Here is a 115,343-nt window from a genome sequence, read left to right as displayed (position 1 = left end):
TGAAGCAGCAGTACGGCTCCAGCCAGCGCATACTGACTCAATTGAGTCAGCAGCAGAGCCAGGGGGTACAGGGTAATGTAATATTCATTTAGCAAGATGCGCTGATGAGGCACCAATACCAACGGGCGCTGGCCCCAGTAACGCCAGCGCAACCATTCCAGTACCCCGTAACCGCCCAGCGATAGCCACAACAGCGGCAAATGCAACATCGACAGTATGACACCCAAACAAGCTACTTCAATCGGAAAGAAAACCCATTGGCCCAACTGCCGGGTAGAGCGGGCTCCCACGTGGGTAACAAACGTGTGAATTCCCGACCGCCGGTCGGCTGCTTCGTCGCTCAGTTGATGCCAGAAGATGTTGCGGATGCCGCATGCCAGCGACCAACCGCCAACGGCCCACCAGAATAGCACCGGTGGGCTATAACCCGCCCAGGACCCAACCAACCCTACGGTGAATAGCTGCGGACACAGGTGGGCACCGGTCGCATCGGCCAGTACGCCCCAGAATGCTTTTTCCTTTAACCGGGCGGGTGGCAGCGAATACAACGAGTAAACAACCCAGGCAGCTCCATACCACAGGCCGACGGGGGGAGAGCGTCTCCAGAAGTAACTGCACAACACCAGGCCGATCAGCAAACAAATACCCAGTGTTAAGCCCACGAACTGCGGAGAACGGCCAGCCAGCCGGTTAGGCTTACCGGCCGCCTGGTCCACCGCCCGGTCAGTCCAGTCGTTGAGCAAACTAACATACACGGCTCCCACGGTCAGGCTAAGTAGCTGGAGCAGTAAAGCAGGCAGCAGTGGCCAGAGCGGGATGGCACCCAGGCAGGCCGTAGCATAGGCCGTAGCCAGCAGCGGCGAGAATTTGTGCCCCCACCACTCGCTGGCGCGAACAAACGTTTTCACCTGGCCAACAAACCGGCGCAGCGTCGGCGAAATAGACGGAGAAAGCATAATGAGTAACCAATTGATAAGGGAATGCAACGAAATAACGAACAACCATCCATCGGCCCCGAGATTATTTATTCGGCGCACTCGCCTCTGCAAACTCCCAGGCGGTTTCTGCGCGACATTCGCGCGGATGGGCGGATAGTGTATCACGTAGGCTGGCAACTATTTATTCGCCAGCTCACGGTGCAGATGCGGCAGAATTTGCTGGGGTACGTTTGGATGCTGCTCCCCCCGGTGGTGACAGGTCTGGTCTGGATCTATTTAGGAAAATCGCGGATCTTCGAGGGCGTAAACTCAACCATTCCTTATCCCGTCTATGTCTTAAGCGGCCTGTTCTTCTGGCAGAGTTTTGTTGAGGCGCTGAGCTGCCCGCTGCAACAGTTACAACAGGCCCGCCCCACCATTGCCAAGGTGCGTGTGCCCCACGAGGCCTTTGTGGTAGCAGGATTGGGTACGGTTGTCTTTAACACCCTGATTCGGCTGGTGCTGCTGGGAATCGTGCTGGCCTTTTTTCAAATATCCCTCCACCCCACCCTGTTGCTGCTGCCTCTGGGCCTGGGGCTGCTGATCGTGTTTGGCCTGGGCCTGGGCTGTCTCCTGGCTCCTGCCGGGCTTCTGTACGCCGACATTGCCAGTGCGTTGCCCGTGGTACTTAATCTTTGGTTTCTGATTACTCCTGTTGTGTATGAACCACCCGCCTCGGTTGCCTGGCTGATCGTCTGGAACCCAGTTACGCCCTTGCTGACCACTACCCGCAACTGGTTACTGACGGGAGCACTGGCACCGGCGCCGGGCTTTACCCTGGTCAGCGCTGGAGCCTGTCTGCTACTGCTGCTGAGCTGGCTGCTTTACCGGCTAGCCCGACCCCACCTGATCGTTCGTTTATAAACGTAACCAGTTCATTGCGTGATGAAGCACCAACAGCAACCTATGGCTTTAGTGGCCACATCAGTCACTGGCTGGCTAAGTTAATTTTGTTCAAGACTACCTTAAGAGGCTACGACTCGTTTTGTCTCTTACTCCCTCAGTGGGAAGTCTTCGCTTACTCTAAATCAACGTCAATCCGTTGTTTCGCCTATTCTGCATGCAGACAGCACCTATTCTTTCAGTTGATCAACTCGCCAAAAAATTCAGCACCTCGTTTCGCCGGTCGCTTTGGTATGGCGTTAAAGACATTGCCCGCGATTTGAACCCGTTTGGTTTACGTCATTCACGAAGCGGCAACGACCTGCGAAAAACCGAATTCTGGGGATTGCAGGATATCTCCTTCTCACTGAACCGGGGTGAGGCACTGGCCATAGTTGGCGACAACGGCGCGGGCAAAAGTACCTTGCTTAAAGTCCTGAATGGGTTGATTAAGCCCGACGTGGGGCGGGTCCGTATTCAGGGGCGGGTAGGCGCTCTGATCGAGTTGGGCGTTGGGCTCGACCCTGTGCTGTCAGGGCGCGAAAACATATTTGTCCGGGCGGCCCTGCTGGGGATGTCCCGGCGGCAGGTTACTCCTCTGGTCGATCAGATTATTGACTTTACCGGGCTGGGAGAAGCTATTCACATGCCAGTGCAGTTTTACAGTTCAGGCATGACCGCCCGGCTGGCCTACGCTGTGGCGGCTCACCTGAACCCCGATTTACTGCTGGTCGACGAAGTGATGGCGGTAGGCGACCTGGATTTTCAGCGTAAATGCATCCGGCACATGCAGCAATACCTGGCTGGGGGCGGATCGATCATTTTGGTCTCGCACGCGCCATACCATATTCAGGCCGTTTGCGGGCGGGGGCTGCTGCTGGAAAAAGGCCGCGTACTTTTTGCCGGAACAGCGACCGAAACACTGGACCGCTATTTCGCCCGGCAGCATCAGCCAGCAATCAGTCAGGAAGAACGGTCTCCAACGCGGCTGAGCTCTGACCGGCCAGTGGCCATTGATGGACTAACGATGGAAACGACGCAGGGCACACCGGTCAAATCAGGCAGTGACGTGTGCGTAAGGCTTACCTGCGAATCGCTTACCTCAGTTGATAACGTGGGCTGGTCTTTTTTCATCTGGACCAATGACGGGGCCACGTGCATAACCAGCGCCATCAATGAAGTTCCGCTCACCCTAACAGCAGGTCGAAATGAGCTAACTTGCCGGTTGCCGCGTCTGCCGCTTATGGCAGGCGGCTACCAGTTGAAAGCCGCTGTTTTTGAGATCGGTTCTATACAGGTACTGGCTCACCTGGGCTGGGAAGATGCGCCGGGGCGGCTGTTGGTGGAAGAAGACCAAATCAGCACGATGAAGAATATGCAGGCGACGGTGCAGCAACTCATTACGCTCGATGTAGAATGGACCTCCGCCCGCTAACCGATTCTGGCGGGCCTACCCCCGAACAGATCAGGCAGGCCCTTGAGCGGGGACTGACGTACCTACAGAATCACCAGTATCCCAACGGTGAATTTTGCTGCTACTTTGCTGCCGATAAACCGATGCGGGGTTCGTGTGTACCTGATCATACGGTGTTACCCACGGCCGCCATTGGCAATGCGCTCCTGACCCTGGCTGACCATCCGACAGCCACCGTCATCCTGACTCGCATGGTCTCCTTTTTCGAGTACCAGATGATGCGCGGCGGGCTAGTCAATTTTTTTGCCCTGCGCAACCCTTTGTTTCAGCTTATACCTCCAGATGCTGACAGTACTGCCTGCGTGGGTACGTTTCTGGACGCACGCGGCGTTGTGTATCCCCGTAACAGTGCGCGAACCTTGTTGCTGGCCAATCAACGGGGCGGAGCAGGTGTAGGTAGCTGGTTTGTGCTACGGCCCCGTCTGATGCAGCAGCGTCCTTACTGGCGAACTGGACTGCGCGCCCTGAAAGCACCGCTGGCCAGTTGGCGTTTCTGGCGGCAACATGGTTACGGCCGACATGATCGGGGCGGGGTGGCCAATGCCAATGTGCTGCGTTACCTGTCCGTTGACGGGGCCTCGCAGCACATCCTGGATTATCTAGTCGCGCTTCTTATAAATCACCAGGAAACTGACGGTGACTTCCGCTACCGAACGCCCATCACGCTTTATTACGCACTGGGGAGCAGCTATCGCCCTGATGTCGCGCCGCTGGAAGGAGTCCGTTCGCTGGTGCTGGAACGCCTGATGAGCTACCAACAACCCGGCGGCCGTTTTGGCGCTAGTTTGCTGGAGACCGCTCAGGCCTTAAGCGCCCTGATTGCCTGGGGAGGCAGGGCGGAGCTAATTCGGGCAACGGCCAGTGTGCTGCTGGCTGGCCAGCAGCACTACGGAGAATGGCCCCGGGCACTTTACTTTTATGCGGGCCCTGCCAGTTCTACGGGTTGGGGGTCTGAGGAATTAACGACCGGCTTTTGTCTGGAAGCCCTTACAGCCTACCAGCGGTGGGAAGAAGAAAGAATAGGTATCGCCTAATGCTGCCATGAGGAATCAACTAAGTAAGCTGGATGCATCTATCGCGAGCGGGATAGCGTATCTGGCAGAACATCAGTACCCAAGCGGCGAATTTTGCTGCTACATCGCCGCCGACGAGCCAATGCTGGGATGGTGCATCACCGATAGCACTGTCTTTGCCACCATGGTGGTAGCCTCTTGCTTGTTGCCCCTGGCCAAGCAGCCCCTGGTAGATGATATGGTAACCCGCGCATCGGACTATGTGATCAGCCAGATGCATGAGGGTGGTGTATGGCCCGTCTTTTCTGAACGGCACCCCTGGCAGCGCATCGTGCCCTACGATGCCGATAGCCTGGCCTATGCCTCTGCCCTACTGGCCGACCGGCACCTGTCTCACCTGATTGAACGTAGCGCCCCCCTATTGCTGGACAATCGGAATCGACAGGGTCTGTTCTACACCTGGTTTGTTCTGCACGCCCGCTGGCCCACCCACCCAACGTACCGACGAGTCGCCATCAGGGAGCTACGGCAGCCAATTGCCAGCTTTTTATTTTGGCGCGCCAATGAATGTACCCGTGCCGATATTGATCTGGGTATCAATAGTAATGTGCTGTATTACCTAGGCGATACGGCGCAGACGCAGCCCATCATTACCGCCTTGATTCAGATGATTGAAGAAGGCCGCGAAGGGAATTGCGACAAGTGGTACCGCAACCCATATACCGTTTACTATCTGTTGTCGCGCGCTTATAAACGGGGCGTGACCAAGCTGGCTCCCGTTATCAGCCCCATTGTCGAGCGTATCTTGAAAGGCGTGCAAGCCAATGGACAAGTTGGCCATTCTGTATTAGACACAGCATTCACTATTACAACGCTGCTCAATTTTGGCGTTGATCTTCCTTTGCTGGTCCCGGCCGTTTCTTTTCTCCAAAGCAAGCAGCGGGATACAGGCGAATGGCCCCGCTGGCTGTTTTACTACGGTGGTCCCAAACTGTTACAGGGCTGGGGATCCGAGGAATTAACTACGGGGTTTTGTCTTGAAGCATTGGCGTTATACCGGCAAAGCCAGCCTGCTGATTCGTGACACTACGAACCAAAACAAACGAACTAGCAAACAGACAGGCTTTGTTTGTGCTGGCCGCATCTGTCACCATGCGAGCCAGCTTTGGGCTGACACGATCAGGTCAACCATCCATTTGTCGATACCATAAACGAAATCGATCGGTGAGTTGGCAGGTTTCCCGTTACAACTAAATAGCCCAAAAGACAACTAGCTGTAGCCTGTCTGACGATAACGCCTCTATCGGAAGTGCGCTCTTTTCTGGATCGTACACGCTTACCCAGCTTCAGTAAGTAGATAGTAGCGCCTACTTGTACATGAAGTAGATAGGCCCGGCCAGCCTGGCTAAATTGACGCATTCAAACTGCCCTTGCAGCACCTTAAAGTCCACATACCAACTCAACCGTAGTTAAAATAAACCACACTGGAGATGGTATGTGACGTATGTGCCTGCGTCTGTCCTGAACTAGTTTAATCTTACAAAGCCGCGTCAGACTAGTCTGACGCGGCTTCACTCATTCAGAGTCGCTACTGATGCGATCGCTCGCCAAAACTCCTATACCGTGACTGCGACTCGTTGCTAAACGGATTTGAACCACCTGACTATAGTGTTGTATCAAGCTGCCACAGTGCAGCTAGGCTTCACCCGATTGTACTCAACACGCAGGCGAGCGAGGGATTTCAATTCGCCTCGCTTATTCATCGCTTCAGCCAGGCGTTTTACCGGTTGACTTGATCCGTCATTCACCATGTTACATCCGCCAACCACCTTTGTTACGTCAATCGCTGACATAGACAACATCATGTAGTGCAATCAACTAGTACTTCCACGTTAAACAACCCAATACGATGAAATCAGCAACACATTTCGCTAAAACGATGCTCGCTTTTATGGTGAGCCTCCTGGTGTTTACTTCTTGTAAGCAGAATACTGATTCAACGCCGGCACCCGTAGCCGACCTGGCAACCCGTACAGCAGGTCAGTATACCTACTCCGAACTATCGTATGGTGGTAAAACATTACCCGCCAGCCAAACCGATATGAAGGGCAGCATTATTGTAACCCGCAAAACTGCCACAACTGTCAACATGGTGCTTGACTTTCGCATAAAGTCGACTGGTGATGAGTTTTTGGTACTGACTGCTGATGATGTTCAGGTAACTGAAGCAGGCGACGAGGTCAGCTTTGTTTATCAGGGCAGCACTGTGGGTAAGCTAAAAGCGAATAAACTCACCATTAGTGGCGAAGATGATGCCAACGTGCCATTTGGTATCAGCGCTACAAAGTAGATCACTCACGTTACTCAAGCCCCCCTTCATAAAACCAACCTGGCCCAGCTTTACAGTTCCTACACCAATACCGATCATCGGTTTAGACCAGGAGAATCCTCGGTGCACACGCAGCATCGGGGATTTTTCATTGGTCAGCTTACCCAGAAAAGAACAGGCGGTTTATCGGCACCGTAGTAGCCAGTCTGGCAGGGCTGTTAAAGTAATGGCAGAGTCACCCTAAACTCCTGTCCGTCCTCTTCAACAACGGGCTGGAGACTGCCTAGTGCCTGATAGCGGGTTAAGATATTGCTTAGCCCGATCCCATTGGAAAGGACACGACTTTGTTTTCGTTGTAGGTTGTTACTCACCGTTAGTTGCTGTCCCGTTGCAGTAAGGCTGATCGTCAGGGGCTGCTCGGGCAAAACAACGTTGTGCTTCACCGCATTCTCAACCAATAGTTGCAGGGTCAAAGGGGGCAGTTGCGCTAGCTCTACACCGGGCTGAATCCGGGTGATTAACGTCAGTGCTTCGCCATGTCGTGTTTTCAGCAAGTGATAATAGGACTGGATAAACTCCAACTCGCTGGCCAGGGTAGTCAACGGACAATCATTGCTGCGAAGCAGGTACCGATACACCGTGCTTAATTCTTCAGCAAATGTGCTGGCCTGATGGGGATCCTCTTCGATCAGTGAAATCAGCGAATTTAAACTATTGAACAGGAAATGAGGGTTGACCTGTTGCCGCATGGCATCGAGTTGAACCTGCAACTGAGCTTTAGTGAGGAGATCTACCTCCTGCCGGGACTGCTGCCAGTAGCCAAAATTGTGGATGCTTTCATATACCGACATCACAATCGCTACACAAGTAATTGTAAACAACAGCCCGTAGCCCAATCGACTAAAATCTACCTCAAAGCCTGGCAGGTGGATAAACGCAAAAAAGGCGAAGATGAGCGATGTATGCAGACATGAACTGGTAGCCGCCAACAGAAACATCCGGACAACCCGCTCCCGATACTGCTTCGGCTTACTATACCTCTGCTGTATCTTCAGCGCCAGCACATTGTTATTCAGCCAGTTGATGTACAGAATAATGCTTGCACTGGGGATTGCCAAGCCAACCGTTTTCCAGCTTTGCCAATACTTAGGCCCAACCAGTATCCAGGTGAGCACACTCACATTCAACGGCAGCGTTATAACCTGCAGCAACAAGTCGTAGCGAGAGTAAGCAGGTATTTTCATGAAAAGCGAGAGAAGAGGTCGGCAGTCAAAGATACCGATTTCTACCCAGCCAGTCACAAGCCGGGATACCGGATGATTTATCGGTAAAAATTCCCCTTGTTAAACTGCTCTGTTCAGTCGTTTCTCAAAGCAAAGGCAGGATCACTCGGAACTCCTGTCCGTCGTCTTCTATTATTGGCTGAGGACTACCCAAGGATTGGTAGCGGGTCAATATATTACTGAGTCCCACTCCGTTGGAAATCACCCGATACAATTTAGGCTGCAAATTATTACTGACAATCAACTGGTTACCAACCGTGACCAGCGAAATGGTGAGTGGCTGCTCTGGTAAGGCCACGTTATGCTTCACGGCGTTCTCGATGAGCAGTTGCAACGTTAGCGGAGGCAATTGGTAGGCATCCGCCCCTGGTTGAACGTGCGTCACCAGGGTTAGCGCATCACCATGGCGGGTTTTGAGCAGATGGTAATACGATTGAATAAACGCCAGTTCATTAGCCAGCGACGTAAGGCTGCATTCGTTGCTGCGAAGCAGGTACCGATACACCGTGCTTAATTCTTCGGCAAACGTACTGGCCTGCCGGGGGTCTTCATCGATCAGCGAAATCAGCGAGTTTAGGCTGTTAAACAGGAAATGGGGGTTGACCTGTTGGCGTAACGCGTCAAGTTGTGCCTGTAGCTGGGCTTTACTGAGTAGGTCTACCTCCTGCCGGGACTGTTGCCAGTAACCAAAATTGTGGATGCTTTCGTACGATACGGTAACCACCGCATCGACAATAATCGTAAAGAGAACCCCAAGAGCCAAACGCAAAGGGTCGGGTACGAACCCCGGCAGGCTGATCCATTGATAAATAACGAAGGCCGTTCCAAAGACCAGGCATGAACAGGTTGCGGTAGTCATAAACTGCCTGATCGTTCTAGCCATATACTGACCAGGGTCAGGGTTATCCCGGCGCATTCCCTTCACAATGACCCCATTGATCAGGTAATTACTGACCGAGAGAGCTACCATGACGCTCGTTGCCACAGCAAAAGTGACCCAGTTTTGCCAATACGCAGTGCCAACCAAAATCCAGTTGAACAGACCTATGTAAAGCGGAATGATGATAAACTGCAGTAAGACCAGATAACGGGCCGGTGTGGTCAACGTGGTGGGCATAAGTGAGACTGGTAGAACCACTCAAAACTATATAATTTCTATACATGTATGCACTTCGCTGACAATGCCCGGATCGCTACCTGATCCGTAGGTTTTAAATCCGCCTCAAACTTCGTTTCACCCGCGGCTTTTTCCGTTTCGGCAACCTACCCGTTGATTGCCCCCCGGTGAATACCAACCTTTGACCCGATCAACTTTTAGTACCAGCACAAGTAGACACACAGATACCATGACCATTACATATCCGCATACAATTGAGAACTGCATTGGCGAAAAACTAATTTTCAGGGAACTGCGACAGGAGGCCGACGGTGACCGGTTGATCGTAGAAAACTTTGTAGCACCGGGCAGCGGCCCACCCATGCATGTACACTGGTTACAGGATGAAGGGTTGACGGTAATCAATGGTCGGATCGGTTACCAGATTCAGGGACAACCCGAACAGTTTGCCGACGTGGGCGAAACGGTCGTCTTCAAGCGTGGAGTCGCTCACCGTTTCTGGAACGCCGGTACACAGACGCTTCAGTGTATCGGCTGGATCAACCCGGCCAACTCGGTCGTATTTTTTCTATCGGCTATTTACGCCGCTCAGAACAAATCGGGTAAAGCGCAACCGGAACCGTTCGACGCCGCCTATCTGCTGACACGGTACGCAGCCGAATTCGATATGGTCGACATCCCGCGATTTGTCCGCAATGTCATTATACCCATCACCTATCACATAGGCAGGCTGATGGGAAAATACGCTCATTTTGAGAATGCTCCGGAACCGGTGCGTACCAGCAACCGGACGGCAGTGCTCCACTAACCCCAGGTACGTTTTGACTGATAAAGCCGCTTCATCCGCGGCTTTTTCCGTTTCAGCCCACTGGTAATTCCACGCCCAGTGGGCCCCGGGTAGATTTGATGCAGCTAAACGACAAACACAATGAAAAAGACGTACCTACCGCTGCTTTTGTTAACTGCATCGCTTGCCTGTACCACCCAAGACCCTAAGGCTGTTACCCCCGCCCCCGGCGGTACGAATGGCAGCACCGGCCAACTACCCTACGTAACCATTACAACCAGCGCGGGGTCGGATGCCAAAAAGGGATTCGTGGATGGCAAAGGCACAGCGGCCCAGTTTGATTACCCCGCCCAGATGACGTTCGATAGAAACGACAACCTCTACGTCATCGACCAGCGCAAAAGCTATTATGGGGGGAGTGTCATCCGCAAAGTCGATCCGGCAGGTAACGTGACCACGTTCGCGAAAGGCCTGGGTTCTGTTACCGACATCTGCGTAGATCCCCGCGATGGAGTAACGCTCTACGCCATTGAAAGTGGGGATGCCATCGGGGTATACAACGGCATTTTCCGCATCAGCAGCAACGGCGAGGTGAGCCGCCTGAGTGGCGGTCCGGATGCCAGCGGCGGCTATAGCTTCGGTTACCGCGACGGGCCTTTGGCGCAGGCTAAGTTCAGTAACCCCTGGAGCATTGTGATGGATAAATCCGGTATGCTCTACATTGGTGACGGCCTTAACCACTGCATCCGTAAGGTGAACCTCAGTACGGGTATGGTCTCGACGCTCGCGGGCAAACCAGAGGAAAACGCATCGACCTGTAGGCTGGTGGATGGTAAAGGAACCGCTGCCCGATTCTGCACCGTCGAAGACCTGACACTCGATGAGGCCGGAAACCTCTACGTACCGGATTGGGGCAACCACGCTGTACGAAAAGTTACCCCCGACGGCACCGTAACAACGTACCTGGGCCTGAGCACCGGCTACTCAGCCGACAAGACCCGCAGTAAAAGTGGGGTCTACCAACCCTATCGTGTGCAGTACGACCCGGTCAATAAGCGACTGTTTGTGATCGTCGATACGGGTACGTACATGATCATGGTCACGCCCGACGACTATGTACACAGCCTGGATCGGCTGCTATCGCACGACTATGCCGATACAAGTCCGGGAACAAGCCATGCCAACAATAGCCTGGCCGTCAACTCGAAGGGTGAACTGTTTACGCTGGATAAGTACAACCACTGTATCCGTAAGCGCACCATCACCTGGAAATAAGCTAACGTACCTATCTACACCACTTTACGAACCCATTTTACGATGAAGCAGCTACTCTACTTCCTGCTACTGCTAAGCACAATTGCCTTGCCTTCGTGCAAAAAAAACACAGACGTTGACCCGGTAGACGGGGCTGACTCGACTGACGTAGGTCTGGAGCCCCAAAGCTCAGCTCCGGGTTTCGGCGACTCGAAAGCCCGGCCACTGGGCGCGCCCTTTGTTTATCCCGAGGGCATCAGGGTGGTTGATAAGCCCAGGCATGACTACGCCTGCTGGCAAGAGTCTGTCGAGAAAAATACCCGACTGGGCGGTGGTGGACTGGTGCAATTCTGCATCTCGTTTCAAAACACGACAAATAGGGTGATCAAACTGGAATTCCCGCCAAAGACCATTTGGATTGCCGAGAACCTGAGCATGCAAAATGGGGTCAACCTCAAATGGATCAGCGTGGTTGTGCCGGCCCAAAGCGTGCTGGTATGTCACATCAATGCATTTTGCATCAACCCACCCCGATCTCCGACGAATCTGGGCGAACAATATCAAAGCCAGCCCATCATCAGTAATCACCCCGGCCTGGACGAACTGGTGCAGTTGGTAGCGACCAAAAAAATTGATTTTGTCGATTACGGCAGCGCCATTCAGAATGGTGACATAAAAGCCTTTACCGAGGCGTTTGTGGCAGGGCAGTTAGCCGCCGAAGACATTGCTCGTGCTGGCAGACTGAGTTCAGAGGCCAGGCAGCGGATAGCCGCCTTACCCGATATCAACTAAGCCGACTACGCCACAGGGCTGACCAGCACCAGCAAGACAATCAAGTCTATGACCGATACCCAAAGCCGTTTTGAACGCCGTTTCAACAGCGGCTTTTTCCGTTTCATCAAACTGGCCGCTGGGTACGTTGCCAGCCCCTGCCAATTTTGACTCACCAGCACGCGAGTGCCTGTAGCCTCTGTTCGACCAGTAAACAACTTCATGATGAAAATCTTTCTCTACCTCCTAACAGCCTTTGTGCTAAGCCTTTGTTCCTGCAAACACGACCCCGACGCTGTACTGCCAGGCACGTCGGGCACCCAACAACCCGTGGGCGAATCACTGGGAGAACAGGTCACTAAACAGATCGGGCCTGCCGGTGGCAGTCTGCGATCTGGCGATGGTACGCTGACGATCACTGTACCCGCCGGAGCCCTCACAGCCCTGACCGAAGTGGGCATTGAGCCCATTACCAGCACCTGTCCCGGTGGCATTGGCGATGGCTGGCGGCTCACTCCCCACGGCAACGTCTTCGCCAAACCCGTGGAGATCAAGCTGAACTATACTACTCAAAAAGACAGCGTAAGCCTGCCTCAGGCGCTGGGATTAGCCTATCAGGATAGCAAGGGCGTTTGGCGGTTCGTGGGCGCTACTGCCAGTAACGCCAGTACCCACACACTGGCCATGCAGACGAAGCACTTCAGTGACTGGGTTGTGGTGCAGTGGATGACCCTCTCGCCCATTTCAGCCAGGGTTGGTCAAAAGCAGCAGGTGACCCTCAAAGCCCTGAAGTATATCACCCCATCCCTATCAGAAGACGGGCTGGTACTTTTATCAGTGGCCGAGTACGAGAACGGCTACCCGATAGCTGAGCCGGAGCCACTCGATCCCAACTACATCAAAAAATGGTCGCTGGGGGGAGTGGGTACGTTGACCGTTTCGGCGGCGATAAACGAAGCGGTCTATTCTGCTCCATCTCAGGTTCAGAAAACGTCGACAGCGGCGGTTAGCCTAGAGTTGAAAGGCGTTTTTACCCCGTTTACCGGGCAGAACCTGCTGGTGTCGAATATCACAGTGATGGGGTTTGAAATAGCGTACCTGCAAGTGGCTGAGAAGAACGGACCCGGTGGTGGTCGTGATAGCGAACTGATTATCTACGGCAACAACTTCGGTGCCCAAGACAAAGCCAAATCGAGCGTTACTGTCGACGGTCAGGTGATTGGCGCACAGGATATTTCACTTTGGGGCGATAACATCATTGTCTGCCGAATTCCGATGATCGGTCCCGGCTCGTCGGGACCAGTACGGGTGAAAACCGCGTCGGGGTTTATCACTGAACCGCACCTGCTGAACGAATGGACAGTGCCGATGCGCATAAGCCGGCCCAGCGCCCGCGTGGGGCAAAGTATGAATGAAGCAGCCACCATCTACCTGCGCATTCGTGGCGACGCCTCGCCCGTTCCACCCGACCTGACACTCATCTACGACGAGGACTCGCGAAATACGGTAGCCTTCAAGTCCTATGTGCATTGGGAAGCCCAGGGCGAGGGATTCTCGACCATGAGAAATGCCGAGTTCTGCGGGACAGAAAAGGAGGTCTGGACTAAAAGCGCGGGCGATATTGACCTGACGTTTATGGCTAGCCCTACCGATAAACAGTATTTCAACGTAAACCTGTATCACCTGCCGGGAAAAGGATTTACCGTCAGTTTCACCTACGAAGCCAAGGATGTGGTACCGTCTACTCACGTGTCAACAGACTGTAGAGGCAATACAATCCAGAGTAACCGGCCTCATTCAATCGGCTTTCCGAGTGAGTTTCATGAAGAGCGTTTCCCGTTACTATTCAGCGGAAATACACTGAAAGGAGGTAAGTCAGCCATGCACGAAACGGGTGTCAACTGCTATCTGCACTACGACTTCGACGATTCGGACAATTGGGGACAGACCATTCAGCTAACCTGGGATACCACATCAGGGAAATTCTAAGATCATTTGCTAGATCACGTACCTAAAGCCGCTTCAAACTCCGTTTCGACAGCGGCTTTTTCCGTTTCATCCGGTTAGGCAATTCGCCCCTCAATTGCCACGGATACCTTTGATTCAGTAAAACAACATTACTCAAAGCCGTGCGGGCTTCTCCGCACATCGACTCTTATGAAACCAGTACTACGCACCGTGAACCTCCGTGTTCAACCGCTCCTCACCATCAATCTGGCCGCTGCCAAATGGGTAACCCTTCTGCTGCTGGCCAGTCTTTTTCTGATGACAGGCTGTAAAAATGAAACTGACGTAACTCCACCCGGCACTGTTGTCGCCAAAGCCGGGCCAGATCAGCCCGTGCAGGTCGGACAGACAGTTACGCTCGATGGATCAGCCTCTGTCGATAGCGACGGAAAACCAGTGACGTACCTGTGGGTCGTTGTTCGCAAACCTGCCAAGAGCACGGCCACGCTCTCCGACCCGACCTCGTTCAAACCAACCTTCAAAGCCGATGAAGTAGGTGAATACGAATTTGAGCTGACGGCAACCAGCCCAAATGGTAAAAGTACCGACCGGGTCATCGTATCGGCCTCGGCCGCCGAACCCCTGGCCATCACGGCCAATATTACCGTTAAGACCACGCTCGTTGACCGAATTGCAAACCCTGACCTGCCGGATTATATTGTAACGAAGTCGATCGACGTTACCCACGAGCTAACCGTTAATCCTGGTGTTGTGATTGCGTTCGAGCGCGACGCCCGGATGAATATCAGCGATGGCGGTGGGCTATTAATCGCCAAAGGTACCGCCGAGCAGAAAATCAAACTGGTTGGCGTTCAGAACACCAAAGGGTACTGGGCGGGCCTCACGCTCTATTCGGGCAGTAATGCCAATACGATGGAATACGTGGAGGTGAGAAACGCGGGCAGCCGAACGGCCTTTAGCACCACCAAAGCGGCCCTGTTCGTGGCGGGCAGCACCAAAGCGCAGATTGGCCTGAAAAATTGCCTTTTTTCGCAGAATGACGGGTACGGAATCTACGTGTACGAGGGTGGACTTATCCGGGAGTTCAGCCAGAACGCCTTCACCGGCAATACGGAGGCCGGTATTTTACTCGACGCCCTGAACGTGGTGAAACTAGACGCGGCCTCGACCTTCACTGGTGGTAACGGACACAATGTGGTCGAGGTAACGCCATCAGCTATCACCGGCAAAAGTGAGGTGGTCTGGGCTGGCTTTGCCGACAAAACGCCATACCGGATCAACGGTTCGTTCGGGATTGATGCCGGTTTTAAACTGGCACCGGGTGTTACAATGGAGATGAATCGCGACGCGGTGATTCAGATCAACGCAACGGGTTACCTGAGTGCAAAAGGTACGCCCACGCAAAAAATCATCTTTACCAGTGCCGACAATACGGCTGCCTACTGGCGTGGAATCATCAGTTACTCGCCCGATGTAAAGAATGAATTGGAAAATGCTGAAGTCAATAACGCTGGCAGCACGTCAATTGTGTCGGGGAAGAAAGCGAACATCGCCCTTTGGGGAAACCGGGCTACTATTAATGTTACCAAAACACGCATCAGCGGCAGCGGTGGCTATGGTGTATTCGTTGGCTTTGGCTCGTCTATCAACGCGGATCTCAATACGGCCAATACATTCGAGAAAAACACCCAGGGTAATGTGTTGATTGATAAATAGTAATCGGCACCCAGCAGCTAGACAGATTCGCTCAGCCTATTGCATCTGTTGTGCAAATCGGCTGGTAGCAGGCTAAACACGTTCGTGTAGTTAGCTGCTACCAGCCGATTTAGCGTCGGCAACCGGTTCAACCTCAAAAAGTGGCGGTTCAAGGCCAGTTCATTCCTGTTCAGGCAGGTGCCTGTTCCGCACAACCCGGGATAGCTATACATTAAAGACGTTGATACCGTTAACCAAAGCCCTAGTGACTAAAGTACACCATGCAGCGACTGAACGATAAATGGATGCGAATCGCTGGTGTGCCGTTGCTGGCGCTCATAGGTCAATGGATGATGTATGGGTACACGAACACACCCTATCCTAACGACTGGCGGATTCCCTTTTTCTTTACGATAGGTGCTGTACTGGTTTGGGAGTCCAACCGGCTAGGTATCATTCTCTCGCGACGGCGTTACCCCGAACTGGCACAGACTCTGAAGCGAATAGTCTACCAGCTTATTTGGTTTGTCGTGTTCTGTAGCCTGATTCGTATCACCCAGACATTCATCTACCAGCTCATCGGACTCTGGCAGGACAGTAGCGCGTCTTCATTTCAACCCTATTTTTTCAACACGCTTGTTTCGGTTGTTGGCACCATCCAGGTTGCTGCTGTTCTGGAAGGCATTTACCTGTATCAGCGCTGGCAGGTGATGTATACCGAAACGCAGGAATTGAAGAAAGTAAACCTGCAAAGCCAGCTCGACTCGCTGAAGACACAGCTGAATCCTCATTTTCTGTTTAACAACCTGAACTCACTATCGGCCCTAATCGCCAGCGATGCCACTGAAGCCGAGCGGTTCCTCGACGAGCTATCGACGGTGTATCGGTATTTGCTTCAGCAGAATAGCCGATCGCTTTGCCCACTCACCGACGAGTTGGCTTTTCTTGATGCTTATTTTCACCTGATAAAAACCCGGTATGGCGACGGCATTTCCCTGAAAATGACGATTGATGCGCATTACATGACGTACCTGATACCGCCCCTTACCCTCCAGATCCTGTTTGAGAATGCAATCAAGTACAACGTTATCTCAACCAGTTGTCCACTGACAATACGCATCTTCAGCCAGGATGGGAAGTTGTATATTGAAAATAATTTACAAGCCAGGAAGGTCACTGTTCCCACTGGTCAGGTTGGCCTTGAAAACGTTATCATGAAGTACAAACTGCTCGATCACTCATCGGTGCTGATCCATCACGACAAGGCAATATTCCGGGTAGGTATTCCGCTGATTGTGCCCCAGCCGAATCTACTGACAACCTAGCTGGGCCGGGCTGTTTTGCATGGCTATCGTGGGAAGCGCTCCAGCTTTCCTGAGCGGTGGTCAGGAAAGCCAGTATAGCCAGACCGAACGTACCTACATGGCAACAACTCGCTTTATAGGCAGCTCGACAGATGTGCATGTAAGGTGTTATTTACCCATCCACTTTTTGAATTCCGTAGCGCGCTCCCGACTTACCAGTACCTCGTCGTCAGGGGCGGGTTTCAAGGTCAGTTTGAGCTTATTGTTGAAGTACGGGTGAATCTGCTGAACCGAATTGATGTCAATAATGAATTGCCGGTTAGCCCGAAAAAAATGGCTTGGATCGAGCATGGCTTCCAGTTCATCAAGGGTATAATCGACGGGATATTTCTGATTGCTACGGGTGCGAAACAGGCTGACGCCTTCCTCGGAATAGAAGTAAGCAATATCCCCTACATCGACAGGTACCCATTGTGAAAGGTGGCGTACCAGAAACCGACGCCGGTGTTCAGCTGGCGCTACCTGCTGCCGAAGCTGTTGCACCAGCGCATCAATCGACATGTGCGAGCCTGGCTCGGGTGGGGCCGTAGCGTTCAGGCGCCGGTGTTTTTGCAGACTGGCTTCAAGTTCGTGACGTTTGATGGGCTTAAGCAAGTAATCGATGCTGTTTACCTTGAATGCGCGTAGGGCATACTCATCGTAGGAGGTCGTGAAAATCACTGGCGCAGTAACTGTAGTCTGCTCGAATATCTCGAAACTCTGCCCGTCAGCCAATTCGATATCCATCAAAATCAGATCGGGCGCCGAAGATTGACCCGGCACATTGGCCTCCAGCCAGCTAACCGAGGCCCGCACGCTGGCAGCTGTACCAACGATTTGAAGAGTAGGATCTACATCCTGTAATAGCTTGGTCAATTTACGGACAGCTAGTTCTTCGTCTTCAACAATGAATACGTTCATAGCACAGAGGTAGGGCTTGGAAGTTATAGCGTAAAACTATTCTTTAGCGACCACCAGGCCAACCTGAGGCCGGTGAAACCACCAAAATGACAGGCAGACCGCCAAAGGATAGCGATGAAACGTTTCTGTCGAGTTGATATGTAACAGTGAATGCACTTCCAGAAGAGCGGGTCATGTAGACTTAGCTTCAAGAGTCTGGTCTGCTAACTTAGTCATTTGCTGTTCGATCACTAGTCGGGCTAATCGACTACAAGATTGCCTGACGTTGCTAGAACACGTAGGCACTAACGGTAGGCCTTAACTACGAACAGCTGGCTAGCTGCAGTTAGCTAATGCTGACAAAGTGAAGGCGATACTTGATTTTACAGCGAAAAATTAGGAATAAATTTTGCATTTATTCAAAAATCGTCAACATTTGCATTGTAGTATGTATAGACATTCGGACAAGAACATGCAATTATCTAATATCGACCACAGCAGCCCTATCCCGCTCCACCTTCAGGTAGAGACAATTATCAGGGAGTTGATCGATAGAGAAGAGTATCAGCAAGGCAAGCTTTTTCCGAATGAGATCGATCTGGCCAAACGGTTTGGTATAGCCCGGAACACGGTTAGACAGGCGATCAGCAAACTGGTTAACGAAGAACTGTTGATCCGCAAGAAAGGGGTTGGGACTAAAGTGGCCAAAAACCGGATAACGACAAAGCTCAATAACTGGTCAAGCTTCACGCTTGAGATGCACGATAAAGGCGTAGAATTCCAGAACTACGAAATCAAGGCGGGCTGGACACTGGCTGATCAGGATACGGCTGAGGTGTTTGGGATCGAGATTGATTCGAAGGTATTGAAGCTGGAACGGCTCCGAGGATTAGAGGCAGGACCTATTGTTTACTTTGTTTCCTATTTCCACCCTCGCGTAGGTCTGACTGGTTCTGAAGATTTCTCTAAACCGCTCTACGAAATGCTGGAGAAGGATTATCACACGGTCGTGGTACTTTCCAAAGAAGAAATCAGCGCTACCCTGGCCGACGAGCAGTTGGCGGACATACTACATACAAAGCCAGGCGAGCCAATTCTGTTACGAAAGCGGATTGTTTGTGATCCGGGCGAGCGGGTCGTTGAGTTTAACGTAGGCTACTACCGGGCAGATCGGTTCACATACGCTATTGACATCGCCCGCAAATAGGCTGGCTGGCAATTCGTAAGCTGTTGTGCTTATGCCTGTTATCAAAAGCTGCTTGTGAAACACTTTTTTTTGTGCTTAACTATGTCTATACATATAGACATAAACGAAATTGAACGACGTAATCAGTTATGCTCCCCTAACCCTTAATGAACGAAGTAACATGGTTGTCTCAACGGATCAAGGTTTGAAAAAGACCAATAATACGTACCTGTATCTGGTTTGCCTGATAGCCGCACTTGGTGGTTTTTTGTTTGGTTTTGATACCGCCGTGATATCGGGTACTGTGAGTCTGGTCAAGAGCGATTTTTCGCTTGACGCTATCCAAGAGGGCTGGTTTGTCAGCTGCGCCCTGCTGGGATGCATCGTGGGCGTTAGTGTCTCGGGCAAATTGAGTGATGCCTATGGGCGCAAACTAGTACAGATCCTCTCGGCGGTCTTGTTTCTGGCATCAGCCATCGGCTGCATGTTCGCCACGACGTTCACGACGTTGATCGCTTTCCGGTTGGTGGGAGGGCTGGGCATTGGGGTAGCCTCCATGGTCTCTCCACTGTATATCTCTGAATTCGCTCCTTCGCGCTATCGGGGTATGATGGTATCCCTGTATCAGTTAGCGCTGACCATCGGCATCGTAATCGCGTACTTTTCCAATGCCTATCTGGCCAGCCACATCAGTGAATACGCCGGTCATGAAAGCCTCGGCTCCATTTTATCGACGCAGGTGTGGCGGGGCATGCTGGGCTTAGGGGCAGTACCGGCGGGTGTATTCCTGCTGGCCCTGCTACTGGTTCCTGAGTCACCAAGATGGCTGTTGCTACGTGGACAGGAGCAAAAAGCAAAGGCCATTCTGACCCGAATAGATGGCCCTGCTTCGGCTCAGCAAGAGATCGATGCCTTCAATGCATCCGGCGAAGAGGGACACGGTAACCTGAGTGAACTCTTCACGCCAACCTACCGGCGGGCCTTGTGGATCGGCTTACTCCTGCCTTTTTTGTCGCAGGTATGCGGTATCAACGCCGTGATCTATTACGGCCCCAGAATTCTGGAACAGGCTGGCTTTACCCTCAATAATGCGTTAGGGGGACAGGTGACTATTGGGCTGGTCAATGTAGCTTTCACGTTCGTCGCCATTTTCACGATCGACAAGTGGGGGCGCAAACCCTTACTGTATGTAGGCGTTGGCGGGGCTGTGCTATCGCTGCTGATTATTGGCGCGCTCTTCCAGATGAACATCACATCGGGGCCCTGGATCCTGCTGTTTATTCTGGCCTTTATTGCCTGCTTCGCGTTTTCGTTCGGACCCGTCTGCTGGGTTGTGGTTGGCGAAATCTTCCCCAATTCCATACGTGGTAAAGCCATGGCATTAGCCACGCTTTCGCTCTGGATCGGCAATTTCCTGGTCGGTCAGTTAACGCCATTTCTGCTCGAGGAGGTGGGGTCTGCCTGGACATTCTGGCTGTTTGCGGTATGCTGTTCGCCGGCTCTCTGGCTAACCTGGAAACTGATTCCCGAAACCAAAGGCCGTTCCCTGGAAGCCATCGATGCGTATTGGAAAGGAACGCATAATGCCCTTTGAAATCCCCTTCCTTGCTATTGATTATCAATTAACTACGCCTATCCCCCTTTAAAATCCAGTGTCATTTCCTAACTCAATTGTAGCCGTATGAACAGTTCAATACGTCCAGTGGTGCATCGACTGATCACCCAGTTTGGCAGGCAGCGAGCGCTTCTTGTCCTGTTAATCCTTCTGCTAGGTGGCAGCTATGGATCAGCCTCTCCCTACACTGGCAGGCCATTCTCAGTGGTGGCATTCACAATTGACATTACCGGTCGGGTGCTCGATGACCAGCAAAAGCCCTTACCGGGGGCCACGGTTAGTGTCGTTGGGACAACACAGGGAACCACCACCGACGCTGATGGGAAATACCGCCTATCCCTACCGGATGATTACGTTGGGCGTAGCCTTGCCTTCTCTTACATTGGCTTCACCAAAAAGACCGTCGTCATTGGCCAGGAGCGGACCATTAACGTGACGTTGACGCAAGACGAAAGCCAATCGCTTGAAGAGGTCGTCGTAGTAGGCTACGGACAGCAGAATAAGTTGTCGCTTACGGGGGCGGTTGATCAGATTAAAGCCCAGAGTATCGAGAGCAAGCCCGTGACAAACGTGCTACAGGCGTTACAAGGCGAGTCGCCCAACCTGATCATTCAGCAGACAAACTTCAATCCGGGCAGCGGGGTAAACATCAATATCCGTGGCCTAGGTACGTTGGGCGATAATACACCACTCATTGTCATCGATGGGATAATCGGGGGGGACATCAACCTGCTTAACCCCAACGACATCGCGAATGTATCGGTCCTGAAAGATGCGGGCTCAGCCGCCATTTATGGTTCGCGCTCTGCCAACGGGGTCTTATTGATCACGACAAAAAGCGGAAAACTCAACCAGAAGGCCACTGTCACCTACAACGGTAGCTATGGCATGCAGACGCCTTACGTCGGCCTGAAAAAGGTCAGTGCCTGGGATAACGCTTACTACAAAAACCTGTCGCTGATCAACTCAGGTTTGCCTCCAATCTATACACCCGATGATATTCAGGCGCTGAGAGCGCAAGGTAACGGCGACTGGGAGCGCCAGTCTATTCTGCAAAGTGCACCCCAGCAACTTCACAATTTGTCAATCGCCGGAGGGGGAGCCACGAGTAGCTACCTGATCTCAGCGGGACTTCAGGATCAGCGCAGCAATTTTGTCGGCCCGTCTTACGGCTACAAGAAATACAACCTGCGGTTGAACCAGTTGTCCGTCATTGGCAAGCTACGGGTCAACACGATTTTGAACTACGTTAAATCGCAGAACAAGTCGCACAGTAACGCCGACTGGGTCATTTTTGCCGATGCGGACCGCGTCCCGCTGAACTACAGTTTTCAGGATGCAGATGGAAATTACCTGACCAATCCTGTGGCTTCCCAGTACAACGTGAAAAGTGTGCTTGAAAGCGGAGGGTATTATCTATCCGACAACGACCAGTTCTTCGCCAATCTGAACGCGGAGCTTAGCCTGACGAAAGACCTCAAACTTACCGGGATAGCCGGTGGAACGCTGAATGCCAACAATGCCTTTTTCCGCCGGTTGCAGGTCAACAATTATCCGACGGGTGTGTATGGCAACGACCGGACCGTTTTTGACAACAGCTTCAAAAACTCGCTGATCAACGTACAGGCATTCGCCGATTACACCAAACGAATAGGCAATCACAGTTTTAAGGTGTTGTTGGGAGCCTCCGACGAATATTACCGATCTAACGGGTTTCAGTTGCAGAAAACCCTGACCGATCCGGCCCTGGGTACGCCAACCACCGGGACGATTCTTGACCCGGTCAATTCCTATAACAGCAACACCAATACGAACGAGACGCGCATCAGCTCCGTGTTTGGCCGGGTCAACTACTCGTTCAAAGACCGTTACTTTTTAGAGGGGAACTTCCGGGAGGATGGGTCGTCTAAATTCGCTTCGGGCCGACGGTGGGGGTTCTTTCCCTCGCTGGCCGGCTCCTGGATTCTGTCTGAAGAGTCGTTCATGAAATCCCAGAATGCGGTGAGCAGTCTGAAAGTGAGGGCTTCCTACGGGTTGGTGGGCAACCAGAATGTAAACGCTTATCAATACCAGACCAACTACTTCAACTACGCCAACTCGTATGGCTTCAACAATTCGGTTGTGGGCGGGGCAGGCTTTAGCCTTGGCAACCCAGACCTGACGTGGGAGAAATCGGCGATGCTAAACGTTGGGGCCGACGCGAGTTTTCTGCAGAATAAGCTGACCCTGTCCGTCGATTACTTCAATAAGGTGACCAGCGACATTTTGTACAGCCGGCAAGATATTCCACTTCTGTTTGGCGCGGGGTTTCCGGACTTCAATGTGGCTAAAGTCAGAAACAAAGGGTGGGAAGTCAGCGCTACCTACAACCTGAATACTAAGTCTGTGAAGCAGAGCTTCAGCGTAAACCTGGCCGATAATCAGAATACCCTGCTGGCCCTGACTTACGGCTCCGATCAGCAAATTGCCAACGTCGATGCCTTTGGCTTTATCCGGAAAGTAGGGCAGCCTATTACGCAGTATTGGGGCTATAAAACCAATGGCTACTTTCAAAACCAGGCTGACGTAGATAATTCCCCAAAACCAGACGGCGTTACTGTGGGGCCTGGCGATATAAAGTTTACCGACTTCAACGGGGATGGTAAGATCGACGACAGCGACAAGATCGTACTGGGCAATCCGTTTCCCCGTTACACCTTTGGCTTCACCTACCGGCTGGCCGTGAAGGGCTTCGACCTGAACCTGTTTATTCAGGGCGTTGGCAAGCGCGATGTCATGCTACGGGGTGAGGAAGTCGAACCGTTCCACTACAATTACGGGGCGACCATGTATGAGCACCAGACCGATTTCTGGACGCCCGACAACCCGAATGCACGCTATCCTCGCTTAGCCGCTATCGGCTCACCTTCGAACACCAACAACTGGCGGAACGGGTCTGATGTTTACCGGTACAATGCCGCCTACGCCCGGCTGAGAAACGTGCAGATCGGTTATACGATCTCCAATAAGCTAACCCAGAAAATTGGTGTGCAACGGCTGCGGGTATCGCTGATTGGTCAGAACCTGTTTACGCTGACGCCCCTCAAATTCATTGACCCCGAAACGTCCGAGTTCAATAACAACCTTAGTCTGGGTTCTGCCTCGAACAGTGCGCGTAATTACCCGCTACCTGTGTTTTACGGATTTGGCCTTGATCTCAGCTTCTAACCCATTAATCTGTTGCAACTCATGAGTTTTCTCAAAAAGATAAGTAGCCTTTGCGTGATGGTACTCATCGTCACCGGGTGCGGCCCCTTAGACATTGCGCCTGTCAATCGCTTTACCGAACTCAACTTCTGGACAACGAGCGAGAACGTCAATAATGCCCTGAATAACATCTACAGCGGCATGTATACCAGCACGTTATACTTTTATAACGAAGCCTTGTCCGACAACGCTTACACCGCTCAGGGGTCGGCCGCGGGAAGTCCGGAGGCGATTGCCAGTGGTAGTTTTACGCCGACGTTGCCGAAATTCCAGAACGACTGGGCGTTTTATTACCAGGGGATTAAGTCTTGCAACATCTTTCTGGCAAACGTCGATCAGAACAAGACGCTCTCGGCTGCTGACCTGTCGAGGATGAAAGGCGAGGTGCGGTTCGTACGGGCCTGGCACCATTTTAACCTGATGAAGTGGTACGGAGACGTACCCCTGCTCGACCGCGACCTCTCGCCCGACGAAGCAAAGGTGATTCCCCGTTCGCCCCGGGCTACGGTGCTTAAATTTATCACCGACGAACTGACGGCGGCAGCAGACTTGCTGCCTTCCAAAGATGCGTATGCCCCCGCCGATAACGGCCGGATCACGAAAGGCGCGGCCATTGCCCTGAACGCCCGGGTGCTGCTTTACGAAGGTAACCGGATGGCCGAGGTTGTCACCCTGTGCGAAAAGCTGATCAATGATCCGGCCACCAACGGTCAGTACGGTTTAGCAGCCAACTATAGCGATCTGTTCAGCAGCCCCACGGTCAATAAAACCAGCAACGAATCGATACTGGCGTTGCAATACGTACCTGGCCTACGTACCTGGTCTGAGTTTTTTGATTTCGCCCCCCGGTCGGCCGGAGCTAGAACGAATAGCATGGCCCCCACGCAGGAGCTGGTCAATGACTACGTGACACTCAACGGCAAAGCCATTACCGAAGCAGGTTCGGGCTATTCGGAAAGTAGCCCGTACGCCAATCGCGATCCCCGGCTAACGGCGACCGTCGTGTATGACCGGTACGTTTGGCGAAACGCAGATGGGACCACTCAGATCATTTACATAAAACCCGGCTCGGACCCCGTCAGGCCCGCCTTAAATGAGTATACGCTGAACGGACAGGGATCACCCACGGGCTACTACTGGCGTAAATATTACGACCCAAACAGCCTGGCCAATTTTGCGTCGGGCCTGAACCTGCACCTGATCCGGTACGCCGATGTCCTGCTGATGTACGCGGAAGCCAAGCAGAGCCTGGGGCAATTGAATGCCAGTGTGTGGGATAAAACAATTCGGCCACTTCGGCAACGGGCGGGCTTCACGGCAACGGAGGCACTGAGCTTCCCGACCACCGGCGATCTGACGCAGATTGTTCGTCGGGAGCGCCGGGCTGAGTTGGCAATGGAAGGACTACGAATTGATGATATCCGACGGTGGAAGATTGCCGAGACGGTACTTAATGGGTACGCTCACGGCGCCAAATTCGGCGATCCGTCAGTTGATAATGGCTACATCCGCGCGCAGCGACGTCAGTTTGATCCGGCCAAAAACTACCTGTGGCCGTTGCCAGCCTCAGAGCTGAACCTCAACAAGTCGTTAACCCAAAACCCTGGTTACCAACCCTAATCATCACATCTAATGAGACATGCATTGACCACAGGTGGTATGGCGTTACTCGCTGTGCTATCGATCATTTCCTGCAAGCAGACGGTCCGGGAGCTGAACCCGGCTGTAACGCCGGTGAGCACGCTGACGGCTCCCGAAAACAATGCCAGCGTCAAGCTGGAACCATCAACCCCTGCCAGTGTGCAGTTTAAATGGGCACCGGTTCAGGCAGCAGAAGGTGTATTATATGAGGTTGCTTTCGATAAGACCGATGGCGATTTCAGCAAGCCTTTTTACAAGACGGTATCTGACGGGTTGGGGGTCCAGCCGCAGTTAACGCTCAGCCACAACGACCTGAAGAAAATTGCGGCCTTGGGCGGCATAGGAGCCTCTGCTACAGGTAGTGTCAAATGGACGGTCTTGGCGTCGGTTGCGCTTAACCGTCAGACAGGTACGTCCAACCGCGTGCTGACCATGACCAGACCCGCTGGCTTTGTTGACCTACCCGATAGCTTGTATCTGACAGGGACGGCCACCGAAGGGGGAGACGACTTGAGTAAAGCAGTCAGGCTCAAAAAGGTGGAAGACGGCGTTTATGAGGGTTACACCTCGTTAAAGGCAGGTAGCTATTATCTGACAAATAGGCTGTCGGGCGCAGGCAAGAGTTACTACGTCGCTAAGGACACTATCCGGGAAGGTACCTCACGCACCACCTTGACTGGGCCGACTAAAACGTATCGGTTGCGGTACGACTTTAACATAGCCTCCACCCAGGCCACCGAAATACAGTCGGTTGGACTCTTCATGTCGGCCTACAACAAAGAAATTGGTACGCTGGCCTATGCGGGTAACGGCACGTGGTCAGCCGCCAGTATCCCCGTCGAGTTCTATCAGTTCTCCTGGGGCAGGGATGAGCGGTACAAATTCGCGATCCACACCGCCACGGGCATAGAGTATATGGGTAGCTCGAACGTGAATAACAATAGTCCGGCCGGGGCGCCTGCGTCTTATTTCTACCTCTTGCCGGTGTCGAACGCCCAGTGGGACAACACCTACAAGTTTGACCCGTCGGCCGATTTGCAGAAGGTCAAAGTAGACCTGTTTTTGCGGGCCAATGCGCCGTATAGCCATCAGGTGACCGTGCAGAAATAGGCCCTGGCCTTAACTCAGAACACTGTTGATTCGCTTCCAACATCCCTGTGCCCGTTGCCGTGATGCAGCTGGCACAGGTTTAAGACTTTCGTTATGAACCGCTCTCTTTTCAACGGGCTTTTACTCGTCGTGGCTGTCACGCTCTTTTCATCCTGCGAAGACAAGCAGCCATCCCCCGTAGGCGGGCCCGACACAACAAGGCCCAACGTACCCAGCCCGACCGTGTCGCGGTATCTGACGGCGGCCCGGAAAACGCATGATTACGTGCTCGCCAATTTGCTGACACCCTACAAGAGCTACCGGGTCAATGCCACCACCGATCTCAATTCGGCTTTTGAGTGGTACAACGTGAGTCAGATCTACGCCGATGCTGCCATGGTAAAGCGGGGTGACACGACTTACGCGACCTACATGAACGATAGTTTCAACTGGATGAGTCACTTCTGGGACGACGCCAGCCCCAACGGCGGCTACTTTGCCTTCGTGCGCATCGATGGCACCGGAAAAGGCTCGGACCCGCTGAAATACATCGATGATAATTCCCTGTCTGGCGTAATCTACCTCGACGCTTACGACGTCAGCACCGGGGCGATGAAAACGGCGTACCTGGATAAAGCAAAGGCATGCGCCAACTGGCTGATCAAAAGTGGCACCTGGGACAACACCTTCGACGGTGGTTTCTGGTGGAACACGGCAAAAACGGTGAAGCCAACGCAGTCAAACGGCCTGGCCATGCAGCTATTTGCACGCTTGTACATGATCACCGGCGAGTCAATTTACCGCGACTGGGCATCGGCCGTTGACAAGTGGTTGTCGAGTAAATTATACGAGAGCAGCACCGGCCTGTTTGTCTGGCAGATTGACCAGTCGGGGAAACGGTTCACTGAAAAATTCACCTACGACAACGCCATTATGGTCGAAGCCTTTCTGCTTTACGGGGAAGCCACGAAAGACCCGTCGTACCAGGTGAAGGCGCAGGCGCTGGGCAATGCCATGAACCGCACCCTGTGGGATAAGGCGCACAACGTCTATATCTTCAATACCAGCGACCGCCGAATCAGTCCTGCCTGGTGCGGATGGGGATCGCAGGCTATGATCAGGCTGTACGAATCGGACAAGAACGCGTCGTGGCTGAGCTACGCTCAGGGGAACATCGACGCCATCAATACGGTCCTGAGAGATGCCAATTCGGGCGGTTATTACCAATTTGCTGGTCTGGATGGTGCCGGGCGATACGCAAACATAGAAGGCGTCGATGTGGCCTGGATGCAACGCCTGCAAGCGATGCTGTCAACATACAGATAACTCATTAAACAGCCTCCATTCAATCTATTCTGGAATGAAACAACTGAAAAGCATCACCCTTTTTCCCTCTCTGATCCTCATTGCCCTGCTGACCTCCTGTGCGGTAAAAGGGCAAAACGTGCTCCGGTACGTTGATCCTAACATCGGCACGGCCCACAGCCGGTGGTTCTTCTATACGCCCGCTGCCGTGCCCCACGGCATGGCCAAACTAGCCCCGTCTACGAACGGACATTACGGCAACAATCAGGGCTGGGAAGCAGTAGGATACGATACCCGGCACAACTCCATTGAAGGCTTTGTCCACTTTCACGAATGGCAGGTTGGTGGCGTAAGCTTCATGCCAACCACCGGTGAGTTGAAAGTAAAACCCGGTGATCTTGAGAACCCTGATAGCGGTTACCGGTCCAGATTCGACCGCAAGAATCAGGTGGCCGCACCTGGCTACTACAAAGTCTTGCTAGACGACTATCAGATCACCGCTGAACTCACCGCGACCAGCCATGTCGGTTTCCACCGATATACATTCCCCAAAAACGACCAGTCGAGGGTGCTATTAGACATCGGCAATGTACAGGGTGAAAGCGGGGAAGTACGAAAGTCAAGTATCAAAATGACCGACGAAACCCACTTTGAGGGCTTTGTTACGACGTACCCAAAATACGTAAAGACCTACGATGCAAATGGTCAAGTGTCGATGTACATCTGGGGTGAAGTGAGCAAAAAACCACGGTCGGTTGGCGCTTTCTCAGACACTGGTGTTCGGCAAAACAGCCGCGAAGCTACCGGAAAGGGAGCTGGACTTTTCCTGGAATACGCCACCAATGCCAACGAGGCCATCGAGTTGAAAGTAGGCTTATCGTATACATCTATTACCAACGCGAAGGCGAATTTTGAGGCCGAAGCAACGGGATTGACCTTTGAAACAGCGAGAAAACGGGCGAAGCAAACGTGGCAAACCGAACTGGGAAAGTTAGCTGTGGAGGGCAACGAAACCAATAAGGTTAAATTCTACACGGGCCTGTTCCATGCTCTCCTGGGCCGTGGAATCGCCAACGACGTGAACGGCTCTTATCCTCGGCACGATGGAGGTATTGGTCAGCTCCCCCGCGATAAAAACGGAAAATTCAGCTATAATTTTTACAACACAGACGCCATCTGGGGCGGCTACTGGAACCTGACCCAGTTATGGGCACTGTCGTATCCGGAGCGATATACTGATTTTGTGCAGACCCAGCTGGCGGTCTATAAGGAACGCGGCTGGTTTGGTGATGGCATTGCCAACAGCAACTTCGTCTCGGGCGTGGGCACCAATTTCGTCGGGCTAGCCATTGCCGGGGCGTATCAGGCGGGCATTCGGGATTACGATACCAATCTGGCGTATCAGGCCATTCGGGCCAACGAACTCAGCGGGCATAATCGCCCCGTAGGTTCGGGTAAGCTGGATGTGGAGGCCTTTGTAAAGCGTGGGTACGTTCCCTACCTCGACGCGGATAAAACCGATTCGACGGGTTCGCACTTTGCAGCCTCCCATACGCTGGAGTACAGTTTCAGCGCGTTTGCAGCTGCCCAACTGGCCAAAGCAATGGGTAAGCAGCCCGACTACCAGCAATTCCTGAAGGCCTCCAACGGCTGGAAGCTCTTGTACGAACCGGGTCAAAAGCTGGTTCGGCCCAAAAAAGCGGATGGCACATTCATCAGTAAGTTCGATCCGTACGAACCCTGGCGGGGTTTCCAGGAAGGAAATGCCGTGCAGTACACCTTTTTCGTGCCACAGAATCCCAAGGCGCTGATCGAGGCCATCGGCGAAACCACCTTCAACAACCGACTCGACAGCATCTTCACAGCGGCGCAGAAAAATGGCTTTGGGGGCGGTAAAGAGATCGATGCCTTTGCCGGCATCAAGTCGATCTATAATCACGGCAATCAGCCCAATCTGCACATCAGTTGGCTCTTTAACTTCTCGAAAAAACCGTGGCTCACCCAAAAATGGACGCGGGCGATCTGCGATGAATTTTACGGCACCGAACCCATTCACGGCTACGGGTATGGGCAGGACGAAGATCAGGGTCAGCTGGGTTCGTGGTATGTAATGGCTGCCCTTGGCTTGTTCGACGTGAAAGGATTCACGGATCTACGACCAATCGTTGAGCTGGGAAGCCCTGTCTTCGAAAAGGCCACCATCCGGCTGGGCGACGGCAAACAGCTTCGGATTGAAGCCAAAAACAACTCCGCCCAGAACGTGTATGTGCAGTCGGCGACCTTCAACGGTAAAGCCCTGTCAAATTGCTGGCTCTACCGCGATGAACTGATGAAAGGCGGTAAACTCACCTTCGTGATGGGTAGCCAGCCTAATACGAACTGGGGGATTCAAACGCCCCCGCCTTCGGCCCAGTAAGGGGCGCGTTACAGACAACCATACTCAACAAAATAGGAATGAAGTTGATTTTGAGTCAAAAATGGGCCAGGTACGTTGTCGGGCTAACGGTAATCAGCGGGTTTTTCATTTGTCAGACGGCGGAAGGGCAATCGCCTAAACCCTCAGCTGTTTACCTGAGCCGGGCGCGGGAAAGCTACCAGAATGTATGGAACCGGTACAGGGTACCTGCCTACACCTTGTTCTCCGAAAACTACCCGTCGAATCAGGTCGATTCATTGACCTACATGCAGGGTGGTGGCGTTAAGGAAAAGGCGGTTAGTTTTCTCTGGCCCTTTTCCGGCCTGTTTTCCGCGACCAATGTGCTACTGAAAACGCCATCGGAACGGAAACATCAATTACTTTATCTGGACAGTCTGGTGGCTGGTATGGAGAAATACCGCGACACCAGCCGTTCGCCCATCGGCTACCAGGCCTATCCGGTTCAGTTCGAAAAATCAGACCGGTATTATGATGACAACGGGCTGGTGGGCATCGACTACATGGAAGCGTACCTGAACACCCGGAACCCACTGTACCTGACGAGGGCGAAGGCTGTTTTTGCGTTCATTCTGAGTGGATGGGACGATGAGCTGGGCGGTGGTGTCACGTGGCTGGAGGGCCATCGGGATCAAAAACCAGCCTGCTCCAACGGCATGGCTACCCTCACGGCGCTGAAGCTGTATCAGGGCACAAAAGACCCATATTACCTGAAATGGGGCCAGAAATTTTACAACTGGATGCACACCAATCTGCTCGATTCGACCGGTGTGTATGCTAATGACCGCAAGGCAACGGGTGTGGTAAACCGGGTTTTTTATACGTACAACTCGGGCTCCATGCTCGAAGCAGCCGTGCTGCTCTATCAGTTTACCGGCGACAAACAGTACCTCCACCAGGCCGAAAAGCTGGCCAGGGATACGTTCGTTCACTTCGACAAGCGCCCGCATCCGTCACCAATGGCCATTCAGATCGATTTGCCCTGGTTTGTTACGGTGCTGTTCAGGGGTTATGATGCGCTCTACCGGGTCAATGGCGACTATCGGTACGTAACCGGGATTAAAAACTCGCTCGATTACGCCTGGCAACACTCCCGCGACAAGTATGGACTGGTCACGCATAGCTGGATGCCCGATCCCAAGGAACTGGCTAAACCAAAATGGTTGCTGGATCAGGCGTGCATCGCCGAGTTATACGCACGCTTAAGCCTGCTGGAAAAAGAACGGGAAACAAAACGATAAGCGCACATGGCAGAAAAAGCAGTTATTGCCATCGACCTGGGAGGGACCCGTATCAAACTGGGGCTAGTTAGCGCAGGGACCGTCTTACTGACCCACCAAATGGATTCGCAGTCAGGTCAAGGGTTACGATCCCGGTTACCCCAAATTGAAACAGCCATAAAGAACCTGTTGGCCCAGGCCCGCCTGACTATTGATGATTTGATTGGCGTCGGCATTGCCATACCGGGTATTGTTGATCCGATCCACAAACGGGTGCTGACGATCAATAGCAAGTACAGTGACGCGCCCGAGCTAGACCTACTTGCCTGGGCGCACGAAACCTGGGGCTTACCGCTCTATCTGGAAAATGATACCCGGGCAGCGCTACTAGGCGAATGGCAATATGGCAGCGGACGAGGCTACGATAACGTCGTGTTGATGACGCTCGGCACCGGCATCGGCACGTCGGCTGTTATTGAAGGTCGACTGTTGCGCGGCAAGCATTTTCAGGCGGGCATTCTGGGTGGGCACGTGGTCATCAATACCCATGGTAACCAATGCAACTGCGGCACCGTTGGCTGCGCTGAGGCCGAAGCGTCGACCTGGAGCCTGAACCAGCGGGCCACGGCGCATGCAACGTACCCACAAAGCTCGCTTTGCCAGTACGATACCGTCGACTATGAAGCTGTTTTCCGCTGTGCCCGGCAGGGAGACGCCCTGGCAACTTCCCTACGGAATGAAAGCATTGATGTTTGGGCCGCCTGCGCGTACAACCTGGTGCAGGTATACGATCCTGACGTACTTATTCTGGGCGGAGGGGTAATGGCCAGCCGCGATGTTATTATTCCCCCGATTCAGCAGCGCCTGAATCAAAACGCCTGGGCCACTTGGGGCAAGGTGGCCGTTGTGCCAGGCATATTATCCGACTCCGCAGCACTGCTGGGCGTCGCCACTTTAGCATACAACCTTGATATATGAACGTGTTAACACCATCAATCTTCGACAAATTCCCCAGCATTGCTGTAGAAGGGGAAACCTGCACTACGGGTTGGGAACCGATAGTCTCAGTCCTGCGAGATAGCATTCGACCTACCGATCGAGCCAAAACGATCGTGGCCATAGACACGTACCTGGGCGTGTATACTAACGAGATGATCGCTGGCTTAAGCACACTGGCAGACAAGCTGACGATCGTTGAAACGAGCCAGGTCCTGCGTAGCCAGTCCGAAATAGATGCCCTCGTCAACGACTTCGTGACAGACGATCCGGTGTTTGGGTACGTTTGCCCGTTTGAGCTGTCGGCCTTTTTTGACGATACCAAACTGGCTTCCTGCCAAAAAAGGATTCAAGGCGTTGCAGACGGCGTTGTGCTGATTGTAGGTGTCGGGGCCGCGCTGTTCGTCGATCAACCCGATCTGCTGTTATACGCGGATATGCCTCGGTGGGAAATTCAGCTTCGATTCCGCAAGAACAGGGTAGGTAATCTGGGTGCTAACAATGCCGACGCGGTATTTGCATACCAGTATAAACGGGCGTTCTACGTGGACTGGAAGGTGCTGGACCGTCACAAAATGCAAAATATGGATCGCTGGGATTACGTGATTGACACGACCCTCGAAAAAACGCCCAAGCTGATCAGCGGCTCGGCCCTCCGAAACGCCATGGCACTCACCGCTCAGCGGCCCTTTCGGGTGGTTCCATTCTTTGATCCAGGCCCCTGGGGTGGTCAGTGGCTGAAAGAAGTATGCGATCTGGACCGGTCGGCTGTTAACTATGCCTGGGGGTTCGACTGCGTCCCCGAGGAGAACAGCCTGCTTTACAATTTCGACGGCGAAACGTTCGAGATCCCCTCGATCGATGTAGTCTTCAGCCACCCGGTCGAATTGCTTGGCGAAGCCGTTTTTAATGCGTTTGGCGCCGAGTTTCCTATCCGCTTCGACTTCTTGGATACCGTCGAAGGTGGCAATCTTAGCCTACAGGTTCATCCCCTGCACGAGTACATGCGTGAGAAATTTGGCATGGGATATACCCAGAACGAAAGCTATTATTTTCTGGAAGCCAAAGAGGATGCCTGCGTGTACCTGGGGTTAAAAGAAAACATCAGTTCTACCGACATGATCGGTGATCTGGAAAAGGCGCAGCATGGCGATGTTGATTTCGATGCTGAGAAGTACGTTAAAAAATGGCCCATTAAAAAGCATGATCACGCCCTGATTCCGGCCGGTACCGTTCACTGCTCGGGCGCCAACAGCGTTGTGCTGGAGATCAGTGCAACCCCCTTCAACTTCACCTTCAAACTCTGGGATTGGGGCCGGACAGGCTTGGACGGACAACCCCGGCCAATCTCCCTCGAACACGGGAAAAACAACATTCAGTGGGACCGGACAACCCAATGGACAAAAGATAACCTGCTCAATCAGATTGAGGAGATCGGGCGTGGTGACGGCTGGCGGGAAGAGCGTACAGGGCTTGATGAAGACTCATTCATTGAGACCCGTCGTCACTGGTTTTCAACGACGGTTTCTCATCATACGCAGGGCGTCGTTAACGTAATCAACCTGATTGAAGGCGACGAAGCCGTTGTAGAAAGTCCGTCGGATGCGTTTGTCCCCTTCGTCGTTCATTACGCCGAAACATTCATCGTGCCGGCCTCGGTGGGTGCCTACACCATCAGGCCCTTTGGCTTGAGCGAGGGCCAGGAAATAGGTACGTTAAAGGCATTTATCAGAACAGACAGACTGCACGATTATACGTTGAAGTAGCCCATGTCCGGGTGAGTACCCTGAACCAGACTGATACGAGTAGCTTCAGTCTGGTTCAGAGCACCACCAGGTTAGGTTGATAAGTTAAACGCCCCAGGAGCCAGTTCGTTCAGTCACGGTCTTCTTAATGGTGTACCACTATTGGTCTGAACGCTGACTACCTTATTTTTACTACTGTACAGCACTTAGCCGAAGGTGTGTACATCCAGCGATAAACTGGTTTTAGTAAGTAAAAGTCGATCTTCGCTTACCAAACAATTGTACGAAGAACATGACGAAGCATTTACCTAGCTACCAACAGGTTGAGCGGGTTTGGGATATCGACGGGTTTCCAAATTATTTCTTCGGGAACGACAAACGATTGTACCGATTCGACACCCGTGGGCGGCTGTGGCAGAATAAGCGGATTATCCTGCGCTACACGGCTGGGTACGTGCTTAAAAGCCGCTTTTATAGCCTGTCGCAGTTACGCCCAATGCTTAGGCCGCATCGGACTACAGCAGATCGTCGACCGGACTTTTGATGGCGCTGATCTTGTCGGCGGTGACGTGGGTGTAGCGCATGGTGGTCAGGATGCTTTCGTGACCAAGGAGTTGCTGGATGTACCGGATGTCGGTGCCCGATTCCAGCAGGTGCGTGGCGAAGCTGTGGCGCAGGGTATGAATCCCTCCTTTCTTCCTGATGCCGGCGAACCGAACCGTTTCACTGTACACATGCTGGATCGTCCGTTTGGCTAGCGGCTCGTTCATCAAAGCATTTTCGAACAGGTACGTTCGGGGCGTATACAACCGGATATACTCGTTGAGATGGGTTAGCAGTTTAGGCGATAACATCACGATACGGTCTTTTTTGCCCTTTCCCGATTTTACGTGAATCAAACTCCGCTGACGATCGATGGCTATCAGGCGCAGATGGGCTACTTCGGCGAGTCGAAGGCCCGTGGCATACACGACACGGAACAGGGTACGGTACTTCAGGCTGGTAGTAGCGTCGAAAATGGCTTTTACTTCGGCTACGCTGTAAACAGATGGCAACGGACTGGCTAGCCGGGGGTACTCAATGTCGTAATACGTCTTGTCGCGCAGCAGCATTTTTTCCTGATAGAACTTCCAGGCGTTGATGTGTACGTTGATGGATGAACTACTGAGGCAGCGTTTGTCGCGCAGGAACAGCAGGTACGTATGGAAGTCGGCTCTGGTGAGCGCATCGAGCGGCTTTTGGCCAATGAACTGAACAAGCGAAATAAGGGCCTGCTTATAGTTCTTGATCGTCTTGGGGCTATAGTTCCGGACACGCATCAGGTCAGACAGGGCCACAACCACGGGGTGGGCATCGTATATGCCAGCGACCGGAGCATACCGAAAAGGCTTAGGTGGTCGCTCCAGTTCGCAATGTAGCACCTGCTTGGGGGGCCAGGGCGGACAGGTTGCCTGGTCAACGTCGGTGTGGGTGGCGGCTGGTTTGTAGAGCCGGACAATGGCTTCGTCGAACCGGCAGTATTCTTTGCCAAACAACCGGCCAAGCAGCACCACCGACTCCCGCGTGTTGGGCACGAGCCAGCACCGGCGTGTATAGCTCCACCGTCGGCCGGGTACGTTGCGAATCTGGTTGTTGGCCAGGGTGTCTTCCGGAAACAGGACTGCCAGCAAGGCTGGGTCTTTCTGGTCAATACGAATGGTGAGCATGTGTGTAAGACGCCGAGCAGCGCTATTGGATACACACGTAAATGGAGTCAGGCCAGAAGAGTAGCTAAACAAAAGACGGTCTGCCTATTCCTCTGGCCCTTTCCCCTTACAGCTCAAACGTAATACCCTGCGCGAGTGGCATGGTTGTGCCGTAGTTGATGGTGTTGGTCTGGCGCCGCATGTAGGCTTTCCAGGCGTCGGAGCCCGATTCGCGACCGCCGCCGGTTTCTTTTTCGCCGCCAAATGCCCCGCCAATCTCGGCACCCGATGTGCCGATGTTGACGTTGGCGATGCCACAATCTGACCCGGCCACTGACAGAAATTGCTCGGCTTCGCGCAGGTTCAGGCTGAAAATAGCCGACGATAAGCCTTGCGGTACGCCGTTTTGCAGGGCGATCGCTTCGTCGAGAGTAGTATACGGGATAACGTACAAAATGGGGGCAAACGTCTCACGCTGCACTACCGGCCAGTTATTATCGGCCTCGGCCACGCAGGGTTTCACGTAACAGCCCGACTCGTAACCAGGCCCTTCCAGTACGCCCGGCTCCACAATGAAGGTGCCACCCGCAGCCCGGATGTCGGCAATAGCCTTTTGGTAACTGGTGACAGCGTCTTTATCGATCAGGGGCCCCACATGCATGTTGGCGTCGAGTGGGTCGCCGATGCGAAGCTGGGCGTAGGCACGGGCCAGCCGGGTACGTACTTCGGACAGCATACTCTGGTGCACAATGAGGCGACGGGTTGTGGTGCACCGTTGACCGGCCGTACCCACGGCGCCAAATACGATGGCCGGGATGGCGTGGTCGAGGTCGGCATGGGGCGAGACAATGATGGCGTTGTTGCCGCCCAGTTCCAGCAAGCTGCGGCCCAGTCGTTCGGCTACGGCTACGCCAACGGCCTTGCCCATGCGGGTACTACCCGTAGCCGACACGAGGGCCACGCGGGGGTCGTGGGCCAGCCATTCACCCGCATCGCGGCCACCCGAGATCAGGCACGACACGCCCTCAGGTACGTCGTTGTTCCGCAAGACGTCCTGAATAATCTGCTGGCAGGCAAGGGCCGTCAGCGGTGTTTTCTCCGACGGTTTCCAAATACACACGTCGCCGCATACCCAGGCGAGCATAGCGTTCCATGACCAGACGGCAACGGGGAAGTTAAAGGCCGAAATGATGCCGACGATGCCCAGCGGGTGGTACTGCTCATACATGCGGTGAGCGGGCCGTTCGGAGTGCATGGTAAGGCCATAAAGCTGCCGCGACTGGCCCACGGCGAAATCGCAGATGTCGATGATCTCCTGCACTTCGCCAAGCCCCTCCTGCAACGATTTACCCATTTCGAAACTTACCAGCTTGCCCAGATCGCTTTTATAAAGCCGAAACTGGTCGCCCATCTGCCGAACAATGTCGCCCCGCCGGGGAGCGGGCACGAGCCGCCATTCGGCAAAGGCAGACTGAGCGGTTTCCACAACCCGGTCGTAGTCGGCGCGGGTGCTGGCGTACACACGGGCAATCAGGCTACCATCGGTGGGCGAATACGAATCAATGGTTTTGTCGCCGTGATGCCAAAATTGCTGCCCGGTGCTGGTGCCGGGCTTGTTTTTGTGTTGCGGAACGGGAAGGATGTTTTCCATAGTGATGAAGATAAGAACGAGTTTAACGTTTTTGGTTTGCGGGTTGCGGGTTGTCGTTGCGCTGCTATCCGCAATTTGTTGGATAAGCAGCCCAACGATAACCCGCAAACCAAAAACCCCTGCTACGATAATCGATCTTTAAAGCTCTCGTACCCATACTCCCGGATGAGCTGGAAACTGCCGTCTTCTTTGGCAATACCAATGGCGGGAAGGTTAACGCCGTTGAAGGTGCTGGTTTTAACCATGGTGTAGTGAATCATGTCTTCGAAAATGATCCGGTCGCCCACTTTCAGGGGCTCATCGAAGCTATAATCGCCCATGAAGTCACCGGCCAGACAGGTCATGCCGCCGAGGCGGTAGGTTGGTTTATCGGCCACGGGCTCCTGATACGCGTCGCGGATGCGCGGCTTGTAGGGCATTTCCAGGGTGTCGGGCATGTGGGCAGCAAACGAAGTGTCGAGTACCGCTACGGCGATGCCCTGACTGTCGAACACATCGAGAACGGTGCTGACGAGTACGCCTGTTTGCCAGCCAATGGCAGAACCGGGCTCCATGATTACCTCCACGTCGTATTTTTCACGGAACGCTTTGAGCAGGCCAATCAGGTGCTGGGTGTCGTAGCCTTCGCGGGTCATCAGGTGCCCACCTCCCATGTTCACCCAGTTCACCTGCCGAAGCAGATCACCGAATTTTTCTTCCAGCGCTGCCAGGGTGCGTTCCAGCGTAAACGAGTCATTCTCGCACAGAGTGTGGAAGTGCAATCCCTCTAGTTCAACGGGTAGCTGGTCGGGTAGTTTGTCGCGCGTGACGCCCAGCCGTGACCCCGGCACACAGGGATTGTACATGTCGGTGGCTACTTCCGAGTACTGCGGGTTGACGCGGATGCCGAAGGAAGGAGAAGAACGATGAGCTTCGCTGGCCAGTGCATTTTGCTCAGGCAAAACGGCCTCTCCTCCCTCCTTTTCCGCCACTTTTTCCTTAAATCGCTCCCACTGTGTCCAGGAATTGAAGGTGACGTGGCTGCTTCGGCTGAGGATTTCGTCGAACTCATCGTCGCGGTAGGCAGGTACGTAGGCGTGGGCCGGTACGCCCATGTATTCGTTGACAAGTTTAATTTCGTTGAGACTACTGGCCGTAGCACCGCTCAGGTATTCACGAACGAGGGGAAAGGCACTGAACATGGAAAAACCTTTCAAAGCGAGAATAATCGTCACCCCTGCTTCGCGCTGTACGGCGTCGATCAGTTGAAGATTTTGCCGGAGTTTGGCTTCATCGAGTACAAAGCAGGGCGAAGGCGCCTGCGCTAGTCTTGCTGTTTCTGGATACATAGCGCAAAGATAACAAGCGGTTTCACCTCACCGCAGCGGCGGACCGTCCCCAGCTGCGGTGAGGTGAACAGCCATGCAGTAGTTTGTGTTACCTTTGCGGCGCTCTATAAGCCATTCGTATGCTCGATTTTCTCACCCGTGCCCTCACCGGCGATGCCCCTGAAACACCACGCCTTTATGCGCCCTCACTAACCGAATACAGTCGGCGCGAGACCGTTACTGTCAACATTGGCAACGTACCCATGGGGTCGGCTTATCCGATCCGGGTGCAGTCGATGACGACCATCGATACGATGGACACGATTGGTTCGGTTGAGCAGTCGATCAGGATGATTGAGGCAGGCTGCGAATACATCCGGATTACGGCCCCCAGCGTAAAAGAGGCTCAGAACCTGGAAAATATCCGCAAAGAGCTGCGGGCGCGTGGCTACACAACGCCGCTGGTAGCCGACATTCACTTCACCCCCAACGCGGCCGAACTGGCGGCCCGGGTGGTTGAAAAAGTGCGGATCAATCCCGGTAACTACGCCGACCGCAAGCGATTCGAACATATCGAGTATACCAACGATTCGTATGCGGCGGAACTGGAACGGATTCGGGAAAAATTTTTGCCGCTGGTGCGCATCTGTAAAGAATACGGCACCGCCATGCGAATTGGTACCAACCACGGCTCGCTCTCTGATCGGATTTTGAGTCGATATGGCGATACACCCGTCGGCATGGTAGAGTCGGCGCTTGAGTTTCTGCGAATCTGCGAGGACGAGCATTATTACAACATCGTGCTGTCGATGAAGTCGAGCAACCCGCAGGTGATGGTGCAGGCGTACCGGCTGCTGGTGCAGCGGCTCGACGAAGAGGGGCTGAAACCGTATCCACTGCACCTCGGCGTGACCGAAGCAGGCGAGGCTGAAGACGGTCGAATCAAGTCGGCGCTGGGTATTGGTACGTTGCTGGAAGATGGCCTGGGCGACACCGTACGAGTATCGCTCACCGAAGACCCTGAACTGGAAGCCCCCGTGGCGAAAGCGCTGATTGACCGGTATACAACCCGCGCACAAACGGCCAGCCCGATTCCCGCCCTGACGGAACTCCCCTATAACCCATTCCAGTACAGCCGTCGGCAAACGCACGACGTAGCCAATTTTGGCGGGACTAACGTACCCAGGGTTATCGCCGATTACAGCCAGACGCCCGTTCAGACCACTAATGAGCTAAAGGCCATCGGCCATTTTTACCTGCCCGAACCCGACAAATGGGCCATGAACGACCTGGGAGCCGACTACCTCTACACGGGTAACGTACCGGCCGGGTTCATGCTGCCAAACGGGCTGAAGGAAATACAGAACTATGCGGTATGGAACGCCCAGACCGACCAGTTGAACAACCACCCCATGCTGACGGCCTCGGAGTATCTGACAGCGCGGGCGCGGCCACAGGGACTCCATATCCGGCTTAACTTCGTGCAGTTTACCCTGGCCGATCTGACCGACGAACTAACAGACGCGCTCCGTAGCGACCGCAACATTGTGGGTGTGGCCCGTACAGATAACACGCACGCCATGCCCGAATTACGGCGGCTGTTTGTCGACCTTGTGAACCGTGAACTGACCTTGCCCATGGTGGTTATGCGCGGGTACACCAACGTACCCACCGTTGACCTGCCGCTCTACGCAGCCACCGACCTTGGCGGGTTGCTGGTCGACGGCTTTGGCGATGGGGTGCTCTTGCAGGCAACTCATAGCGACGAACTGAAGCAGTTGAACGGGCTGGCCTTTGGCATTTTGCAGGCTGCCCGAACGCGCATCACCAAAACCGAGTACATCTCCTGCCCGTCTTGCGGCCGCACGCTGTTCGATTTGCAGGAAACTACCGCCCATATCCGCCAACGGACCGACCACCTGAAAGGCGTGAAAATCGGCATTATGGGTTGTATCGTGAATGGCCCCGGCGAGATGGCCGATGCCGATTACGGCTACGTGGGTATCGGGCGCGACAAGATTGCTTTATATCGGGGTCAGCAGGTAATGAAAAAATCGGTACCGGCAGCCAATGCTGTCGACGAGCTTATTGAACTGATCCGGGAGGATGGCCGCTGGCTGGAGCCGTCACAAGCGGCTGCATTTTAACCCTAACCGTGGAAAATACAGGCGAACAGGCAAACCTTTTCGCCCATTATTTGGCTTTATAAGTGGAAGGGTACGGCCTATTGGCAGTTACCCTTTCCTCAAATTTCAAACGATAAACACACTTTCTGTGAGCCGTTTAGCTGATTATCTCAAAATTGGGCCTGTATTCAATTACTTCTTGCGGGTCTTCCGCAAGCCCGACCCCAATCATCCCAGCAATGTAAACCTGCGCATGATGCATGGGATCAACCGGATCTCGATCGTTATGTTCCTGTTTTGTATCCTGGTGATGCTCTACCGCGCTTTCTTACGATGACATTTGACGAACTACGCGATTATTGCCTGAGCAAACCTGCCACAACGGAGTCGTTACCATTCGACGAATTCACACTGGTATTTAAAGTAGCAGGCAAAATGTTTGCCCTGTCGGATATAGAGGCCAGGCCTATGCGCGTTAGTTTGAAATGCGACCCGGAACGGGCTGTTGAACTTCGTGAAGTACACGAGGCTATTCAGCCCGCATTTCACATGAATAAAACGCACTGGAATACGGTTACGTCCGATGGGTCACTGCGCGATAGCCTCATTCGCGAACTCATCGATCATTCGTATGAACGAGTGGTGGCAGGCCTACCGAAAGCCAGTCGCGAAGCCCTGTCTGGTGCTGCATAAACAGAGGCTGTTCAACGCCTGCTTGTTTGATCGTCAATTCGTAATTTAGCAAGCTGAATAAAGAGAGTAGCGGTATGGAAATTGCACTACTGGGTTTATTGTTCGTAGTTTATCTGGTAATGCGCTATTACCTGATTGACCACGAAACGGCCTCTGAAAAAGACGCCAAACGGTTTCAGGAAGGCATTCGGCTTGTCAAAGAGCGACACATTGAAACGGCATTTGATTATTTCAATGATGCCGTCCTGAAATACCCCAAATCGGCCGTGGCGTACGCATGGCGCGGCAAATGTCAGCTTCAACTGGCCAATCACTACTCCGCCATCTACGATCTTACCCAGGCTATCAGCATCGACAACACCCTGGCCGATTGCTACCTTGACCGGGGTATTGCGCTCTACAGCGTCGAACAGTATACCGAAGCTTTCCGGGAATTCGATAAGGCCGTTTGGCATATCCGCGATGAGCGCCCCGACGCGTACCGATGGCGGGCCGTGGCCCGCATCCAGCTGCGGCAGATCAGCCAGGCCGAAAATGACCTCCGCCGGGCCGTACTGCTTGGCGACGAAGACGCTTTTCAATTGCTACGGCAACCTCCTTTTACGCGGCCACAACCCGTAAACAGCAAGCGCTGAGCCGCAGACTCCCCGTATAGCTTGTTGCCCCCCCGCAGGTGGTAAATCACGTGCTGCGCGCTATCTCAGGCACTTTCAGTCGGTAAATTCACTCAGTTAATTGGTCACGTTTAATCAAGTTCGTCGACGGCCGGCAAGATGCCAGTAGTTTTCGGGGTGGGTTCGCCTGAATCGTGCAAACTAACTTAGCTTTGGGGTACTATTATACCTACCAGCTAGGGCATATAGCACCTATCCCTCTTCGACTGCCCAACGTACCTGGCCCCCATGAATGTTAAAACCCTGTCTCCTTTTCTGCTGGCTTTAGCACTGCTGGTATCGGTCATTAGTATTGATCGTCTGAGCTTTAGCCGAATGAAAGATTACATTGCCGCTGTCGATCACACGCGTGAGCTAATTACTCGGTTAGAGGGTTTGTCTAATCACCTGAAATCTGCTCAGATTTATAGTCCGGCCGCTGCCCGCGTTGCACCTCCTAATTATTACCGGCTCTACCGTGAGGAAATGTCGCAGGTGAATGCCGAGCTTATCCTGCTTCAATCTCTGGCTCAGGAAGACACCGTCCAGCGCAAACGAGTTGATCAGATTACGGCGTTGATTGACCGGCACTGGGAGGTACTTCTCGAAAACAACATTGTCGAAATCATAAAATCTGGCCAGGGGTGGCGACTAAACGACCTGTTTACAATTCATCGGTTGATCAACCAGGCCATCGCCTACGAAAACACCTTGTTGAAAGACCGTCAGTATGACCTCACCCAATCGACCGCCCAGACCAACCTGTTTTCCACTATTTTTTCGGTGTTGGCCCTGAGCATCCTGATCGCCACATTTCTGGCCAATCGATCGCTCAACAAACAACGGCGGCTATTGGAAGGATTTTTGGAGTCCATCATGAATACCACACGCAATGGTATCGTTAATCTGCAGCCGATCAAAGAAGACGGTCGTGTGATCGATTTTAAAATCGCTTACGCGAACACGGCTGTCAATGAACTCCTCCACCTCAGCTCAACGTCGCTGGTGGGTGAACGCCTATCCGCGCTACCTGGCCTATCGGAGTTAAGCAATTTAACAGATCGCCTGGTCAACATCATTCATTCTGGAAAGTCAGAGCCATTGGAATTTCGCTACGAAACGGCTGCCAATCCGGTGTGGCTGTACATAGTGCTCTCGCGACTTGAGAAAGGCTTAACGGTGACGTTTCAGGACATCACCCCCCTGAAAAAGTACCAGCATGAACTACAAACCAAGATTGACCAACTTGATCGCAGCAACAAAAACTTGCAGCAGTTTGCCTATATCGCCAGTCACGATCTGCAGGAGCCCCTTCGAAAGGTGCAGCAATTCGGTGACTTGTTACAGGTGCATCACGGCACTCAGCTCGGCGATGGTCTGCAATACCTGCAACGAATGCAGATGGCGGCCAGCCGAATGTCGTCGTTAATCAAAGATCTACTAAGCTTTTCGCGTATTTCAACGCTCCAGAACAACACACTCTCTGTTGACTTAACCAATATTGTCAACCAAGTGCTGATCGATCTGGAATTACCTATAGCGGAAACCGGCGCTCGGATCGACGTACCCTGCCTACCCACCATCATCGGCGATCCCTCTCAATTGGGGCAACTTTTTCAAAACCTGCTATCAAATGCACTTAAATTTCACAAACCAAGTGTATCACCCATTGTATGCATAACCAGCCAGCTTATTACGCCCAACAGCCTGCCTGCGTCGGCCAAACCAAGCCAGTTGGCAACAGCCTATCATCGCATCGACATCTCGGACAATGGAATAGGCTTTGATGAAAAGTACCTCGCCCGCATCTTTCAGATTTTCCAGCGGCTACACAGCAAGAATGAATTTGCGGGAACGGGAATTGGCCTGGCGATCTGCGAAAAAGTGGTACTGAACCACGGAGGCGTTATTACGGCCAGCAGCCAGCCAGGGCAAGGCGCCACGTTTACCATCTACCTGCCGGCGTAGCCGATATACCTGCCAGCCTGAGTCAACCCGGACGTGTTGCACATGATTGGTTCAGGTTTAAAGCTTATGAGCGAGTTTGCTGGCGAGGCAATAAAAAAGCCGTCCAGCATGTATAGCTAGACGGCTGATAATCAAGTGATCCCAATTGGATTCGAACCAATGACCGCCTTCTTAGAAGGAAGATGCTCTATCCAGCTGAGCTATGGGACCAGGATAAGTGAGGGTAGTTGATGTACAATCTTTCCGACGTCAGCGTCGATCAGTTCTAAAACCCGATGCCCAAAAGTACGCACAAAGGGCCAATTTTCCCGAAAAATCGGCCTTAATCTCCTTGTTCCGATATCTAATAAGCCCAATGGATGATACCTAAACAACTGAAACAATCAACTGTAAAATTACGGCAGACAGCTAAGTAGCAAACAGTCGCGAGCATTTTGTGACAACGTAACTCTACCTTTTCTACTTTGCAACTAGCCCGATACTGCCTGATAAGGAGCGACTAACAACAGGTAAATAAGCGTAAGGTGTACGTAAAAAGAAAAAGCCTGAAATCACTACGATTTCAGGCTTTACTAGTCGGGGTGGCAGGATTCGAACCTACGACCTCCTGCTCCCAAAGCAGGCGCGATACCGGGCTACGCTACACCCCGAGGTGTTTATTTGTTTGTCACCGGCGAAAACAGACAGACAAAGGTACTAAAAAAATTAATTAACTGTACTGTGGCGGAGAGAGCGGGATTCGAACCCGCGGTACCCTTGCGGGTACGGCAGTTTAGCAAACTGCTGGTTTCAGCCACTCACCCATCTCTCCACTCGGCTGATCATCCTGCCGTTTCCCGCCTGATGAGGATGCAAATATAGCAGGAGAAAATGCGTTTCCCAATCCCAGAGCAAGAATTTCTTCACAATCCAGCTAATTTCGCACAACCCGGATCAGCAATCAAACAAGCGCCTATTGTACAAATATCTGGAAGTGAGTCTACTGACGCTGCGGTTACCTGCCGACTAACGAGGTAAATTTTTTTTTATGAACTGGTTATTTTCATTCTCGCCAACGGAAGTAGGCGTTATAGGGCTATTTATCGTCCTATACGCGGTTTATTTCATACGGACCCTCCGGTTGGCCAGGCAGCTACGCACTACACCCTGGTCAGTAGTGCCCAAGTTTGTACTTCGTTCACTTGCGGTTGGCATGTTGCTGATAGCCCTGATGGGCCCGCTGTTTGGCGAAGCGACCCGGGCCATGTCGGCGCAGGGTCGGGATGTCTTTGTGCTGCTCGACGTATCGCGGTCCATGGATGCAACGGATGTAGCACCCACCCGCCTCGAACGCGCCAAGTTCATGCTGCAACAGCTTACCGACTCATTAGTGACCGATCGGTTTGGTCTTATTCTGGTGTCTGATCAATCGTACGTGCTCTCGCCGCTGACATCCGACCACCAGGCCTTGAATCAATTGGTGCAGGCCGTACGGAGTGATGCCGTGGGCGGTGGCACTAATCTATGCGAAGCCATCAACCTGGCCAAAGATAAAATGGTGGCCGATTCGAGCACGCAGCAACGTACCCGGGCCATTGTGTTGCTTAGTGATGGTGAAAATTTCGGCTCCTGCCCCCCAGCCACCTTAAGCAGATTGGTACAGTATGACATCGCTCTATTTGCCGCCGGCATTGGCACCGATGCCGGCAGTGTGCTGCGTAACGGTAAAGCCTTTTTGACCGACGAACAAGGTCAACTGGCCCATACTCGCCTTAACCGCGATTTTCTTCGGTCGTTGATAAAATCCACGTCGGGCCAGTACCATGATCTGACCGACCACCTAGCCAACGACCTGGCCACGGGTTTGCGGTCGCTGCCCGGCCGGACCATCAATCAGCGGCGCGTTACCGTGACAACCAACAAGTACTACTACTTTTTGGGGATTGCGCTCTTTCTTGTTATGCTGGACGTGCTCGTCACGGTGCGCACACTTCGCCTGTAAGAATCCCGTGGCTGACAGGTAAATTTCCGTACTTTTGACCTCACTATGCTTCTTCTGGTACGCCTGGCAAGTCTGCTGATTATCCTCGCCACCTGGTTCGATACCATGGTGGGCGAAACTAAACTGGGGTTGGTTTCCCGTCGGAATCAGGTGCGTAAACAGGCCGCTTTAGCGTATAAGATGGGTCGCTATCAGGAAGCCCTGACGCACTACCGCTACATTATACAAACCAGCCCGGCTCCCCTGCTTGGCGAACGGATCAACCTGGGGCATGTCTATTTCAAGTTAGGTCAGTACGCTTCGGCGAAGCGCCAGTATGAACTGGGCGGGGCTGAAGCAACACCCCAGTTGACAGCCATTGCCGCCACACAACTGAGTTTGTTGGCCTGCATCAGCAGAGATACGTCGGCCGCACTGGGGCACTTACGCACGGCCTTGTTGAATGACCCGGATAACAGCATTGCCCGCCAGAACTTTGAGCTCCTGAAGGTACGTTTTTCCGGTAAGCAGGCTCGAAAAAAAGCTGTTCAGACAACACCCCAGCCTACGCCGCAGCCAGAAGCGGTGCAGGGGCAACAGGTAGATAAAACAGAGCAACAGCAGGATCGGCTCAACCGACTCAGAAACACCACACTCTCTGACGAACAGGCCCGGCAGGTACTCGATGCCCTGCAAGCCGACGATTTGCCGTATGAACTGGCCCGTCGCCGTGCCGCCAAACCAACCACCGACAAACCGGCCGGCCGGTGGTAACCTTTTTTATTCATCAACACTCGACAAGTCAATCAATTATGCAGGATGTAGTTATTATTTCGGCAGTACGAACCCCAATCGGCAGTTTCGGCGGCGCTCTATCTACGCTGTCGGCTACCGAACTGGGCGCAGCCGCCATTAAAGGCGCGCTTGAACGGGCCGGCGTTTCGCCCGATCAGGTTCAGGAGGTATACATGGGTAATGTGGTCTCGGCCAACGTGGGGCAGGCCCCCGCCAAACAGGCCGCACTGAAGGCTGGTTTGCCCGCCAACATTCCCTGCACCACCATCAACAAGGTATGTGCATCGGGTACTAAATCAATCATGCTGGCGGCGCAGAGCATCCAGCTTGGCCTGGTCGATGTGGCCGTAGCCGGCGGCATGGAAAGCATGTCGAACGTACCCTATTACGTACCCAAGGCCCGGTTCGGCTATAAATATGGTAACGCTGAGCTGGTCGACGGCCTGGCGAAAGATGGTTTGATCGATGTATATGACCAGTGTGCTATGGGCGTTTTTGCCGATGCCACCGCCGAGAAATACCAGATCAGCCGCGAAGAACAGGATGCCTACGCCATTCAGTCCTACCAACGTGCCGAAGCCACAACCAATGCCGGCCACTTCGCTTCGGAGATTGTGCCCGTTGAGGTGCCCGGCCGTAAGGGACCGGTCACGGTCAGTGAAGACGAAGAATATAAAAACGTATTTTTCGACAAGATTCCGACTTTAAAACCGGCCTTCACTAAAACCGGCACGGTTACGGCAGCCAACGCCTCGACCATCAACGATGGCGCGTCGGCACTGGTGCTGATGAGTGCCACCAAAGCCGCCGAACTGGGGCTGAAACCCCTGGCCCGGATTGTGGCTTATGCCGATGCCGAACAGGAGCCGCAGTGGTTCACGACCGCGCCTACCAAAGCCGTACCACTAGCGCTGGAACGGGCCGGACTGACCATTGACCAGATCGATTTTTTTGAAATTAACGAAGCGTTTGCGGTGGTACCGCTGGCGTTCAGTCAGGTGCTGAACGTACCCCAGGAGAAGTTGAACGTGTTCGGCGGCGCTGTGTCGCTGGGACACCCGCTGGGATCGTCCGGCTCCCGCATCGTTTCCACCCTCACAAACGTACTGCACCAGCGCGGTGGCCGCTATGGAGCCGTTGGCATCTGTAATGGCGGCGGCGGTGCATCGGCCATTATCATTGAGCGGCTGACCTAGTCAGTTAACTTTCCCGACTTTGGATTTCTTTTGACTTACGACTTCCTTTTCTATGCCTGCTATTCAGGAAACCCATTTCAACTTTCCCGGCCAAACCGGCTACTACAAGGGTAAAGTTCGCGACGTGTACTCGTTTGCCAATCACCCCGGCGGCCCCCTGCTGGTAATGATCGCATCTGACCGGATTTCGGCTTTTGATGTGGTCTTGCCACGGCCAATCCCCTACAAAGGACAAGTACTGAATCAGACGGCAGCGCATTTTCTGGCGGCCACCGCCGATATTGTGCCCAACTGGCTGATCGACGTACCTGATCCGAATGTGAGCGCAGGCCGGGCCTGCGAGCCGTATCCGGTCGAGATGGTGGTGCGGGGATACCTGGCCGGCCATGCCTGGCGTACCTACCGCGATGGGGGCCGTGAGCTATGCGGCGTTACCCTGCCCGACGGTCTACGGGAAAGCGAGCAGTTGCCCCAGCCGATCATTACGCCAACGACCAAGGCGCACGAGGGCCACGACGAAGATATTTCGCGCGAGGCCATCATTGACGGTGGCCTGGTGAGTGAAGCCGAGTACGTTCAGTTGGAGCAATACGCGCTGGCGTTGTTTGCGCGGGGTAGCCAGATGGCCCGCGAACGGGGCCTGATCCTGGTCGACACCAAGTATGAATTTGGCCGGATTGGTGACACCATTTACCTGATCGATGAAGTGCATACGCCCGATTCGAGCCGGTATTACTACGTCGACGGGTATGCTGAACGGCTGGCGTCGGGTGAAGCGCAGAAACAATTGTCGAAAGAATTCGTTAGAGAATGGCTTATTGCTAATAACTTTCAGGGGAAAGACGGGCAAACGATTCCGCCAATGAGCGACGAATGGATTGATCAGATTTCGGCCCGTTACATTGAGCTCTATGAAACCGTGACCGGGCAGGCGTTTAACTCAACCGGTGGAGGTGATGCCAATGCCCGCGTTGAAGCCGCCATTCAGGCTTACTTGGATAAAAGTGTTCGTACTAATTAAAAAAACGCATCAGAATAAATGGAGTTTAGTATCGAGAAGACGGAACGGTACGCCCTGCTTCGCGCCAGTGAAGGGCAATTTACGGGAGAAGCACCCGCCCAGTTTGAAACCACAGCACGGAGCCTGTTTCGTGAAGGATTCAGCCGCCTGATTGTTGATCTGGCCACCATCCGGACCGTCGATGACAGCGGCGTAATGGCTATCCGGAAGATCAACCGGCAATGTAGCAATGAGTTGGGCCTGCTGGTTCTGGTAACCAAAGATGATGACCTGACGGATTTTCTGTACGAGACCAACATTGCGGATCTCACAATTTTACCCACGGTGGAAGAAGCAATCGACGCCGTGTTCATGAACGAATTAGAAAACGATTTCGGTAGCGGAGCCGACGACGAGTATGATGGAGAGTTGGACGAAAGCTTCGAGCCAGAACGTTGACCATCCGGTTGCTGACAAGCCATCGGCGGTACCTTTTGCCGTGACAATTTTAGGTTCAGGGTCGGCCTCGCCCGCCCTGGACCGCCACCAGACGGCTCAGTTGGTGACCTACAGCAATGATCATTTCCTGATCGACTGTGGCGAAGGCACGCAATACCGGCTCATCGAGCAGCGTGCCCGGCCCAGTCGGTTGAAGTACATTTTCATTAGCCACCTCCACGGCGACCATTATTTTGGGTTGATGCCGCTGCTGTCGAGCCTGAATATGGGCGGAAGGACCGAAGACCTGTACCTTTTCGGTCCGCACGGCCTCGACGAAATCATCACTACTACGTTTCGTGTCTCGAACGGACAGTTTTTCTTTCCCCTCCATTTCCAGGCGGTCGATGCGCACCAGCCCGCACAACTGCTTGACCTGCCCAACCTGACCGTCGAAAGCATTCCGCTCGATCACGGCATTGGCTGCACTGGTTTCCTGTTTCGTGAAAAACAGCCCAAGCCGAAGTTACTCCGCGAAAAGCTCCCCGCCGACATACCTGTTAGTGTACTGAAAGCGCTGAAAGAAGGTCTCGATGTGCTCGACGAAGCAGGACAACCCCTTTTTCTGGCTACCGATTACACAACTCCCGGCCCCAAACCACGGGCGTATGCCTACTGCTCAGATACCCGGTATAATGAACGGATCATCGAGCAAATACAGGGAGTTGACCTGCTGTACCACGAAGCCACCTTCCGCGACGACAACGGGCTGCGAGCCTCTGAGGTGCACCATTGCACTGCCCGACAGGCCGGCCAACTGGCTCAGAAAGCCAATGTTGGTCAGTTGCTTATCGGACACTTTTCATCACGTTACAAGGTGTTCGACGAGTTTCTGGTTGAGGCGCAGGATGAGTTTCCAGCCACCGAACTGGCCATTGAAGGTCAATCGTTTACCGTATAAACTGACTACACACGAAGGTTTTGTCGTGTTGAGCAGTCAATCGTTGTATCTTGGCCGGTCAATTTGTTCCCTCAGTTCCGTTTCTTCATGCTCGTTTTTCGCCTTGGCTTCCTTGATGTCGGCTGGCTCGATCTGCTCGATATAACAGTTGTTGCTCTACTGCTGTACCAGATTTACAACTTAGTGCGTGGCAGCGTTGCCAGCCGGGTCTTCGTAGGCTATCTGTTGGTTTACCTGTTCTATCTGGTCGCTAAGGCGCTGGGATTGAACCTATTGACCACCATTCTGGAGTATTTTATCAGCGTTGGTGCGCTGGCCCTAATCATTATTTTTCAACAGGAGATTCGCCGTTTTTTATTGCTGATCGGAAAATCGACTAACATTGGCAACAACCGCTGGGTACGCCGGTGGCTACTTCGACAGATTGATACGCCCGAGCCTATCACGCCCATTCGCCCCGTACTCGACGCCTGCAAAATGCTGGCCGCAGAGTTTGCCGGCGGGCTGCTGGTTATTCAGCGCAACGATGACCTGTCGAAAATAGCCGAAACCGGCGAGCGGATCGATTCCGAAGTTTCAAAACCATTATTACTGGCCATCTTTAATCAATATAGCCCACTACACGATGGTGCTGTGCTTATCGGCGAGGGGCGTATTCAGGCAGCGCGCTGTATTTTACCCGTTTCCGACGATTCTGAACTGCCAACTACCCTGGGTTTCCGGCATCGCGCTGCTATCGGTATGAGCGAAGCAACAGATGCAGCCGTGATTGCTATATCGGAAGAAACCGGCCGTTTATCACTAGCCACCAATGGGCAACTCGATTTAAATCTGAGCTTGCACGACCTGGAAGAACGACTGATAAAATACTTAGCCAGACCCTTAGCCTAACTCAATAAAAAAGGGGGCCGAAGTTATTTCGACCCCCTTTTTTATTGAGTAGAATAACGCTGGCTTCAACCAACGAAATGCTGATCAGTATTCCAGCATGGGTGGCAGATTTTTTGCCTGCTCAACGAAACCAGCCACCTGATCGGCAGAGGGTGGCCGTTGAGTTAGTTGACGTATGCTATTAATTTCCACAAGTTTTGCGTGCAGGTTTTCAGGCACGCGTTTCGACAGTTCTTTCACCGTATCAACGCCGGCCTCTTCCATCAGATCGCTGTAAACGCGACCAATACCTTTAATACGGGCTAAATCAGCACGGTTAGCTAATTCCAGGATAATTGATTTGTCAATACCGATAGTTTCAGCCAGTTCTTTACGCCCTTTCGGCGTGCGAGTCGCTTCCAGTAATGTGTCTGAATCGATAAGACCCTGGGCCTTTAACAAATTAGTCAAGGTATCGTTGATGCCCTTTAATTCACCAAGAGTTAGGCTCATAGTAGTTATGGGTAAATAGTAGGTGGAACGCCACTGACTTATTCGTCAGCTTGTATGCTATAAATTAACGTAATAAGTATCTACGCCTGATTGCATTGAGTAGAAATTTTTTTTGAACGGTAAAACTTTCGGGGTGCATACGGACAAAAAGTTCGGCCCACTCAGAAAACGTTTTCGGCTCGGTCGCCTCGAACACGCTTGCATCTATTTTTTTGCTTGTCAAATACTCCGTAAACGTCATTGATTCGTTGATTTACCAGGTTCAATAGCCGTAAATGTAGCAAAAAAGGCTAACCCTGCCTGTGGATGGACTCAGGTTGGCCGAACGGGTTTTTGGCTATCTTTGTTTCATTATCAAGCGGTTGCTGACCAGGGAAAACAAGGTCAGCCGATCATTCACTTTACAAGCTGTTACCTTGACATTCCAGGATTTTAACCTCCACGACGACCTGCGGTCGGGTGTTGAGGCCATGAATTACAAACAGGCTACGCCCATTCAGGAGCAGGCCATCCCCCTTATTCAGGAAGGCAAAGACCTGATCGCCTGCGCCCAGACGGGCACTGGCAAAACGGCAGCATTCCTTATTCCGCTCCTCGATAAGATTGCCCACGCTGAGCACGACCATACCAGCACGCTGGTGCTGGTACCAACGCGTGAACTGGCTAAACAGATCGACGACCAGGTAGAAGGGTTCAGCTACTTCGTGTCGGCTACGAGCATTGCCATTTACGGTGGCGGCAAAGGCGACGACTGGGATAAGCAACGAAAAGCCCTTGAAACCGGCGCCGATATTATCATTGCCACACCCGGCCGGCTTATTGCACACATGCAGATGGGGTACGTTAACTTCGATAAGTTGAACTACCTGGTGCTGGATGAAGCCGACAAGATGCTCGACATGGGGTTTTCAGATGACATTCTGAAAATCGTTGATTCGCTGCCAAAAGAGCGGCAAACGCTGCTGTTTTCGGCTACCATGCCCGCCAAAATCAAAACCCTTGCCAGCAAGCTGCTGACGTCGCCTGAAGAAATTCGGCTGTCTGTATCCAAGCCAGCGGCGGGCATCGATCAGCAGATTTATCTGGCCAAAGATCATCAGAAGCTTCCCCTCCTCGAACACCTGATGGGTACTATGGACGTGAAAAGCATGGTACTCTTTACCTCTCGAAAATCGGAAGTGAACGCCATTGTGCGGGCACTGGCCAAGCGTGGGTACGTTGCCAAAGGCATCAGCTCGGACTTGGAACAGGAAGAGCGCGAAGTAGTACTACGGGAGTTCAAGAATAAGCAGCTTCAGATTATTGTGGCCACTGACGTACTCTCGCGGGGTATCGACGTCGACAATATTACCCACGTAGTGAACTACGACGTGCCCCGCGATGCGGAAGACTATGTGCACCGAATTGGCCGGACCGCACGGGCCGCCACAACCGGAACGGCAATCACGTTTGTGAACGAAGCCGACATGAACAAGCTGGGCCGCATTGAAAAACTGATTGAACGTAAGCTCGACCGCCTGTCAATCACCGAAGAGCTTGGCTATGGCCCCGGCCCGGTGGCTGGAGTTCGCGACGAGCCAGGGCCCTTCGACCGGGGTCGCAGCAACGGACGCGGTGGTCGGGATGCGGGCCGGAACGGACGTGGCAACGGCAGAAGCGGTGACGGTAACCGGAACGGGCGCTCAGACCGTCCGGCTGGCGAACGGACACCACGTCCCCAACCAGCATCGGCTGTCGCCGACGTACCTGTAGCCGATAGCGAATCGACGCCAACAACGCTGGCAGACGGCACTGCGGCTCCACGACCAGAACGTGATCCTAATCGCCGGAACAACCGCCGGAAGCGCGGGCCACGTCCAGACGGCGAAAAGGCGGCGCTTGTTCCCGCCGGTGACGGTACGCCTGTAGACGGGGTGTCGCCAACAGGTGATACGCAGCCTGTCTCCGTTGCGGGCGAGGCAACTAAACCACGGCGGAAGAAGCGTCGGCGGGGCCGTTCGAAGGAAGGCGTATCTGGCGAAGGTGTCACTGCATCACCCGACTCGGCTGCTGTTGAAGCGGCTGCTCCCCAGGTAGCTCCTGAAGCCGCCGTTTCTTTCGCCCCTATCTCTACCTGGCGCGAAATCGATTAACTCACTTCGCGTACCATAAAAGGCTTGCTGATTGATGCCCTATCGTAGAGATGGGCGTTAGTCAGCAAGCCTTTTGCTTTTTATCACGCAACTTTGGGGCTGAAACACCGCTTTTCCCGACATGCCCGATATCCTCGACATTCAAAACATCTTTTTCACGCTCTGGGGATACCCAATGAGTTACCTGGAATTTGCCGGGGTAGTCATTGGCGGCGTAGCGGTAGTGCTGTCGGCCAGGGCGAACATCTGGAGCTGGCCCATCGGGGCGGTAAGCGTCACTCTCTACTTCTTTCTGTTTTACCAGATTCAGCTCTACCCCGATATGTTTCTGCAGGTATTTTTCCTGATCACCAACATACAGGGTTGGTGGCGCTGGACCCACCCGCGCCCCGGCGAAGAAGACCGGCATCTGGAATTAAGAATAAGTCGCATGCCTCGTCGGCAGGTAATCACCTGGTCGGCAGCGGGCTTATTGGGTACGTTGATGCTGGGGATGTTTGCTCAGAATCTGCACCGCATGCTGCCCCTGGTGTTTAATCAGCCCAGCGCCTTCCCCTACCTCGACTCATTCACCACCGTGATGAGCATCGTGGCCACGTACATGATGATTCAGAAACGTGTGGAATGCTGGTACGTCTGGCTGTTCATAGACGCTATCCTGACGTACATGTATTTCATTAAAGGCGTGAAAGTAGTGTCGATCGAATACGGCATCTTCTGCCTGATTGCGCTACAGGGCGCTTACCTCTGGACACGTGAGTATAACAGTTACCCGGTCAAGTCGGCCACCAGCTAAATTAGACACATTTGGCTTGCAACCGTGCCGGCAACGTTGGGGTCTACGCTATCGCTACTTATACCATTTTTATACATATGAAATTGACGCTACTTCCCCTGTTGTTTTTAATGATGGCCTGTTCGAAACAGGATAATGTACCTGCCAATACCCTGGTGGGCACATGGCGGCTGGTTTCTTACTGCAACCCTGTAAGCCCAACCAACTGCACGCCGACTACCGTCCCCTCTGGCAAAGGTGTTTTTGTGACCTTTACCAGCGATGGCACATTTACTGAAACCTACGAGAATTCTAAATACGAAGGCTATGGTTTTCTGGGGTGTCAGGGCGGTTATTCGATAGAGAAGGACGACGTGCGCATCATAACCGGCTGCATGTCGTCGACGGGTGGCAAGCTAGTCAGGCTGGTTTCTGTAGACGCCAGCCAGCTGGTGCTGAATCCAAACGGAACAGGCAACTACGTCTTTACCCGGTAGATGATAACTGGCCTTGTTTTTGGCAAATTCATGCCCGTTCATGCGGGGCATCTCGCGCTCATTGACTTTGCCCGCCAGCAATGCGACCAGTTGATTGTCTCGATGAGTTACACCGCTACTGATCCGATCCCGGCAAGCGTCCGTTTTGGCTGGCTCACTGAACTGCTGGCTCCCTACCCTACCATTACCGTAGTAGCGGAGGTCGATGACTTTCATGATCCTACACTTCCCCTGTGGGAAGCAACAAAGAGCTGGGCCATGTTTATCAAAAAGCGGTTTCCGACGGTAAGCGTATTCTTTGCCTCTGAAACGTACGGCCTGCCTCTGGCGCATCACAGCGGTCTACGCTACGTCGCGTTCGACCCAGCTCGTCAACAGGTGCCCATCTCGGCAACTCTGATCAGGCAGGACCCGGCTGGCAACTCGCATTTCCTTCCTGCTCTGGTAAAAGCCTACTTTACTGAACAGACTGCTACCAGCCTGCCTGACAAAGACTTGCCGGGTCTAAACCATCCCGATGAGTAAGCGACGATATAGGTAGTAGATTACGTTTTCCACCGGCTTAACACAACATACTTGTAAATACGGTCATTTGTTGACAATCGGCTGTTTAAGTCAATAAAACAGTTATCTTGTAAACAGCTGTGTCAATCGTCACGTTACACCTCTGGCTTCTTGTTAAACCGTTCGTCGTATGAAGCAAATCTCCCTGATTATCAGCTGTATATTCATTTCATTTCAAAGCTACGCCCAGGCACCATACATACCGGCGAAAAATGCCATTCAGCTTGGCACTGATTTTCTCGGCGTCGACCCCGCCAACGGACTTAAATACCGGCTGGCGATCGACTACAAGCGATACATGGCTCAGGATCGGATCGCGCTTGGCCTGTCAGTCGGGTTCATGAACAGTCAGCGCGAAACCGTTTTGATCCCTGATCTGGTTAGTGTAGGGAAAAACACCCGCCAGCGTGTCACCGTGGACATGACGGCGTCGTACAATCTGCTTCATTCGGTTCACCACGCCCTGCGTATCGGAGTTGGTCCATCAGCCTGGTACAGTAACGACGATCTGTTTGTAAAAATAGACCCCTATCCTGTTCCAACTGGCGCTCCTGTGTTCGCCTACGCCCAGCGCAACCAGACCGAAAGCTGGTCAATCGGTGGTCACGGTCTGCTCGACTACACGTATGCCCTCGCGCTGAATACACAGGTTAGTTTACATGCCGGCGCCGCATTGGTAGGGCCGTCGGGACTTGCTCCCCTGTTTGGCATGCGGGCTGGCTACCGCTTTTAACAACGGGCTTATTCTTCGTGCCGATGACTACGATTTGCCGGTTGCACCTGTCAGCTGATTACGAATCTGCTGCATAGCAGCGTACCACCCGCCGCCCCGTTCCGCTGGTGTCTGCTTCGCCGCAACAGGTTGAGTCAACGACCTGCTATTTTTTGCAATTACCCAGCCAGCTATGCTAAAAACGGCCATCGACGTACCCACGGTTGTCCACCAGAACAAGTGTGGTGGAAATAGGCGGTAGGTTGCTTCAACCACAAACGTAGCATACAAACTGGTGACCGACAGGCTCATGCCCAGGTAATGCCAGTTGAGCCAGTTACGCAGGTACGTCCGAAACCAAGCCGCCCCTACTCCACCGATCAATGCCAGCCAGCTAAATAGGGCGCCCCAGTGCACGATACCAAAGCGGCCAAACAGACGATAAATGCCAAAAGCGGTTGTCAAAACGACCATCATACTGGCTACATATGCGTAGCCTACGTGCTGGTGCCGGACAGTACCTTTTGGCATCAGGATCACCAGCGTACCCGTCAGCAGAGCCGTTATGGCGAAACCGATGTGGATCAGGCTGACGGGCGAGTGATTAATATCATCCATCGTGGGTTGTTGTTTACGTACCTGAACAACCCGGCCAGCCCGGTTGCGGTTAGGGCCACTCAATCGGTTAGCAGCGTCTTTCCGTACAAATCGTTGTGCGGTATGCCCAGGGTATATGCAGGCCGGTTAAGCGGGGAAAACAACAACTAACGCAACACTATGGAAAGCAAAGGTGATGGGCCACGCCGCTCACCCAATCCTGATCGTGGTTCCGCATTCCCCGTCTGGTCGTCCGGCAGATGATACCCACCAGATACGGCCTACCGTGAACTGATATCCTGCTAGAACCATACGCAACCTTGACCGGCAATTAGTCCACCATTTCAATAGATTTAACAAACAACCCATCCCTGTTCGGGCTTAGGGGTGTAGTGACTCAACGCGGCTTCGGGCCGATACGCAACGATTATGGAAAACAAGACGCCACCTCAACATCAGGACAAGCAACCTGGACTGGAGGCTAAAATGAACCCTGAGCCGAAATACATTCGGCATCTCTACAAAGGGTCTGAGAAACTGAAAGGCAAAATTGCCCTTATTACAGGGGGCGATTCGGGCATTGGCCGGGCAGTAGCGATTCACTTTGCCCGTGAAGGTGCCGATGTAGCCATTGTGTACACGCCGGAAGAAAGCGTAGACGCCCAAAAGACTAAAGACCTTGTAGAAGCTGAGGGCCAGGACTGTCTGCTGTTGAGCGGCGACCTGCGGCAGGAGTCGTTCTGCCAGCAGGTAGTCGACGATACAATTCGTGAATTTGGCCAGCTGAATATTCTGGTCAATAATGCTGGCGTACAGTACATACACAGCCAGTTCGAGCAGATTCGCGATGAAGACCTGCTGAAGACCTACGAGACGAATATCTATTCATTTTTCCGGGTCACGAAAGCAGCGGTTCCGCACCTCCATGAGGGAGACAGTATCATCAACACCACATCGGTGACCGCTTATCAGGGTCGGGCAGACTTGATCGATTATTCGTCGACGAAGGGGGCCATCATGACCTTCACCCGGGCGTTGTCGAGCAATCTGGCCGAGAAAAAGATTCGGGTCAATGGTGTAGCACCCGGCCCCATCTGGACACCCCTCATCCCGTCGTCGATGGATAGCAAAATGGTGGCTATGTTCGGACAGGACGTACCCATGAAACGCCCGGGCCAGCCTTCAGAGGTGGCACCAGCCTACGTATTCCTTGCCTCCGACGACGCCTCATATGTAACCGGAGCGGTATTGCACCCCAACGGTGGAACAATTATCAATGCTTAAACGGATTTGTGGTTTGTCGTTGCGCGGCTAACTCACGAGCCTGTCGGTTAGCAGCAAAACCATAAACGTCAAACAACACACTGCAAACCCATTCTACCTTATGGAAAATATGGAAATTGACGCCAAGCCCCAGCATCAGGATGCACAGCCGGGTTTGGAATATGAAATGGACCCCAAACCGATTTACATTCGGGAGTCGTACAAAGGGGCCGATAAATTATTGGATAAAGTAGCGCTCATCACGGGTGGTGACTCAGGTATTGGCCGGGCTATTTCGGTGCATTACGCCCGCGAGGGAGCCGATGTAGCTATGATTTACCACCCCCGCGAAGATCGGGATGCTCAGGAAACCAAACGCCTGGTAGAGGCCGAAGGCCGGAAATGCCTGCTTCTCCCCGGCGATTTGAAGCAGTTATCGTTTATCCGGGAAGCCGTTGGAAAAGTGCTCAGCACCTTCAAACGGATAAATATTCTGGTGAACAACGCGGCAAACCACGTCGAGCAAAAAGAGTTTGTGGGCATCACCGATCAGCAGATGCGCGAAACATTCGAGCTGAATATACTGGCAATGTTCCGGTTAACGAAAAACGTGCTGCCTCACATGCAGGCTTACGATTCGATTATCAATACCACGTCGGTGGTGTCGTATCGGGGTAGCGAAGCACTGATCGATTACGCAGCTACGAAAGGAGCCGTTACGTCATTTACGCGGTCGCTGTCGCAGAACATGGTTGATCGGGGTATTCGGGTAAACGCAGTAGCACCCGGCCCTATCTGGACACCCCTGATTGTAGCCACCAAATCGCCGGAAGAAGTGGCGGAGTTTGGACAGGACGTACCCCTGAAACGCCCCGGCCAGCCCGCCGAATTGGCCCCTGCCTACGTGTTTCTGGCTTCAGAAGACGCCAGCTATTTCACCGGTCAGGTAATCCATGTGAATGGCGGCGAGGTGGTGAACAGTTAAAACTACATGCAATAAACGAGAGCGGCTCTGCTTGGGTACCAAACGGTATTCCAGCAGAGCCGCTCTCGTTTATTGACGTGTAATCCTGACTACTTTTTAGCCGAATCAGCACCGCTTATCTGCGCTAATTCCTTATTTCCCGGAAAGAGTTCGAGTCCTTTCCTAATCCACTCGGCCCGGGCGGCATCATTCTTACTGACCAGTTCTTCGTGCGAAATCAGGTATTTGAAGCCCAGAATAAGGTCTTTTTCGTATCGCTTACGCTCGTCTTCCTTATCTGCTACCATCGTAATAAACTGCTCGTAATAAGGCTTCGCTTTACCATTGCGCACGGCCTCTTCGGGGACATAGGCATAATAGTTGGCTTTGGCCCGGTACAGCACCGTTGGGGCATAGTCGGGGGAGCCCTGTTGGGCTAGTGCCAGTGCCGAATCGGCCATGGCGAACCGGACCGTATCGCGCAGTAGTTTGCCGAGGCTGTCGCGGGCAAATCCCAGCGTATAGTTACTCATTCCATACCGGAACAGGTCCTGTACGTCGGCCTTGTAGCCGTGTTTGGCTGCTGAGTCGAGCGCAGCAACAGCCTGCGGGTGTTTTTTGGCCCGGTAATAAAATTTGGCAATGTCGCTGTACAGATTGTCCGTCGTATCAAACGGAGCCGCTTTCTCCAGGTACGCTATACCGACTGAATCGTTGGCAATTTTCAGCGAATCGGCACCGGGTACGTCCATACTCAGGTACGCCTGGCCTAAGTATTTATAATCGTCGGGGACAACCTTTTCGGGCGCTTTCGTCAGAAATGCACCAATGCTTTCGATCGCTTTCTGCGGCTGTTTCAGCGTTGAATACGACCAACCCTCAATTCGGTAAACAATTGGGTTTTGAGTTAGCGTTGCCCGGTTTTTATCGATAACATCAATTGCCTGCTGGTATTCTTTAGCCAGAAAGTGAAACTGGGCCGATCGCAACAGCATATCTGCCCGTCGATCGTTTGCGACTTGGATATACTGGTCTGTATAGCTGGCGGCCTCTTTATAGCGGTTTACCAGGTAATACAATTCGGCCAGTTGATTATATGCCGGAGCATAGTTTGCGTTAGCTTCAATGGCCTTTTTGTAGTTCTCAACGGCCAGATTCAGGTTGCGGCCCTGCCAGTAAATATCGCCAATGCGCTGATACACCCGCGACGCCTCCATACCCATTTCCAGGGCGCTTTCGTAACGCGCCACAGCCGTACCCCCGTCCTTGTTCAGGTAATACGCATCGCCCAGCGCCAGTTGAATAGCCCCGTCTTTTTTGTCGCGTTCGGCGGCTTTATTTAGGTACTCAATGGCTTTAGCGGCATCGACTATGTTCTCGTATACAGGCTTGACGCTACCATTAGCGGGACTCAGATACCCCGTGTAGGCCTCACCGATCCGGTACAGGATAGCGGCGTTCTTGCTCTTACTCTTTTTCAGCACCTCCGCTAGTTTCGGTTCAGCGTTGGCTTTATCGCCCTGCACGAGGTAGCTGAGTGCCACGCCTGTTTCGTTGAGCGGCACTCGCTTCTCGTCTATAGCCACTCCTTTTTCAAACCAGATGCGGGCCGAATCGGGCTGGCCGGCGCGCAGGTAGCCATACCCTGCCAGAAAATTAGACTCAGCCGTAGGCGTCTGCTGGGCGTTTCGGGTCAATAGCTGCTTGGCTTCGTTCAGGCGGCCCATACTCATCAGCGTGGTCGCGTCGAGCGCGGGGGTCTGAGCAGCCGCGGGCAAGGCGCTGGTCAGCGAGATCGCCGCCAGCAGAATCAGTTGCGTTTTCATACGTTGTTTGGGTTTACTGTCACGTTTAGCCTGGGGGGCTAAAATCCCCTACAGCCACAGGCAAACTACACGTGAGGTATAAGAACCTCCTTAACAGCGGCTTAGAATTCACTTAGAGAGTAAACTGCTGGCGTGGCTGGATCAGTGCAAAGGGACCAGTTCCGCTTCGTAGCCCGCATTCTGTACCACATGGATTACCAAGCCGGCAATGCGGTTATCGGTCGTCTGCACCGTTAGCAGGCTTGCTTCAGTTGTTTGGTCAATGTTCCAGCCGTCGATCTGCTCAATACCATTCAGCTCGGGTGACACGGCGGCAATTGCCTCGCTCGACAGAATATTCGTTTTAAAGTGTAAGGTTTCCATAAAGTATTCGAATGAAGTTCAGTGCGCTACAAACACAAACCAGCCAATAATGAGCGAGGTCAGGAACAGGACGCACACCATGATCACCAGCCAGTCGGGCCGACGGCGAGAAGGCTGGTTGACTCGCTTAGTACCTTTCTTCACTGTCGTTGCAGGCTGGATTGGCGGCGGTATTACTGGCGAATACCTGCGAGTGTATGGCTCGTTCGACATAAGCGAATAGGGTAGCGGATGAGTGCACGATTGCTATCCAAAAGTGGAAAACAGCTATTAGGAATAGCTGATAAACTCCTTAGAAAATCCTTAGATGTGAAAGCTAGCGGGGTAGATCCACCACGAAAACCGTAAGTGGTCCCGGCTCAGACGCACCTGTAACCTGCCCACCATGCAGGCGGACAATGCGGTCGACAAGCGACAGCCCCACCCCATAACCACGCAGGTCGGCGGTTTGGCGGCTTCGGTAAAAGGGCTGAAAAATATAGGGTAAGTCAGCCTCAGGAATGGGCTGGCCCGTGTTGCTGATCCGGATCCGCACACCGCTCCCGTCGAACCGGGTTTGCACCAGTGCCTGACCATCATCAGAAAATTTGCAAGCGTTTTCAACCAGATTTTTCAGGGCCGTTGCCAGTAACGTTCGGTTTCCCTGTATTGTCAATTGGTCAGGGTCATCGGGCAACGTACCCAGTTGTACCGTTACCTGATAGCGTACATTGATGGCCGCTACTTCATCGCGAACATCCCAAACCAGTTCATCGAGCCGAACTGTGTTGGTGAGTAAATTCGCGGCATCTTCCTGGTTCACCTGCGACAGTTGCAGCAGTTCATGCGTGAGGGCCGTTAGTTCACCCACATCATCCAGTACCGACCGAATCGTCTGCCGGTACGCTTCGGGCTCCCGCTGCTTCAACAAACTCACTTCCAGCTGCGACGAAATCTGCGTTAACGGATTCTTCAACTCGTGCGACACGTTGGCCACAAACATACGCTGCAACCGAAATGAATCGGCTACCCGGTCGAGCAGTTGATTGATTGTTGTGGACAACCGACTGATCTCGTCATCTTCGTTGCCTACAGCAAGCCGCTCTTCCTGGTTGCGCGGAAAAATGTCGCTCACCGTGCGGTCTATCTGTTGCATCGGGCGTAGTGCATCATCAGCAAATGCCCAACCCGACAGCGCAATTATGGCGGCAATCAGGCAGAATAACCCTGAAAGAGCCAGCAGTAGTCGGTGTAGAAACTCGTCACCATATTCATTTCGAGCGCTGGCAATCACCACATATGGCCCCGACGACGTTGTGAACCGAATGCCTGATACGTAGAATACACCCCGCCGAAAATCGTTACGGCGTTCGTCCCGAACAGTTGCCAACTCGGCTTTCGTCAAAAAAATAGCCGGTGATTCATTCGTGGCAAAAACAACTGAATCGCGTTTATCATACACCACGATTTCCTGCTGGGGCAACTGATCTTTCCGCAACCGGCCCAATTGCCGGATCAACTGAGCATCTACCCGGTGCCTGATCAGCAGTTCAGCGGTAGTCATCGCCTTTCGGTCGAGCCGGCGATAGAAATCGAGCGAAATAAAATACCAGCAAAACGCGTAAATGCTCACAAACGTCAGCAGTAAGATGCTGGATACCAATCCCGTAAAGCGTAGCGTCAGGCGGTTACGAATGGTCATGTACTACAGTGGCTCTTCTTCTACGCAGTTGGCTTATTCCTCTTCTCTCAACACGTACCCCATACCAAACTGGGTGTGAATCAGTTTCTTGGAAAAATTCTTATCGATCTTTTTCCGGAGGTAGTTGATATACACTTCTACGACATTGGTGCCCGTATCGAAGTTTACATCCCACACGTGTTCGGCAATGGCGGGTTTAGACAGCACACGCCCCTGGTTGCGCATCAGAAATTCGAGCAGCGCAAACTCCCGGGCGGTTAACTCGATTGATTGGCCTTCGCGGGTGACAGTCTTGGCATCCAGATTCATTTCAATGCCCCCGTACCAGAGTGTCTGAGCGGTCATCGACACCTGCGTGCCGCGCTTGGTCAGGGAACGTACCCGGGCCAGCAGTTCGGCAAACTGGAAGGGCTTGGTCAGGTACTGGTCGGCCCCAGAATCGAAGCCCATGACTTTATCGTCACTTTCACCCAGTGCCGTCAGCATCAGAATAGGCGTGGTCAGCCCTTCGGCACGAAGCTGGCGGCAGAGTTCATAGCCGTTCAAACCCGGCAGAATCAGGTCGGTGATGATGGCGGCGTAGTTATTTTTCAGCGCCAGCCGCTTCGCCAGTAGCCCGTCGTAGGCAATGTCTACCTCGAACTGGCTTTCTTCCAGCCCCTGCTGAATAGCTTGCAGGGTTTTGGGCTCGTCTTCAATTACCAACAGTTTCATACGCGAAGTTTAAAAGTTGCCCTACCAACATACTGGGCCTTGTAGCATAACCAGCCTGATCGGCTTTAGTCACTAAACAACTACTTGCCTACTCCCAGCCACCACCCAGGGACCGGTACAAATCAGTGAGGGCCAGGTACTGCGCCCGCTTGGTGTTGATCAGGGCCAGCTCGGCTTCAAGCACACTTCGCTGCGCCGTTATTACTTCCAGGTAAGACGCATAGCCACTGGCGAACAGATCATTTGAGGTAGACACGGCCTTGCCCAGCACTGCCACTTCCTGCGCCTGAAAATCGGCGACTGCCCGGTAATTCTCTACGCCCCGCAAACCCGTAACGACCTCGCTGAAACCCGTTTGAATCGTTTGCCGATACCGGTAAAAAGCTTCCTGACTCTGCGCCACCGACTGCTGGTAGTTAGCTTTCAGGAAACGGCGGTTGAACACCGGGGCCGTTAGTCCACCCAGAACACCGGCAGCAATAGAGCCCGGATTAAACAGCACCCCCGCCCTGAAGGCATTCAAACCCACATAGGCCGATAGGTTCAGCGACGGCAGAAACTCGGCCCGCACCACCTCTATATCCACGTTGGTGGCGGCCAGCTCCAACTCGGCTTGCCTGATGTCGGGTCGGCGAGTCAGAAATTGGGCAGGAAGCCCCGCCAGCACCACTCCTGCCAGCTTGCGCTGCTGGAGCGACGTACCCCGCCGAATAGGTTGCGGATACCGACCCAATAACCGGTTCAGTTGATTTTCGGCCTCTACGATTTGCTGAAGTACCTGCCCACGGCGACCCTGCGTGTTCAGGAGCTGCGCTGTAAACTGCTGTACCGCCAGTTCTGTTACCCGTCCCGCCTGCTTCTGCACCCGTACCAACTCGACTGCCCGTTGCTGGTACTCAATATTTTCCTGAATGATCTCCAACTCGCCATCCAGTGCCAGCAGGTCGTAGTAATAGCGGGCCACCTCAGCCACCAACCCCGTAATGACCGCGTGGCGCCCTTTCTCAGAGGCTAGCAGGCGCAGGTACGCTGCCTTTCGCCGATTGCGAAGCTTCCCCCAGATGTCGACCTCCCAATTGCTGCGTGCACCCAGAAAAAAGTCGGGGGTCGGGTTGGGAATGAGCAAGTTGCCCCGAATGTTGTCCGACAGGTTGGTGTCAAAATTACCCACGCCATTCAACGTGTTGCGACCATAGCGATCTACCCCGGCCGACGCCACCGCGTTGACCGTCGGAGCCAGATAGCCCCGGCTGTAGTCGAAGGCGGCGCGGGCGATTTCGATACGCTGGGTCGCAATCCGCAAATCCAGATTCCCACCCAGGGCCGTGTCGATGAGCTGCACCAGATACGGATCGTCGAAAAAAGTGCGCCAGCTCTGATTGGCAATACTGGCCGAATCGGATGTGCCCGCCGACGTACCTGCAAATGAAACCGGAACGGTGGGCGAAGCCGGAGCTGGCAGGGGTTTGTACAGGTGACACCCACTTAGCAACGCCGAAGACATGATCGCCAGACCACAAAGCCGGACTAGTTTACGATTGAAGAACTGCACCTTTAGCATGATTTTGTGTGGATACAGAAACGGGCTCATGCAGGGTGTGGTCCTGCTCATTACCCGCTGTAGGTTTTTTCTTGACACGTTCGGCCAGTTTGGCAAACACAACGTACAGGCCAGGTACCAGCACCAGGCCAAACACGGTGCCTGTAAACATACCGCCCGCTGCCGCCGTCCCGATAGAGCGGTTACCAATAGCACCCGCGCCCGTTGCCATACACAGCGGGATAAGACCGGCAATAAAGGCGAGGGAGGTCATCAGAATGGGACGTAGCCGCGACACAGCCCCCTCCATGGCCGCTTTCACGATGGGCAACCCTTCTTTCTGCCGCTGATTGGCAAACTCAACAATCAGAATGGCATTTTTCCCAAGTAGTCCGATGAGCATCACCAGTGCTACTTGTGCATATATATTGTTCTGCAATCCAGCTAGTTGCAGAAAGAAGAACGACCCGAATATGCCCGTTGGCAGCGACAGAATAACGGGTAATGGGAGAAAGATGCTCTCATACTGGGCCACCAGCAGCAGGTACACGAAAATGAGACAGATGCCAAATATGTAGATGGCCTGGTCGCCCGACAGGATTTCTTCTCGCGTCATACCCGACCACTCGTACGTGTAGCCACGGGGCAGCGTACTGGCGGCCACCTCCTGTATGGCGTTGATGGCATCGCCACTGCTGTAGCCCGGTGCCGCATCACCGTTGATCATGGCTGAGGTGTACATGTTGTAGCGCGTAAGCTGTTCGGGGCCATACACCCGTTCCAGTCGCACAAAGTTGGAGTAAGGCACCATCTCACCCTGATCGTTCTTTACGCGCATATTTAGCACGTCTTCGGGTTTGGTGCGGTATTCGGGAGCGGCCTGTACCATCACCTTATACATTTGACCAAACCGGATGAAGTTCGATGCATAGTAACTACCCATCAGCGTTTGCAACGTACCCATTGCGTTATCCACCGATACGCCTTTCTGAGACGCCTTTTCCTGGTCGACGTGCAACATATACTGCGGGAAACTAGGGTCGAAACTGGTAAATGCGTTACCCACTTCTGGGCGTTTTTTCAGGGCAGCAATGAAGTCTTTAGCCACCTTAGCCGTTTTCAGCAGGTCACCACTTTTCCCACGATCAAGCAGCCGAAGCTCGAAACCACTGGAGTTACCAAAACCCGGAACCGTTGGCGGCGGGAAAAACTGAATGCTGGCATCAGTTACTACGCTGGTCTTTTCTTCAAGCTGTTTTATCAGCGCCTGCATCGACATAGTCCGCTCTTCCCAGGGGGCCAGGTTAATCATGCCCATGCCATACGAAGCTCCCGCCCCGTCGGTCATTAGGCTGAATCCCGCCAGTGTCGAAATATTTTCGACGCCCGGCAGGTCAGAGGCGATAGCCTCAATCTCATCCATCACCTTCTCGGTACGGTCAACGGTAGCACCCGACGGAGTGGTTACGTTAATGTAGATCATTCCCTGATCTTCGGTTGGAATAAAACCGGCGGGCAATAGGGTATTTACACCCCAGGTAGCAACCACAAACAAACCAAGCGCCACCCAGGTAATCACGCCCCGGTTAATGACCTTGCTGAGCAATGTCTGGTACCTGCCCGCCAGCGATTCATAGCCCCGGTTGAAACGGGCGAAGAACCGATCCAGCCACCCTTTTTTCTGGCCTTCCTGATGCGGACGCAGTAGAATAGCACAGAGTGCGGGCGTTAGCGTTAGGGCGTTAACCCCGGAAATGACAATTGAAATAGCCAGCGTCAGCGAGAACTGCCGGTAAAAAATCCCCACGGGGCCCGTCATAAAGGCAACCGGGATGAACACCGCCGACATCACCAGCGTGATCGCCACAATGGCACCGGCAATTTCGCTCATGGCACCCAGCGTAGCGGGCATAGCAGGCAGGTGTTCGGCTTCCATCTTCGCGTGAACGGCTTCCACCACCACAATGGCATTATCGACCACAATACCAATGGCCAGCACCAGGGCGAAGAGCGTGAGCAGGTTAATTGAAAAACCGATCATGCTCATGAACGCGAACGTACCCACCAGTGCAACCGGCACCGCCAACGCGCAGATCAGCGTAGAACGCCAGTCCTGCAAAAACAAAAACACGATGATAAACACTAGAATGAATGCCTCGATCAGTGTTTTCACCACCTCATGAATCGACGCATCCAGGAAACGCGACACGTCGTAGGCATAGTTGTAGGTAATGTCGGACGGAAATGAGGTTTCTTTCAATTCGGCCATCCGTTTCTTCACGTTGGCAATAACCTCACTGGCATTTGAGCCGGGGCGTTGTTTCAGCATGATCGCCGCCGAAGGACGCCCATCGGTTTTCGATAGGACACCATAATCCAGCGACCCAAATTCAACATCGGCTACATCTTTCAGGCGTAGAAACGACCCATCGGGATTGGCCCGCAACACAATGTTTTCGTACTGAGCTGGCTCAAAAAACTTGCCCGTGTACCGCAATACGTATTGAAGTACCTGCGGATCCCGGTTGGCACTCTCCCCCGCTTTACCGGGTGCCGCCTCCACGTTTTGCTTGCGAATACCGGCAATTACCTCATCGGCCGATACTTCATAGGCTGTCATCCGATCAGGCTTCAGCCACACCCGCATCGAATAATCACGCGAGCCCATGATCATCGCCAGACCCACCCCGTCAATCCGTTTCAGCTCGGCCAGGATGTTGATATCGGCGAAATTGTAGATGAATTTTTCGTCTACCGTGGGGTCATCGCTCATGACGTTGAGGTAAAGCAGCATACTGTTCACCTCCTTCTCGGTCACTACCCCGGCCTTGATCACCTCCTCGGGCAATTCGTCGAGCACCGTCGTCACCCGGTTTTGCACGTTTACGGCGGCCAGTTCAGGGTCTGTTCCCACTTCAAAAAAGACCTGAATCAGAGTTGACCCATCGTTACTCGAGATGGAAGACATATAGGTCATACCGGGCACCCCGTTGATAGCCCGCTCGAGGGGCGTAGCCACGGCTTTGGCGCAAACCTCAGCGTTGGCACCCGTGTACTTGGTTGTTACCGTAACCGATGGCGGCACAATCTCCGGAAACTGCGTTACGGGAAGCCCCGTCAGGGCCAGCACACCCAATAATACAATCAACACCGAGATAACTCCCGACAGTAATGGCCTCTTTATGAAAGTATTGAACATAGATAACGTGGTCTAGATTGGGGAACGAGCAGGTACGTTCTGTTGAGAAGAGAGCGGCAGCCTTCAGCGTGCCGCGGCATACATCGCCTTCAAACTATCGGTACTCATTACCTTGGGTACAATCGTCATTCCATCTCTCAGATTCTGAATGCCCTCATACACGATCCGGTCACCGGCGCGCAGACCCGACTTGACAATATAGAACTGGTCGACCCGGCTGCTGGGCTCAAAGCTCCGCGCCTTTACTTTGTTGGTCGCATCAACGATGTATACGAAGTTTTTATCCTGCACTTCAAAGACCGCTTTCTGAGGCACCAGCAAGGCATCATCCACATCGGTAGTCAGCCGGATTTTCCCGGTCGCCCCATGCCGCAGCAGTTGTTTCGGATTCGGGAAGCGCGCCCGGAAGGCAATGTTACCCGAGTTGCCTTCAAAGATGGTTTCGGTTGTTTCAACGCGCCCCTTATGACCGTAATGCGTATCGTCGGCTAGTACCAACTCCACTTCACGCGCCGTTGTCTTACCGGGATCAAGGCGTTTTTTCACCGAGTTCAGGTACTCTTTTTCCGAGACGTTGAAGTAAGCGTACATCTCCCGCAGGTCCGACACGGTCGTCAGCAGAGCACCTTCTTCGATCAGGCTCCCCTGCTTGAAGGGAATGCGATTGATCACGCCGGTAAATGGCGCACGGATGCTGGCCAGCGACACCCGAAGCCGGGCATTGTCGAGGGCTGCTTTAGCCTCGTTGATGGCGGCTTTGGCCGATTCCATCTTCGCTTTGGCCAGTTTAGATTCCGATTTGGAAATGATGTTCTTATCGACCAGCAGCTTGACTCGTTCGGTCTCTACCTCTACTGAATTAGACTGGGCAATGGCGCTCTCCAGGCTGGCCTGTGCTTTGGCTACTTCTACCTGGTATTCGGCGGCGTTGAGTTGAAATAGCAACTGCCCTTTCTGAACAGCCTGCCCCTCATCGACCAGTATTTTGTCGAGGTACCCCGCTATGCGAGCCCTGATCTCTACGTTCTGCACAGCTTCCAGATTACCGGCGTAATCACGGTCAAGGGTTGCGCTCTGATTTGATAATTGAATAACCGGAAATGCCTGTTTCTGCTCCTCTTCCTTCGTTTCGGTCTTAGCCGTGCAACCGACTACTAATGCAAACAGAAAGGAGGTAGCAATGCTTGTGTAGCCGTTCATACGTGTAGGTTGTTCTCCCTGGTTGTTGCCGCTGCGAACAGATGTTCATCCAACAGCTTGATGTCTTGGGGAGCAAAATTGACGTCTGTACATGAGCACTGGCTTAGAAAACTCTTAGAATTTCATTAGAAATAGGCCTTTTCTCTGTCTACGTCTAGGAAAAGTTCAACTCTATTAGAAATCACTACTAAGCCGTTTCGAACGACCCTTCCCGGTTGGTTTGAGAGCACGCCGCAAAACCTCCTGAGGGTGAGCTATCATCTACCTGCCAACTACCCACAATTGGCCGTACGTAACGAGCGGTAACTATTGAGCAATTTTCCGGTTATAATCTCACCAACGTTATAAAAGACATGAACCGTTTTTGGCATCTAGCACTACTCATTGGCATGACGACAGCCAGTTTATCGACCGCACTGGCACAGGCAAAAATTTCGATCAAAGAACAGACCGGACTAACGGCCAAAAAGGATTCCTCGACCGGTGCAACCGCCAGCGTCGATAAGCCGAAATCGCTCACCTTCAGTGCCTCGACCGATCAACGTTTCTTCTTTTTTAACGATACCCGCAACGATAATGGCCGCCGGGTGCCGGTTAGTGTATACGGAGTTCGGGCCGGTTTTTTGTTTCCCGTTCGCCATCCCGAGCGGGTTAAGCCGGGTGGTATGCGGGCGGCTTTCAAAACGGGCGTTGGCTTTTACTTCGTGAACCAGACACTGGATCGTCCCGGTCTGCTGCCAGGTACGTCAGAAGCTGTAGAGCGGCATTTACGCATTGTTACGGGTTATTTCGAACCCTATTTGTACCGCAAGAAGGCCATCGAAATCAGTCTTCCGCTCGAGTTGGGCTATGGCCACTCACGCTACGAAGTGGCCAGCGATCAATCAGCTGATCGGGAGGTGGCGCGGGGAATTTTCATACCGGCCGGCGTCGGACTATCGGGTTCGTACCAATTTCCTAACGTTCGCTGGTTTCGGCCATTACACTGGTTTGGCTTCAGCTTGTTGACCGGCTACCGCTTCATTCTCAAACGCGACGTACCCGAAAGTCAAGTCAATTACTCGGGCTTCTACGTATCGGTTGGTCCATCATTTTTCCTCGAAAATCTGACCTCCGATATCAATTACTGGCGAAAGAACCGGAAGAAGAAAAAGTAAGGCAAGTACCCCAACGCCCTTACGGCTTGCGCTTACCGCGACCCAGCCACAGCAGGCTATTAAGAATGAGCCTGTTCTGACTCGGGTTACCGAACGATGATGACAACTCCCTGCTGGGCTTCTGGGTATAATCAATGTCGTTATGGCCCATGTTGAGGTAAATCATCCGATAGTTTCGGTTAGTCCACGCTACCGGGTAATAGCCGCTATGCCATATCTCGTGGGGCTTTGGACCGGTCCCCAGCGGAAAACTGGTGGAGTCGATAGCCAGCAGAATGGTTATGTCAGGGTTTTGGCGCAAGTCGTTCGACCAGCGGTACCATTCGTTGGGCGCCGACGTAAACGTACCGGACAGCCCCTTCACCACTGGATGGGCAGGTGCCTCCACCCGCAGCACCGCCGATGTTGGTCGCCAGGTATTGCTGGCATACGACCCCGACCCCAGGAAGTGCTGATGGTACCAATCCCAGTTTTGTGGGTACGTTGAAGGCGTCAGGGCAAAGGCGGCAAAGTGAAAACCCAGCCATCCACCGCCCTGCTTCATGTAGGTTTCAAACGCCATCCGCTGAGCCGGTTCGTCGGGGCGTGTATCGAGGAAAATGACTACCTGGTAACTAGCCAGAAAACCCGCGTTCAACTTGTTCCAATCGGCTGTAGAGTCATACCGAAACCCGTGCGCCGCGCCCATCGCCGCAAACCAGCGGTTGGCTTCGTGCACAAAGCTGATGTGCGCCTGATCATTTTTTGCCGTGTAAAAGGCAATGACGCTGAACGCCGGGCGTTTCGGACCCGACTGCGCGCTGACCGACAGGCTGCCAAACGCCAACAGAAACGCGATAGTACACAGACGAATAAGCGTATGCATAAGCAGGAAGAAACTACCACCGAGACAGCCCGGCCTTTGTTGGCGTAGCTCTATCGGTAAGTAGCGCAGGTATGTTGTCTACTAGGAATGGGCAACACAGTTAGGCAATTGGTAGCCGATGCCGGATATTTGATGTATGGAAACCCTCGTCCCTGTACATCCCGGCCTACCCCTGCTGGGCAACGCGCTGTCACTAGCGCGCGACCCACTGGGGTTGTTCACTAAACTGCACCGCACCTATGGCCGTGTAGTCCGCATCAGCATTGGCGGTCGTCGGCAGTACGTGCTCTTTCAGCCCGAGGATGTGAAGCATGTCTTGCAGGAAAACAACCGAAACTACGTGCGGTCGCCGGCTTTCATGGTGCTAAAGCGATTCCTGGGCGAGGGGTTGCTAACCAGCGACGGCGATTTCTGGCGAAAACAGCGTAGGCTGGCCCAACCGGCTTTCCACCGGCAAAAGATTACGATGCTGGCCGAAACGATGGTGCAGGAATCGGCCGCCTGGGTAGGTGACCTGCGCCAACTCGATCTCTCGAAGCCGGTCAACATCTCGCAGTCGTACATGGACGTGACCATGCTGATTGTCTGTAAAACGCTGTTCAGCACCAACGTAGAAGGTAGGCTCGATGGTCTGTCGCACTCACTGGAAACCCTTAACGTTCTGGCCAACAAGGCGTTGTTGTCACCCATTAAGGTGCCTCGTACCTGGCCAACGCCCAACAATATCCGCTACAATCAATCGCTGGAGCGGGTGAACGCGCTGATTTACGAATTCATTCATACCCGCAAACAGACCGGCGACCGGCACGACGACCTGCTCGATATGCTGTTGCATGCCACCGATGAAGACACGGGCGAAGGCATGTCGGAACAGCAACTGCGCGATGAATGTGTCACGCTGTTTACGGCCGGGCACGAAACCACCGCCGTGTCGATGGCCTGGCTAACGTACCTGCTCGCCCAGCACCCCGACGTAGTGACCCGCCTCCGCACCGAAGCCGATGCGGTACTGGGCGACAACGTACCCGGCAACCTGCCACCGGTCGCAGCCTTTCGGGCGATGCCCTATGCGTTGCAGGTGGTGCAGGAAGCGCTGCGGCTCTACCCACCCGCCTGGGCGATGAGCCGCATGGCGCTGGCCGACGATCAGATTGGCCCTTACCGGATTCCGAAGGGCGATACGGTGGTGGTGAGCCCTTATTTACTGCACCACGACCCCACCAACTGGCCCGACCCCGACCGCTTCGACCCCGACCGCTTTGCCGAAGGCCGCGACAAAGACCGACCGACCTATGCGTACCTACCGTTCGGCGGTGGGCCACGCCTGTGTATCGGCAATCAGTTTGCGCTGATGGAGATGCAGATTTTGCTCACCTTCTTCGTCCGCACCTTCGATTTTCAGCTCGTCAACGCCGCCGCCATCAAGCCAAAGCCACTGATTACCCTGCGCCCGAATCGCCCTATTCAGGTTAAATTAACACCACGCAGCTGATGATCCGGGCAGGGTTTTCGTTGGTATAGCTCACCGTGCTACAGGAGAATCATGTCAATAAAATAAATAGTCAACTTCTTAATATTCAGTTGGTTAAACTCGCCACTACCCCTAACTGGAAGGCACTAATCGTACCGTTGACTTGTTTAATTAATAAGCAACAACTCAACGATATGTACTGTATTAAATGTGGTAATGAGATTCCTGAAGGTCGGTTGAAAGCGGTTCCGGGTACACGTACCTGCGTACGCTGTTCGTCGGCGCAGCGGGTAGCTGGTTTTCCCATGATCACCGGCAAAACCGAGTATTCGGCGTTGCAATTAATGTCGCAGGCCGACGCGCAACGCCTCCATAAAATGGGCGAACGACGCGGCACAGGTGCCTCGACATTCATGAAACGCGAGAAGCGGACGTAGTTGTTACAGAATCAGCCGCCACCAGAAAGCCGCACATGCGCGGCTTTTATCGTTTCAATTCGTTCAAGCTCCAGTTAAGCCCGTTGAATAAGGCCTCTTCACCGATTAGCCACTCTCGCTCATCTGATGGCCGAAAGACTGCCCCGGTCTGAACAATACACGCATCAAGTTTTGACTTGGTAATGCCGCCCTGCAATTCAGTAGCATAAACTACTTTCATATTATACCCCCGCTTTACCTTCTCCAGCGACACTCCACCGATATATTGATCCGACAGATCGAACACCAAAAAGGTGCGCTGCCCTTTCTCTAACGCCTGTATCCTGACAATCCAGTACTCAATTAGTGAGGTGACTGCGAAAGAAAGCTGGCGGTCTTCGTCTATATTCTGAAGGTCCGTTTCGGTCAGTTCCAAAAAGTCATACAGGTAATAACTGTCTGCCACTGCGAGGTGGCTAATCATCACATCTATTTTTAGAAACAAATCGCGATGCCCCCCGCCCTCTCTATCAATGAATACCCGAAGCATGTTGCTACTGACGCCAGGCCAGCGATCTGATTAATGTACACGGATGCCCTATTCGGCACAAGTATATGGAGCAACCGGACCTTTCTAAAGCAAATGCCATTTCGCCTATCTAGTGGGCTGGTCAGACTGCTTCTGCAGCTTTTTTTGTGTCATTTTCCCGCCGCATCTTTGACACCCACATCAAAACAGACCAGACAACGGTGATGCCGAAGACCAGTAGCATCAGTCGGTAGTAGTCCTCCAGATAGGCATGAAAGTACGTACCTACAAATAGGTAGAAAGAACCTATGGCAATTTTGAGGGGGACTAATTCCGCGTTAGTCCATGTGGTTTTGGCGTTTAAAGTGTTCATGGCAAGATCGCGTTAAGGGGTGTATTACTCCCTCAAAAGTGCCCATCATCAGCCTTCCCCTGACTGATAATAGGCACTTTTTCGCTTGATTCTTGTCACAGCCAATGGGTTGTCAGTAAGCCACTTTGTCGTGCTTATCGGCCCATTCAACAAACACCGTTCTGGCTTCATGCTGTAGCGCCTGTTCCGTCGAAATTGAGCGGTGCGAATAGGGCTTCGCTAATTCTGCATAAATAAATGAATCGTCGAAACCGGCAACGGCTGCGTCGGTATGTTGGGCGGCGTACACTACCCGTTCCGGACGAGCCCAGTAGATAGCGCCAAGGCACATGGGGCATGGCTCACAGGAGGTGAAAAGCGTACAGCCGTCGAGTTGAAACGTACCTAGCTTTTTGCAAGCTGCCCGAATCGCCATCACTTCGGCGTGAGCCGTAGGGTCGTTGGTTGAGGTTACGCAGTTGCTACTTTCGCCAATTACTTCGCCGTCTTTCACGACCACAGCTCCAAACGGACCGCCGCGCCCTGTTGTCATTCCCTGCCGCGCCAGCGCAATGGCGCGGCGCAAAAACTGTTCGTCCTGTTCACTTATCATAGGTACATTGAGTAGATAATCACTCTATTCAACGGCTCTCAAACTGGCTTTGTTTTGTGCGATTTGGGCCGTTGGATTGAAGAATAAGCGGTTTGGGCTACCCCGTTGTTATATGTACACGAACGGTTTACTCGTTGATTGACGAACTGCTCACTTATTCACATTTAACTCATTATCAATTGATATGAAAAAGAAACTGCTGTTTAGTCTGGCTATTTGCCTGACTCTTTCTGCTGGTGCTTATGCACAGACAACCACTGCCGAACGTAAAGTTGAAAATACGGCTCAGGATGTAGGTAACGCTGCCGAAAAAGGTACGCGCGCTACTGGCCGGGCTGCCGTAAAAACGGGTCGTGCCGTTGGTCAGGCAGGTAAGGCAACTGGTCGGGCTGTAGGCAACGCAGGCAAAGCAACCGGTCGGGCTGTGAGCACTGCTGCCAAGGCAACAGGCCGGGGCGTGAAGAAAGCCGCACAAAAAACGAAAGACGTAGTAACAGACGACAATAACTAGTCGAACCTGTTTTTTGCACGATGTGGTCATCGGGAAACGCTGTTAGCCGCTCAGGCTGGCTACGAATTCCTGGTGACCACATCGTTTTTAGCGACCACCAAGCATAGTCAGGTGACGCTGATGGGAACGTGTTGCTGTCTGGCACTTGTTTTGATCCCAAAAGGCATAGACCTTTGCTACATGAAACTCGCGTTGATCCGTTTCCTGCACCTGTTCATGGCTGTTGTCGTGCTGCTCAGCAGCATGGGCTTCGGGCTGGTCGAACATACGTGTCAGCTTCGGGGAAAACGCGTTTACTCGGTTCACGAAAGTAGACCGGGTTGTAAACTCTGTCAGGCACGTACCCAACCGACCGATCATTACCCGTCGATAAGCCGTACTGATTGCTGCAAAGATGAAGCCCGCTACAACAAGGTAGAAACCGGGTCGTCGCTGAGTCAGCAGCTGATTAAATTCATTAAGACGATTGGTGAACAGTATGGGGCTGGTGTAGCCACTTTGTTTACTACCCTCTTCAACTGGGCATTTGTGCAGCAGGCCAACGTACCGGTTGCCGCTTACGCTTCACCTCCTCCCCTCTCCGGACGCCATTTACTAGCGTTTGTACAATCTTTTCTGATTTAGGCTGATCGATAATTCTGCGCCCCGATTCCAACACTGAGTCGGGCTTTTGGCATTCATCTCATCAGACATAATCATGATCAGACTTCTTATTATCAGCTTACTATGCCTGCCTTTTCTGGCGCAGGCACAAAAACTCTCAGGCCGGGTTCAGGCCCTTGAAAAAGGGCAGCCCGTACCCCTTCCCGGCGCATCTGTTTACTGGACAGGCGGCATCAATGCAGCGGCCGCCGATTCACTGGGCCGCTTCACTATCGATTCTACAGGTGAGACCAACCGACTCGTTGTCAGCTTTGTAGGCTATCAGCCCGACACACTTACAATCACCAGTTTCGCGGCGGTGCTGACCGTTACCCTCAAGGCGACGCAACAATTAAACGAAGTGGTTGTCACGGCCAACAACACCCAGATAGACCGGCTGAATCCCATTCAGACCGAAGTGCTGACCCAGCGCACGCTGGCAAAAGCCGCCTGCTGCAACCTGTCGGAAAGCTTCGAAACCAATGCGGCGGTAAGTGTTTCCTACGCTGATGCAGTGACGGGTGCCAAACAAATTCAGTTTCTGGGTTTGGGTGGACAGTACGTACAAACAAACGTCGAAAACATCCCGACCATCCGGGGGCTGGCTACCACGTTCGGCCTCAACTACATTCCGGGTACGTGGATCACCAGCATCGATATTGGTAAAGGGGCGGGCTCGGTCGTGAATGGCTACGAAGGCATGAGCGGACAGATGAACGTGGAACTGCAAAAACCCGAGTACCGGGGCGAGACCAAACTCCCCAACCTGCTGCTGAACGGGTATGTAAACGCCTTTGGCCGCGTGGAAGGCAACGTTAACTATTCGCACGCCCTATCTGACAAATGGAGCATTGGCGCACTCGGACATGTTAGTAGCCTGAAAACGGAGCTTGACCAAAACGGCGACAAGTTTCGGGATCTGCCGCTGTACACCCAGTACAACGGGGTAATGCGGGCCAAATACAGTTCAGAGCGCTGGATGGCTCAGTTTGGTGTGAAGGCCCTGTCGGAAGACCGCGATGGGGGGCAACTTAGCAGCGTGGGGCAATACCGGTATGCGTTTACCAACCGCACGCAACGGACAGAACTGTTCAGCAAAACGGCCCGTCTCTTCCCCGACAAACCCTACCGCGGCCTGGGCCTGATTCTGAACGCTACCTGGCACAACCAGGAATCGACGTTTGGACTGCGCCCCTACACGGGAAAGCAGCAGTCGCTCTACGGTAACCTGATTTACCAGACCATTATCGATAATACCAACCACACCATAAAAACTGGTGTCAGCTACCTGCTCGACGATTACCGCGAACGGTACGTAGCCCAACCCCTCGACCGGTTCGAGTCGGTACCGGGTGCGTTTTTCGAGTACGCCTACACGTACCCGGAACGCTTTGCGCTGGTGCTGGGCAATCGCCTCGACGCGCATAACCTGTATGGGCTACAATGGACGCCCCGCCTGCACCTGAAGTACCACGTTCATGGGCAGATCACGTTGCGGGCGTCGGCGGGCCGTGGATGGCGGGTACCGAACCAGATTGCCGAAAACTACGGCTACCTAGTGTCGTCACGGGGAGTGTTCCTGAACCAGAATGTACGGCCCGAGATTGCCTGGACCTACACCGCGGGCGTTACTAATGAGTTTTTGCTCTTTGGCAAGAAAGCTACGCTTACCGTTGATGCCAGCCGAACCGATTTCCAGAATCAACTGGTGGTTGACGCCGATCAACCCCGGAGTTTGCTGTTTTACAACCTATCGGGCAAGTCGTTCGCCAACAGTTTTCAGGCCGAACTGACCGTTTCGCCGTTCAAGCGGGCCGAAGTGAAAGCCGCCTACCGGTTCTTCGATGCCAAGCAAAGCATGGGTGCGCCACTAGGCGAGAGCGTGCTGATGCCCCGCATGATGGTCAGCCGCGACCGCGTGCTGCTCAACGCGGCCTACGCCCTCCCCTACGACAAGTGGAAATTTGATGCGACCCTGCAGTGGAACGGCCCCAAACGCCTGCCCGATGCCGATGAGTCTCACACCCACGCGACCTACTCGTCGATGGTCTGGTATTATTCGCCTTCGTTCGTAAACCTCAATGCCCAGATTACACGCAGTTTCCGGCAATGGCAGGTATATCTGGGTGGTGAGAACCTGACCAATTACCGCCAGCCAAGCCCCATCATCGGTGCGGCCGACCCATTTGGTACCAACTTCGATGCGGCCGGACAAAACTGGGGGCCGGTGACCGGGGCCATGATCTACGCCGGTTTCCGTTTCACGCTGGAGCCATGACGGAACTACACATCAAAGGCATGGTCTGTGATCGCTGTCGGCGTACGGTTGAACGAGACCTGAAGCAACTGGGGCTGGAAACCGGCACCGTTGAGCTGGGTCGGGTTGAAGTGGTGACTTGGCCCGATACTGTGAGTCGCGACGCTATTCGTGATACCCTGCGCACCGAAGGATTCGACCTGATCGACGACCCGAAAAGTAGCCTCGTCGAACAAATCAAGCTGTTGCTGGTCAATGAAGTACACCACGTTCACAAACGGCCCGACAGCCAGAATATGTCTGACTTTCTGAGCCAGAAACTGGGATACGACTATTCATACCTGAGTCAGCTTTTTTCGTCGCAGGCGGGCACTACTATCGAGCGGTTTCTGATTGCGCAGAAAGTGGAGCGGGCTAAGGAACTGCTGCAGGACGGGCAACAGACGATTGCCGACATTGCCTACGAACTGGGGTACAGTAGCGTACCTCATTTCACGAATCAGTTTCGGAATCTGGTGGGGCAAACACCCGCCCAATACCGCAAAACCCCCACAGGGCGGCAAGCACTGGATACGGTCTGAGCAGTCAAAAATGATGTAAGTCGGGCGCAGAATTCTGTAAGATTTCGGCCCAATGAACAGGCTACCTTTGTTTCGTCGATGCGTGACTTGTTCTACTCGACTATAGACACCGATACCAATGATTCATACCTATAAACTTGACGGCATGCATTGCGGCTCCTGCGTAGGGCGGGTGCAGGAAGCCCTTCAGGACGTTGAGGGCGTTAAAAAAGTAGCCGTTTCGCTGCAACCGCAGGAAGCAGTTGTCAGCATGAGCCGACACATTGACACCGCCGTACTCGACCGCGCCGTGCGAAAAGCCGGTGCCTATTCGCTCACCGACGAAGTACAGCTTATTGACACGATGGGCGGCCATACGGCGCATCAGTCGCAGAAGATAGACGTGATGACGTCACCAGCCTCGCAAGCAGCCACCGAGGAACTGGCCGAGCCGTCGGTGACAACGTACAAACCGCTGCTAATAATCCTGGCTTTTATTCTGGGCGTTACGGCGCTGGTTGAAGTGCGTGTGGGTACGTTCGATACAATGCGGGCGATGAGCACGTTCATGGCGGGCTTCTTTCTGGTCTTCTCGTTTTTCAAGATGCTCGATATTAAGGGCTTTGCCAGCAGCTACCGAATGTACGATATTGTAGCCAAGGCCATTCCCGGTTATGGGTTCGTGTATCCGTTTATTGAGCTGGCCCTTGGCGCGGCCTACCTGACGGGCTTCAACCCGATGGTGACCAATTGGGTTACGCTGGTTGTCATGAGCATCAGCCTGATTGGCGTGGTGCAGAGTGTGTTAGACAAACGTAAAATACGCTGTGCCTGTCTGGGCTCCGTATTTAATCTGCCCATGACCACCGTAACCATCATCGAAGACAGCCTGATGATTGGAATGGCGGCGGTTATGCTGGCGACCCTTTAAGTCAATACCTGAGTCGGTGGAGAGTTGCTTTGCCGGCTCAGGCTTTCTGTTTTAGTACTCAACACCCTATGAAAAAGACGCTTTTTACCCTGATGCTGGCCCTACCGTTTTGGCCGACAATGGCTCAGCACGAGCAGCATACCGGCCATAGTATGCCTATGCCGGCCGACACAGTAAAGCCCAAAAAAGCCGCTGGCACTACCCAGTCGAAAACGCAGCCCGCGCCCAAACCGAAAATGGACCATAGTCAAATGGATCACAGCCAGATGGACCATAGCGGAATGAACCATGGTAGCATGAACAGCATGAATCACGGGTCGATGGACGGAATGAACCATAGTTCGGCGAATCCGGGGAGCGTGACGTTTATGCCAATGGGCAGCATGTCGCACTACCTGTCGCGGAACCTGCCTATGAACCGCAATGGTTCAGGTACGTCCTGGATGCCCGACAAAACACCCATGTATGCTTACATGGCCCATTCGCCGGGTAGCGGCAAGTGGATGTATATGCTGCATTACAGTGTTTTCCTGCGGCATACCAATCAAAGTTTCAACAACCCCGGTAAGCGCGGTCGCGAAGCCCGAATCGATGCACCCAACTGGGCAATGGGCATGGCTCAGCGTACTGTGGGTAAGAAAGGGCTGTTCACGGCCAAGCTGATGATGTCACTCGATCCGCTGACGGTGGGCAACGGGGGTTATCCTCTGCTGTTCCAAACGGGGGAGTCGTACCGGGGCGAACCGCTGGTAGACCGGCAGCACCCGCATGACCTTTTCTCTGAACTGTCGGTGTCGTACAGTCACGCCTTCAGCCGGGATGCCGATGCCTTCGTATACGTTGGCTATCCAGGCGAACCGGCATTGGGCGCTCCTGCGTTTATGCACCGGATTTCGTCGTTTAACAATCCCGATTCGCCCCTCAGCCACCACTGGATCGATGCCACGCACATTACGTTTGGTACCGCTACGGCTGGTTTCCGGTACAAGATCGCCAAAGTTGAATTCTCGCAATTCACCGGCCGCGAGCCCGACGAGTTTCGCTATAATTTCGACAAACCCCGTTTCGACAGTTATTCGTATCGCCTATCGGTAAACCCCACCCCGGGGCTGGCGCTACAGGTGTCGCAGGGTATGATCAAGAACCCGGAGGTACTCAATTCACATGGCAGCGTACGCCGCACTACAGCTTCCGTCCTGCACAGCACCTCGTTTGGGTCGGGTGATCGCTATATGACGTCGGCGTTGATCTGGGGCGTGAATAACCACGATGGTGTAAACGAAAACGCGTACCTGGCCGAAACAAGCCTGCAACTGGGTCGATTGGCGCTGTATGGTCGCTACGAAAACGTAACCAAATCGCTGGACGAGCTGGTACTGCCCAATACAACCAGCACCAATCCAAACGAGACGTTGGCAAACGTTGACAACCTGACCCTAGGAACCAACTGGCGGTTGCTTCGCATGGCCAATACCGATTTAGCCATTGGCACCCAGTTTACCGTTGGCTTTCCCAGTCAGCAGCTACGTTTCTATTACGGAGATGCCCCGCTGTCGGGTCAGGTTTATCTCCGCTTAACACCCGCTCTCCTGGTTACGCGGTAACCCATTGTAGCCAGCGAGCCAGTCAACTTAATGCCTTATTTCATCCGTTTCACCAAAACCAGTAACCGTTATGACAACTACAAATCATGCCCACGGCCACGCCGACACTTGTTTTGAATGCGCCGAAGCGTGCGAGCGCTGCGTAACCGCCTGTATCGAGATGGGCGATCGGGACAGCATGCACCACGACATGACCGCCTGTATCAAACTCTGCCGCGACTGTGCCGATATTTGCACACTGTGCGGCCGGCTCGAAGCACGGGGGTCACAGTTCATGAAACAGTACATGCAGCTTTGCGCCGATGTGTGCGAGGCCTGTGCCACCGAGTGCGAGAAACACGCCGATCACCATGCACATTGCAAAGCCTGCGCTGAGGCATGTCGCCGCTGCGCTGCTGAATGCCGCGAGATGGCGAACCAGATGTAAGCTCTTGCTTGTTAAGTAACTAACCTACCAATTAAACGAAACGCCTTTTCGCTAGTCTTACTTAAAAACTACTTTATATGAACCGCAACTTGTTTTTCAGCGGCCTGATGGCCCTGACCCTGACCGGAACTACCCTGCTGGTCGCTGACGATAAAGACAAAGAAGTGAAGATTAAAACGTCGGCGGTGTGCGAGATGTGTAAAGCCCGGATTGAGCGTAATCTTGCTTTTGAAAAGGGCGTGAAAGAAGCCAATCTGGACGTTGACACGAAGGTGGTCACCATCAAGTACAACGCGGCTAAAACAGACGTGAGTAAGCTGAAGGCGAATATCACCAAAACAGGCTACGATGCCGACGAGGTGACTGCCGACCCAAAAGGATACGCAAAATTGCCAAGCTGCTGCAAGAAAGGCGTAGCAACGCACCACGATTAAGTTACAAGTTCACTAGTCGATTACGACAGCGGCTCCGACTTCTTACCGGTTCGGTAAGAAGTCGGAGCCGCTGTCGTAATCGAATTAGCTACTTATTGTCTGTATCAGTTCACGCGTAACTTCTGACCTGCCCGGATGCGCGATCGCGAAGACATGTTATTTTTTTCAGCCAGTTTACTGATCGAAAGTCCATAACGACCCGCAATAGACGACAGGGTTTCACCCGAACGTACCTTGTGCAGTACGGTACGCTTTATTTTCGGTTTAAACGAAAGATCGGTTGACCGGCTACCGCCCCGCAGGTGGTCCCAAACGGCGGGCGTTAGCAGGAAATGATCGGCGATAATCGTATTTGCCGGAAAGCTGTAGATATTGATCGGCGCAAATGGGTTCCCCTCGTACCGGGTCTCAAAATGCAGGTGAGCACCGTAGCTGCGGCCGGTATTCCCCCCCAACCCGATTTGATCGCCTGCTTTAATAAGCTGGCCTGATTCAACAAGTTGCTTAGACATGTGGCCGTATAGCGTTTCTAGACCATTGTAGTGACGCACCAGCACGTACCTGCCGTAACCGTTGCCATCCCAGCCTACCACGCGAACAATGCCATCAAAAGCCGCATAGACAGGATCGCCCGTTTCAAGATCGAGATCGACGCCGGTATGCCAGCGGCCCCAGCGGTAGCCAAACTGAGATGTTAGTTTCCCTTCATTGAGGGGAGCAGACCAGTAATGATTGGATTTAGGATCGTAGAGTTTCAGATCGACAACCTGATCGAAGTCACGCGGGTCGATGTTGTACGGATCGATGCTGCGGGAGTCCCAAACAGCGTAATAATCAGCGATTTTTACCCACTCATCGCCAACCTGCATAGAGTCGATAACCTCGTTGACGGTAATCTCTCCTTGATCGATAGTGCTGGTATCTTCACTGACAACCGGGTTCAGCTCTTTTTTGGGCTCAAACTGGCTGTTGAAGCGAAGCTGGCTGTTTTCCTGCTCGAAAACCTCCTCGGCCTTTTTCTGGTTAGGCGACGGCGCGTTCGACTTTGTTTTCGGCGTAAACTTTGTGTCGTTTTTAAAACGCCCTCTTTCCTGCGCGGTTACGGTCGCGCACAGACAACTCATGGCCACCAGCCATGTCAATGCTGTTTTTTTCATTCAACGATCTAAAAATGAAACGAACAATAAACGCAGACAACGGGGCTACAAGTAAGGCTGTAGGGCCGGGTTGTCTGCGTTTGCTGTCCATTTCGTGTATAGTAGGTTAGCTTATAACCGGCTCGCCGACGGACAAGTCGACACCCGTTGTCACTTCATTGACACCAGCTGGCTGCTCCTGCATTTCCAGTGTCACCAGATACCGTTCAGCATCAAGCGCGGCCATACAGCCAGTGCCAGCCGCCGTAATAGCCTGCCGATAGATATTGTCCTGAGCATCGCCACAGGCAAACACGCCGGGAACGTTGGTCCGGGTGCTACCTTTCTCGGTGATAATGTAACCGTGATCGTCGAGCGTCAGATACGACTTAAAGATATCCGTGTTGGGCTTATGACCAATGGCCACAAAGAAGCCGGTCACGTCAATAACGTGTTCTTCACCAGTTTGCGTATTCTTCAAACGGGCACCAATGACTTCATTATCACCCAAAATTTCGAGTGTGTCAGTATGCCACAGAATCTCAATGTTTTCCTTGGCTTTTATGCGCTGCTGCATGAACCGCGACGCCCGCATTTCACCCCTACGTACAATCATATACACCTTACGGCACAGGTTCGAGAGATAGCTGGCTTCTTCGGCGGCGGTATCGCCCGCGCCAACGATGGCTACGTCCTGGTTCCGGAAGAAAAATCCGTCACAAACGGCACAGGCCGACACACCGTGACCGTTCAGGCGCATCTCTGACGGGAGACCCAGCCATTTAGCCGATGCTCCGGTTGAAATGATGACACTGTCGGCGGTGATTTCATGCTCTTCGTCTACCCACACGCGGTGCGGACGGCCGGGCCCCGGATTTTCGGCAAATTCAACTTTGGTGACTAACCCGTAGCGAACATCTGTGCCAAAGCGGCGGGCCTGCGTTTCCAGGTCCTGCATCATCTGTGGGCCCTGAACACCTTCCGGATAACCGGGAAAATTGTCAACCTCGGTAGTGATAGTCAGTTGTCCGCCCGGTTGACCACCCTGATACAGGACAGGCTTGAGGTTAGCGCGCGACGCATAAATAGCGGCAGTATATCCAGCAGGGCCGGAGCCAATGATCAGACAATGAACGTGTTCGGGAGTCATATAAATGCAGTTGTATCTCTAGTTGAAACGGGCCTGTAAACGGTTACTCGCCTACATTACCGTTAAGTAGAGAACACGTGCAAAGGTCAAAAAAATTCGCTACAAAGCCAAGTCTACTAGTCTACTGACCAACTCGATTACCGGATCGATTCAGAAATCGATCTTCTCAGCCGAGACGGATTGCCCCCAGAATACGCTGGCTTGTCGGCTGAATTCGGTGGGTGAATCAGTGGTCAGAAACCGTCGCGTTCCCTGCTGGCTGCATTGCGCGGCCAGATCGGGGTGACGTTGCAGGTAGTCGATCAGGCTGTACGCCACGATGGGTCCCTGACTGATGGGCTGGATGGTTGGTGGCAGCAGAGCACGCAGTTTGGGCAGTAGCAGCGGATAATGCGTGCAGGCCAGCAACAGTGTGTCGATTTGTGGGTCACGGGTAAGCAGCCGGTCAAGATGCTGTTTCACAAAGTAATCGGCACCGGGGTGATCATACTCTCCATTTTCGATCAGCGGCACCCACATGGGGCAGGCTTCCTGCGTAATGACCAGTTCAGGAAAGAATTTCCCGATTTCAACCAGGTACGATTCCGACGTTACGGTGCCGTTTGTGGCCAGAATACCCACATGGCCCGTTTTGGTGTATTGCCCAATGGTTTCGGCCGTGGGGCGAATCACGCCCAGCACCCGGCGGGCAGGCAGCGCATCGGGCGTTGGACCAGGATATAACCGGGGCAGATCGAGTTGCTGAATATTTCGTAACGCCTTGGCCGATGCTGTGTTACAGGCCAGAATAACCAGCCGACAGCCTTGCTCGAACAGGTACGTGACGCATTCGAGGGTGTAGTCATATACCGTTTCAAACGACCGCGTTCCGTAGGGCGTCCGGGCATTGTCGCCCAGGTACAGGTAGTCGTAGTCGGGCAGGGTTTCAACCAGCTCACGCAGTACGGTAAGCCCGCCGTAGCCCGAATCAAAAACACCAATGGGTTGATTAATCAAAGTATTGACAGTCGTTTAAAAGAGTACAAAGTCCTGAAAGTCGACTTATGGATAGGCGTTTCAAGATAAATCTGCTAGCATTACCTGGCAAAGAAACGACATCCAAGACTTTGTACTCTTTCAAAACGACTTTCAAGACTTAAAAATGCGTTCACAAGAATGGTTTGGCCGGACCGGGAAAGACGGCTTCATCTACCGCGCCTGGATGAAAAACCAGGGCTTCCCCCATCATGAGTTTGAAGGTAAACCGGTTATTGGCATCTGTAATACCTGGTCGGAGTTAACGCCCTGCAATGCCCATTTTCGCGAACTGGCCGAAGCCGTTAAACGCGGTGTATGGGAAGCAGGCGGTTTTCCGCTCGAATTTCCCGTCATGTCCCTGGGCGAATGTCAGATAAAGCCCACGGCCATGCTCTTCCGCAACTTGGCCAGTATGGATGTAGAAGAAAGCATTCGGGGCAACTCTATCGACGGAGTTATTCTGCTTTGCGGTTGCGACAAAACAACGCCTTCGTTGGTGATGGGGGCCTGCTCGGTCGATATTCCTACCATGGTTGTGTCGGGTGGACCTATGCTGGCCGGTCGCTTTCAGGGCCGAAAAATAGGTACGTCTGACCTCTGGCGCTTTGCTGAAGAATATAAAATGGGCCGGATGAGCCAGGCTGAGTTCATTGCCGCCGAAGCCAGTATGGCCCGCAGTCAGGGGCATTGCGCCGTAATGGGAACAGCTAGCACCATGGCCGCTATGGTAGAAAGCCTGGGCCTGTCGCTCCCCGACAACGCCACAATCCCGGCCGCCGATTCGCGGCGCAAAGTGCTGGCGCACATGAGCGGTGTACGAGCCGTTGAACTGGTGCGCGAAGGGCTGACCCCCTCGAAGCTGCTGACTCGAAAGGCATTTGAAAATGCCATTATGATTAACTCGGCACTGGGTGGCTCTACCAATTTTATTCTGCACCTGATGGCCATCGCCGGCCGCCTGGGTACGTTGGGCGATGACGTTCAGCTGACGCTGGACGATTTCGACCGATTGTCGGCCCAGATTCCGTTACTGGCCAACCTACAACCCTCGGGCGAGCATTTCGTGGAAGATCTGTTTTATGCCGGTGGCCTGCCCGCCGTTATCCGCGAGCTTCTCCCCCATTTGCACGCCGATGCGCTGACAGTAAATGGCAAAACGCTGGGCGAAAATTGCAGCGATGCCCGCTGTTATGACCCTGCTGTAATTGCCACGCTCGACAAACCGTTCAAACCCAATTCGGGCATTGCCGTACTGCGCGGTAACCTATGCCCGAACGGAGCGGTGATTAAGCCATCGGCCGCCACGCCCGAACTGATGCAGCATACGGGCCGCGCGGTGGTCTTTGAAGACATCGACGATTATAAAAAGCGCATCGACGACCCCGAACTATCGGCAGGTACGTATCCGCTCGAGCCGGGCTGCGTATTAGTTTTGAAAAATGTAGGCCCGCGTGGCTATCCAGGCATGCCTGAAGTAGGGAATATGACCCTCCCCGCACGGATGCTGGAGCAGGGCGTTCACGACATGGTTCGCATATCGGATGGCCGAATGAGCGGTACAGGCTTTGGCACGGTGGTACTACATGTGTCACCCGAGTCGGCGGTGGGTGGCAATCTGGCCCTGGTGCAGAACGGTGATCTGATTACACTCGACGTTCCCAACCGGAGCCTGCACCTGCACGTGTCGGATGAGGAACTGGCACTTCGTCTGGCGCAATTTATACCGCTCGACCTGGGCTACCAGCGCGGCTACGTGAACATGTTTATCCGCCACGTAACGCAGGCGCATGAAGGCGTCGACTTCGATTTTCTGCGGGGTAGTTCGGGCAGTGAAGTACGCCGCGATTCGCACTAAGCTATGACATTCCAACACCAGACGGCGATTATTACCGGTGCCGGGCAGGGCATCGGCTTCGCCATTGCCCGGCATCTTGCCCAGCAGGGCGCAAACGTAGTGCTAAACGATTTCGACTTCGCACTGGCCGAACAGGCAGCGTACGCGATTCGGGAGGCCGGCGGATCCTGCATTGCATATTCCGGCGATGCAGCTGATGTGACGTTCATCCGGCAGCTAGTCGATACGGCCGTAGGTACGTTTGGGCGGCTCGACATGGCAATTGCCAATGCCGGCGTAACGGTTTTTGGCGACCTGTTCACTACCACCCCCGAAGCCTTCGCCACGATTGTAAATCTGAACCTGCGGGGTACGTTCTTTCTAATGCAGTCGGCGGCAACGCAGATGCGGGCACAGGGCCGGAATGAGGCAGGAAGTGGCGGCCGAATTATGTTGATGTCGTCGGTAGTAGGTCAACTGGGACATCCGGGCCTGCCTGTATATAGCATGACAAAAGCCGGGTTGCAGATGCTGGCTCGTCAGTCGGTGATCGATCTGTCGCCGCACGGCATAACGATCAACGCCGTTGCGCCCGGAGCCACCCTCACCGAACGCACCACCGACGACCCGACTTATAGTCCGGTCTGGTCGCGGATCACGCCAATGGGGCGCCCGGCTACAGTCGACGATATTGCGGCGGCAGTTTTATTTCTGCTCTCTCCACAAGCCAGCCACATCACGGGTCAAACCCTCACCATCGACGGTGGCTGGACCAGCGTGGGTATCCCGCCAATGTAATGCGTTTGCTGTTTGACGTTGCGCTGCTAAACAACCAGATCGTGAATCAGCAGCGCAACGTCAAACAGCAAACGACAAACTAAAATCTAGTATTCGTGCGGAAGGGCTACGTTTACCGCATCCTGAACAGGGAGGCCCTGCTTGTTCATCTGCTCGATGAACGGATCGGGATCCAGTTCTTCACAATTCCAGACGCCGGGTTTTAGCCAGACACCTTTTACCAGCAGCATCGCGCCAATCATGGCAGGCACGCCCGTTGTGTAACTGACTGCCTGTCCGCGTACCTCTTTATAGGTCTCGGCGTGGTCGCAGTTGTTCCAGATATAGTAGGTCTTGTCCTGACCGTCTTTGATTCCTTTGATCTGGCAGCCGATACTTGTCTGACCCGTATAGTTTTCACCCAACGAATCAGGAGCAGGCAACACCGCTTTCAGGAACTCGAGCGGAATCACGTCCATCCCCTGAAATTTTACAGGGTCAATGCGCGTCATGCCTACATTTTGCAACACCTCCAGGTGGGTCAGGTACGCTTGACCGAAGGTCATCCAGAAGCGTGCCCGTTTCAGCGTTGGGAAGTTTTTAACCAGCGACTCCAGCTCCTCATGGTACAGCACGTACGACTCTTTGGGGCCGATTTCGGGGTAATCGATGGGCTTGTGAATGCTCATCGCCGGAATTTCGATCCACTCGCCGTTTTCCCAGTACCGACCAGGCTGCGTAATCTCACGAATGTTTATTTCGGGGTTGAAGTTGGTAGCAAACGCCTTTCCGTGGTTCCCCGCATTACAGTCGATGATATCTAGGTAATGCATCTCATCAAACTGGTGTTTGGCAGCATAGGCCGTAAATACCTGCGTAGCACCGGGGTCGAAACCACAGCCGAGCAGGGCCATAATACCGGCATCTTCAAACCGCTGCTTGTAGGCCCACTGCCAACTGTACTCAAATTTAGCCACATCTTTCGGCTCGTAATTGGCCGTATCCATGTAGTGGGTTTTGGTGGCCAGACAGGCATCCATAATGGGAAGGTCCTGATAAGGCAACGCCACATTGATGACAAGAAACGGTTTCACTTGCTCGATGAGGGCGATCACCTCATCCACTACATCGGCATCGACCTGCGCAGTTGATAGAGTAACATCGTGCATCGCCTTGATCTCATCGGCAATTTTGTCACATTTTGATTTGGTGCGGCTGGCAAGCGTGATGGACGTGAATACATCAGCGTTCATTGCACACTTATGCGCAACTACGCTACCCACACCACCAGCTCCAATAATCAGCACATTGGCCATATTAGTATGATTGTTTTCTCATTAAAAACTCCGTTACAAAGATACATAGATCACATAGAGGGTCGTTACGCTCCTACCTGACACTATGTCCGTGTGATAAATCTTCCTAGCAAAGCTGCTATTCGTTTATCAAATTTAAGAATTGTACGTTTTTGTGGCCATTTAGGCACTAATTGTCAAAAATATTGACAATCAGTTAGTTAAAAAGTGCTCAATTACGCCTCTTATCTACACTATTTTATAGACAGTAACTTAAAGTAGAATTAATTTTTAACGTTACCAATTGGTAACATGAGACTAATTGTACAGTTTTGTTGCGAACCTATTCTTTATTGAGTAACCATCCCCTAAAACAGAGTGACTATGAAGCAGGTAAAAAGACGTAACCGGGCCATGACTATGGAGCGCATCTTGCGCGCCATGGGCGACGTAATGGCTGAGAAAGGCACAAAAAAGGCAGGTATCAACGCTGTTGCTGAAAAAGCAGGCGTGAATAAGGTCTTAATCTACCGGTATTTCGGCGGCTGGAATGGCCTGCTTGAAGCCTATGTTCAGCGTGGATTTTTCCTGTCCATGTTTAATGACCGGTTCCTCGATACGGTTCCGTCAAATCCAGGCTCAGAAGAACGCAGCAAGATCTGGTCCGAGTACGTGATAAAACTGGCGCGTGAGTTCCGCAGCCGTAAGTCGTCGCAGGAGTTGATTCGCTGGGAAATGCAGAATGGTGAAACTGAACTGGCCCGTCGGCTATCGGCATTTCGTAATGAATCGTACAAGAAAATAATCGATAAGTTAGCTCCTTTCCCTGCCTATGATCCAACTGCCCTGACGGCAATTGTACTGGGCGGTGTAACATACCTGACCCTGGTCAGTGATAATCGCAATAAAGTAGTAGATATCGACGTAAGCACCGACGAAGGTTGGGAACGTATTGAGACGGCTGTTCGGCGCATCTTCAGTAGCCTCAGCCATGCCCTAAACGCTCAGGAAACAACTACAGCGAAATAGATAGCTATAGCTGGTAACTCCTACACAATATCCCGGCCTAAGAAGTGGTCTTCTTCTGCCTCTCCCTTCGCTAGCGATCAGGAGAGGCAGAGGAAGACCACTTTTTTTATTCGTTCATAAGTGTCTCTATTTCATCGGCCTCCAGCGGAATGTTGGCCATCAGGTCAATATTGCCCGACTCAGTGATCAGGATGTTGTTTTCCAGTCGAATACCGATTCCTTCTTCACGGATGTAAATGCCAGGTTCGCAGGTAAAGACCATGCCGGGCTCAAACCGACGGTATTTATTGCCTACGTCGTGAACATCCAGTCCCAGGAAATGCGAGGTACCGTGCATGAAGTACTTTTTGTACAATGGCGCGTCAGGGTCCTGCTTCGCCACCTCGTGTCGGTCGATGAGCCCTAGTCCAATCAGTTCGCTTTCCATCAGCTTACCGACTTCGCGGTGGTACTCGTCCCAGATGTTACCCGTTACCAGCATGGCCTGCGACGCTTTCATTACCCGCAACACGGCATCATACACCGCTCGTTGCCGCGGCGTAAACCGACCGCTGACCGGAATGCTCCGGGTCATATCGGCATTGTAGTTGGCGTATTCCGCCCCCAGATCAAGCAGTAGCACCTCACCGGCTTGGCATTGCGCCGAGTTTTCTATATAGTGCAGCACACAGGCGTTCTTGCCCGACGCAATGATTGGCGTATAAGCCGCCCCGCGCGAACGATTCCGTAAAAACTCGTGCATCATTTCGGCCTCGATCTCGTACTCCCAAACGCCTGGTTTTACAAACTTCAGCAGTCGTCTGAACATGCCATCGGTGATGTCGCAGGCCCGTTGCAACAGGTCTACCTCAATGGGCGATTTGATAGCCCGAAGCTGATGCATCAACGGGGCAAGTCGGCCCAGTCGATGCAAGGGGTAGGTACGTTTAAAGTCAGCAATATAGCGGTCATCCTGCGTTTGCACCGACAGGCCGTTGCGGGTGTGCTCGTTGGTGTTCAGGAATACGTGGTCGGCTTCGAAGATCATCTGCGTGAAGATGCTGTCGAACTGACTCATCCAGTATACCTGCTTTTGCGGAATGCCCGATACTGTTTCTGCCTCAGCTTTGGTTAATTTGTGGCCCTCCCAGATTTCGATATGCTCGCTGGTTTCGCGCAGGAAGAGCACCTCCCTGAACTTTGGATCGGGATGCTGCGGGAAAATCACCAGCCGCGATTCTTCCTGATCTACACCAGTTAAGTAAAATAGGTCGTTATTTTGCCGGAACGGCATGCTACCGTCGGCGTTTGTGGGCATGATGTCATTGGCGTTCAGCACAGCCATTGCCTTTTCGGGCAGTAACTGGGCCAGTCGCTGACGATTTTGCGTAAAAAGCGAGTTGTTGATGGGCAAGTAGCGCATAAATTCAGTTTACCACCTAAGGTGTATTAAGTATCATTATCCTGCATTCGATTTATCATTCGGTTGGCAGGTACGTTTGGGCTGCAACTTCCGGCATCCAGACCAAAACCGCAACCTTACCCATAAAAATTGTGCGTATATCTCTCATTCTCCTGCTACTCCTGCTGACAAAATCAGTGCAGGCCGGACCCGGAAATTTCTGGATCATGCTGACCGACAAGCAGATGACCGATGCACCAGCACTCTCACCAGCTGCCTTGGCTAATCGGACTGCTCAACAACTGCCTATCGACGATACGGATCGTCCGGTGTCGGAGGCTTATTTAGCTAAACTGGGCCAGCTTGGTATTCGGATCAACTGCCGGTCGCGCTGGCTCAATGCAGTATCGGCCTCGCTCACCCCAACACAGCAGAAGCAGGTTGCACAACTTCCCTTTGTGCGCGAGGTTCGGCCCATCGATCCATCTATTGTTGTTACGACCCGGCCGTCTGCCCATACTGAACGGGCTAAACTGGCTCCCGTGATGTCGCAGATTCAGGCGTCAGCCTTCGCGACTGAGAATCTGACCGGCCGATTTGTGCAGGTAGGTGTCGTTGATGCTGGCTTTTTCGGGGCCGATTCAGCGGCGGTACTGAAACCCATCGCAGCGCGGGGCGGCTTTCGGCAGGTACGTGACTATGTAAACCGCCCAGCTACTCAGAACAACCTCTTCCGTACGCTAGAAACCATGTCGGATATGCATGGGACCGAGGTGCTGGCAGCCATTGGTGGGTACGATCCAGTCGGTAATCTGCAACTGGGCCTCGGCTACGACGCCACCTTTTACCTGGCTCGCACCGATGCCGGCAACAAAGAGTTTCGGGGCGAAGAAGACAATTGGGTACAGGCCATTGAATGGCTCGACAGCCTGGGTGTGCGGCTGGTCAACACATCGCTGGGCTATGCCAAAGGGTTTTCAAATCCCAGCGAAAACTACCAGCCTGCTCAGATGGATGGACACACCAGCCTGATTAGCCGGGCCGCCCAACTCGCAGCCGACAAAAAAGGCATGCTGATCATCGTATCGGCAGGCAACGAAGGCGACGACCGGGGCTGGCGCGTGATTAGTACGCCGGCCGATGCCGAGGGCGTAATTGCTGTAGGGGCAACTAACTCAAAACTGTGGAATCGCATTGGCTATAGCAGTATCGGTCCCGAACCACTCCCCTACCTGAAGCCTAACGTTTCTTGCTTTTCGCTCTACGGCACGTCACTGGCGGCACCGGTTATCACTGGTTTCGCTGCCTGCCTCATGCAGGCGAATCCCAAATTAACTAATCGGCAAGTACGTGAGGTTATCGAAAAATCGTCACACCTGTATCCTTACGGAAATAATTACGTGGGATACGGCGTACCCCAAGCCTCTCGGGCGCTGGCGTTGTTGCGGGGTCAGCCCTTACCTGAAACAGCCAGAGAGGTAAAAGCAACAGGACGGAAAATAGTGCTCACACTGCCCACTACCGAATCGGTGGTATCGGTGTTTCGCAAGAAAGACGCCACACACGTGCTGCAACAGGAAGCGGCCCGGGTAAATAAAGGGCAGTTAACTCTACACCGCCAGGCGGGTGAGCAGTTTACAACCGTTGATCTGAAAAGCGAAGTAATTGAGGTAGTCTGGTAACGCAGCCTAACGGGGCAGGCTGTGTAAAGGCGGCAACTACATGTACTTGCCCGACTGCAGGTACGTTCTGACGTAATCAGCAATCCCCTCTTCCAGTGAATGAAACGGGCGTTCGTAACCGATCGACCGTAACTTGCTCATATTTGCTTGGGTGTAGTACTGGTACTTATCGCGAATATCGGCGGGGGTATCGATGAAATCGATCTGCGGTTCACGTTCCATTGCGGCAAACGTACTGTTGGCGAGATCGAGGAAGGTGCGGGCTTTGCCACTACCCAGGTTATAAATACCTGAATTACGGCGGTGGTGCATAAGGAAGAGGCATACTTCGACCACATCTTTCACGTACACGAAATCGCGCATTTGGCCGCCATCCGTAAAATCCGGGTTGTGCGACCGGAATAGCTTCATGCGCTCAGTCCTGGAAATCTGATGGTAGGCATGAAAAATGACCGACGCCATCCGCCCTTTATGGTACTCGTTGGGACCATATACGTTGAAAAACTTCAAACCCGCCCAAAAAAACGGCTTGCGCTCCTGCGCCAATGCCCAGATATCGAACTCGTTTTTCGATTCTCCGTAGGGGTTCAATGGCTTCAACTGAGATATGACCGACTCGTTGTCATCGTAGCCAAATTCCCCTAAGCCGTAGGTAGCAGCCGAGGAAGCGTAGACAAGAGGAATCTGATAATCGATGCATTTCTCCCAGATCTTCTTCGAATAGGCGACGTTCAGATGGTCGAATATGGCATAATCAAATTCGGTAGTGTCGGTCCGGGCACCAATGTGGAACAGGAATTCTACTTCCTGATAATTGGCGTCGAGCCAGTCGAAAAACTGCTCGCGCTCCACAAACTCCTGAATCTGTTTACCGTCGAGGTTAGGCTTCTTGTCGGGGTTCGAGAAGTCATCGACAGCAATGATATAATTGAAGTTTTCCGCGTTTAACTTATCAATCAAACAACTGCCTATAAAACCGGCAGCCCCCGTCACAATAATCATAGAGAACTTCTGTTAAACGTCTGGCCTATGTGTATTCCTGAATGTAAATTGTACAGATTCCGAAATTGGACTGTAAAGGTACGGGCTTTGGACAGACTAAACCATAACGTATTCTTTTATTAAATAGTACTATTCTAATACCTATGCAACTATTTACCTACGATCGTATGCTTTGCTCCGATTCTGTTGCAGCATATAAATAAACAGTCTATTGTTTTTTCCGGCTCACGATCGGCCTCACAATAAAGGGATTATCGGGAAAGTGAGCTTTGGCTTTGTTTGTACTTTACCGCTATCGGGCAAAAAGCCGTACTTTTGTGACCCAAAACAGTCGGCGTTATCTGGCAACCGCCGCAAACTAACCAGATAAAATGGTATATATCAGTCGAAAAGAGCATTTCAACGCCGCCCACCGGTTGTTCAACCCCAACTGGTCTGACGAGCGTAATAAAGAAGTTTTTGGTCCCTGTGCGAACCACAATTGGCACGGTCATAACTTCGAGTTGATCGTTACGGTGAAAGGGGAACCCGATCCTGACACTGGGTTTGTCATTGACCTAAAGGTGTTGGGTGATGTGATCAAGCGGGAAATTATTGAGCAACTAGACCACAAGAACATCAACCTGGATGTGCCCTTTATGCAGGGTAAAATGGCTAGCTGCGAAATTCTGGTGATGGAAATCTGGCGGTTACTCGAGCAGGCCTTATCACCGCTCACGGAGGCCCGGCTGTATCAAATTCGCCTCTATGAGACCGAGCGTAATTTTGTTGATTACTACGGCGAATAGACCAGGTAGCGATGAATGAGCCACCAGTATCCATGGTTTTACGGCTATCTAATTTTCCCATAGAGCAGCGCCATTGATCCTGGTTGCCTCTTCATCGTGATCTGCAGACCCTTATGACCTATTACATCATTGCTGGCGAACGTTCGGGCGATTTGCATGGCGCCAACTTGATCCGGGCTATCAGGCAGCACGATACCGAAGCCCAGGTACGTGCCTGGGGCGGTGAGCAGATGGAGGCCGCCGGCGCTACCCTGGTCAAACACTACCGAGACCTGGCGTTTATGGGCTTTTGGGAAGTGGCCAAGAATCTGGGGACTATTCGTAAACTGATGCGAGCCTGTCAGACCGATGTGTTGGCACACCGCCCGGATGTATTGATACTAATCGATTACGCGGGATTCAATCTGCGGATGGCAAAATGGGCCAAAAAACACGGAATTCGCGTTTTTTACTACATTTCGCCGAAAGTGTGGGCCTGGAATCAGCGTAGGGCGTTAGCAATCAAAGCAACCGTGGATCGGCTGTTTGTGATCTTGCCCTTCGAGAAAACATTCTTCCGTACGTATGACTATGAAGTCGAGTATGTAGGGAACCCTCTGCTTGATGCACTGGTCAACCACCAGCCCGCCCCCAACGTGGTGGCGCGGTTGAAGCAGGTCGATAAGCCCCTGGTTGCGCTACTTCCCGGTAGCCGCCGTCAGGAGATTGTATCGATGTTGCCCGTAATGCTCGAAACAACCCGGCAGTTTCCGGACTATCGGTTTGTAGTAGGTACCGTCAGCAACCTGCCCAACGAACTGTATGACCAACTGCTGGCCGACTACCCTCTGGTTGAACGGGTAGCCGATGCGGCCTACGACCTGTTATCGGCAGCTACGGCAGCACTGGTCACCTCGGGTACGGCCACCCTCGAAACTGCTTTGTTAAATGTGCCACAAGTGGTCTGCTATCGCACGTCCTGGCTTAGCTACGCCATTGCCAGTCAGGTAATTGCCGTGCCGTACATCTCGCTGGTCAATCTTATTGTCGATCGCCCTCTTGTCACCGAGCTTATTCAGAACGACCTAACGCCCCAGCGCGTTGGCGCCGAGCTAACAATGGTGCTACCCGGGGGAGCTCGCCGAGCCGACGTGTTGGCTGGGTACGTTGACCTGCATGAACGAATGGGTTCACCAGGTGCGTCAGAACGAGCAGGGGCATCGATGGTGGCTACGCTGCGTCAATTAATGAATAGCTGATCGCCGAATTCAGCGGCAAAACCGCCCCTACAGCAGCATTCGCTGAAACCAGTTCCGATTTTCCCTTTCCAGGGCCTCCTCCCCCTCCGATAGCATATACTGGAAGGTCTCCATGCTGTTTTCAGGCGTACTGACGCGTTCAGCCCTGATTGGTGACTGGCCAGGCAGTTCGGAAAGCGATTCAACCGCTGCTACGTGAATCATGTAGCCCGAATAATTATCAGTTGATTGCTCAGCACATTGGTCGAGTAGTACGGCTACTTTCTGGCGGTCAGTCAGCGTACGGCTCAGCAGAGTTTGAGCCAGATCAGTGCTGGTAAACGCTTCCAAAAACCCAGCGGTACAAAGGAAAAAGTAGTCGTCGGCTGCTACATCCTGCGTTTCATAAACGTCCGGTTTTGCGGGCAGCTTGCTCCCCTGTATTGACTGAGTCAGTACCGCCTGCTCACTCGTTGCCCGATTGTTGGGAATCTGATAAAGAATTTGCCCGGCGCGGATATGATACACCCGGCTGTCTCCGATGTGCGCTATTGTCACGCCTCGCTGATGCAAACTCAGAAGCGTCAGGGTTGTTGACATACCTGCTAAATTGGCCTCAACTTCTTCGCGGATTGCCCGATCGAACGCCTTTTCCACCGCATTAATTGCCCCCTGCAGGTACGTTACATCGACGTGTTCTGTCGGGTGAGTTCGCATATAGGCCTGTAGTGTCTCCGCTGCCAAAAGGCTGGCCAATTCGCCCTGTTGCTCACTTCCCTCTCCGTCGCAAACCAAAAACAGTCGGTCTGAATCGGTAGCCCGCTTAGCGGTTGGCAGTATGTAATCTTCGTTTTTACTGGCCCGGCCCTGCCTGGTAAAACCCACTGGTGTATGTATAACTACTACTCGGTTCATACGCTGCGTTTGCTTTCGTGTAGTTGCTGGAAACTCTTACGAGGTATAAGCTCACATTTCAGATCTCCGCCCGGTGAGCAGACCGCCCCGATCAGGGATTTCTCGACGCGCGATTCTTTCGATCAGGCAAAAACAGGCCTTATTAATCCGAGTCGCTCGGGTTATCAGCCAACAAACTACACAGCGATATCAGGCGGCCGTACGCCACCCTGCTACAGAATAAAACTATCTTGCCTACCGATTTAGTATAATTAAATTAGCAACTATAGAGGTCGCACAGCGAGGTAGGACATTGAATTACAAAGCCAACGAATGTTATCTAACAGCTGAAGCGGAAGAAGGAGAGGGAATTTCGCCCGTTTGCTCCCAATTTTGCAGCCATGTTTTATGAGGTTCTGCCAGGCCTGCGAAGAACTGATAAAAGGGCAGCATATCGCGCTGAAAATCGCCCGTCACGTACAGAGGCTCACTGAGCACGATCTCTTTGCGTGTCCAGTCGAACCCAACCAAAATTAGGGGAACGTTGGCTTTTTGAGCCATGTAGTAGAAACCCGTTCTAAGCTTGCTTACGTCGCTGCGTGTACCCTCGGGGGCAATACACACGTGAAGGACTTCGTGACGATTAAACGTTTCAGCCACCGCGTCTACCAGATTGTTTGCTTTATTTCGGTAAACAGGTGTACCACCGAGTCCACGAAATAGCCAGCCGCTATACCAGTGGAACAAACTGCTTTTTGCCAGAAAACCTATGTAAATACCGACCTCATGCCGAATCCAGAGGCCAAGTGGAAAATCCCAATTGGTACTATGTGGCGCAACAACCCAAAGTGCTTTTGGCACCGTTGGGTGAGGCCCAACGATCTTCCAGCCCAGGAAGTGGTAAATTCGGGTGAGGATAGCCCCAATCATTGGCAAAAACCTGTTTACAGTGGTCCAAAAAAATAGTGTCTATACTTCGACGTCTAAAATTACTTAAACGTTGAACTATAGACACTACCAGGTTGAACTTTACTAATAATTGCGCTCCTTGCTCACCAGCCAACGGCCAGTGATGTAGGAGGCGATCAATAAGACAGCGTAAAAAATCAGGGTACCAATGGTCGAAAGCGTGTCGTGTGTCATGATTGTCAAAACGGAACTAAAGGCCAGCCAGCGAAGCCAGCGCGACTAATTGAGCAACTGTGTTGGTGCAAAGATAAAAAGAAAACGGCCCCTGCACAGGGGCCGTTTTAGGTTAATTACCAACGATGGCCAAATGCTTTTGCAGGAGGGCTTCGTATTTTTTGGACAACTCAGGCTGTTTGGCCTCCTTATAGGTCTCTGCCAGCATTTGCAGTCCATACAGATCGGCGTTCGTTTCGCCAGCTGTCCGGCCTGTTTTTTCGTAGTACGTCAAATTTTCGTCAGCGCGGCGGCTCATCGTATCGGCAATATGGCTGGCCTGTTTCAGATCACCCACTTCAAGCAGTAGCCGTACATAACTGGCCGATACCTGATCGTAGGGGATACTCTTATCGGGCAGCACGTTCAGGCTCCGGTCGAGCACCTGTTTAGCCTGCTCTTTTTTACCTTCCCGAAGAAGCTGATCGGCCAGGCGGAAGAACGCGATCCGAGCCGATACAACCGGCGATCCCTTGTAAGTCTCGTCGTAGTAAGTATTCGGGTTGTTCATCTCGCGCCATGCCATCCGATTCATCATGTTTTTGTACATGACATCGCTGTTCACGTACCCATCCTGCACACCCGGAATAGCAACAGGCATCAGTCGATAGGCATAGCCTTCCAATTGCATATGATCCCGCAGGTTCAGATAGCTTTCGCCGCCGAGAGTTGCCGAGAAATAAATCGGCCGCTGCCAATTGTTGGCGGCAATCATGTCGAGAATGATCAGGTCAGGCTTATACAAGTTACGCTCACCGATAGTCCACTGCAAGGTGTCTTTCAGGTACGGGCGCAGCTCGGCAGGCACAAAGCCAGCTTTGTCAACGGCGGCCTTATCGATAGGCAGGAATAACGTCGACGACGGCAAGGTGTTCGCCATTTCACCGGTTGTCAGCGGCACCTGAATTGCCGGGCTCCCCTGTTTGATGAGGCTAATGTACTGGCGCAGGTCGATTCCACTCTTTACCGACGGGTTGGCATAGTAAAGAACAATGTCATTCTTGCCTTTATTGAACTGCTCCATCTCCAGCGAAATAGGCAGCGCCTTCGACTCATACGTATCCCGTTTCATCTGCTGAATATACCATTCGGTACCCAGCAGGCTCAGGTTGCAGACCCGCACGTCGCGCCGGATCCCTTCCACTTCCTGGGCATACCACAGCGGGAATGTATCGTTATCACCACCGGTGAACAAAATGGCGTTGGGTGCGCAGGAGTTCAGCAGGTTTTTGGCAAAATCAACCGAGTGGTAGCGGTTCGACCGGTCGTGGTTATCCCAGCTTTGAACGGCCATCATAACCGGTACAAGCAGGAATACGGCGGGCACGAGCGCATTCCGGAGTGTGGCGTTTTTGATGAATGAGTTTAGACCTTCAGCAATCGACGTAACACCCATGCCTACCCAGATGGCAAAGAAATAGAACGAGCCAACGTAGATATAGTCCCGTTCGCGCGGTTCCGACGGAGGTGAGTTCAGGAAGATTTGTAGCGCAACGCCCGTAAAGAAGAACAGCAGCAGAACAACCAGAAAATCGCCCCGCCGACGGAACGCCTGATAAACAATACCAAGTAGGGCGAGTACCAACGGCAGCATATAAAAATTATCGCGGCCTTTATTAGTCTGTAATACTTCGGGCAGGTCTTTGTTGCTCGAGAAAGGCGTCAGGTAACCAGCCCCTTCAATGTCGCTTTCCCGACCGGCAAAGTTCCACATCAGGTAGCGGGCCCACATGTGCCCCAACTGGTAGGTAATAAAGAAGTTGATGTTATCACCAAACGTAGGCTTCTGTCCCTCGGCCAGATTCAGCCAGCGGCGGTATAGCTGCGGGTGGTTCTGCTGCGTGCTCCACACCCGGGGAAACAGCATCTGATCGCCTTTTTCGTACGTATAAACCGGCTTGTAATCAAAGATTTCATAGCCCGTTTTATTCTTCATGTAGACCGGCTCCAGCTTACTCTTATCGCTTTCCTGACCCGTTGGTTCAGCGGTAAAAATGGGACCATAGGTCAACGACCGACTACCGTATTGCTCCCGCTTCAGGTACGATATGAAGTTCAGTGCATCACTTGGGTCGTTCTCATTAATGGGCGTATTGTAGTTCGAGCGAACCAGTACCTGGATGAATGATGCGTAGCCAATAAGCACAAACGCAAAGGCCAGAAGACCCGTATGCAACGCCACATTCCGTTTCCGTGCCGACCAGATGATCAGGTAGATAAGAGCGCTGAAAAAGACGACAACAAAGGTGATGACACCCACATTGAAGGGCAAGCCCAGCGTGTTCACCGCAAACCGTTCAACCGCGAAGGCCGAACTTGGCAGACCCGGAATAACCCCGGCGTTGATCACACCCAGGAATGCCATGCCGATGCTGAACGATAAAACGGCACCCCAGGTGGTTGGCTGGGTGTACTTGGTAGCAGGTACAGTCCGCAGCAGCATAATGAAGGCACCAACCAACGCAGCCATGTAAATACCCCGCCAGATCACGTCTTCGAGGAGTAACAGGCCCAACATCAGCATAACACCCAACAGCAATGTTGCGATCAAATCGCGGGGCGACACGCGGTTAAAGTGCTTGTAGTAGAACAGCAACGCCAGCGCAGGCAGCGTAACGAGGTTCAATAAGTGAACACCGATCGACAGCCCCGTCAGGTAAGCGATAAGCAGAATCCAGCGGTTGGCCGTGGCCTCATCTTCAATTCGCTCCCAGCGCAGCGCGGCCCAAACCACGATGGCTGTGAAAAAAGAAGACAGACCATACACCTCAGCTTCGACCGCCGAAAACCAGAACGTGTCTGAAAACGTGTATACCAGCGCGCCAACGGCACCAGAGCCAACAACCAGCAGTGTGTCGGCGGTGGTGTATTCAAATTCGGCCTTGTCAAGCGTTTTCTGCACCAACATGGTGATCGTCCAGAACAGGAACAGGATCGTGGCGGCACTCGACAGTACCGACACCATGTTGATCCAGAAGGCCACCTTTGTTACGTCGCCCCCGGCGAAGAAGGAGAACAGACGTCCTAACAGCAGAAAGAGTGGTGCGCCCGGCGGGTGGGGTACCTGTAATTTGTAAGCACAGGCAATGAACTCGCCGCAGTCCCAAAAGCTGGCTGTACGTTCAACGGTTAACGCATAGGTAACCAATGCCACCGCGAAAATGAGCCAGCCCGTCAGGTTATTCAGGCGTTTGTAGGAAAGCATGTTTGTGTAGAGATTGAACTTTAACTAATGCCCAAAAATAGCGAATTAAGGGCCAATGGGGCTGTTAATTATTCCTAAAGGAGGAGAACAGCCTTTAAAAGCGCCGTAATATCAGGATAAATCGGGTTTGTATCGCTATGCGCCGACAGTAGCAATCAACGGCCGCTGACAGCGCCTGAGCTACCACACGGCTCAACTAATCAGCTTTTTATCCGTTTTTTGGGGCAGCAACGTACCCAGCGGCCGGGTACAGACAATGCGAGCTATCGCGTAGGAGCTGCAAGTTGTAGCTACCAGTGTAGTGACCAGGTACGTTCTGGAGCTTGGGGGCTTTTCAGCTCTGGCTTAAATAAACAACGCCGGCCTCAACCTGAGCCGGCGTGTCGTAATTACACTTCATCAACAAACTAAAAACCAAAAAGCTGTAGGAGGGGGACTCGAACCACCCACGGTGCGGTTAGCTACAGTACAACATCTGGTGGTCAACCCCAGTCGCTCCGAAGAAACGAATTCCGCAAAGCGGCATTATGCTGCGTTTATCCCTTATCACCACCCCCGAGACAGGAGGGCACGTCTGCCAATTTCGACACCCTACAATGAATTAACTTGTCTCGTTACACGTACCCGGGCGTCTCAACTCCCTGATTAACTTGACAATGCAAAGATAGAGCAGCTGCTCGTTTCATTGCAAGTATTTTATAAAAAAAGCTTAAAATTTACGGTTTAGACAAAATATATCTATTTTTGTTAACAATTCATCAAAATGACTATGGAAAAAGCGGCCAAAAATTTAGAAATTGATAACGTCGATCTGAAAATATTAAACTTATTGATGCAGGATGCGACAATGGCCTATACCGAAATTGGCAAGCGCATCTTCGTATCAGGGGGTACCGTGCACGTGCGCATGAAGAAAATGGAGGATATGGGTATTGTGCGTGGCTCACAGCTCATCATCGACCATACCAAGTTAGGCTGGGATATCAGTGCCTTTTTGGGGATCTACCTCGATAAGAGTTCACTCTATGGGGAGGTTGCCGAGCAATTAATGAAAATCCCCGAGGTTGTGAACATTCACTACACCACGGGGATTTACAGCATATTTGCAAAAATCGTCTGTCGCGACACGTTACACCTACGTCAAGTGCTACACGACAAAATTCAGAAAGTGGTGGGGATTCAGCGAACCGAGACGTTCATTTCCCTCGAAGAGAGCGTCAACCGGCCCGTTCCGTTCACGGAGACTAGCATGGTCAATCAGGATTCTTTATAAATCTTGTAAGCCGTTTTTTCAACTATCCCTTTTGGTAACAGCCAGGCAGCAAACGCACCCAGCTTGTTGATGCCGCCCGTTATCACTTCAGCCTTGCCCGCCAGCATGGCCGCTACCGACTGCCTGGCAACTGCTTCGGGTGTCATGGTAATTTTCTTGGCGGCTTCGCGGGCTTTTGCATTAATCTGCGCCCGATCATTGAAACCCGTATCGGTAGCACCGGGACTGATACACGTTACACTGACCGACGTACCTGCTAATTCATGGTGCAGACCACGACTAAAATTCAGCACAAACACTTTGGTAGCGGCGTACAGGCTCATTCCCGGCAACGCCTGATAAGCTGTAGAACTGGCAATGTTCAGCACGTACCCACGCGTTTGGCGACGCAATTCGGGCAGTAGCAATTGAGTGAGTTGTACCAGCGAAGTCATGTTCACCTGCATCATAGCCAGATTGTCACTCAATGAGTACTGCTCAAATTGACCGCTCAGTCCGTAGCCCGCGTTATTGACCAGCACACCCACTTCATAATTGTTGCCTTTACACCAGTCGACCACCTGCTGAGGTGCTGCCGGATTTGACAGGTCAACAGCCAGGAAGTCGACCTTTACCTGGTAGTCAGCCGCGAGTTGGCGGGCTAGTGCCTGTAGCTGATCGCCCGAACGGGCTACCAGTAAAAGGTTATACTTACGCTGAGCCAGTTCAGCGGCAATTGCCAGGCCGATACCCCGGCTGGCTCCGGTAATGAGTGCGTAGGACATAAAAAAAGTTTGTGGTTTGTCGTCTGTGGTTTGTGGTTACTCTGCCCATAAGCGAAGCAACTACAAACCATAGACAACAAACCACAAACAGTTAGTTGATATGCGTTAAATGTTCACCTTCTGGATGAAGCGGTGGTAGAATGGCGTTTTGCTAAACTCATTCTTTGGCTTGTATTTACCCGTAACTACGGGTACGTACATTACCCGGCGGCGGCTAGCCTCACCCATCAGCGGCGATTGCTGCACACGGTGCCAGATACGACCATCATGAACCGTAAGATCGCCAGCCTGAATATCCAGACCTACCTCCCGCGGATCGGGGTTGTTGTCGACAAAGTATTTCTTGCCGAACAGCATCCGGAATGTGCTCTGCTTGTGCGTGCCGGGCAATACGCGCAGACCACCATTTTCCATAGGGCAATCATCCAGGTGAATGCCTACGTTCAGCATAGGCATGATCCGCTGACCCAAGAAGATATCGCGGGGGCTGTCGGTATGCCAACCCATCTGCGAATACTGGCTGTTTGGGGTACGAACGTAGTTGTTCAAAACCAACCCGTCTTTCTCGTTCTCGCCCATCCGGCCTTCATAAGGCTGAAGCAGGTCAACGACTGTCTGTAACCGGGGGTCCTGCAGGAATTCGTGCAAAACCTGGCTTGAATGCGACAGAAAACAGGACCGCTGGATGACCTTGTTGCCAGCCTCATCGCGACCGAATTTAAGCGGCACACCGTTGATTTTGTCACGTCCTTCAGCAAGCCATTCCTGCTCGATGCGGGTCAATTCACTAAGAAATAATTTTACAGTATCGCGGTTCAGGAAGTTCGGAAAAATGATTATTCCGTGCTTATCAAAAAAATTCTTCTGTTCTGCGGTGAGTGATTCGCCCAGTTCAAACTTAGGGCATTGCAGTTTTCTCATATTGGCGACAGTTGTAACTGTGTACGATCAAGGAAGCTACGTGTTGAATTTTGGGGTCTAAATTAAGGATACTAAGCCAGTCAAACCAAACAATATTTATATGAATGTTCGGATTCGATGATAAAATGCGCTTTAGACTGGCTGGAGTGTAATTCAGGCTACAAAGTTTATACAGAAAATTGTGGCTTCAACTTTAAATCTGATTAAATAAAAAATTAGACCACTACAAATAGTACTTTTCCGCGTTGTTAGCGACTCAATATTTACTTAGAAATGTAGTCAATCACGGATTCGAGTGAAAGCGCATTGAATGTCATCGCCTTGGTTAGTCCCCCTTTTCTGGCCGCGTACACACCATAGTGCATGTCCAGTAGCCCCCGCATCTCGTGCGCATCCGGATTGATACTCAGCATAACCCCACGTTCCATAGCGTATTCGATCCAGTGCCAATCGATATCAAGGCGGTATGGACTGGCATTTATTTCAATCACTACCTTGTTGGCGGCACAAGCATCGATTATTGCACGGAAGTCGAGCGGGTACCCTTCGCGGGCAAGCAATAGCCGCCCCGTTGGATGGCCCAATATAGTCGTGTACGGGTTTTCAATGGCCCGTAGCAACCGAGCGGTGGCTTTTTCCTGGGTCATGTTCAGGGTCTGATGCACAGATGCCACTACGTAGTCGAAAGTAGCAAGTACGTCATCCGGATAATCCAGCGACCCGTCGCCCAGAATATCTGACTCTATGCCTTTCAAAACCCGGAAATCGATACCCGCGGCTTTGTAGTCTGCGTTGATTGCGTCGATTTCCAGTTGCTGGTCCGCAACCCGTTCCGGAGTAAGGCCACCAGCGTAACTGGCAGTTTGCGAATGATCGGCAATACCGAAGTAGCTCAGGCCCAACTCATGAGCGTAGTCGGCCATTTGTCGAAGGGTGTGTTTACCGTCCGACCAGGTGCTGTGGTTATGAAGCGTCCCCCGCAGGTCGTCCCAGGTAATCAGATCAGCGGGGCTGTAGCGTTGCGACCAACTGAAAGCCTGTTCATTCTCACGCATTTCAGCTGCCACAAACGGCAAGCCGGCCTGCGCATAGATCGTTTCCTCGGTAGACCCTACCGACGCATTCAAAGCACTTTGCAGCAGCGTTTTGCCCGTTGGTCCTGTTTCCCGCAAGTGCGCCTCGGTTGCCGACCGAATGAATAACTGCTGATCAAACTGGGTAGCGGGGTACGTGATAATAGCTACCCGGACATCGGTGCTCTCTGCCCGTCCGCGCCAGGCAAATGGCGATGATGCAGGTACGTCCTGAGTAAGACCAGGCTGTGCATTCAGGTACGTCTGCACAGCCACCGGGTCGTCGGATTCAACCAGCAGTTCTACGGTATCTACTTCAATGGCCCGCCAACGTACCTGACCACTGACTGCCACCCGGCCCAGCGGAGCCAGTTCGTCGCAAAGTTGCGTAGCCAACCGGTCAGCCTTGTCCATACGTACCTTTCCAGACTGACTTTCCAGAAAATCCAGGTTGTCGAGAATATTCTGCTGAATTTTTTCACCAAATCCCTTGATCACCGCCACACGCCCTGTTTCGCTGGCCTGCCGCAGATCGCGTAGCGTTTCGATACCAAGCTCATGCCAGAGCGTTTTCACTTTTTTCACGCCCAGCCCCTTTATCCTGAACATATCGAGCACGCCGGGGGGTGTTTGACCCAGCAATTCGTCAAGTTCCGTCAGGTGACCAGTATCAACAAATTCCCGGATTTTAGTCGCCACCGTTTTACCTATTCCCGGTAGCTTGATCAGGTCAGCAACGGATTGTTCGGTAAGGTCGTCGGTTACTTTTTCAAGCGAAAACGCCGCACCTGAAAACGCTTTGATCCGAAATGGATCTCCGTTGTGGAGTTCCATCAGGCGGGCGGTCAGTTCAAGGCTGTCAATTATATCAGAATTTGTCATGCACGGCTATACGTTAGAACCTGCAAAATACGGCATTCCCTCCTACTCTACCCTGCCTGCAGCGACAATTCGGCCGCGAAATCGTTGGTTGACAAATCAAGGGTGAACGAGCAAATCTGGCGGTTTAGTCTACGTATTTCGAGTTCCTATTACGCTAAAATCCACTCTACGGGGTGCGCCAGCTTATTTTTTTCTCCACAATCGACAGCCTACCGTGGACCTGTCATAGTCAGTTGATTGACTCCTCTTTCACCCTAGCCTAACCTGACTCGCCACGAATAGTCCTGAATTATTTCGCGGCCTACTTCCCTTTTTCCTCCCTGCTTAGTAGTATCTTTACATCCCGTAACGCTCAATCTGAATATTACCATGGCGGCAACGGGCACCAAATCTGCGAGATCTTCCGCGAAATACATATTTGTTACCGGCGGGGTAACATCATCACTTGGAAAAGGCATCATTGCCTCTTCACTGGCCAAACTGCTGCAGGCACGTGGTCTGTCAGTCACCATTCAAAAGTTCGATCCATACCTTAACATCGACCCTGGCACGCTGAACCCGTATGAACACGGCGAATGCTACGTAACAGACGATGGGGCCGAAACTGACCTCGATCTGGGTCACTACGAGCGGTTTCTGAACACGCCAACCTCACAGGCCAACAATATCACTACGGGCCGGATCTACAACAATGTAATCACCCGCGAACGCAAAGGCGATTTCCTGGGAAAAACGGTTCAGGTGGTTCCTCACATTACCGACGAGATCAAACGTAACCTGCGCCTGCTGGGCGAGTCGGGCGAGTATGACATCGTCATCACTGAAATTGGTGGGTGCGTTGGTGATATCGAGTCACTTCCCTTCATTGAGGCGGTTCGTCAGTTTAAATTTGAGCTCAACGAACACGACACGCTGATTATTCACCTCACACTGGTACCGTATCTGCAATCGGCAGGCGAACTGAAGACCAAGCCCACGCAGCACTCAGTGAAAATGCTCCAGGAGTCAGGTGTTCAGGCTGATATTCTGGTTTGCCGAACCGAACACCCGCTACCGATGGATATCCGGCGGAAAATTGCGCTGTTCTGCAACGTACAGGTTAACTCGGTCATTGAGGCAATGGACGCCGAAACGATCTACGACGTGCCTTTACTGATGAAAAAGGAAAAGCTGGACCAGCGTGCGCTGTATATGCTCGACCTCTACAACGATCAGGACGCCGATCTGGAAGCGTGGAAAGGATTTCTGAATGGGTTGAAAAATCCGACCCACGAGGTACGTATCGGACTGGTGGGCAAGTATGTAGAGTTGCACGACGCCTACAAATCGATCGCTGAGTCATTCATTCACGCCGGATCGAAAAACGAATGCAAAGTGCATATCGACTGGATTCAATCGGAAAACCTGGCCGATGAGGGCACCGCTGAAGACCGCCTGCGCGACCTGGACGGGATTCTGGTGGCACCTGGCTTCGGAGAGCGGGGAATCGAAGGAAAGATCAATGCCATCAAGTTCGCTCGTGAAAACGGCGTTCCATTCTTCGGTATCTGCCTTGGCATGCAATGCGCCGTGATCGAATACGCCCGCAATGTACTTGGGTTGGCGGAGGCCCATTCATTCGAGATGAACTCAGAAACGCCGCACCCGGTCATCAACATGATGGAAGACCAGAAAAAAGTGGTCAATATGGGCGGCACCATGCGACTAGGTGCTTATTCCTGCAAGATCAAGAAAGACTCACTGGCTTACCAGGCCTACGGTAAAACAGTCATCAGCGAACGCCACCGCCACCGGTACGAATTTAATAACGCCTACGCCGATCAATTCGAAAAGGGCGGTATGCGGGCCGTCGGAACCAATCCGGAGACTGGCCTGATCGAGATTATTGAATTGCCGAAACACCCCTGGTTTGTTGGTGTTCAGTTTCACCCTGAGTTAAAAAGCACGGTAATGGCCCCCCAGCCACTATTCGTTCAGTTTGTTAAAGCCGCGATGACCTTCTCAGACCGTCGGCAGGCCTACGCAACGCCAGTCACCAGCGAAACCCTTGTTGGTTAACCGGGCGTATTGGCGTAATTTTGCACGAAAATTAAGTCAGTGAGACCTGAGCGGTACATCCTGTTCACCGCTCAGGTCTTTCGACTATCACTATGGAACGCAATCAGCTTATTGGCCTACTCCTTATTCTGGCCATGTTTGTCGGCTACCAGTACCTGGTACCGAAACCCCCGTCGGAAACGAAACCGGCCCAAATCACCAAAACAACCCGGCCGTCAACTAATAGTGTTACTGCCGCTACTACCCCACTCGATTCAGCCGCCGCACGTACCCAGTTCGGCGATTTTGCTACCGCAGCCACTGGTCAGGCCCGCGATATTGTGGTAGAGAATCCTGATGTCAAGCTAACCTTCAGCACGCAAGGTGGCCGTGTGAAGGAAGTACTCCTGAAAAAATACAAGACATTTGACGGCAAACCACTCTTGCTTGTTGATGCCAAAACCAGCCGCACTTCGCTGGAACTTCCTACCAAAACGGGCAAAGTTGATCTACATGGACTCTACTTCCAGACCAACGCACAAGGTGGGACGGTAACTGGCCAACCGCAGGTTATTACGTTCCGAGCTGAAATTGGTGCGGGGCAGGCAATCGAACAGACCTACACGGTACCGGCCACGGGCTACACGATCGATTATGCGCTCAAAGCCACCAACCTGGACAACGTACTTGGCAATGGCGAGGTACGTTATCAGTGGGAAGACCGCATGCCTCAGTTTGAGAACGATCTGAGCAACAACCGACGCGCCGCCACGATCAATTACCAGACAACGACCGAGAACTTTGACCACTTGGCCGAAAACGAAAGTAGCAACGAAGCCACCGTCGAAGAGCCTGTTCAATGGTTCGCCATCAAACACAAATACTTCCTGTCGGCCTTCATTGCCCAAACCACTCAGCTGAACAAAGCCAGGTTTCAGACCATCGTTGACTTGGCCGACAGCAGCACGGTGAAAACAGCCATTGCTGACGTAAGTATTCCGTTGGCCGACATAAAGTCGGGCAAGGGCCAGTTCCGATACTATTACGGGCCCAACGACTTCCAGATTATTAAGGAAGGCGTAGCTCCCGATTTCGATCGCAACGTGTACCTGGGCTATTCGATCTTGAAGCCCATCAACAAGTACTTCTTTGTACCGGTCTTCAACTTCCTGGAAAAATTCATTGGCAACTACGGCCTGCTGATCTTCTGCCTGGTGGTTTTCGTCAAGCTGGTTTTGACCCCACTAACCTACAAATCGTACGTTAGTATGGCTAAAATGCGCGTGCTGGCTCCCGAACTGGCCGTGATTAAAGAACGCGTTGGCGATGACATGACCAAGCAGCAGCAAGAGCAGATGAAGCTGTACCAGGAAGTAGGCGTTTCTCCCTTGAGCGGCTGTATTCCGGTGCTGGCAACGATGCCTATCCTGTTTGCCCTGTTCCAGTTGTTTCCGAACCTGATCGAACTCCGGCAGAAGGAATTCCTGTGGGCACCCGACCTGTCGACCTATGATTCGTTTATCAAGTTTGGCGTGACGATCCCGTTTGTCGGCGATCACCTGAGCTTGTTTACAGTCATGATGACCATTTCGAGTATCGCCTATGCCTATTACAACAACCAGACGACACCCCAACAGCCTGGTCCGGTTAATATGAAAGCGCTGAGCTACATTTTCCCGGTCATGTTTATGTTCGTGCTGAACTCGTTTCCGGCTGGTTTAACTTGGTACTACTTTGTTTCCAACGTGGTAACAATTGCTCAACAGCTGCTTATCCGGAATTTTGTTGACGAAACAAAACTGAAAGCAGTTCTCGACGAGAACCGCAAGAAAATTGCAGCGGGTGGGGGCAAAAAGTCGAAATTCCAGGAAATGCTCCAGAAGCAGTTAGCTGCTGCTGAAGATGCCCGTAAACAAGCCGAAGAAGCTAAGAAACGGACAAAGAAATAAGGGATAACATTCGGTGGCTTTAGCCGGTTTGATTCGTCATAACGCTATTTCCACCGTTAATGCCTGACCTGACTACTTGAAAAAAGCAACGCAGAACAGGCGTTGCTTTTTTCGCGTTCAAAAGAAAATTATGACCAGAAAGCTGATTGGATTAGTGGTGTTCTGCTGGATGAACCTGCTATGGAGTGTTGGCGCACACGCTCAGGGTGCCAAAGACATCGAACGCCGCTACAAGGCAGGTGTCCGGCTGGTGCAATTGGGCGAATTTGACCGCGCCCGCACGGAACTACAATCGGTTATGCAGCGCGAGGGCAGCTACGCTCCTTTTGCCTATTATTACTACGCTGTAGCCTCATATCGCCAAAAGCGCTACGAGGCTGCTCGCACGACGCTAAAAGAGCTAATTGATCGGTTTCCGAACTGGCTCAAAAAAGAAGAAGCCTACTATCTGGCTGCTTCGGCTGCTTACGAACAGGGACTCTACGACGAAGGGTTGTCGTACACACAACTCATCACTGATCCTGAGTTGAAGCCCGACGTAGACAAGATGGAGCAAACGTTTTTACCGCGGATTGCCGATCTCAACAGGCTGAAAGCCCTTCAGAAACAATACCTTCAGAACAAAACGCTGGCCCGAACGCTAGTGGATCTCATTCAACGTACCTCGTCGGATAAAGATGATCTTGAACTATCGGACCGTCTGTCGAACCGTTACGGGATCTCGCCTACGCCGGTTACCAAAGCGCCGGCTGCAAGAGCTCCAGAACCAACTGTTTCTACGGGCAAACCAGTATCGACGGTCCGCACCGATAAGGCAAAATCGAAAGGCTACATCAACGTTGGCGTTCTCTTCCCCTTCCGCGTGAACCGGTTCAACCCCAGCGAACGAGCCCGGTCAAACCAGTACGTTCTTGATTTGTATGATGGAATGAAGCTGGCTAAAGCCAAGCTCATGACCGAAGGCATCGTTGTTAACCTCTTTGCTTACGACGTCGACAATGATACTGACCAGACACTCGACGTAATCAATAATGCATCGTTCGCCCAAAATGACCTGCTGATTGGCCCCCTTTACAGCGAACCGAATCGACTTGTTTCAGCTTTTGCCGCTCAGAACGACATTCCACTGGTGAACCCAATTGCCACCACGCGGGAGTTGATTGCCAATCAGCCAAACGCCTTTCTGGCGCAGCCATCAACCACGCAACAGGCCATTGAAACGGCTAGTTTCGCTAAGGAATTGACCACCAATCGACGAGCAGCTGTGTACTTCGGCGCCGCCCGCAAAGATTCTTTGATGGCCTATGCCTATCAGGCAACGTTGAAATCACAGGGTTTTCAGATCATTGATTTTCGACGACTAAGCGGAAAAGCCATGACCATGGCCACAATGATGAAGCTAAGCGATGACAACAAGCCTGGTCATGTCTTTCTAGCCAGCAGTAACAACGATGATGGGCCTAGTCTGCTCGATGCTCTCAGCCGTCGGAGTGTGTCTTGCCCGCTGATTGCCACGTACCCCGCCTTCGATTACTTCCGCAACTCGTTGAATACGTTTACAAGGCGCGAGTTGTACCTGGTTGCGCCAGAATTTATTGATACAGAGCGTGAGGCCGCTGAAACATTCCAGGAGAACTACCTGACCAGGCGAAATATTATTCCGTCGACCTTCGCCGCCCAGGGTTACGATATGCTCCTGTTTTTCGCCCGTCAGCTGGCGAGAGGCGACATCAGGGAAAAAACGTTGTTGCGAACCAATGAAGATGACGACTACGTTTTGTCGGGCTTCAACTATACTAGATCCAATGACAATCAGGTGGTGCCTATCATCAAGTTTGATGGCAGCCGGTTTGTAAAAATCAATTAACGAACGCACGGTGTACAGACCAGTACACGCGTTCGCCATTACACTATGACCACAAGCGAAACCTTATTTGAACAAGCGAAACTACTGATTCCTGGCGGCGTTAATTCACCTGTACGGGCATTCAGAGCGGTAGGCGGTAGTCCACTTTTTATAAAATCAGCCAAAGGTGCCTATGTCACCGACGAAGATGATCGCCAGTATATTGAGTTGATCAATTCGTGGGGTCCCATGATCCTTGGTCATGCCTTCGAACCGGTTGAGCGGGCCGTTCGGGATGCCATTCAGCACTCCTTCTCCTTTGGGGCGCCCACGCGCAAAGAGGTCGAAATGGCGGAACTGATTATTTCGATGGTGCCGTCGGTAGAGAAAGTCCGGATGGTGAATTCAGGCACGGAAGCCACTATGGCTGCCATTCGGGTGGCTCGTGGGTTTACCGGCCGTGATAAGCTGATCAAATTTGAAGGGTGCTACCACGGCCACGGTGATTCATTTTTGATTGCCGCCGGCAGCGGGGCCATGACCATGGGCACTCCAGACAGCCCCGGCGTAACCAAGGCAACAGCGCACGACACTCTTACGGCCCCTTACAATAACCTGGCTGCAGTAGAACGGCTCATCGACGCTAATCCCAATCAGATTGCCGCCCTTATTCTGGAGCCCGTAGTTGGCAACATGGGCTGCGTATTGCCCGAACCCGGATTCCTGCAGGGCATCCGTGACCTCTGCACGAAGCACGGCATTGTGCTGATCTTCGATGAAGTAATGACAGGGTTTCGCCTTGCCAAAGGTGGCGCACAGGAGCGATTCGGCATTACGCCCGACCTCACTACGATGGGTAAAATTATTGGCGGTGGCATGCCCGTCGGTGCTTATGGCGGCCGGACAGACATCATGAACATGGTGTCACCAGCCGGGCCAGTGTATCAGGCAGGTACGTTGTCAGGGAACCCAATTGCTATGTCGGCAGGTCTGGCCATGCTGCACTACCTGAATGACCACCCAGAGGTATATACCCGACTGGATGAGATTGGTCTGCGCCTGGCTACCGGTTTCCGCAATAGCGCCGCCACACTCGGCCTGAATTATACGGTGAATCAGATTGGCTCTATGTTTACGATGTTCATGACCGATAAGCCGGTGATGGATCTTGATTCGGCCAAAACCTCAGACATTCCGCTGTTTGGCCGTTATTTCCACGCCATGCTCGATCAGGGCGTTTACCTGGCCCCGGCTCAATACGAAAGCCTGTTTGTGTCTACCGCCCTCACCGACGAGCTAATTGAGCAGGTCATTCAGGCCAACGAAGCGGCGCTGACTGCCGTCACTCAGTAACAGTCGGATAGCAATGGGCAAATTGTTTCTACTGATCGGATGTGCTACGATTGCGTTACTCTTTTGGCGGGCATCTTACTGTGAAGGAGTGAACGTTGTGGTTGCTTCTGCCGAACAGGGCCAAAAAGCCGTTCTGCGTCATTTGCTGGACGAACGAAAAAATTGCCTTTGCACCGAACTCCGTGTTGACTACAAATTCACGGATCATAGCGGCTTCGGTAGACCGCACAGGGCCTACTTCCTCGTATCTGAAAGAAGATTGCTCATCGAACCGGATTTAGGTAGTGGATGGGCTTGGGGGTGGGATAATGTGGACGTAGACCTTATCAGGCGAGTGCTACGCGAAGGCGGGCAGTTCAGCCTTTTCACAAAATACCGCCCCAACCGTAAGGATTTACCCATTCTTCAACCACCTTACTTGCAGGATACACCCTATTGAGCATGAATTTCTCTGTCATTATTCCCGTCTATAATCGCCCCGACGAGCTGGCAGATTTGCTCGACAGCCTGACCCGGCAAACGTTGACAAACTTTGAAGTGCTGGTTGTTGAAGATGGCTCGACCGTGAAAGCCGATCAGATAGTGGCAACGTACCTGGACAAACTCCAGGTACGTTACTTCGATAAGCCAAATACCGGGCAGGGGTTTTCACGCAACTATGGGTTCGAACGTGCACAGGGCGATTACTTCATCGTGTTCGATTCAGATGCCGTTGTGCCACCTACGTACCTGGCCACTGTAGCAACCTACCTACAGCACACACCCCTTGATGCA

General features: G+C 52.8%; 98 protein-coding genes and 3 tRNA genes (2 of these 101 cut by a window edge). 64 read left to right on the top strand and 37 right to left on the bottom strand.

What is annotated here, in order from left to right; genetic code table 11:
• Positions 1-956, bottom strand: partial view of a UbiA family prenyltransferase gene (locus F7231_RS27320; RefSeq protein WP_229369582.1) — the 5' portion only. The gene continues 88 nt to the left of window position 1, outside the view; the window shows 956 of its 1,044 coding nt (coding positions 1-956); its start codon is at positions 954-956; the stop codon falls past the left edge of the window.
• A gap of 24 nt (positions 957-980) precedes the next feature.
• Between F7231_RS27320 and F7231_RS05035 the strand changes: the two genes are divergently transcribed.
• The 5 genes from F7231_RS05035 (at position 981) to F7231_RS05015 (ending at position 6,696) form a co-directional block, all read left to right on the top strand.
• Positions 981-1,841, top strand: a complete 861-nt coding sequence (locus F7231_RS05035; protein WP_166691113.1) for an ABC transporter permease — start codon at positions 981-983, stop codon at positions 1,839-1,841.
• A 196-nt stretch (positions 1,842-2,037) separates the two neighbouring features.
• Entirely contained in the window at positions 2,038-3,294 is a 1,257-nt protein-coding gene (locus F7231_RS05030; protein WP_085414407.1) for an ABC transporter ATP-binding protein, read from the top strand.
• A complete protein-coding gene (locus F7231_RS05025; RefSeq protein WP_166691112.1) occupies positions 3,276-4,367 on the top strand; it encodes a prenyltransferase/squalene oxidase repeat-containing protein in 1,092 nt (363 codons plus the stop codon). Before F7231_RS05030 ends, F7231_RS05025 begins: the two co-directional genes overlap by 19 nt.
• A gap of 7 nt (positions 4,368-4,374) precedes the next feature.
• Positions 4,375-5,430, top strand: coding sequence for a prenyltransferase/squalene oxidase repeat-containing protein (locus tag F7231_RS05020; RefSeq protein ID WP_157510694.1), 1,056 nt, complete (start codon positions 4,375-4,377; stop codon positions 5,428-5,430).
• A gap of 825 nt (positions 5,431-6,255) precedes the next feature.
• On the top strand, positions 6,256-6,696 hold the full coding sequence (locus F7231_RS05015) for a hypothetical protein (RefSeq protein ID WP_085414410.1): 441 nt from the start codon (positions 6,256-6,258) through the stop codon (positions 6,694-6,696).
• Positions 6,697-6,893: 197 nt separating this feature from the next.
• Here F7231_RS05015 and F7231_RS05010 read toward each other — a convergent pair whose 3' ends face one another.
• The gene (locus F7231_RS05010) at positions 6,894-7,919 is read right to left on the bottom strand and encodes a sensor histidine kinase (protein WP_166691111.1); all 1,026 of its coding nucleotides are present in this window, start codon (positions 7,917-7,919) and stop codon (positions 6,894-6,896) included.
• 124 nt (positions 7,920-8,043) lie between these two features.
• The gene (locus F7231_RS05005; protein ID WP_166691110.1) at positions 8,044-9,075 is read right to left on the bottom strand and encodes a sensor histidine kinase; all 1,032 of its coding nucleotides are present in this window, start codon (positions 9,073-9,075) and stop codon (positions 8,044-8,046) included.
• A 229-nt stretch (positions 9,076-9,304) separates the two neighbouring features.
• Here F7231_RS05005 and F7231_RS05000 point away from each other — a divergent pair, with 229 nt between their 5' ends.
• The 3 genes from F7231_RS05000 to F7231_RS04990 all read left to right on the top strand — a co-directional run bounded on the left by F7231_RS05000 (position 9,305) and on the right by F7231_RS04990 (position 11,908).
• Positions 9,305-9,883: a cupin domain-containing protein gene (locus F7231_RS05000; protein ID WP_085414412.1), complete on the top strand. Its 579-nt coding sequence runs from the start codon at positions 9,305-9,307 to the stop codon at positions 9,881-9,883.
• 120 nt (positions 9,884-10,003) lie between these two features.
• Entirely contained in the window at positions 10,004-11,137 is a 1,134-nt protein-coding gene (locus F7231_RS04995) for an NHL domain-containing protein (protein WP_166691109.1), read from the top strand.
• Positions 11,138-11,179: 42 nt separating this feature from the next.
• Positions 11,180-11,908 carry a hypothetical protein gene (locus F7231_RS04990; protein WP_166691108.1) on the top strand — a complete coding sequence of 243 codons (729 nt, stop codon included), beginning with the start codon at positions 11,180-11,182 and terminating at the stop codon, positions 11,906-11,908.
• Positions 11,909-11,913: 5 nt separating this feature from the next.
• On the opposite strand, the gene F7231_RS04985 is transcribed toward F7231_RS04990, so the two are convergent.
• Positions 11,914-12,111, bottom strand: coding sequence for a hypothetical protein (locus F7231_RS04985; protein ID WP_166691107.1), 198 nt, complete (start codon positions 12,109-12,111; stop codon positions 11,914-11,916).
• Here F7231_RS04985 and F7231_RS04980 point away from each other — a divergent pair.
• The 3 genes from F7231_RS04980 (at position 12,110) to F7231_RS04970 (ending at position 16,875) form a co-directional block, all read left to right on the top strand.
• Complete coding sequence (locus F7231_RS04980; protein WP_229369578.1) at positions 12,110-13,876, top strand: IPT/TIG domain-containing protein; 1,767 nt, start codon at positions 12,110-12,112, stop codon at positions 13,874-13,876. The genes F7231_RS04985 and F7231_RS04980 overlap by 2 nt on opposite strands.
• 168 nt (positions 13,877-14,044) lie before the next feature.
• Positions 14,045-15,571: a PKD domain-containing protein gene (locus tag F7231_RS04975; RefSeq protein ID WP_166691106.1), complete on the top strand. Its 1,527-nt coding sequence runs from the start codon at positions 14,045-14,047 to the stop codon at positions 15,569-15,571.
• Positions 15,572-15,831: 260 nt separating this feature from the next.
• Entirely contained in the window at positions 15,832-16,875 is a 1,044-nt protein-coding gene (locus F7231_RS04970; RefSeq protein WP_166691105.1) for a sensor histidine kinase, read from the top strand.
• A gap of 147 nt (positions 16,876-17,022) precedes the next feature.
• On the opposite strand, the gene F7231_RS04965 is transcribed toward F7231_RS04970, so the two are convergent.
• Entirely contained in the window at positions 17,023-17,814 is a 792-nt protein-coding gene (locus tag F7231_RS04965) for a LytR/AlgR family response regulator transcription factor (RefSeq protein ID WP_166691104.1), read from the bottom strand.
• 451 nt (positions 17,815-18,265) lie between these two features.
• Between F7231_RS04965 and F7231_RS04960 the strand changes: the two genes are divergently transcribed.
• The 11 genes from F7231_RS04960 to F7231_RS04910 all read left to right on the top strand — a co-directional run bounded on the left by F7231_RS04960 (position 18,266) and on the right by F7231_RS04910 (position 34,814).
• Entirely contained in the window at positions 18,266-19,000 is a 735-nt protein-coding gene (locus F7231_RS04960; protein ID WP_208295524.1) for a GntR family transcriptional regulator, read from the top strand.
• Between the two features lie 184 nt (positions 19,001-19,184).
• Entirely contained in the window at positions 19,185-20,573 is a 1,389-nt protein-coding gene (locus F7231_RS04955; protein ID WP_229369574.1) for a sugar porter family MFS transporter, read from the top strand.
• 87 nt (positions 20,574-20,660) lie between these two features.
• On the top strand, positions 20,661-23,801 hold the full coding sequence (locus F7231_RS04950) for a SusC/RagA family TonB-linked outer membrane protein (protein ID WP_166691101.1): 3,141 nt from the start codon (positions 20,661-20,663) through the stop codon (positions 23,799-23,801).
• A gap of 21 nt (positions 23,802-23,822) precedes the next feature.
• Positions 23,823-25,460 carry a RagB/SusD family nutrient uptake outer membrane protein gene (locus tag F7231_RS04945; protein WP_166691100.1) on the top strand — a complete coding sequence of 546 codons (1,638 nt, stop codon included), beginning with the start codon at positions 23,823-23,825 and terminating at the stop codon, positions 25,458-25,460.
• 12 nt (positions 25,461-25,472) lie between these two features.
• Complete coding sequence (locus F7231_RS04940) at positions 25,473-26,591, top strand: SusE domain-containing protein (protein ID WP_166691099.1); 1,119 nt, start codon at positions 25,473-25,475, stop codon at positions 26,589-26,591.
• A gap of 93 nt (positions 26,592-26,684) precedes the next feature.
• Positions 26,685-27,896: a glycoside hydrolase family 76 protein gene (locus F7231_RS04935; RefSeq protein ID WP_166691098.1), complete on the top strand. Its 1,212-nt coding sequence runs from the start codon at positions 26,685-26,687 to the stop codon at positions 27,894-27,896.
• Positions 27,897-27,930: 34 nt separating this feature from the next.
• The gene (locus F7231_RS04930; protein ID WP_166691097.1) at positions 27,931-30,291 is read left to right on the top strand and encodes a GH92 family glycosyl hydrolase; all 2,361 of its coding nucleotides are present in this window, start codon (positions 27,931-27,933) and stop codon (positions 30,289-30,291) included.
• A 38-nt stretch (positions 30,292-30,329) separates the two neighbouring features.
• The gene (locus F7231_RS04925; RefSeq protein ID WP_229369571.1) at positions 30,330-31,550 is read left to right on the top strand and encodes a glycoside hydrolase family 76 protein; all 1,221 of its coding nucleotides are present in this window, start codon (positions 30,330-30,332) and stop codon (positions 31,548-31,550) included.
• Between the two features lie 6 nt (positions 31,551-31,556).
• Positions 31,557-32,507, top strand: coding sequence for an ROK family protein (locus F7231_RS04920; RefSeq protein ID WP_166691096.1), 951 nt, complete (start codon positions 31,557-31,559; stop codon positions 32,505-32,507).
• Positions 32,504-34,291: a class I mannose-6-phosphate isomerase gene (locus F7231_RS04915; RefSeq protein ID WP_166691095.1), complete on the top strand. Its 1,788-nt coding sequence runs from the start codon at positions 32,504-32,506 to the stop codon at positions 34,289-34,291. The genes F7231_RS04920 and F7231_RS04915 overlap by 4 nt, the downstream gene beginning before the upstream one ends.
• Before the next feature lie 271 nt (positions 34,292-34,562).
• Positions 34,563-34,814, top strand: coding sequence for a hypothetical protein (locus tag F7231_RS04910; RefSeq protein WP_085414427.1), 252 nt, complete (start codon positions 34,563-34,565; stop codon positions 34,812-34,814).
• On the opposite strand, the gene F7231_RS04905 is transcribed toward F7231_RS04910, so the two are convergent.
• From F7231_RS04905 to nspC, 3 genes are all read right to left on the bottom strand, one after another.
• Positions 34,786-35,976, bottom strand: coding sequence for a tyrosine-type recombinase/integrase (locus F7231_RS04905; protein ID WP_166691094.1), 1,191 nt, complete (start codon positions 35,974-35,976; stop codon positions 34,786-34,788). The genes F7231_RS04910 and F7231_RS04905 overlap by 29 nt on opposite strands.
• 106 nt (positions 35,977-36,082) lie before the next feature.
• The gene (gene amaB, locus F7231_RS04900; protein WP_166691093.1) at positions 36,083-37,606 is read right to left on the bottom strand and encodes an L-piperidine-6-carboxylate dehydrogenase; all 1,524 of its coding nucleotides are present in this window, start codon (positions 37,604-37,606) and stop codon (positions 36,083-36,085) included.
• A gap of 122 nt (positions 37,607-37,728) precedes the next feature.
• Positions 37,729-38,934 (bottom strand): carboxynorspermidine decarboxylase, encoded by a 1,206-nt coding sequence (nspC, locus tag F7231_RS04895; protein ID WP_166691092.1) that lies wholly within the window; start codon positions 38,932-38,934, stop codon positions 37,729-37,731.
• 119 nt (positions 38,935-39,053) lie between these two features.
• Between nspC and ispG the strand changes: the two genes are divergently transcribed.
• The 5 genes from ispG to F7231_RS04870 all read left to right on the top strand — a co-directional run bounded on the left by ispG (position 39,054) and on the right by F7231_RS04870 (position 44,353).
• The gene (gene ispG, locus F7231_RS04890; protein ID WP_166691091.1) at positions 39,054-41,060 is read left to right on the top strand and encodes a (E)-4-hydroxy-3-methylbut-2-enyl-diphosphate synthase; all 2,007 of its coding nucleotides are present in this window, start codon (positions 39,054-39,056) and stop codon (positions 41,058-41,060) included.
• Positions 41,061-41,187: 127 nt separating this feature from the next.
• A complete protein-coding gene (locus F7231_RS04885) occupies positions 41,188-41,376 on the top strand; it encodes a DUF6728 family protein (protein ID WP_085414432.1) in 189 nt (62 codons plus the stop codon).
• Positions 41,373-41,732 (top strand): MmcQ/YjbR family DNA-binding protein, encoded by a 360-nt coding sequence (locus tag F7231_RS04880; RefSeq protein ID WP_085414433.1) that lies wholly within the window; start codon positions 41,373-41,375, stop codon positions 41,730-41,732. Before F7231_RS04885 ends, F7231_RS04880 begins: the two co-directional genes overlap by 4 nt.
• A gap of 74 nt (positions 41,733-41,806) precedes the next feature.
• The gene (locus F7231_RS04875) at positions 41,807-42,367 is read left to right on the top strand and encodes a tetratricopeptide repeat protein (RefSeq protein ID WP_085414434.1); all 561 of its coding nucleotides are present in this window, start codon (positions 41,807-41,809) and stop codon (positions 42,365-42,367) included.
• A gap of 267 nt (positions 42,368-42,634) precedes the next feature.
• Complete coding sequence (locus F7231_RS04870; protein WP_166691090.1) at positions 42,635-44,353, top strand: sensor histidine kinase; 1,719 nt, start codon at positions 42,635-42,637, stop codon at positions 44,351-44,353.
• 136 nt (positions 44,354-44,489) lie between these two features.
• On the opposite strand, the gene F7231_RS04865 is transcribed toward F7231_RS04870, so the two are convergent.
• The 3 genes from F7231_RS04865 to F7231_RS04855 form a co-directional block, all read right to left on the bottom strand.
• Positions 44,490-44,563: transfer RNA gene (locus F7231_RS04865), tRNA-Arg, on the bottom strand.
• A 366-nt stretch (positions 44,564-44,929) separates the two neighbouring features.
• Positions 44,930-45,003: transfer RNA gene (locus tag F7231_RS04860), tRNA-Pro, on the bottom strand.
• A gap of 71 nt (positions 45,004-45,074) precedes the next feature.
• Positions 45,075-45,164 (bottom strand) — tRNA-Ser (locus F7231_RS04855).
• Positions 45,165-45,380: 216 nt separating this feature from the next.
• On the opposite strand from F7231_RS04855, the gene F7231_RS04850 reads away from it, so the two are divergent.
• The 7 genes from F7231_RS04850 (at position 45,381) to cdaA (ending at position 51,594) form a co-directional block, all read left to right on the top strand.
• Positions 45,381-46,334 carry a vWA domain-containing protein gene (locus F7231_RS04850; protein ID WP_166691089.1) on the top strand — a complete coding sequence of 318 codons (954 nt, stop codon included), beginning with the start codon at positions 45,381-45,383 and terminating at the stop codon, positions 46,332-46,334.
• 45 nt (positions 46,335-46,379) lie between these two features.
• On the top strand, positions 46,380-47,087 hold the full coding sequence (locus F7231_RS04845; RefSeq protein WP_085414436.1) for a hypothetical protein: 708 nt from the start codon (positions 46,380-46,382) through the stop codon (positions 47,085-47,087).
• 38 nt (positions 47,088-47,125) lie between these two features.
• Entirely contained in the window at positions 47,126-48,304 is a 1,179-nt protein-coding gene (locus tag F7231_RS04840) for an acetyl-CoA C-acyltransferase (RefSeq protein ID WP_085414437.1), read from the top strand.
• A 52-nt stretch (positions 48,305-48,356) separates the two neighbouring features.
• Complete coding sequence (locus F7231_RS04835; RefSeq protein ID WP_166691088.1) at positions 48,357-49,325, top strand: phosphoribosylaminoimidazolesuccinocarboxamide synthase; 969 nt, start codon at positions 48,357-48,359, stop codon at positions 49,323-49,325.
• 18 nt (positions 49,326-49,343) lie between these two features.
• A complete protein-coding gene (locus F7231_RS04830; RefSeq protein ID WP_085414439.1) occupies positions 49,344-49,763 on the top strand; it encodes an STAS domain-containing protein in 420 nt (139 codons plus the stop codon).
• Positions 49,726-50,703 carry a ribonuclease Z gene (locus F7231_RS04825; protein ID WP_166691192.1) on the top strand — a complete coding sequence of 326 codons (978 nt, stop codon included), beginning with the start codon at positions 49,726-49,728 and terminating at the stop codon, positions 50,701-50,703. Before F7231_RS04830 ends, F7231_RS04825 begins: the two co-directional genes overlap by 38 nt.
• A gap of 87 nt (positions 50,704-50,790) precedes the next feature.
• The gene (cdaA, locus tag F7231_RS04820; RefSeq protein WP_085414441.1) at positions 50,791-51,594 is read left to right on the top strand and encodes a diadenylate cyclase CdaA; all 804 of its coding nucleotides are present in this window, start codon (positions 50,791-50,793) and stop codon (positions 51,592-51,594) included.
• Positions 51,595-51,678: 84 nt separating this feature from the next.
• Here cdaA and F7231_RS04815 read toward each other — a convergent pair whose 3' ends face one another.
• Entirely contained in the window at positions 51,679-52,086 is a 408-nt protein-coding gene (locus F7231_RS04815; protein WP_085414442.1) for a DUF4332 domain-containing protein, read from the bottom strand.
• Between the two features lie 470 nt (positions 52,087-52,556).
• On the opposite strand from F7231_RS04815, the gene F7231_RS04810 reads away from it, so the two are divergent.
• From F7231_RS04810 to F7231_RS04790, 5 genes are all read left to right on the top strand, one after another.
• Positions 52,557-54,218 carry a DEAD/DEAH box helicase gene (locus F7231_RS04810; protein ID WP_085415256.1) on the top strand — a complete coding sequence of 554 codons (1,662 nt, stop codon included), beginning with the start codon at positions 52,557-52,559 and terminating at the stop codon, positions 54,216-54,218.
• A 121-nt stretch (positions 54,219-54,339) separates the two neighbouring features.
• A complete protein-coding gene (pnuC, locus tag F7231_RS04805; protein WP_085414443.1) occupies positions 54,340-55,014 on the top strand; it encodes a nicotinamide riboside transporter PnuC in 675 nt (224 codons plus the stop codon).
• Between the two features lie 77 nt (positions 55,015-55,091).
• Positions 55,092-55,490, top strand: coding sequence for a lipocalin family protein (locus F7231_RS04800; RefSeq protein ID WP_166691087.1), 399 nt, complete (start codon positions 55,092-55,094; stop codon positions 55,488-55,490).
• Positions 55,491-56,015 (top strand): adenylyltransferase/cytidyltransferase family protein, encoded by a 525-nt coding sequence (locus F7231_RS04795; RefSeq protein ID WP_166691086.1) that lies wholly within the window; start codon positions 55,491-55,493, stop codon positions 56,013-56,015.
• Between the two features lie 169 nt (positions 56,016-56,184).
• The gene (locus F7231_RS04790) at positions 56,185-56,787 is read left to right on the top strand and encodes a hypothetical protein (RefSeq protein WP_166691085.1); all 603 of its coding nucleotides are present in this window, start codon (positions 56,185-56,187) and stop codon (positions 56,785-56,787) included.
• Positions 56,788-56,814: 27 nt separating this feature from the next.
• Here the strand turns inward: F7231_RS04790 and F7231_RS04785 are convergent, their stop codons facing one another.
• Positions 56,815-57,447 carry a DUF2306 domain-containing protein gene (locus F7231_RS04785; protein WP_166691084.1) on the bottom strand — a complete coding sequence of 211 codons (633 nt, stop codon included), beginning with the start codon at positions 57,445-57,447 and terminating at the stop codon, positions 56,815-56,817.
• Between the two features lie 345 nt (positions 57,448-57,792).
• Between F7231_RS04785 and F7231_RS04780 the strand changes: the two genes are divergently transcribed.
• Together F7231_RS04780 and F7231_RS04775 are read left to right on the top strand one after the other, a co-directional pair.
• Positions 57,793-58,647 (top strand): SDR family oxidoreductase, encoded by an 855-nt coding sequence (locus F7231_RS04780; protein ID WP_085414447.1) that lies wholly within the window; start codon positions 57,793-57,795, stop codon positions 58,645-58,647.
• 100 nt (positions 58,648-58,747) lie between these two features.
• Complete coding sequence (locus F7231_RS04775; RefSeq protein WP_085414448.1) at positions 58,748-59,611, top strand: SDR family oxidoreductase; 864 nt, start codon at positions 58,748-58,750, stop codon at positions 59,609-59,611.
• Positions 59,612-59,700: 89 nt separating this feature from the next.
• Here the strand turns inward: F7231_RS04775 and F7231_RS04770 are convergent, their stop codons facing one another.
• From F7231_RS04770 to F7231_RS04740, 8 genes are all read right to left on the bottom strand, one after another.
• A complete protein-coding gene (locus F7231_RS04770; protein ID WP_166691083.1) occupies positions 59,701-61,416 on the bottom strand; it encodes a tetratricopeptide repeat protein in 1,716 nt (571 codons plus the stop codon).
• A 141-nt stretch (positions 61,417-61,557) separates the two neighbouring features.
• On the bottom strand, positions 61,558-61,779 hold the full coding sequence (locus F7231_RS04765; protein ID WP_166691082.1) for a copper chaperone: 222 nt from the start codon (positions 61,777-61,779) through the stop codon (positions 61,558-61,560).
• 18 nt (positions 61,780-61,797) lie between these two features.
• A complete protein-coding gene (locus tag F7231_RS27575; protein ID WP_262889634.1) occupies positions 61,798-61,923 on the bottom strand; it encodes a hypothetical protein in 126 nt (41 codons plus the stop codon).
• Between the two features lie 172 nt (positions 61,924-62,095).
• Positions 62,096-63,460, bottom strand: a complete 1,365-nt coding sequence (locus F7231_RS04760; RefSeq protein WP_166691081.1) for a sensor histidine kinase — start codon at positions 63,458-63,460, stop codon at positions 62,096-62,098.
• Positions 63,461-63,493: 33 nt separating this feature from the next.
• The gene (locus tag F7231_RS04755) at positions 63,494-64,174 is read right to left on the bottom strand and encodes a response regulator transcription factor (protein ID WP_166691080.1); all 681 of its coding nucleotides are present in this window, start codon (positions 64,172-64,174) and stop codon (positions 63,494-63,496) included.
• Positions 64,175-64,262: 88 nt separating this feature from the next.
• A complete protein-coding gene (locus tag F7231_RS04750) occupies positions 64,263-65,735 on the bottom strand; it encodes a TolC family protein (RefSeq protein WP_166691079.1) in 1,473 nt (490 codons plus the stop codon).
• The gene (locus F7231_RS04745) at positions 65,707-68,913 is read right to left on the bottom strand and encodes an efflux RND transporter permease subunit (protein ID WP_166691078.1); all 3,207 of its coding nucleotides are present in this window, start codon (positions 68,911-68,913) and stop codon (positions 65,707-65,709) included. Before F7231_RS04745 ends, F7231_RS04750 begins: the two co-directional genes overlap by 29 nt.
• Before the next feature lie 63 nt (positions 68,914-68,976).
• The gene (locus F7231_RS04740; protein WP_166691077.1) at positions 68,977-70,113 is read right to left on the bottom strand and encodes an efflux RND transporter periplasmic adaptor subunit; all 1,137 of its coding nucleotides are present in this window, start codon (positions 70,111-70,113) and stop codon (positions 68,977-68,979) included.
• Positions 70,114-70,466: 353 nt separating this feature from the next.
• Between F7231_RS04740 and F7231_RS04735 the strand changes: the two genes are divergently transcribed.
• Positions 70,467-71,270: a hypothetical protein gene (locus F7231_RS04735; RefSeq protein WP_229364969.1), complete on the top strand. Its 804-nt coding sequence runs from the start codon at positions 70,467-70,469 to the stop codon at positions 71,268-71,270.
• A 19-nt stretch (positions 71,271-71,289) separates the two neighbouring features.
• Here the strand turns inward: F7231_RS04735 and F7231_RS04730 are convergent, their stop codons facing one another.
• A complete protein-coding gene (locus F7231_RS04730) occupies positions 71,290-72,135 on the bottom strand; it encodes a ThuA domain-containing protein (protein ID WP_166691076.1) in 846 nt (281 codons plus the stop codon).
• Between the two features lie 136 nt (positions 72,136-72,271).
• On the opposite strand from F7231_RS04730, the gene F7231_RS04725 reads away from it, so the two are divergent.
• Together F7231_RS04725 and F7231_RS04720 are read left to right on the top strand one after the other, a co-directional pair.
• A complete protein-coding gene (locus F7231_RS04725; RefSeq protein ID WP_166691075.1) occupies positions 72,272-73,627 on the top strand; it encodes a cytochrome P450 in 1,356 nt (451 codons plus the stop codon).
• 173 nt (positions 73,628-73,800) lie between these two features.
• Complete coding sequence (locus F7231_RS04720; protein WP_085414457.1) at positions 73,801-74,043, top strand: TraR/DksA family transcriptional regulator; 243 nt, start codon at positions 73,801-73,803, stop codon at positions 74,041-74,043.
• Positions 74,044-74,089: 46 nt separating this feature from the next.
• Here F7231_RS04720 and F7231_RS04715 read toward each other — a convergent pair whose 3' ends face one another.
• From F7231_RS04715 to F7231_RS04705, 3 genes are all read right to left on the bottom strand, one after another.
• A complete protein-coding gene (locus F7231_RS04715; RefSeq protein ID WP_166691074.1) occupies positions 74,090-74,572 on the bottom strand; it encodes a hypothetical protein in 483 nt (160 codons plus the stop codon).
• Between the two features lie 121 nt (positions 74,573-74,693).
• Positions 74,694-74,924 (bottom strand): hypothetical protein, encoded by a 231-nt coding sequence (locus tag F7231_RS04710; RefSeq protein WP_166691073.1) that lies wholly within the window; start codon positions 74,922-74,924, stop codon positions 74,694-74,696.
• Between the two features lie 112 nt (positions 74,925-75,036).
• The gene (locus F7231_RS04705; protein ID WP_085414460.1) at positions 75,037-75,516 is read right to left on the bottom strand and encodes a nucleoside deaminase; all 480 of its coding nucleotides are present in this window, start codon (positions 75,514-75,516) and stop codon (positions 75,037-75,039) included.
• A 184-nt stretch (positions 75,517-75,700) separates the two neighbouring features.
• Between F7231_RS04705 and F7231_RS04700 the strand changes: the two genes are divergently transcribed.
• From F7231_RS04700 to F7231_RS04665, 8 genes are all read left to right on the top strand, one after another.
• The gene (locus tag F7231_RS04700) at positions 75,701-76,027 is read left to right on the top strand and encodes a hypothetical protein (RefSeq protein WP_085414461.1); all 327 of its coding nucleotides are present in this window, start codon (positions 75,701-75,703) and stop codon (positions 76,025-76,027) included.
• 180 nt (positions 76,028-76,207) lie between these two features.
• Complete coding sequence (locus tag F7231_RS04695) at positions 76,208-76,651, top strand: HYC_CC_PP family protein (RefSeq protein ID WP_166691072.1); 444 nt, start codon at positions 76,208-76,210, stop codon at positions 76,649-76,651.
• 73 nt (positions 76,652-76,724) lie between these two features.
• Complete coding sequence (locus tag F7231_RS04690) at positions 76,725-78,947, top strand: TonB-dependent receptor (protein WP_166691071.1); 2,223 nt, start codon at positions 76,725-76,727, stop codon at positions 78,945-78,947.
• Positions 78,944-79,507, top strand: coding sequence for an AraC family transcriptional regulator (locus F7231_RS04685; RefSeq protein WP_166691070.1), 564 nt, complete (start codon positions 78,944-78,946; stop codon positions 79,505-79,507). The genes F7231_RS04690 and F7231_RS04685 overlap by 4 nt, the downstream gene beginning before the upstream one ends.
• A gap of 118 nt (positions 79,508-79,625) precedes the next feature.
• Positions 79,626-80,417 (top strand): heavy-metal-associated domain-containing protein, encoded by a 792-nt coding sequence (locus F7231_RS04680; protein ID WP_166691069.1) that lies wholly within the window; start codon positions 79,626-79,628, stop codon positions 80,415-80,417.
• Positions 80,418-80,485: 68 nt separating this feature from the next.
• A complete protein-coding gene (locus F7231_RS04675; RefSeq protein WP_166691068.1) occupies positions 80,486-82,021 on the top strand; it encodes a hypothetical protein in 1,536 nt (511 codons plus the stop codon).
• 70 nt (positions 82,022-82,091) lie between these two features.
• Positions 82,092-82,448: a four-helix bundle copper-binding protein gene (locus F7231_RS04670; RefSeq protein ID WP_166691067.1), complete on the top strand. Its 357-nt coding sequence runs from the start codon at positions 82,092-82,094 to the stop codon at positions 82,446-82,448.
• A gap of 77 nt (positions 82,449-82,525) precedes the next feature.
• The gene (locus F7231_RS04665) at positions 82,526-82,882 is read left to right on the top strand and encodes a heavy-metal-associated domain-containing protein (RefSeq protein WP_085414468.1); all 357 of its coding nucleotides are present in this window, start codon (positions 82,526-82,528) and stop codon (positions 82,880-82,882) included.
• Positions 82,883-82,986: 104 nt separating this feature from the next.
• Here F7231_RS04665 and F7231_RS04660 read toward each other — a convergent pair whose 3' ends face one another.
• The 3 genes from F7231_RS04660 to murI form a co-directional block, all read right to left on the bottom strand.
• A complete protein-coding gene (locus F7231_RS04660) occupies positions 82,987-84,039 on the bottom strand; it encodes a M23 family metallopeptidase (RefSeq protein ID WP_166691066.1) in 1,053 nt (350 codons plus the stop codon).
• Positions 84,040-84,145: 106 nt separating this feature from the next.
• Positions 84,146-85,168 (bottom strand): thioredoxin-disulfide reductase, encoded by a 1,023-nt coding sequence (trxB, locus tag F7231_RS04655; protein ID WP_166691065.1) that lies wholly within the window; start codon positions 85,166-85,168, stop codon positions 84,146-84,148.
• Between the two features lie 150 nt (positions 85,169-85,318).
• Positions 85,319-86,161 (bottom strand): glutamate racemase, encoded by an 843-nt coding sequence (murI, locus tag F7231_RS04650; RefSeq protein ID WP_166691191.1) that lies wholly within the window; start codon positions 86,159-86,161, stop codon positions 85,319-85,321.
• Between the two features lie 148 nt (positions 86,162-86,309).
• Here murI and F7231_RS04645 point away from each other — a divergent pair, with 148 nt between their 5' ends.
• Together F7231_RS04645 and F7231_RS04640 are read left to right on the top strand one after the other, a co-directional pair.
• Entirely contained in the window at positions 86,310-88,040 is a 1,731-nt protein-coding gene (locus tag F7231_RS04645) for an IlvD/Edd family dehydratase (protein WP_166691064.1), read from the top strand.
• Between the two features lie 3 nt (positions 88,041-88,043).
• Positions 88,044-88,817 (top strand): SDR family NAD(P)-dependent oxidoreductase, encoded by a 774-nt coding sequence (locus F7231_RS04640; protein WP_085414472.1) that lies wholly within the window; start codon positions 88,044-88,046, stop codon positions 88,815-88,817.
• Between the two features lie 86 nt (positions 88,818-88,903).
• Here the strand turns inward: F7231_RS04640 and F7231_RS04635 are convergent, their stop codons facing one another.
• The gene (locus F7231_RS04635) at positions 88,904-90,112 is read right to left on the bottom strand and encodes a saccharopine dehydrogenase family protein (protein ID WP_166691063.1); all 1,209 of its coding nucleotides are present in this window, start codon (positions 90,110-90,112) and stop codon (positions 88,904-88,906) included.
• Between the two features lie 363 nt (positions 90,113-90,475).
• Between F7231_RS04635 and F7231_RS04630 the strand changes: the two genes are divergently transcribed.
• Positions 90,476-91,120 (top strand): TetR/AcrR family transcriptional regulator, encoded by a 645-nt coding sequence (locus F7231_RS04630; protein ID WP_229364970.1) that lies wholly within the window; start codon positions 90,476-90,478, stop codon positions 91,118-91,120.
• A gap of 106 nt (positions 91,121-91,226) precedes the next feature.
• Here the strand turns inward: F7231_RS04630 and F7231_RS04625 are convergent, their stop codons facing one another.
• Entirely contained in the window at positions 91,227-92,522 is a 1,296-nt protein-coding gene (locus tag F7231_RS04625; protein WP_166691062.1) for an aminopeptidase P N-terminal domain-containing protein, read from the bottom strand.
• A gap of 206 nt (positions 92,523-92,728) precedes the next feature.
• Here F7231_RS04625 and F7231_RS04620 point away from each other — a divergent pair, with 206 nt between their 5' ends.
• A complete protein-coding gene (locus tag F7231_RS04620) occupies positions 92,729-94,183 on the top strand; it encodes a S8 family serine peptidase (RefSeq protein ID WP_166691190.1) in 1,455 nt (484 codons plus the stop codon).
• Between the two features lie 36 nt (positions 94,184-94,219).
• Here F7231_RS04620 and rfaD read toward each other — a convergent pair whose 3' ends face one another.
• Entirely contained in the window at positions 94,220-95,185 is a 966-nt protein-coding gene (gene rfaD, locus F7231_RS04615) for an ADP-glyceromanno-heptose 6-epimerase (protein ID WP_166691061.1), read from the bottom strand.
• Between the two features lie 371 nt (positions 95,186-95,556).
• On the opposite strand from rfaD, the gene F7231_RS04610 reads away from it, so the two are divergent.
• Together F7231_RS04610 and lpxB are read left to right on the top strand one after the other, a co-directional pair.
• Entirely contained in the window at positions 95,557-95,973 is a 417-nt protein-coding gene (locus F7231_RS04610) for a 6-pyruvoyl trahydropterin synthase family protein (protein WP_085414476.1), read from the top strand.
• Between the two features lie 113 nt (positions 95,974-96,086).
• Entirely contained in the window at positions 96,087-97,211 is a 1,125-nt protein-coding gene (lpxB, locus tag F7231_RS04605) for a lipid-A-disaccharide synthase (RefSeq protein WP_166691060.1), read from the top strand.
• Between the two features lie 27 nt (positions 97,212-97,238).
• Here the strand turns inward: lpxB and F7231_RS04600 are convergent, their stop codons facing one another.
• From F7231_RS04600 to F7231_RS04590, 3 genes are all read right to left on the bottom strand, one after another.
• Positions 97,239-98,105, bottom strand: a complete 867-nt coding sequence (locus tag F7231_RS04600) for a PP2C family protein-serine/threonine phosphatase (RefSeq protein ID WP_166691059.1) — start codon at positions 98,103-98,105, stop codon at positions 97,239-97,241.
• 315 nt (positions 98,106-98,420) lie between these two features.
• On the bottom strand, positions 98,421-99,014 hold the full coding sequence (locus F7231_RS04595; protein WP_085414479.1) for a 1-acyl-sn-glycerol-3-phosphate acyltransferase: 594 nt from the start codon (positions 99,012-99,014) through the stop codon (positions 98,421-98,423).
• Positions 99,015-99,339: 325 nt separating this feature from the next.
• Positions 99,340-102,471 (bottom strand): glycosyltransferase family 117 protein, encoded by a 3,132-nt coding sequence (locus tag F7231_RS04590; protein ID WP_166691058.1) that lies wholly within the window; start codon positions 102,469-102,471, stop codon positions 99,340-99,342.
• 769 nt (positions 102,472-103,240) lie between these two features.
• Here F7231_RS04590 and F7231_RS04585 point away from each other — a divergent pair.
• Complete coding sequence (locus tag F7231_RS04585) at positions 103,241-103,744, top strand: Lrp/AsnC ligand binding domain-containing protein (RefSeq protein ID WP_085415262.1); 504 nt, start codon at positions 103,241-103,243, stop codon at positions 103,742-103,744.
• Here F7231_RS04585 and F7231_RS04580 read toward each other — a convergent pair.
• From F7231_RS04580 to F7231_RS04570, 3 genes are all read right to left on the bottom strand, one after another.
• On the bottom strand, positions 103,729-104,508 hold the full coding sequence (locus tag F7231_RS04580; RefSeq protein ID WP_085414481.1) for an SDR family NAD(P)-dependent oxidoreductase: 780 nt from the start codon (positions 104,506-104,508) through the stop codon (positions 103,729-103,731). The genes F7231_RS04585 and F7231_RS04580 overlap by 16 nt on opposite strands.
• 105 nt (positions 104,509-104,613) lie before the next feature.
• On the bottom strand, positions 104,614-105,429 hold the full coding sequence (locus tag F7231_RS04575; RefSeq protein WP_085414482.1) for a phytanoyl-CoA dioxygenase family protein: 816 nt from the start codon (positions 105,427-105,429) through the stop codon (positions 104,614-104,616).
• A gap of 263 nt (positions 105,430-105,692) precedes the next feature.
• Positions 105,693-107,384, bottom strand: a complete 1,692-nt coding sequence (locus F7231_RS04570) for a helix-hairpin-helix domain-containing protein (protein ID WP_166691057.1) — start codon at positions 107,382-107,384, stop codon at positions 105,693-105,695.
• Between the two features lie 369 nt (positions 107,385-107,753).
• On the opposite strand from F7231_RS04570, the gene pyrG reads away from it, so the two are divergent.
• The 5 genes from pyrG to F7231_RS04545 all read left to right on the top strand — a co-directional run.
• Positions 107,754-109,442 (top strand): CTP synthase, encoded by a 1,689-nt coding sequence (gene pyrG, locus F7231_RS04565; protein ID WP_085414484.1) that lies wholly within the window; start codon positions 107,754-107,756, stop codon positions 109,440-109,442.
• Positions 109,443-109,534: 92 nt separating this feature from the next.
• A complete protein-coding gene (gene yidC / locus F7231_RS04560) occupies positions 109,535-111,370 on the top strand; it encodes a membrane protein insertase YidC (RefSeq protein ID WP_166691056.1) in 1,836 nt (611 codons plus the stop codon).
• Positions 111,371-111,500: 130 nt separating this feature from the next.
• Complete coding sequence (locus F7231_RS04555; protein ID WP_166691055.1) at positions 111,501-113,237, top strand: ABC transporter substrate-binding protein; 1,737 nt, start codon at positions 111,501-111,503, stop codon at positions 113,235-113,237.
• A gap of 45 nt (positions 113,238-113,282) precedes the next feature.
• Positions 113,283-114,569 carry a glutamate-1-semialdehyde 2,1-aminomutase gene (hemL, locus tag F7231_RS04550; RefSeq protein ID WP_166691054.1) on the top strand — a complete coding sequence of 429 codons (1,287 nt, stop codon included), beginning with the start codon at positions 113,283-113,285 and terminating at the stop codon, positions 114,567-114,569.
• Between the two features lie 441 nt (positions 114,570-115,010).
• On the top strand, positions 115,011-115,343 hold the beginning of the coding sequence (locus tag F7231_RS04545; protein WP_166691053.1) for a glycosyltransferase. It continues 669 nt past the right edge of the window; only the first 333 of its 1,002 coding nucleotides appear in the window; it begins with the start codon at positions 115,011-115,013; its stop codon lies off the right edge, out of view.

It is taken from the genome of Fibrivirga algicola (genome assembly GCF_011742925.1).
Classification (GTDB): Bacteria; Bacteroidota; Bacteroidia; order Cytophagales; family Spirosomataceae; genus Fibrella; species Fibrella algicola.
This window is presented reverse-complemented; position numbering and strand designations above follow the sequence as displayed.

Bases quoted from the DNA above. Each gene is read 5' to 3' on its own strand.
- F7231_RS04850 (WP_166691089.1), top strand. From the start codon at position 45,381: ATGAACTGGTTATTTTCATTCTCGCCAACGGAAGTAGGCGTTATAGGG.
- F7231_RS04815 (WP_085414442.1), bottom strand. From the start codon at position 52,086: ATGAGCCTAACTCTTGGTGAATTAAAGGGCATCAACGATACCTTGACT.
- F7231_RS04555 (WP_166691055.1), top strand. From the start codon at position 111,501: ATGACCAGAAAGCTGATTGGATTAGTGGTGTTCTGCTGGATGAACCTG.
- F7231_RS04835 (WP_166691088.1), top strand. From the start codon at position 48,357: ATGCCTGCTATTCAGGAAACCCATTTCAACTTTCCCGGCCAAACCGGC.
- F7231_RS04980 (WP_229369578.1), top strand. From the start codon at position 12,110: ATGATGAAAATCTTTCTCTACCTCCTAACAGCCTTTGTGCTAAGCCTT.
- F7231_RS04685 (WP_166691070.1), top strand. From the start codon at position 78,944: ATGACGGAACTACACATCAAAGGCATGGTCTGTGATCGCTGTCGGCGT.
- F7231_RS04760 (WP_166691081.1), bottom strand. From the start codon at position 63,460: ATGACCATTCGTAACCGCCTGACGCTACGCTTTACGGGATTGGTATCC.
- F7231_RS04745 (WP_166691078.1), bottom strand. From the start codon at position 68,913: ATGTTCAATACTTTCATAAAGAGGCCATTACTGTCGGGAGTTATCTCG.
- F7231_RS04670 (WP_166691067.1), top strand. From the start codon at position 82,092: ATGACAACTACAAATCATGCCCACGGCCACGCCGACACTTGTTTTGAA.
- F7231_RS04720 (WP_085414457.1), top strand. From the start codon at position 73,801: ATGTACTGTATTAAATGTGGTAATGAGATTCCTGAAGGTCGGTTGAAA.
- F7231_RS04765 (WP_166691082.1), bottom strand. From the start codon at position 61,779: ATGGAAACCTTACACTTTAAAACGAATATTCTGTCGAGCGAGGCAATT.
- F7231_RS04840 (WP_085414437.1), top strand. From the start codon at position 47,126: ATGCAGGATGTAGTTATTATTTCGGCAGTACGAACCCCAATCGGCAGT.
- F7231_RS04770 (WP_166691083.1), bottom strand. From the start codon at position 61,416: ATGAAAACGCAACTGATTCTGCTGGCGGCGATCTCGCTGACCAGCGCC.
- hemL (WP_166691054.1), top strand. From the start codon at position 113,283: ATGACCACAAGCGAAACCTTATTTGAACAAGCGAAACTACTGATTCCT.
- F7231_RS04780 (WP_085414447.1), top strand. From the start codon at position 57,793: ATGGAAAACAAGACGCCACCTCAACATCAGGACAAGCAACCTGGACTG.
- nspC (WP_166691092.1), bottom strand. From the start codon at position 38,934: ATGTATCCAGAAACAGCAAGACTAGCGCAGGCGCCTTCGCCCTGCTTT.
- amaB (WP_166691093.1), bottom strand. From the start codon at position 37,606: ATGGAAAACATCCTTCCCGTTCCGCAACACAAAAACAAGCCCGGCACC.
- F7231_RS04610 (WP_085414476.1), top strand. From the start codon at position 95,557: ATGGTATATATCAGTCGAAAAGAGCATTTCAACGCCGCCCACCGGTTG.
- F7231_RS04870 (WP_166691090.1), top strand. From the start codon at position 42,635: ATGAATGTTAAAACCCTGTCTCCTTTTCTGCTGGCTTTAGCACTGCTG.
- F7231_RS04665 (WP_085414468.1), top strand. From the start codon at position 82,526: ATGAACCGCAACTTGTTTTTCAGCGGCCTGATGGCCCTGACCCTGACC.
- F7231_RS04700 (WP_085414461.1), top strand. From the start codon at position 75,701: ATGAAAAAGAAACTGCTGTTTAGTCTGGCTATTTGCCTGACTCTTTCT.
- F7231_RS04795 (WP_166691086.1), top strand. From the start codon at position 55,491: ATGATAACTGGCCTTGTTTTTGGCAAATTCATGCCCGTTCATGCGGGG.
- F7231_RS04985 (WP_166691107.1), bottom strand. From the start codon at position 12,111: ATGAAGTTGTTTACTGGTCGAACAGAGGCTACAGGCACTCGCGTGCTG.
- F7231_RS04710 (WP_166691073.1), bottom strand. From the start codon at position 74,924: ATGAACACTTTAAACGCCAAAACCACATGGACTAACGCGGAATTAGTC.
- F7231_RS04920 (WP_166691096.1), top strand. From the start codon at position 31,557: ATGGCAGAAAAAGCAGTTATTGCCATCGACCTGGGAGGGACCCGTATC.
- F7231_RS04620 (WP_166691190.1), top strand. From the start codon at position 92,729: ATGCTGACCGACAAGCAGATGACCGATGCACCAGCACTCTCACCAGCT.
- F7231_RS04825 (WP_166691192.1), top strand. From the start codon at position 49,726: ATGGAGAGTTGGACGAAAGCTTCGAGCCAGAACGTTGACCATCCGGTT.
- F7231_RS04995 (WP_166691109.1), top strand. From the start codon at position 10,004: ATGAAAAAGACGTACCTACCGCTGCTTTTGTTAACTGCATCGCTTGCC.
- lpxB (WP_166691060.1), top strand. From the start codon at position 96,087: ATGACCTATTACATCATTGCTGGCGAACGTTCGGGCGATTTGCATGGC.
- cdaA (WP_085414441.1), top strand. From the start codon at position 50,791: ATGCTCGTTTTTCGCCTTGGCTTCCTTGATGTCGGCTGGCTCGATCTG.
- F7231_RS04625 (WP_166691062.1), bottom strand. From the start codon at position 92,522: ATGCGCTACTTGCCCATCAACAACTCGCTTTTTACGCAAAATCGTCAG.
- pyrG (WP_085414484.1), top strand. From the start codon at position 107,754: ATGGCGGCAACGGGCACCAAATCTGCGAGATCTTCCGCGAAATACATA.
- F7231_RS04875 (WP_085414434.1), top strand. From the start codon at position 41,807: ATGGAAATTGCACTACTGGGTTTATTGTTCGTAGTTTATCTGGTAATG.
- F7231_RS04635 (WP_166691063.1), bottom strand. From the start codon at position 90,112: ATGGCCAATGTGCTGATTATTGGAGCTGGTGGTGTGGGTAGCGTAGTT.
- F7231_RS04880 (WP_085414433.1), top strand. From the start codon at position 41,373: ATGACATTTGACGAACTACGCGATTATTGCCTGAGCAAACCTGCCACA.
- F7231_RS04590 (WP_166691058.1), bottom strand. From the start codon at position 102,471: ATGCTTTCCTACAAACGCCTGAATAACCTGACGGGCTGGCTCATTTTC.
- F7231_RS04585 (WP_085415262.1), top strand. From the start codon at position 103,241: ATGGAAAAAGCGGCCAAAAATTTAGAAATTGATAACGTCGATCTGAAA.
- pnuC (WP_085414443.1), top strand. From the start codon at position 54,340: ATGCCCGATATCCTCGACATTCAAAACATCTTTTTCACGCTCTGGGGA.
- F7231_RS05025 (WP_166691112.1), top strand. From the start codon at position 3,276: ATGGACCTCCGCCCGCTAACCGATTCTGGCGGGCCTACCCCCGAACAG.
- F7231_RS04740 (WP_166691077.1), bottom strand. From the start codon at position 70,113: ATGAACGGCTACACAAGCATTGCTACCTCCTTTCTGTTTGCATTAGTA.
- F7231_RS04930 (WP_166691097.1), top strand. From the start codon at position 27,931: ATGAAACAACTGAAAAGCATCACCCTTTTTCCCTCTCTGATCCTCATT.
- F7231_RS04660 (WP_166691066.1), bottom strand. From the start codon at position 84,039: ATGAAAAAAACAGCATTGACATGGCTGGTGGCCATGAGTTGTCTGTGC.
- F7231_RS05015 (WP_085414410.1), top strand. From the start codon at position 6,256: ATGAAATCAGCAACACATTTCGCTAAAACGATGCTCGCTTTTATGGTG.
- F7231_RS04915 (WP_166691095.1), top strand. From the start codon at position 32,504: ATGAACGTGTTAACACCATCAATCTTCGACAAATTCCCCAGCATTGCT.
- F7231_RS04905 (WP_166691094.1), bottom strand. From the start codon at position 35,976: ATGCTCACCATTCGTATTGACCAGAAAGACCCAGCCTTGCTGGCAGTC.
- F7231_RS04755 (WP_166691080.1), bottom strand. From the start codon at position 64,174: ATGAAACTGTTGGTAATTGAAGACGAGCCCAAAACCCTGCAAGCTATT.
- F7231_RS05030 (WP_085414407.1), top strand. From the start codon at position 2,038: ATGCAGACAGCACCTATTCTTTCAGTTGATCAACTCGCCAAAAAATTC.
- F7231_RS04965 (WP_166691104.1), bottom strand. From the start codon at position 17,814: ATGAACGTATTCATTGTTGAAGACGAAGAACTAGCTGTCCGTAAATTG.
- F7231_RS04680 (WP_166691069.1), top strand. From the start codon at position 79,626: ATGATTCATACCTATAAACTTGACGGCATGCATTGCGGCTCCTGCGTA.
- F7231_RS04810 (WP_085415256.1), top strand. From the start codon at position 52,557: ATGAATTACAAACAGGCTACGCCCATTCAGGAGCAGGCCATCCCCCTT.
- F7231_RS05010 (WP_166691111.1), bottom strand. From the start codon at position 7,919: ATGAAAATACCTGCTTACTCTCGCTACGACTTGTTGCTGCAGGTTATA.
- F7231_RS04725 (WP_166691075.1), top strand. From the start codon at position 72,272: ATGGAAACCCTCGTCCCTGTACATCCCGGCCTACCCCTGCTGGGCAAC.
- F7231_RS04750 (WP_166691079.1), bottom strand. From the start codon at position 65,735: ATGCTAAAGGTGCAGTTCTTCAATCGTAAACTAGTCCGGCTTTGTGGT.
- trxB (WP_166691065.1), bottom strand. From the start codon at position 85,168: ATGACTCCCGAACACGTTCATTGTCTGATCATTGGCTCCGGCCCTGCT.
- F7231_RS04800 (WP_166691087.1), top strand. From the start codon at position 55,092: ATGAAATTGACGCTACTTCCCCTGTTGTTTTTAATGATGGCCTGTTCG.
- F7231_RS04775 (WP_085414448.1), top strand. From the start codon at position 58,748: ATGGAAAATATGGAAATTGACGCCAAGCCCCAGCATCAGGATGCACAG.
- F7231_RS04990 (WP_166691108.1), top strand. From the start codon at position 11,180: ATGAAGCAGCTACTCTACTTCCTGCTACTGCTAAGCACAATTGCCTTG.
- F7231_RS04940 (WP_166691099.1), top strand. From the start codon at position 25,473: ATGAGACATGCATTGACCACAGGTGGTATGGCGTTACTCGCTGTGCTA.
- F7231_RS04845 (WP_085414436.1), top strand. From the start codon at position 46,380: ATGCTTCTTCTGGTACGCCTGGCAAGTCTGCTGATTATCCTCGCCACC.
- F7231_RS04925 (WP_229369571.1), top strand. From the start codon at position 30,330: ATGAAGTTGATTTTGAGTCAAAAATGGGCCAGGTACGTTGTCGGGCTA.
- ispG (WP_166691091.1), top strand. From the start codon at position 39,054: ATGCTCGATTTTCTCACCCGTGCCCTCACCGGCGATGCCCCTGAAACA.
- F7231_RS04630 (WP_229364970.1), top strand. From the start codon at position 90,476: ATGAAGCAGGTAAAAAGACGTAACCGGGCCATGACTATGGAGCGCATC.
- F7231_RS04910 (WP_085414427.1), top strand. From the start codon at position 34,563: ATGACGAAGCATTTACCTAGCTACCAACAGGTTGAGCGGGTTTGGGAT.
- F7231_RS04580 (WP_085414481.1), bottom strand. From the start codon at position 104,508: ATGTCCTACGCACTCATTACCGGAGCCAGCCGGGGTATCGGCCTGGCA.
- F7231_RS05035 (WP_166691113.1), top strand. From the start codon at position 981: ATGCAACGAAATAACGAACAACCATCCATCGGCCCCGAGATTATTTAT.
- F7231_RS04645 (WP_166691064.1), top strand. From the start codon at position 86,310: ATGCGTTCACAAGAATGGTTTGGCCGGACCGGGAAAGACGGCTTCATC.
- F7231_RS04975 (WP_166691106.1), top strand. From the start codon at position 14,045: ATGAAACCAGTACTACGCACCGTGAACCTCCGTGTTCAACCGCTCCTC.
- F7231_RS04575 (WP_085414482.1), bottom strand. From the start codon at position 105,429: ATGAGAAAACTGCAATGCCCTAAGTTTGAACTGGGCGAATCACTCACC.
- F7231_RS04960 (WP_208295524.1), top strand. From the start codon at position 18,266: ATGCAATTATCTAATATCGACCACAGCAGCCCTATCCCGCTCCACCTT.
- F7231_RS05020 (WP_157510694.1), top strand. From the start codon at position 4,375: ATGAGGAATCAACTAAGTAAGCTGGATGCATCTATCGCGAGCGGGATA.
- F7231_RS04950 (WP_166691101.1), top strand. From the start codon at position 20,661: ATGAACAGTTCAATACGTCCAGTGGTGCATCGACTGATCACCCAGTTT.
- F7231_RS04640 (WP_085414472.1), top strand. From the start codon at position 88,044: ATGACATTCCAACACCAGACGGCGATTATTACCGGTGCCGGGCAGGGC.
- F7231_RS04935 (WP_166691098.1), top strand. From the start codon at position 26,685: ATGAACCGCTCTCTTTTCAACGGGCTTTTACTCGTCGTGGCTGTCACG.
- F7231_RS04945 (WP_166691100.1), top strand. From the start codon at position 23,823: ATGAGTTTTCTCAAAAAGATAAGTAGCCTTTGCGTGATGGTACTCATC.
- rfaD (WP_166691061.1), bottom strand. From the start codon at position 95,185: ATGATTATTGTGACGGGGGCTGCCGGTTTTATAGGCAGTTGTTTGATT.
- F7231_RS04730 (WP_166691076.1), bottom strand. From the start codon at position 72,135: ATGCATACGCTTATTCGTCTGTGTACTATCGCGTTTCTGTTGGCGTTT.
- yidC (WP_166691056.1), top strand. From the start codon at position 109,535: ATGGAACGCAATCAGCTTATTGGCCTACTCCTTATTCTGGCCATGTTT.
- F7231_RS04970 (WP_166691105.1), top strand. From the start codon at position 15,832: ATGCAGCGACTGAACGATAAATGGATGCGAATCGCTGGTGTGCCGTTG.
- F7231_RS04570 (WP_166691057.1), bottom strand. From the start codon at position 107,384: ATGACAAATTCTGATATAATTGACAGCCTTGAACTGACCGCCCGCCTG.
- F7231_RS04595 (WP_085414479.1), bottom strand. From the start codon at position 99,014: ATGATTGGGGCTATCCTCACCCGAATTTACCACTTCCTGGGCTGGAAG.
- F7231_RS04695 (WP_166691072.1), top strand. From the start codon at position 76,208: ATGAAACTCGCGTTGATCCGTTTCCTGCACCTGTTCATGGCTGTTGTC.
- F7231_RS04830 (WP_085414439.1), top strand. From the start codon at position 49,344: ATGGAGTTTAGTATCGAGAAGACGGAACGGTACGCCCTGCTTCGCGCC.
- F7231_RS04600 (WP_166691059.1), bottom strand. From the start codon at position 98,105: ATGAACCGAGTAGTAGTTATACATACACCAGTGGGTTTTACCAGGCAG.
- F7231_RS04705 (WP_085414460.1), bottom strand. From the start codon at position 75,516: ATGATAAGTGAACAGGACGAACAGTTTTTGCGCCGCGCCATTGCGCTG.
- F7231_RS05000 (WP_085414412.1), top strand. From the start codon at position 9,305: ATGACCATTACATATCCGCATACAATTGAGAACTGCATTGGCGAAAAA.
- F7231_RS04715 (WP_166691074.1), bottom strand. From the start codon at position 74,572: ATGCTTCGGGTATTCATTGATAGAGAGGGCGGGGGGCATCGCGATTTG.
- F7231_RS04735 (WP_229364969.1), top strand. From the start codon at position 70,467: ATGAACCGTTTTTGGCATCTAGCACTACTCATTGGCATGACGACAGCC.
- F7231_RS05005 (WP_166691110.1), bottom strand. From the start codon at position 9,075: ATGCCCACCACGTTGACCACACCGGCCCGTTATCTGGTCTTACTGCAG.
- F7231_RS04675 (WP_166691068.1), top strand. From the start codon at position 80,486: ATGAAAAAGACGCTTTTTACCCTGATGCTGGCCCTACCGTTTTGGCCG.
- F7231_RS04690 (WP_166691071.1), top strand. From the start codon at position 76,725: ATGATCAGACTTCTTATTATCAGCTTACTATGCCTGCCTTTTCTGGCG.
- F7231_RS04790 (WP_166691085.1), top strand. From the start codon at position 56,185: ATGAAGCAAATCTCCCTGATTATCAGCTGTATATTCATTTCATTTCAA.